At 36.9% G+C, this 115,343-nt stretch carries 79 protein-coding genes and 2 tRNA genes (2 of these 81 running past the window's edge); 51 read left to right on the top strand and 30 right to left on the bottom strand.

Annotated elements, in window-relative coordinates:
• From mgtE to QM524_RS08665, 4 genes are all read left to right on the top strand, one after another.
• Positions 1–872, top strand: the 3' portion of a protein-coding gene (mgtE, locus tag QM524_RS08650) for a magnesium transporter (protein WP_095167495.1). It extends 475 nt beyond the left edge of the window; the window shows 872 of its 1,347 coding nt (coding positions 476–1,347); the start codon falls outside the window, past its left edge; it ends in the stop codon at positions 870–872.
• 155 nt (positions 873–1,027) lie between these two features.
• Positions 1,028–1,480 carry a D-aminoacyl-tRNA deacylase gene (gene dtd, locus QM524_RS08655; RefSeq protein WP_095167340.1) on the top strand — a complete coding sequence of 151 codons (453 nt, stop codon included), beginning with the start codon at positions 1,028–1,030 and terminating at the stop codon, positions 1,478–1,480.
• Positions 1,481–1,514: 34 nt separating this feature from the next.
• Positions 1,515–1,841, top strand: a complete 327-nt coding sequence (locus QM524_RS08660) for a nucleotide pyrophosphohydrolase (RefSeq protein ID WP_095167493.1) — start codon at positions 1,515–1,517, stop codon at positions 1,839–1,841.
• A gap of 146 nt (positions 1,842–1,987) precedes the next feature.
• Positions 1,988–2,935 (top strand): D-2-hydroxyacid dehydrogenase, encoded by a 948-nt coding sequence (locus QM524_RS08665; protein ID WP_283344246.1) that lies wholly within the window; start codon positions 1,988–1,990, stop codon positions 2,933–2,935.
• Between the two features lie 142 nt (positions 2,936–3,077).
• Here the strand turns inward: QM524_RS08665 and QM524_RS08670 are convergent, their stop codons facing one another.
• The 4 genes from QM524_RS08670 to QM524_RS08685 all read right to left on the bottom strand — a co-directional run bounded on the left by QM524_RS08670 (position 3,078) and on the right by QM524_RS08685 (position 10,109).
• Positions 3,078–3,833 carry a hypothetical protein gene (locus tag QM524_RS08670; protein WP_283344247.1) on the bottom strand — a complete coding sequence of 252 codons (756 nt, stop codon included), beginning with the start codon at positions 3,831–3,833 and terminating at the stop codon, positions 3,078–3,080.
• Between the two features lie 207 nt (positions 3,834–4,040).
• Positions 4,041–5,444, bottom strand: coding sequence for a dihydrolipoyl dehydrogenase (gene lpdA, locus QM524_RS08675; protein ID WP_283344248.1), 1,404 nt, complete (start codon positions 5,442–5,444; stop codon positions 4,041–4,043).
• A gap of 242 nt (positions 5,445–5,686) precedes the next feature.
• A complete protein-coding gene (odhB, locus tag QM524_RS08680) occupies positions 5,687–7,213 on the bottom strand; it encodes a 2-oxoglutarate dehydrogenase complex dihydrolipoyllysine-residue succinyltransferase (RefSeq protein WP_283344249.1) in 1,527 nt (508 codons plus the stop codon).
• Between the two features lie 160 nt (positions 7,214–7,373).
• Entirely contained in the window at positions 7,374–10,109 is a 2,736-nt protein-coding gene (locus tag QM524_RS08685) for a 2-oxoglutarate dehydrogenase E1 component (RefSeq protein ID WP_283344250.1), read from the bottom strand.
• A gap of 1,049 nt (positions 10,110–11,158) precedes the next feature.
• On the opposite strand from QM524_RS08685, the gene QM524_RS08690 reads away from it, so the two are divergent.
• A complete protein-coding gene (locus QM524_RS08690; protein WP_283344251.1) occupies positions 11,159–12,499 on the top strand; it encodes a tetratricopeptide repeat protein in 1,341 nt (446 codons plus the stop codon).
• 52 nt (positions 12,500–12,551) lie between these two features.
• On the opposite strand, the gene QM524_RS08695 is transcribed toward QM524_RS08690, so the two are convergent.
• From QM524_RS08695 to QM524_RS08720, 6 genes are all read right to left on the bottom strand, one after another.
• Complete coding sequence (locus QM524_RS08695; protein WP_283344252.1) at positions 12,552–13,469, bottom strand: PorP/SprF family type IX secretion system membrane protein; 918 nt, start codon at positions 13,467–13,469, stop codon at positions 12,552–12,554.
• 496 nt (positions 13,470–13,965) lie between these two features.
• Positions 13,966–14,715, bottom strand: a complete 750-nt coding sequence (locus QM524_RS08700; protein WP_166579863.1) for a LytR/AlgR family response regulator transcription factor — start codon at positions 14,713–14,715, stop codon at positions 13,966–13,968.
• A 28-nt stretch (positions 14,716–14,743) separates the two neighbouring features.
• A complete protein-coding gene (locus QM524_RS08705; RefSeq protein ID WP_283344253.1) occupies positions 14,744–17,818 on the bottom strand; it encodes a sensor histidine kinase in 3,075 nt (1,024 codons plus the stop codon).
• A gap of 69 nt (positions 17,819–17,887) precedes the next feature.
• Positions 17,888–20,332 (bottom strand): carboxypeptidase regulatory-like domain-containing protein, encoded by a 2,445-nt coding sequence (locus QM524_RS08710; protein ID WP_283344254.1) that lies wholly within the window; start codon positions 20,330–20,332, stop codon positions 17,888–17,890.
• Positions 20,333–20,539: 207 nt separating this feature from the next.
• The gene (locus tag QM524_RS08715; RefSeq protein ID WP_283344255.1) at positions 20,540–21,541 is read right to left on the bottom strand and encodes a PorP/SprF family type IX secretion system membrane protein; all 1,002 of its coding nucleotides are present in this window, start codon (positions 21,539–21,541) and stop codon (positions 20,540–20,542) included.
• A gap of 128 nt (positions 21,542–21,669) precedes the next feature.
• Complete coding sequence (locus QM524_RS08720; RefSeq protein ID WP_283344256.1) at positions 21,670–33,174, bottom strand: Ig-like domain-containing protein; 11,505 nt, start codon at positions 33,172–33,174, stop codon at positions 21,670–21,672.
• A gap of 693 nt (positions 33,175–33,867) precedes the next feature.
• Between QM524_RS08720 and htpG the strand changes: the two genes are divergently transcribed.
• The gene (htpG, locus tag QM524_RS08725; RefSeq protein WP_095162301.1) at positions 33,868–35,682 is read left to right on the top strand and encodes a molecular chaperone HtpG; all 1,815 of its coding nucleotides are present in this window, start codon (positions 33,868–33,870) and stop codon (positions 35,680–35,682) included.
• A 167-nt stretch (positions 35,683–35,849) separates the two neighbouring features.
• Here the strand turns inward: htpG and QM524_RS08730 are convergent, their stop codons facing one another.
• The 13 genes from QM524_RS08730 to QM524_RS08790 all read right to left on the bottom strand — a co-directional run bounded on the left by QM524_RS08730 (position 35,850) and on the right by QM524_RS08790 (position 51,587).
• Positions 35,850–38,111, bottom strand: a complete 2,262-nt coding sequence (locus QM524_RS08730; protein ID WP_283344257.1) for a carboxypeptidase regulatory-like domain-containing protein — start codon at positions 38,109–38,111, stop codon at positions 35,850–35,852.
• A 402-nt stretch (positions 38,112–38,513) separates the two neighbouring features.
• Positions 38,514–39,776 carry an MFS transporter gene (locus QM524_RS08735; protein WP_283344258.1) on the bottom strand — a complete coding sequence of 421 codons (1,263 nt, stop codon included), beginning with the start codon at positions 39,774–39,776 and terminating at the stop codon, positions 38,514–38,516.
• Positions 39,773–40,582, bottom strand: coding sequence for a hypothetical protein (locus tag QM524_RS08740; protein WP_283344259.1), 810 nt, complete (start codon positions 40,580–40,582; stop codon positions 39,773–39,775). Before QM524_RS08740 ends, QM524_RS08735 begins: the two co-directional genes overlap by 4 nt.
• Before the next feature lie 86 nt (positions 40,583–40,668).
• Positions 40,669–41,499 carry an MOSC domain-containing protein gene (locus tag QM524_RS08745; protein ID WP_283344260.1) on the bottom strand — a complete coding sequence of 277 codons (831 nt, stop codon included), beginning with the start codon at positions 41,497–41,499 and terminating at the stop codon, positions 40,669–40,671.
• A gap of 129 nt (positions 41,500–41,628) precedes the next feature.
• On the bottom strand, positions 41,629–42,477 hold the full coding sequence (locus tag QM524_RS08750; protein ID WP_283344261.1) for a CPBP family intramembrane glutamic endopeptidase: 849 nt from the start codon (positions 42,475–42,477) through the stop codon (positions 41,629–41,631).
• A 202-nt stretch (positions 42,478–42,679) separates the two neighbouring features.
• Positions 42,680–43,489, bottom strand: a complete 810-nt coding sequence (locus tag QM524_RS08755) for an FkbM family methyltransferase (RefSeq protein WP_283344262.1) — start codon at positions 43,487–43,489, stop codon at positions 42,680–42,682.
• Positions 43,490–43,542: 53 nt separating this feature from the next.
• Complete coding sequence (locus QM524_RS08760) at positions 43,543–44,757, bottom strand: glycosyltransferase (RefSeq protein ID WP_283344263.1); 1,215 nt, start codon at positions 44,755–44,757, stop codon at positions 43,543–43,545.
• A 14-nt stretch (positions 44,758–44,771) separates the two neighbouring features.
• On the bottom strand, positions 44,772–46,280 hold the full coding sequence (locus QM524_RS08765; RefSeq protein WP_283344264.1) for a lipopolysaccharide biosynthesis protein: 1,509 nt from the start codon (positions 46,278–46,280) through the stop codon (positions 44,772–44,774).
• Positions 46,281–46,439: 159 nt separating this feature from the next.
• Positions 46,440–47,171: a TylF/MycF/NovP-related O-methyltransferase gene (locus QM524_RS08770; RefSeq protein ID WP_283344265.1), complete on the bottom strand. Its 732-nt coding sequence runs from the start codon at positions 47,169–47,171 to the stop codon at positions 46,440–46,442.
• A 184-nt stretch (positions 47,172–47,355) separates the two neighbouring features.
• Positions 47,356–48,456: a glycosyltransferase gene (locus QM524_RS08775; protein ID WP_283344266.1), complete on the bottom strand. Its 1,101-nt coding sequence runs from the start codon at positions 48,454–48,456 to the stop codon at positions 47,356–47,358.
• Positions 48,457–48,804: 348 nt separating this feature from the next.
• On the bottom strand, positions 48,805–49,500 hold the full coding sequence (locus QM524_RS08780; protein WP_283344267.1) for a LamG domain-containing protein: 696 nt from the start codon (positions 49,498–49,500) through the stop codon (positions 48,805–48,807).
• A 40-nt stretch (positions 49,501–49,540) separates the two neighbouring features.
• Positions 49,541–50,248, bottom strand: coding sequence for a class I SAM-dependent methyltransferase (locus tag QM524_RS08785; protein WP_095162278.1), 708 nt, complete (start codon positions 50,246–50,248; stop codon positions 49,541–49,543).
• A 229-nt stretch (positions 50,249–50,477) separates the two neighbouring features.
• A complete protein-coding gene (locus QM524_RS08790; RefSeq protein ID WP_283344268.1) occupies positions 50,478–51,587 on the bottom strand; it encodes a tetratricopeptide repeat protein in 1,110 nt (369 codons plus the stop codon).
• A gap of 249 nt (positions 51,588–51,836) precedes the next feature.
• On the opposite strand from QM524_RS08790, the gene QM524_RS08795 reads away from it, so the two are divergent.
• The 3 genes from QM524_RS08795 (at position 51,837) to dapF (ending at position 54,559) form a co-directional block, all read left to right on the top strand.
• Positions 51,837–53,075: a M16 family metallopeptidase gene (locus tag QM524_RS08795; RefSeq protein ID WP_095162274.1), complete on the top strand. Its 1,239-nt coding sequence runs from the start codon at positions 51,837–51,839 to the stop codon at positions 53,073–53,075.
• Between the two features lie 61 nt (positions 53,076–53,136).
• Positions 53,137–53,613 (top strand): 2-C-methyl-D-erythritol 2,4-cyclodiphosphate synthase, encoded by a 477-nt coding sequence (gene ispF / locus QM524_RS08800; RefSeq protein ID WP_283344269.1) that lies wholly within the window; start codon positions 53,137–53,139, stop codon positions 53,611–53,613.
• Between the two features lie 178 nt (positions 53,614–53,791).
• The gene (gene dapF, locus QM524_RS08805) at positions 53,792–54,559 is read left to right on the top strand and encodes a diaminopimelate epimerase (RefSeq protein ID WP_283344270.1); all 768 of its coding nucleotides are present in this window, start codon (positions 53,792–53,794) and stop codon (positions 54,557–54,559) included.
• A gap of 319 nt (positions 54,560–54,878) precedes the next feature.
• Here dapF and QM524_RS08810 read toward each other — a convergent pair whose 3' ends face one another.
• Entirely contained in the window at positions 54,879–55,394 is a 516-nt protein-coding gene (locus QM524_RS08810; RefSeq protein WP_283344271.1) for a GNAT family N-acetyltransferase, read from the bottom strand.
• 190 nt (positions 55,395–55,584) lie between these two features.
• On the opposite strand from QM524_RS08810, the gene QM524_RS08815 reads away from it, so the two are divergent.
• The 5 genes from QM524_RS08815 to QM524_RS08835 all read left to right on the top strand — a co-directional run bounded on the left by QM524_RS08815 (position 55,585) and on the right by QM524_RS08835 (position 64,111).
• Complete coding sequence (locus QM524_RS08815) at positions 55,585–57,480, top strand: tetratricopeptide repeat protein (RefSeq protein ID WP_283344272.1); 1,896 nt, start codon at positions 55,585–55,587, stop codon at positions 57,478–57,480.
• Between the two features lie 301 nt (positions 57,481–57,781).
• Entirely contained in the window at positions 57,782–58,813 is a 1,032-nt protein-coding gene (locus tag QM524_RS08820; protein ID WP_283344273.1) for a hypothetical protein, read from the top strand.
• A gap of 664 nt (positions 58,814–59,477) precedes the next feature.
• On the top strand, positions 59,478–61,733 hold the full coding sequence (locus QM524_RS08825; protein ID WP_166579785.1) for a RelA/SpoT family protein: 2,256 nt from the start codon (positions 59,478–59,480) through the stop codon (positions 61,731–61,733).
• Positions 61,734–62,147: 414 nt separating this feature from the next.
• On the top strand, positions 62,148–62,648 hold the full coding sequence (locus QM524_RS08830; protein WP_095162259.1) for a Fur family transcriptional regulator: 501 nt from the start codon (positions 62,148–62,150) through the stop codon (positions 62,646–62,648).
• A gap of 182 nt (positions 62,649–62,830) precedes the next feature.
• Complete coding sequence (locus QM524_RS08835; protein WP_095162257.1) at positions 62,831–64,111, top strand: adenylosuccinate synthase; 1,281 nt, start codon at positions 62,831–62,833, stop codon at positions 64,109–64,111.
• Between the two features lie 229 nt (positions 64,112–64,340).
• On the opposite strand, the gene nudK is transcribed toward QM524_RS08835, so the two are convergent.
• Complete coding sequence (nudK, locus tag QM524_RS08840) at positions 64,341–64,913, bottom strand: GDP-mannose pyrophosphatase NudK (protein WP_283344274.1); 573 nt, start codon at positions 64,911–64,913, stop codon at positions 64,341–64,343.
• A gap of 71 nt (positions 64,914–64,984) precedes the next feature.
• Between nudK and QM524_RS08845 the strand changes: the two genes are divergently transcribed.
• Both QM524_RS08845 and QM524_RS08850 read left to right on the top strand, forming a co-directional pair.
• Positions 64,985–65,737 carry a DeoR/GlpR family DNA-binding transcription regulator gene (locus QM524_RS08845; protein WP_283344275.1) on the top strand — a complete coding sequence of 251 codons (753 nt, stop codon included), beginning with the start codon at positions 64,985–64,987 and terminating at the stop codon, positions 65,735–65,737.
• A 102-nt stretch (positions 65,738–65,839) separates the two neighbouring features.
• Positions 65,840–66,388, top strand: a complete 549-nt coding sequence (locus tag QM524_RS08850; RefSeq protein ID WP_283344276.1) for a hypothetical protein — start codon at positions 65,840–65,842, stop codon at positions 66,386–66,388.
• A gap of 60 nt (positions 66,389–66,448) precedes the next feature.
• On the opposite strand, the gene tsaD is transcribed toward QM524_RS08850, so the two are convergent.
• Complete coding sequence (gene tsaD, locus QM524_RS08855; protein ID WP_283344277.1) at positions 66,449–67,447, bottom strand: tRNA (adenosine(37)-N6)-threonylcarbamoyltransferase complex transferase subunit TsaD; 999 nt, start codon at positions 67,445–67,447, stop codon at positions 66,449–66,451.
• A 223-nt stretch (positions 67,448–67,670) separates the two neighbouring features.
• Between tsaD and QM524_RS08860 the strand changes: the two genes are divergently transcribed.
• A complete protein-coding gene (locus tag QM524_RS08860) occupies positions 67,671–72,179 on the top strand; it encodes a translocation/assembly module TamB domain-containing protein (RefSeq protein WP_283344278.1) in 4,509 nt (1,502 codons plus the stop codon).
• A 292-nt stretch (positions 72,180–72,471) separates the two neighbouring features.
• Here the strand turns inward: QM524_RS08860 and QM524_RS08865 are convergent, their stop codons facing one another.
• Positions 72,472–72,990, bottom strand: a complete 519-nt coding sequence (locus QM524_RS08865) for a DinB family protein (protein ID WP_283344279.1) — start codon at positions 72,988–72,990, stop codon at positions 72,472–72,474.
• A 106-nt stretch (positions 72,991–73,096) separates the two neighbouring features.
• Between QM524_RS08865 and QM524_RS08870 the strand changes: the two genes are divergently transcribed.
• The 10 genes from QM524_RS08870 to QM524_RS08915 all read left to right on the top strand — a co-directional run bounded on the left by QM524_RS08870 (position 73,097) and on the right by QM524_RS08915 (position 87,277).
• Positions 73,097–73,170, top strand: a tRNA-Asp gene (locus tag QM524_RS08870).
• Between the two features lie 176 nt (positions 73,171–73,346).
• Positions 73,347–74,528: a site-specific integrase gene (locus QM524_RS08875; RefSeq protein WP_044175221.1), complete on the top strand. Its 1,182-nt coding sequence runs from the start codon at positions 73,347–73,349 to the stop codon at positions 74,526–74,528.
• On the top strand, positions 74,491–75,324 hold the full coding sequence (locus QM524_RS08880; protein ID WP_283344280.1) for a hypothetical protein: 834 nt from the start codon (positions 74,491–74,493) through the stop codon (positions 75,322–75,324). The genes QM524_RS08875 and QM524_RS08880 overlap by 38 nt, the downstream gene beginning before the upstream one ends.
• A gap of 150 nt (positions 75,325–75,474) precedes the next feature.
• Entirely contained in the window at positions 75,475–75,771 is a 297-nt protein-coding gene (locus tag QM524_RS08885; RefSeq protein ID WP_044173512.1) for a hypothetical protein, read from the top strand.
• Positions 75,772–76,038: 267 nt separating this feature from the next.
• Positions 76,039–78,675, top strand: coding sequence for a DUF6371 domain-containing protein (locus tag QM524_RS08890; RefSeq protein WP_283344281.1), 2,637 nt, complete (start codon positions 76,039–76,041; stop codon positions 78,673–78,675).
• Positions 78,676–79,012: 337 nt separating this feature from the next.
• Positions 79,013–79,237: a hypothetical protein gene (locus tag QM524_RS08895; RefSeq protein ID WP_026997211.1), complete on the top strand. Its 225-nt coding sequence runs from the start codon at positions 79,013–79,015 to the stop codon at positions 79,235–79,237.
• A 169-nt stretch (positions 79,238–79,406) separates the two neighbouring features.
• Positions 79,407–79,967, top strand: coding sequence for a hypothetical protein (locus QM524_RS08900; protein ID WP_044173517.1), 561 nt, complete (start codon positions 79,407–79,409; stop codon positions 79,965–79,967).
• Positions 79,960–80,394 (top strand): hypothetical protein, encoded by a 435-nt coding sequence (locus QM524_RS08905; protein WP_283344282.1) that lies wholly within the window; start codon positions 79,960–79,962, stop codon positions 80,392–80,394. Before QM524_RS08900 ends, QM524_RS08905 begins: the two co-directional genes overlap by 8 nt.
• A gap of 204 nt (positions 80,395–80,598) precedes the next feature.
• Positions 80,599–83,931, top strand: coding sequence for a helicase-related protein (locus tag QM524_RS08910; RefSeq protein ID WP_283344283.1), 3,333 nt, complete (start codon positions 80,599–80,601; stop codon positions 83,929–83,931).
• Positions 83,932–83,935: 4 nt separating this feature from the next.
• On the top strand, positions 83,936–87,277 hold the full coding sequence (locus tag QM524_RS08915; protein WP_283344284.1) for an Eco57I restriction-modification methylase domain-containing protein: 3,342 nt from the start codon (positions 83,936–83,938) through the stop codon (positions 87,275–87,277).
• On the opposite strand, the gene QM524_RS08920 is transcribed toward QM524_RS08915, so the two are convergent.
• Positions 87,234–87,896: a TaqI-like C-terminal specificity domain-containing protein gene (locus tag QM524_RS08920; RefSeq protein ID WP_310586445.1), complete on the bottom strand. Its 663-nt coding sequence runs from the start codon at positions 87,894–87,896 to the stop codon at positions 87,234–87,236. The genes QM524_RS08915 and QM524_RS08920 overlap by 44 nt on opposite strands.
• A 56-nt stretch (positions 87,897–87,952) precedes the next feature.
• Here QM524_RS08920 and QM524_RS08925 point away from each other — a divergent pair, with 56 nt between their 5' ends.
• The 4 genes from QM524_RS08925 to QM524_RS08940 all read left to right on the top strand — a co-directional run bounded on the left by QM524_RS08925 (position 87,953) and on the right by QM524_RS08940 (position 92,202).
• Positions 87,953–88,558, top strand: coding sequence for a master DNA invertase Mpi family serine-type recombinase (locus QM524_RS08925; RefSeq protein WP_283344285.1), 606 nt, complete (start codon positions 87,953–87,955; stop codon positions 88,556–88,558).
• 562 nt (positions 88,559–89,120) lie between these two features.
• Positions 89,121–90,197: a Fic family protein gene (locus QM524_RS08930; protein WP_283344286.1), complete on the top strand. Its 1,077-nt coding sequence runs from the start codon at positions 89,121–89,123 to the stop codon at positions 90,195–90,197.
• A gap of 704 nt (positions 90,198–90,901) precedes the next feature.
• A complete protein-coding gene (locus QM524_RS08935) occupies positions 90,902–91,363 on the top strand; it encodes a hypothetical protein (RefSeq protein ID WP_283344287.1) in 462 nt (153 codons plus the stop codon).
• Between the two features lie 218 nt (positions 91,364–91,581).
• Complete coding sequence (locus QM524_RS08940; RefSeq protein ID WP_283344288.1) at positions 91,582–92,202, top strand: NADAR family protein; 621 nt, start codon at positions 91,582–91,584, stop codon at positions 92,200–92,202.
• Between the two features lie 81 nt (positions 92,203–92,283).
• Here QM524_RS08940 and QM524_RS08945 read toward each other — a convergent pair whose 3' ends face one another.
• Positions 92,284–92,658 (bottom strand): DUF6979 family protein, encoded by a 375-nt coding sequence (locus QM524_RS08945; RefSeq protein ID WP_283344289.1) that lies wholly within the window; start codon positions 92,656–92,658, stop codon positions 92,284–92,286.
• A 480-nt stretch (positions 92,659–93,138) separates the two neighbouring features.
• Between QM524_RS08945 and QM524_RS08950 the strand changes: the two genes are divergently transcribed.
• The 20 genes from QM524_RS08950 (at position 93,139) to QM524_RS09045 (ending at position 112,787) form a co-directional block, all read left to right on the top strand.
• On the top strand, positions 93,139–94,182 hold the full coding sequence (locus tag QM524_RS08950; protein WP_283344290.1) for a helix-turn-helix domain-containing protein: 1,044 nt from the start codon (positions 93,139–93,141) through the stop codon (positions 94,180–94,182).
• A gap of 1 nt (position 94,183) precedes the next feature.
• On the top strand, positions 94,184–94,741 hold the full coding sequence (locus QM524_RS08955) for a PIN domain-containing protein (RefSeq protein ID WP_283344291.1): 558 nt from the start codon (positions 94,184–94,186) through the stop codon (positions 94,739–94,741).
• A 285-nt stretch (positions 94,742–95,026) separates the two neighbouring features.
• Positions 95,027–95,197: a hypothetical protein gene (locus tag QM524_RS08960; protein ID WP_283344292.1), complete on the top strand. Its 171-nt coding sequence runs from the start codon at positions 95,027–95,029 to the stop codon at positions 95,195–95,197.
• Between the two features lie 12 nt (positions 95,198–95,209).
• Entirely contained in the window at positions 95,210–95,629 is a 420-nt protein-coding gene (locus QM524_RS08965; RefSeq protein ID WP_283344293.1) for a lecithin retinol acyltransferase family protein, read from the top strand.
• Between the two features lie 74 nt (positions 95,630–95,703).
• Positions 95,704–96,648 (top strand): cyclic GMP-AMP synthase DncV-like nucleotidyltransferase, encoded by a 945-nt coding sequence (locus QM524_RS08970; RefSeq protein WP_283344294.1) that lies wholly within the window; start codon positions 95,704–95,706, stop codon positions 96,646–96,648.
• A gap of 13 nt (positions 96,649–96,661) precedes the next feature.
• Positions 96,662–97,348, top strand: a complete 687-nt coding sequence (locus QM524_RS08975; RefSeq protein WP_283344295.1) for a hypothetical protein — start codon at positions 96,662–96,664, stop codon at positions 97,346–97,348.
• A gap of 44 nt (positions 97,349–97,392) precedes the next feature.
• Entirely contained in the window at positions 97,393–98,466 is a 1,074-nt protein-coding gene (locus tag QM524_RS08980) for a CBASS cGAMP-activated phospholipase (protein ID WP_283344296.1), read from the top strand.
• A 403-nt stretch (positions 98,467–98,869) separates the two neighbouring features.
• Positions 98,870–99,058, top strand: a complete 189-nt coding sequence (locus tag QM524_RS08985) for a hypothetical protein (protein ID WP_283344297.1) — start codon at positions 98,870–98,872, stop codon at positions 99,056–99,058.
• Between the two features lie 325 nt (positions 99,059–99,383).
• Positions 99,384–100,022: a hypothetical protein gene (locus QM524_RS08990; protein ID WP_283344298.1), complete on the top strand. Its 639-nt coding sequence runs from the start codon at positions 99,384–99,386 to the stop codon at positions 100,020–100,022.
• A 3-nt stretch (positions 100,023–100,025) separates the two neighbouring features.
• Positions 100,026–101,846 carry an McrB family protein gene (locus QM524_RS08995; protein ID WP_283344299.1) on the top strand — a complete coding sequence of 607 codons (1,821 nt, stop codon included), beginning with the start codon at positions 100,026–100,028 and terminating at the stop codon, positions 101,844–101,846.
• 22 nt (positions 101,847–101,868) lie between these two features.
• The gene (locus tag QM524_RS09000; RefSeq protein WP_283344300.1) at positions 101,869–103,158 is read left to right on the top strand and encodes an McrC family protein; all 1,290 of its coding nucleotides are present in this window, start codon (positions 101,869–101,871) and stop codon (positions 103,156–103,158) included.
• Positions 103,159–103,306: 148 nt separating this feature from the next.
• Positions 103,307–103,900 (top strand): hypothetical protein, encoded by a 594-nt coding sequence (locus QM524_RS09005; RefSeq protein ID WP_283344301.1) that lies wholly within the window; start codon positions 103,307–103,309, stop codon positions 103,898–103,900.
• Between the two features lie 117 nt (positions 103,901–104,017).
• Positions 104,018–104,620: a 3'-5' exonuclease gene (locus tag QM524_RS09010; protein ID WP_283344302.1), complete on the top strand. Its 603-nt coding sequence runs from the start codon at positions 104,018–104,020 to the stop codon at positions 104,618–104,620.
• 275 nt (positions 104,621–104,895) lie between these two features.
• A complete protein-coding gene (locus tag QM524_RS09015; RefSeq protein ID WP_283344303.1) occupies positions 104,896–105,510 on the top strand; it encodes a hypothetical protein in 615 nt (204 codons plus the stop codon).
• Positions 105,479–106,657, top strand: a complete 1,179-nt coding sequence (locus QM524_RS09020) for an AAA family ATPase (protein ID WP_283344304.1) — start codon at positions 105,479–105,481, stop codon at positions 106,655–106,657. The genes QM524_RS09015 and QM524_RS09020 overlap by 32 nt, the downstream gene beginning before the upstream one ends.
• Positions 106,630–107,376, top strand: a complete 747-nt coding sequence (locus QM524_RS09025; RefSeq protein ID WP_283344305.1) for a hypothetical protein — start codon at positions 106,630–106,632, stop codon at positions 107,374–107,376. Before QM524_RS09020 ends, QM524_RS09025 begins: the two co-directional genes overlap by 28 nt.
• A gap of 29 nt (positions 107,377–107,405) precedes the next feature.
• Positions 107,406–109,736 carry a hypothetical protein gene (locus tag QM524_RS09030; protein WP_283344306.1) on the top strand — a complete coding sequence of 777 codons (2,331 nt, stop codon included), beginning with the start codon at positions 107,406–107,408 and terminating at the stop codon, positions 109,734–109,736.
• A complete protein-coding gene (locus tag QM524_RS09035) occupies positions 109,720–111,426 on the top strand; it encodes a hypothetical protein (protein WP_283344307.1) in 1,707 nt (568 codons plus the stop codon). Before QM524_RS09030 ends, QM524_RS09035 begins: the two co-directional genes overlap by 17 nt.
• A gap of 204 nt (positions 111,427–111,630) precedes the next feature.
• Positions 111,631–111,704, top strand: a tRNA-Asp gene (locus QM524_RS09040).
• Positions 111,705–112,085: 381 nt separating this feature from the next.
• Entirely contained in the window at positions 112,086–112,787 is a 702-nt protein-coding gene (locus QM524_RS09045) for a LytR/AlgR family response regulator transcription factor (RefSeq protein WP_283344308.1), read from the top strand.
• A gap of 266 nt (positions 112,788–113,053) precedes the next feature.
• Here the strand turns inward: QM524_RS09045 and QM524_RS09050 are convergent, their stop codons facing one another.
• Positions 113,054–115,343, bottom strand: partial view of a hypothetical protein gene (locus tag QM524_RS09050; protein WP_283344309.1) — the 3' portion only. 290 nt of this gene lie beyond the right edge of the window; 2,290 of the gene's 2,580 nt are visible here — the last part of the coding sequence; its start codon lies off the right edge, out of view; the stop codon is at positions 113,054–113,056.

Here is a 115,343-nt window from a genome sequence, read left to right on the forward strand (position 1 = left end):
AAATTCGTCGTCAGGCAGAGGATGTCGAAAATGTGTATTCGGTATATGTAGTAGATGATGAAGGTACACTTTTGGGAAGGGCTTCGCTCAAAAAAATCATTTTGGCAAAACGTGGTTCTAAGATTGCAGATATTTTTACGGATGATATTGTATCGGTAAAAACGACGGCTACGGGCGAAGAAGTAGCAGATATTATGCAAAAATACGATTTGGACGCTGTGCCTGTAGTCAATATTCAAGGACGCTTGCTAGGTCGTATTACGATTGACGACGTCGTGGATTTTATCACCGAACAAGCGCATGAAGATGTACAAGCCATGGCGGGTATATCGGAGGACGTGGAAGAAGATGACTCAGTATGGAAGTTAGTACGTTCGAGATTGCCTTGGTTGTTGATTGGTATGACAGGAAGCTTTTTGGCAGCAAAAATCATTGGTGTTTTTGATGGCGAAGTAGCAAGAACTCCTGCCCTAGCCGCTTTTATTCCTTTGATTGGTTCAACGGGTGGTAATGTTGGGATTCAGTCATCGGCATTGATTGTACAAAGTTTGGCCGATAAATCAGGTATAGATACCTCGCTGACAGAGCGCTTAAAAAAGGTTTTATTAGTATCTCTTCTCAACGGACTTATCGCTGCGACATTTGCGTTTTTGGGTACTTTAGTTTTAGAACATGAAAATACCATTTCATTGGTTATGTCACTTTCGATTTTCTCGATTGTAATGCTTGCTTCTTTTATGGGAACAATTACGCCTTTGGTCCTCAACCAATTTGACATTAACCCTGCCGTAGCCTCAGGCCCATTTATTACGACTACCAATGACTTATTGGGTTATGGAGTGTACTTCCTGATTGTTTATATGCTCATATAAGTTATCAGGCATTAGGAAATAGGCAAAGAGTTTACCACAGACATACTTTTGTCAAAAGCCCACAGCCGAAAGCCGTAAGCTCAAAGTTGTACTTGCCTAGCGCCTACGGCCTATTACCTAAAGCCAATTAATTAAATCCCTATTTCTAAAAATTCATGATTGCAGTTATACAACGAGTATCCGAAGCATCAGTAACGATTGATAACCACGTAAAAGGTTCTATCGGCGCTGGCTTTATGATTTTACTAGGCATTACTCATACCGATACCCAAGAAGATGTAGAATGGTTATCTAAAAAAATCGTTGGTATGCGTATTTTTTCTGACGAAGAAGGTAAAATGAACCTCGACCTGAAGGCTATTGAAGGTGATATTTTATTAATTAGTCAGTTTACGTTACATGCCTCTACGAAAAAAGGAAATAGACCTAGTTTTATAGAAGCAGCCAAGCCTGATATTGCTATCCCACTTTATGAAAGTATGATTGCTCAACTTGAAAAAGAATTGGGAAAATCTATCCAAACAGGCGAGTTTGGCGCCGATATGAAAGTAGCACTTATCAACGATGGTCCTGTGACTATTGTAATTGATTCCAAAAACAAACAATAAACGTTGGAGTTTAGATAATAAAACCCTTATCAAAATGACCATCAAAGAAGCTCAAGAAACCGTAGACCAATGGATTAAAACCATTGGCGTTCGGTATTTTAATGAATTGACTAATATGGCGATGCTAACAGAAGAAGTTGGCGAAGTAGCCCGTATCATTGCACGCCGTTATGGAGAACAGTCTGAAAAAGAGTCAGATAAAAATAAAGACCTTGGCGACGAAATGGCGGATGTATTATTTGTATTGATTTGCTTAGCCAACCAAACAGGTGTTGATTTGACAGCAGCGTTAGATAAAAACCTTGCAAAGAAAACACAAAGAGATGCCACACGACATCATGAAAATGAGAAGTTAAAATAGGTTAGTGGGTATTTTTAAGCTTTCAGCAATCTGCTTTGGGCGTTCGGCAAAAGAGTCAAGTTAAAACACTGACAATCAATATTTTTCAATTCAAAACTCACAATTCAGCACTTACGAACACTCATTCTTATATCATTCCTATTTCTATGAATATTGTTATTACTGATGGTTTTACTTTGCATGGCAGCGACCTTGCTTGGGATTGTTTCAACAGTCTTGGTAAAGTGACTTTTTATGAAAGAACGCCCATTGCTGACATTGTAGAGCGTTGTAAAGAAGCAGATATAGTTATTACCAATAAAACGCCTTTTTCTGCTGAAACTATCGCCGCTTTACCCCAATTAAAAATGATTACGGTAGCAGCTACAGGTTACAATATCATCGACATCCAAGCCTCCACTGCTCAAGGTATTGTAGTAAGTAATATTCCTGCCTACGGAACTGCCTCGGTTGCTCAACATATCTTTGCACTCATATTAGAACTGAGTAATCATGTTGGAAAAAATAGTCAGGCGGTGGCGAATGGCGCTTGGACTTCAGCACAAGACTGGTGTTTTTCATTGTCTCCAATCATTGAATTAGCAGGAAAAACCTTAGGAATTGTTGGAATGGGAAGAATTGGTCAACAAACCGCGAAGATTGCAGAAGCGTTTGGAATGAAGGTTTGTTATGCTTCACGAACAGTAAAAGAGGAATTGTCTTATTCAGCCGTACCACTCGAAACGCTATTTTCGGAGAGTGATTTTGTTGCTTTATGTTGTCCATCAACATCCGAAAATATAGGTTTTGTCAATAAAGAATTATTGGCAAAGATGAAAAAAACAGCCTATTTAGTGAATGCGTCGAGAGGACAACTTATTCATGAAAAAGATTTAGCAGAAGCTTTAAAGGAAGGAATATTAGCTGGTGCAGCACTTGATGTACTTTCACAAGAACCCCCTTCCGAAAGTAATCCATTACTCTCTGCTCCAAACTGCCTGATTACCCCTCATAATGCGTGGATCAGCTTTGAGGCTCGTCAGCGAATTGTAGCAATGTTGATGACAAATATTCAAGGTTTTATGAACGGAACTCCACAGAATGTGGTAAAGTAGGCACAAAGTGACAAAGGCACAGGGGCACAAAGTGGATAGGTGAAAAGTCAAGAAGATGAAATGTGACAAAGACACAGAGGGATAAAGTGTAATTAAATTTCACTTTGTCCCTCTGTGCCTTTGTGCCTCTGCCCCTTCGAAACTAATGCTTCGGCATTTGTTTTTCCTCTACATCTTTATACATCTTATTGCCTAGTTCCTTGTCAAAATCTGGTTTGTGATATACTGATACTTGGTCTACAATTGGGTTCAATTTTTGAATAGAAGGATGTTTCACGTCAAATTCACGATCGCCAGAAATTTGAGCATATTCAGTTTCTGATAATCCACCCGAATTTGTCGAATAGTCATTAAATCTGATATTGATATCTTTATCTGCCAATTTGCCACCTTCCCAGCTAACCACATTTCCTCCTAAATCCCAGCCAAGGCCAGTAATAGTAAATGTTTTGCCATTAACAGCAATCACATCCTTAAGGGTCATTCCTGGCTTCAAGCCCAATTTGGTAGTCCAAGGCGAACCCTCAGCTGCTGGCTTATCATCTTTTATTTGTAATCTTGCTAATACATCGCCGATAACTTTGTACTCTTTACCATCTTGCCAATACACCTCGATTTCCTTGGGAGTTCCTGCAAAAATCTTAGTTGCATCAAAAGAACCTTCGCCAGTTTCGATAGTTGCTTTTTTAATAATATTCTCAGCACCAAACTTTTTCACCAGACCTTCATAATCATTACAAGCCAACACATCATCCAAATACAAGGCATCGCTTGATGGCGCAGTTGATTCCGTTTGTGTAACAGCAACTGAGTCTGTCTGAGTGGATTCTGAACCAGACTTCGATTTACAAGAAACTAATATTGAAATAGTTAAAGCTAATACGGCTATTTTTTTCATGATATTTTTTGTACAAATAGTGATATAATAATGACCATACTCAAAGCTAAGAAAAAAGTATTGGAGATTCAAATACTTGCCGATGATTGAGAGATACTTTTATCATGATTAATGTTGGGTTTTTATAAAAGAAAAAGGCTGACAGAATAATCCATCAGCCTTTTTCAATATATTTTGATGCTAAAATCTTAACATAAAATGTCCAGATTAAGCGTGTAATGCTCTATTTTCAGTTGCTGCCAAACATGCTTCTTTCATAGCTTCTGTATAAGTAGGGTGAGCATGTGACATACGTGAAATATCTTCAGCAGATGCACGATACTCCATTGCTACTACCGCTTCAGCAATCATATCTGCTGCACGTGCACCGATGATATGAACACCAAGAATTTCGTCTGTAGCTTTGTCTGCCAATACTTTTACCAAACCATCAGTATCCATTGAAGCTGTTGCACGACCCAAAGCTTTGAATGGGAATGAACCAGCCTTGTAAGCACGACCAGCCGCTTTTAATTCTTCTTCTGTTTGACCAACAGAAGCTACTTCTGGCCAAGTGTACACTACGCCTGGAATCAAGTTGTAGTTGATGTGTGGTTTTTGTCCAGCAATAGTTTCAGCAACAAATACACCTTCTTCCTCTGCTTTGTGAGCCAACATCGCACCACGAATCACATCACCAATAGCATAGATTCCACCTACTTTTGTTTGTAAAGTATGCTCATCTACTTCAAGTTTACCTCTTTGGTCTGTAGCAAGGCCAGCAGCTTCAAGATTCAATCCATCAGTATATGGACGACGACCAATACAAACTAGCACATAGTCACCAGTAATAGTTACATCTTCGTCTTTTGAGTTTTTCGCTGTAACAGTTACGTCGTCACCATTATTAACTACGCCAGTTACTTTGTGGCTTAAGTAGAAATCAGCACCCAATTTCTTGATTGATTTCTGCAACTCTTTACCCATTGTTTTGTCCATTGTAGGAATCATAGAATCAGCAAATTCTACGAAACTTACTTTTGCACCCAAACGAGCGTACACCGAACCTAACTCAGCACCAATAACACCAGCACCAATAACGATTAAGTGTTTTGGAATTTCTTGAAGATTCAAAGCTTCTGTTGAAGTAATAACACGCTTTTTGTCAACAGGAATAAATGGTAACACCGTTGGTTTTGAACCTGTAGCAATGATGATATTTTTACCAGTAATTTGCTCAGCAGTACCATCTAATTTAGCAACATTCACAGTGTTTTTGTCAACAAAAGAACCTAATCCGTTGTAAACCGTGATTTTGTTTTTCTTCATCAAGAAAGCAATACCATTATTCATCTTCTCGATTACTCCTTTTTTACGAGTAATCATTTGAGATAAATTAGCTTTCAAGTTTTCAAGCTCGATACCATGCTCAGCAAATGAATGTTGTGCATTGTAGAAATGCTCTGATGAGTCCAACAATGCTTTTGATGGAATACAGCCTACGTTTAAGCAAGTACCACCCAATACAGAGTATTTTTCGATGATGGCTGTTTTTAAGCCTAATTGAGCCGAACGGATGGCTGCTACATAACCACCAGGACCTGAGCCTATTACTATTACGTCGTATTGCATACTTTGATTATTTACAGTTATTGAGCCTTTGACTCTTTATCTATAATTGCTTTGTTACTATAAAAGTTCTTTATCGGATAGTTTTGAAATAAAGTGTTTGACTTTCGACCAATCTTCTTCAATTTTTGATGAAAATAGTTTTTCTCGCACATTGAAACAATGGATTTTAAGTCAAAAAATGATACAAAAAAGGCAAAGACACGCATAAAATCGTGTCTTTGCCTCAGTAATATCTATTTAAACTAGACGTCTAACAACAAACGAGTTGGATCTTCTAATAATTGTTTGATTCGTACCAAGAAACTTACAGACTCACGACCGTCGATGATACGGTGGTCATACGAAAGTGCTACATACATAATCGGACGAACTACCACTTGACCTCCAATTACTACAGCACGCTCAACGATGTTGTGCATACCTAAGATAGCCACTTGTGGAGCATTAATAATTGGTGTTGATAACATTGAACCAAATACACCACCATTTGTAATAGTGAAAGTACCACCGTTCATTTCATCAAGTGTCAATTTGTTGTCACGAGCACGAGTTGCTAATCTAATAACCTCAGCCTCGATACCAGCCAATGATAATTGTTCAGCATTACGAATTACAGGTACAACCAATCCTTTTGGAGCAGATACCGCAATCGATACGTCACAATAATCGTGATAAACAATTTGATCGCCGTCGATAGAAGCATTAACCGCAGGGAATTCTTTCAATGCCACTGTCACAGCTTTAGTGAAGAATGACATGAAACCTAGGTTAACACCATGTTTTTCTTTGAATTTATCTTTGTATTTCGAACGCAAATCCATGATTGGCTTCATATCAACTTCGTTGAAAGTAGTCAACATAGCAGTCTCGTTTTTCACTTGAACCAAGCGACGAGCTACTGTTTTGCGAAGCGAAGTCATTTTCTCTCTTCTTACACCTCTTGAGTCAGAAGAAGCAACTGGCGCTGCCGCAGGAGCAGGAGCCGCTGCTGGAGTTGCAGGCGCTGAAGCTACTGGTTTTTGAGCACTTTGAGCATCTTCTTTAGTAATACGGCCACCTACGCCAGTACCTTGTACAGCACCAGCATCAACACCTTTTTCAGCTAAAATTTTAGCTGCTGCAGGAGAAGCATGACCCGCAGCGTAGTTGGCATCACCCGAAGGAGCTGCTGCAACTGGTGCTGCTGAAGGAGCTGGAGCAGCAACGCTAGCACCTGCACCAACTGTAAGGGTTGCTACCAAGCCACCAATAGGCAAAGTAGTACCAGCTTCTGCTACGATGTGTAATACACCCGCCGCTTCAGCAGGCAATTCGAAGGTAGCTTTGTCAGATTCAAGTTCGCACAATACTTCGTCCATCGATACAGTATCACCTTCTTTCTTATTCCAAGACGAAACTGTAACTTCAGAAATAGACTCACCCACTGCTGGAACTTTGATTTCAACAACCTTAGTTTCCGTTGCAACTGGCGCTGCCGCTGGAGCAGGAGCTGCTACTGGAGCCGCTGCAACTGGTGCTGCTGCTGCCGAAGCACCTGCGGCTTCGATAACGCAGATTACTGCACCAATTGGTAAAGTATCTCCTTCTTTTGCAACAATGCGCAAAACACCTTCAGCTTCTGCTGGTAGTTCGAAGGTAGCTTTATCAGACTCTAACTCGCACAATACCTCATCCATCTTCACTACATCCCCATCTTTTTTATTCCATGAGGCAATTGTGACCTCGGTTATCGACTCGCCAACTGGCGGAACTTTCATTTCGATTGCCATCTTATTAATTTATTATTTAGTATTCGGATTGGTTGTTTGACACAATCTTCAATTTATAACTATAGTAAAATGTCCTATTGTAATATTGTCTAGTAACATGATGCCAAAACCGACTCTCTGAGCCGTAGCTTCAAAAAGTCGGTTTCAACAAATATTATAACTAAGCAAATGCTCTATCTACTAGGATTGCTTGTTCTTCGTTGTGAACTTTCAAGAAACCTGTTGCAGGTGAAGCAGATTTTTTGCGAGCAATAACTCCTTCAAATGATTTGAAACCAAATTCGCGAGTTACAAATGACCAGTATCCCATGTTTTCTGGCTCTTCTTGTACCCAGTACACTTTCGCTTTTGGATACTTCGCTAGTTCTGCATTTACCTGACTAGTTGGGAATGGATGCAACTGCTCGATACGGATAATTGCCACATCGGTGCGATTGTCTTTTTGTTGTTTTTCCAACAAGTCGAAATAAACTTTGCCAGAGCACAACAATACTTTCTTCACTTTCTTAGCATCAGCATAAGTATCACCGTAAATTTCTTGGAATGAACCGTCGATAAATTCTTCAATTGGAGAAACTACCTTTGGATGACGGAACAATGATTTAGGTGACATGATGATCAATGGCTTACGGAATTCCCAAGCCAATTGACGACGCAATGCGTGGAAGATATTTGCAGGCGTAGTTAAGTTAGCTACTACCATGTTATCTTCTGCCGCCAATTGTAAGTAACGCTCAGGACGAGCATTTGAGTGCTCAGGACCTTGACCTTCATAACCATGAGGCAATTGCATTACCAAAGCATTCATGGTACCCCATTTAGATTCGCAAGATGCAATGAATTGGTCAATCATCGTTTGCGCACCGTTTGAGAAATCACCAAACTGAGCTTCCCAGATTACCAAAGCCTCAGGGTTTGCCAATGAATAACCAAATTCAAAACCTAACACACCGTATTCAGACAACAATGAGTTATAGATTTGGATTTGCTCCTGTCCTTCTTCAATAAAGTTCAATGATGTATATGACTCGTTTGTTTCAGCATCGTGCAATACCGCATGACGGTGAGAGAACGTACCACGTTGAACATCCTGACCAGATACACGTACCATTTTGCCTTCCAACAACAATGAACCATAAGCCAAAGCTTCAGCTGTTGCCCAGTTCAATTGTCCGTTTTGGAAAAATGCTTTACGGTCAGCTAATACTTTTTCAATTTGCTTCAAGGCATGGAAACCTGCTGGCAATTTTGTTAAAGCAGCCGCAATTTTATCAATCGTTTCTTTCGAAATACCAGTTTTTGGAGATTTCTCAAAATCTTCTGTACCAGCAAAACGCAATTCAGCCCATTTGTTATCCAATTTCAATGGTACATATTCTGGACGAATTTTTTGTTTCACTTGGTCAAGGCGAGCTTGTAATTCAGCCTTGAATTCAGAATCCATTTGAGAAGCTAACTGAGCATCGATATCACCACGTGTAATCAATTTTTGTGTATAGATTTCACGAGGGTTTGGATGATTTGTGATATTCGAATACAAAGTTGGTTGTGTAAATCTTGGCTCATCAGATTCGTTGTGACCATTTCTACGGTAACAAACCATATCAATAAACACGTCACGGTTGAACTGTTGACGGAATTCAGCAGCAATTTTCGAAACGAAAACAACAGCCTCTGGATCGTCACCATTTACGTGGAATACTGGAGCGTCAATGATTTTAGCTACATCTGTACAGTAGATTGCCGAACGAGCATCTTCAAAGTCAGTAGTAAAACCTACTTGGTTGTTGATTACGAAGTGGATTGTACCACCTGTTTCATAACCACGCAACTTCGCCATTTGAGTTACCTCATATACAATACCCTGACCAGCTACCGCAGCATCACCATGAATCAAGATTGGCAGTACTTTGTCGTAATCACCATCATAATGAGCATCAGCACTTGCACGACAGAAACCTTCAACTACAGGATTTACAGCTTCTAAGTGAGAAGGGTTTGGCGCTAATTTCAATGAAATTTCAGAACCAGCAGGAGTAATATGCTTAGATGAATAGCCTAAGTGATATTTTACGTCACCATCGCCATGGATTTGGTCAGGAATATTACCTTCAAAACCATCGAAGATTGCGGCGTAAGATTTGTGCATAATATTGGCCAACACGTTCAAACGTCCACGGTGAGCCATACCAATCATAGCTTCTTTCACACCGAGGTCGGCCGCAGTATTGATAATAGCATCAAGTGCAGGAATAGTGCTTTCGCCACCTTCCAAACCGAAACGTTTTTGACCTAAGTATTTTGTACCTAAGAAGTTTTCGAAAACAACAGCTTCATTCAATTTTTGAAGAATCTGTTTTTTCTCGTCGATAGAAGGATTAAAAGCTAGCGCTTCCTTTTCGATCTTGTTACGAAGCCATTCTTTAACATCTGATTCTCTGATGTAAGAATACTCAAAACCAATCGAACCTGCATAGATTTTATAGAGAGATTCCACAATTTTGCGAAGAGAAGCTGGACCAATGCCCAAAAAACTACCCGCTTGGAATACTGTATCAAGATCAGCTTCAGAAAGTGCATAATCTTTTAAATCAAGGCGCGGACGACGATCCTTGCGCTCACGCACAGGATTGGTCTTTGACAACAAGTGTCCTCTTGATCTAAATGCCTTAATCAAACTGATTACAGACATTTCTTTCTGAACCATTGAGGCATCGACAGATGCACTACTCACTCCAGTTGAAGAGGCCTCGCCACTCCAAGAAGTATAAAAGTCAAAACCTTTGAAAAAGTTCTGCCAACTAGCGTCAACCGAATTGGGGTCTTGCTGATATGACTCGTACAAGTCCGAAATTACCGCAGTATCGGCGTTGGCAATGTATGAAAATTGGTCCATAACTGGCGTTAATCTTTGATATTAATTAAACTTATTCGTAAAGTTTCTTACATAGGGTACGAATAAAGTACAAAGAGATTGGATTTCTGGATTTAATGAAAGTCTCCCAATAGAATTTTGGCAAAGTTACGGTATGCCCGTTAATTAAATCACAAAAATTTATTTGTTTTTTACAGGATTTTTGCCAAATTAATATAGTAGCTAAAATAACCCCTCTAAAAATTTTGCTTTCTTAGAAAAATTCAACTTTACCTTAAAATAGCAACTATTTTAATCAGTTTGTAGTATTTCTAGTTTATGTAAGAAAACTTCTTTTTTGCGGGTGCAAATGTACGCATATATCTATTTGTTTTACCTATTTTTTTTGAAAAACTATCCTTATGTCTCTAAGTCAATCAGGTAGTTAGATTTACTGAATCCTTGAATATTTTCTTTAAGCTCATCCCATTTTGGCACGTAATTAGCTACAAATTATAACACGAGTAGTGCCAAGTAGTTTTGTAGTTGTTTTACTCCTCCGCCAAAAAGCAATTAATCCTACCCAAAAAATACAAATTTTGTCATTTTTTACTCATTTTGTCTTACTACCATATCGGTATTTCATTTGTAGGTGATACTTGTACTTTTCGAATTTATTTGAAGCTTAAATGCTTTTTTTTCTGTAGTTCTGGACTACAAGTAGATAACTATATATTTTTGCATGATAACATTTAAGGGATTTCCCTAAAAACTTGTATTTGCTACCTAAATTGCTCATTCTGTGGTTATTTACACAGAGTTTTTTCACGAAGCACTTATTTATGTAATTTATTTTCAGTATATTAATCCTTGATTATTGCTGTGACTTCCTGCATTTTTAAGGGTATTAATGAGCTTCAACTGTGCTTATTTGCAAGAAGTTGTTGTTAATAATAAGGGCTTTGTGAATAAATAGTGATATTTTCGAATGGAATTTCATGAGACGATTCGTCTTAAGCATATATTTTCTTTGTCCTCAAAAACGTTGAATACTCATTGAAACTATTCCTTACCAAAAACATTACCATACCATGAAACCAGTAAACCTGTCGCAAATCTGTTTTCTTGCCCTTATGTGGGTAAGTGCTCAGACCTTCTCACAGGGAATATCTTTTCGTCAAGATGATTGGCAAAATGTACTTGTTCAGGCAAAAGCACAGAACAAGTTGATTTTTGTTGATATTTATACTACTTGGTGCCGACCTTGTAAGGAGATGGACAAAAAAACATTCTCCGAAGCGTCTGTGGGTGATAAATTCAATAGCAAATTTATCAATTACAAAATCGATGCTGAAAAAGGATTTGGGATTACTTTAGCCAGACGTTATAATGTGACTTCCTACCCTACTTGCCTTTTTGTGGACGCTACCGAAAATTTGGTGTACAAACAAGAAGGATACCTTGGCTCGACCGATTTGTTAAAAGAAGCTGACTTGGTTTTGACAAATCAGTCAGACTCCAAGCCTATCTATGTGCTCGAAAAACAATACAATGAAGGCAAACGTGATCCTGATTTTTTATATGAGTTTATTGCCAAACGTTCCAGATACAATCTTGACAACATGACACTGGTAGAGGAGTATGTGAAAGCGTTAACTCCTATCCAACAATCGTCAGACAAAACCCTTCGTTTGGTGGTTAATAATGGTTTTAAAATTGATGGAAAAGCGTTTGAACTATTATTAAAATATCGTGAAAAAGCAGAAGGATTGTTTGAAGGTGGAGATGAAAAAGTCAATCAGGCCTTTTCGACCAGTATCAATGAATTCTTTTATCAGGCCATCGAGACCAAAAATAAAGTACTTTTTGAGAAAGCCCTACAAGCGAATTTAAAGGCACTTCCCAATACCGCTGATAGAGTAAATGATAAAAATAAGTTGGCTTTTTATCTGGCAGTAAAAGATATTAATAAATACGTAGAGGCTGCTGAAAATTATTTGGATCAATACGTGATGTTTGTGCAGATTGAAAGTATTCGTAAGCAAGATTTGTGGGAATATGACAAAATGATGCAAGCTTACAGACTCGGGATTCGTGACTCTACAGGTACAGGAGCGCCGCTATACAACAATATCAAAAAGAATGGTCGATTCACGATGGCACGCCTTACGGCCAATGAGCTTCATGATGTGGTGAAAACGTTTTATGAGCAAGTAGATACTCCAGCAAAACTAGAAAAAGCTATTCCTTGGGTTCAAAGAGCTATAGAGCTGGTAGAAAACCCTGAGTATTATCATTCTTATGCTCAACTGATGTTGAAATTGGGCGACAAGCAAAAAGCCCTTGACATAGAGCAAAAAGCTTATGAATTAGCGCTAAAAGAAAAAATAGATACGCAAAAATTTACATCTGCATTGGAAAAGATGAAATAAAAAACGGGTGAGAAATTCTCACCCGTTTTTTATTTATTGTCATGAAACATTTTTAGAAATATTTGAATTGGGCTGATTTCCCATTACCAGAATCAAAGTCAAATCTTAACATAATTTGGTGAAAACCTTGATTGGCTGGCGAAGTTGTATTGGTCGAATTACTACCTTGGAAGTCGTAAGAATAACCAATTCTCATTTTGTTGAGTTGTATTTCTAAGGAGCCTAACAGTGCCTTATTGACAAATTCAGAGCCTGTATTTTGATACCAAATACCCACTCCAAATCTTTCTTTTACCCAAAGTACTCCATGTAAATCTATATCGTTTCGGTTATAATCACCATTGCTGATGCGTCTGAACACTACACCAGTTTTGAGCATAAAATCATCAGATAATGGAAACAAATATCCTCCCGAAACAAAGATAGGCACATTATATCCATCACTAGAGGCATTGACATTAGGCATCGAAACACCTGCATACCAATCATCATTTTGATAATATACCCCTAAACCAAAGCTAGAACGTAATCGAGTGGTACCTGAACTCCCAGCCCCAAAAATAGCAGGAACTTGTGTTATTCCCGCCAAAGCACCTACAGCCAATTTGCCATCATTAGGCATATTGAAACGATAGGCAAAATTACCATACAGCCCTAAGTTACCTGCCAAGTTCCCTCCTATTCCAATAGCTTGATCAGTATTATATGCTTGAAAGCCTACCCCCATTTTATCTTGGGCGATTGGCATATCAAAGTTAAAATATTGTTGGGTTGAAGTAGCACCAACATTATTGGTAAACAAGGGTCTTTTGCGATAAATACCTGAAAAAGAGATGACTTCTTTCGCACCAGCATAGGCAGGATTGATTGTCATGGGCATGAAAGGATAAGTATAGTACAACTGATCTTGCTGACCATAGGTTTGAAAATATAGCAAGGTGGCTATTAGCCCTAGTAAAAGCTTTTTCATAATGACATTGTGTTTAATCTTAGAACTGACCTACTCGATGAGGTTTTGTAACGAAGTTAGTAGCCAGTACGCTATAATGCAAGAATCACAAACTAGAAGAAGCATATAAAAACACTTGGTAGGATTTTATGATAATAGTGCTTGCACAAATCTCTATTGGCAGTAAATACAAAAATCAGGAAAGATAGTATTGGAGGCTTATCAGAATAGATTGTGTAGAACCTTTACTAGGATATTTTTAACAAAGCTTGATATTAGACTATCCAAAATGCTTTGTGTGGGATTTCAAAAAATTGTACTTCCTAAGTACTTTGTGTACTCATTTTATATAAAAATAAAAGAGGACCCACAAGTTACCTTATGCTTGGGAGTCCTCGATAAGTATAGAGGTCTAACACACATTACGAAAATACATAGTAAAGCTATGTCAAACAATCTACACCTTTTATACGGCAATAAATTACTATTATCTGGTCGAATATGATTGGTACATGGCTTATCGTCCTTTTAGCCATTCTAGAAAATCGGATTTTCGGCGACGAGCTATTGGTAATCTTATGTCATTGGTAAGTACAACCACTCCACCATCCTCATTCAAAACCTTCTGAATATGGAAGTGGCTAATGACATGCGAATCATGTATTCGGAAGAAATCATACTCCTCCAATAGTTCGTGGTAAGTTTTTAAATCACGAGAAGACATAACTGGCTTCCCTTGAAGCAAGTGAATCAGAGTGTAGCCACTTGAAGCCTCACACCGAACAATATCCTGTACCTCTATCATTTCAAACCCCTTGTGCGTAGGTATGGCTATTTTATTCTTACGGCTTCTGGGGTTATTCAAAGTACTAAGTAAATTTCGTAGTTCACCAAGATTATCCTGACTATCGAGTTGTTTTTCTGCCTTTTTGACTGCCTCGATTAGTTCTGCCACATCAATCGGTTTTAGAAGATAATCAATTGCCGAAAACTTAATGGCGTTAAGCGCATACTGGTCAAAACCTGTTACAAATATGACTTTGAAAGAAGGTTCGTCAAATTTCATTAATAAGTCGAATCCTGTTCCATTTGTCATTTCCACATCCAAAAACAAGAGATTAGGATTGAAAGTAACCACCTTTTGATATGCCTCTTCGACTGAGCTGGCTGTGTCTATAATTTTTACTTGCGGACAATAGTTGGTTAAAAGAGTTTTTAAAGCTTCTAGTGCATTATTTTCATCATCAACAATGATAGCTCTAAGCATGGTTAACAATTAGGGATATTTTAGTTTGTCAAAGATAAATAAGTATTTCAACTTTTGTCCCTTGAGACTCACCTATTTCATTGAATTTATCAATAATATTTACTTCGACTTTAGTTTCTTCAATATACTTTAAAGATTGAATTCGCTCTGCTGTAATTTGTGTTGCTTGAGACTGATACGATTTTAGCGATTTTTGTTTTAACTCTGCAGCTTTGGCACGTCCAATTCCATTGTCTTCGATGGTACACAGCACGTAATCTTCCTTTAGACAAAAGTGTATCCTTAGGTGTCCTTCATTATTTTTACTGTACACCAAGCCATGATTGATAGCATTTTCAACAAATGGTTGAATCAACATAGCAGGAATTTCTAATTCATGTGGTACATCATCCTCAATACTAATTTGGAAGGTAAAACGATTTTTAAAACGCAATTGCTCTAGTGTGATATAGTAATCCAACAGCTCCGATTCTTCATGAACAGAAATATATTTGTTACGAGAGGACTCTAAAAAAAGACGCATTAATCTCGAAAATCTACTCAAATAATCATTTGCAGCTTCTATGTCATTATTTAAAATATAATACTGAATAGAACTAAGCGCATTGAATACAAAATGAGGGTTCATTTGTGCCTGTAGGGCTTGTAATTCAAGTTGTGCAAATTTCTTGTTCGCCTCTGTTCTTTCACCTTCCACTCTTTGTATAAATTGGATTCGAGCGTAAACCGAAAATAGAATAATGGCAACAATAAGAATCGCTATCACTACCCAAAACCAAGATTCTTGCCAAAATGGTGCTTTTATGTGAAATCTTATTGGATTTATTTTTTGCGTTATTTTTCCAGTCACATCATATGCTCTCAAATCAAAAATATAAGTTCCTGGAGGCAAAAATGGAAAGCTTAACTGTAGCTCTTCTACTTCCCTCCAATGTGTATCAGATTGATTACTACCGAGCAAACGATATTGGTATCTGATATTTTTATTACTCATATAAGAAAGCGCCACAAACTCTATCGTAAGATTATTTTGCGTATGCTCAAGCTCATAATGCGTAGTGACCAAAGTATCTTGATTATTCACTTTTACTCGTCTAATCACCAACGGCACCTGAGCTTTGGGCACAGGCATATTGAGCACATACTTTACTCCAAGTTTGAATAATCCATTAGCTGTTCCAATCCAAACTATGTCATTTTGCACCGTCAGACAATATACTTCATGGGTTGGTAAACCCTGAATTACTGACAACTTTTTGAGTTGATACCGCTTTGTTTTAAAATCAATGTTGGATAGTACAAATACCCCTTTGTTGGTGCCTACCCAAACAGTTTGAGTTTTGTTGTCCAGAAAAACAGCGTTGATATTTTCATAGGCCAGTTCTGATACAACCAACGGACTGACCCCGTCGAAGGCATATAATCCAAACCCGTTGGTACCTACCCAAGCCCTCCCATTTTTGTCCGACACCAAACATTTTACAGCTCGACTCAGTAATGGATATTGAATCTTTTGTTTGTCGAAAAGTTCTGCTGTGGAATCAATCATAGAAAGTTGATAAATACCTTTAGAGTTTCCGACCCATATCTTGTGATTACTACCCACGTGCATGGCAACAATTTTAGGAATATTAACCTTAGTAAATATTTTTCGAGCCTGATAATGCTTTTTTGACTCGAAGAGTTTTACCATCATTAGGGCGTTATATCCTATAATCGTTTTTGCATCAAGGGTATCGATTGTTTTAAAATCAATCCAATGGACGCTCTCTCCATCATATTTTCGGTTAATAGGCTCATGTAAATCGCTTTGACCATTTTTCTTGATGATTTTATTAATGGATAAACGAGTTTTGGTCATGAGTGCCTTTGTGGAATACATGGTATAATCCATTCCAAAATAGGCAATCATAGCCTTTTCCTTTGTAATAGCAATATCCCTAACGGGAAGATGAATGGGGTCTTTAATCAAAAACCGTGTAATAGATTCATCCTGATTGATTCTGTACAAATCACCTTTACCTGTTCCAAATATGATTTTATTCTCAAATTGTTGCATAGCCACAACCGAATTTCCTCCCTGAAAATTATAGGTGGCAGAATACATTGCTTGCTTTGATAAAAACAATAGACCTTTGTCTTTGGTACAAAACCAAAAGTTTTCCTCACTATCTACATAAATCGTATTGAGAACATATTTATTCAAGAAATCGAACTGTCGAAGTCGGTTGAAATTTTCATCCAAGAGAAAGGATTCCTTTTCTGTAACACAAAGTTTATACTTCAAACTTCCTGTGCTGAGAAGTAGTGTGATAGGGTTGTTTTTTAATGGACTTAAGTTGGATATATGAATTTGTTTTAGACCTTCTTTACTGTACACTACAAGTTTATCGGCAGTAGCATATATGGTTTTATCATCTTCAAATAAAATTGTGATAAGTTTATCAAAAATCTCGGTTGGAAAGTTGCCTTTATCAAACCTTGGAAGTACGTGAGGTATATTTTTAAGGTTATGAGCAAGACCTTCGGAATAGGCTCTCAGCGTAAATGGAGACCCTACACTCATTATCACACTAAGATGGGTTTTGTTATTGATAAAAGGATATGATTGATTGCCTATTTTACGTGGCATAAATCTTTTAACCACTTTCTTTTTGACATCTATTTCTAATACTTCTAACCCTTTACTTAAAATCACTTGTACGGTATTAGGAGCTGTTTGAACATAACACCAAATATGGGAATCTTGTAAATCTGGGTATGGATTCGGAATGGTATAGAATTTATTATCATTCGTATCAAAATAAAAGAAGACAGAGCTATAAGTTAAGAACCAAATTCTCTTTTGATTATCCTCTGCACATTGCCAGACATCGTTGTTAGGCAAACCATTTTTAGTGGTAAAGCTTTCGAAATGATACCCATCAAATCGAGCAAGACCTTTGTCGGTACAAAACCAAAGGAAACCTTTACTATCTTGATAAGCGCGATATACATTAGAGCTAGGCAAACCATTGTCAACAGTATAAGACCTTAAAAAAGGATACTGTGCAAAACTAAGTGAGGATATAAGTAGAAATATAAAAAGTAAGAGCTGTTTCATGCCACAAAAAAAGTCCGTGTAAGGTAAAGTTACCTGATACACGGACTCAAATATCAATTTCACTCAAATTTATTGCATCTGAATTACTTTAAATTCTGTTCTACGGTTGGTTTGATGTTGTTCTTCAGTACATTCAACACCATCAGCACATTCATTAAGCAATTGTGTTTCTCCAAATCCTGAAGACTCTAATCTGGTTGAGGCGATACCACGTTTGCGCAAATAGCTAACCACTGATTTCGAACGATTTTCAGAGAGTTTTTGGTTAAATTCAGTTGATGAGCGAGAGTCTGTATGAGAACGTAAATCGATTCTCATTTTAGGATAACGCTTCATTAACGATACCAATTTCTCTAATTCTCTAGCAGCATCAGGGCGAATATTGTATCTACCGTAATCGTAGTAGATATTATCAATGGTAATTACATCTCCTTCTTCAAACATACTCAAGTTAGAGTTGATGTATTTCGGAGGATTGTCGCCAACTTTCTTGATTTTGTTGCTTTTCGAGCCAAAGTTTTCTTTTGCTGCTTCCAAATTATAATCACAACCTTGGCAAATATCAAATTGATAACGACCATCTGCTCCAGTCACTACTTGTTGAATTGTTCCATCGCATTCGTTTCTTAAAGTCACAAGAACGCCTGCAATTGGTTGTTTGTCTTTGTTAGAAGTAACTCGACCTCTTAAGGTTGTTACTTTACAAGGTAATGCTGGGTTTGGATTTCCTGATGGATTAATTCTTGCAGAAAGAGAATCACCTTCCACTTCTTTCACTGGTTGCAAAGGAATATCCAGTGTCGACTGTTCGATTTTAGCATCTTTTGCCGAATACCCAACGGTATTTGGAAGATACCCTTCACGAGAAGCCTTTAACAAATATGACTTATCTTCATCCAAACAGATTTTGAAAGTACCATTAGAATCGGTCTTTTTCATTTCTGTCTTACCCTCTGTCGACACTTCAACATCGGCATTATCTAGTGGCAATTTAGATTCAGCATCAAATACAATCACCTGCAATTCGCGACACTCAGGTTTTTCGTCACATTCGCGTGTAAATCTGTAAATATCATCATCAGCACCACCACGTTTGCGGTTTGAGCTTAGATATCCTTGTCTGCGTTCGCCATCGGTTATAAGTCCAAAATCATCTTGGCTTGTATTGATTGGTGCGCCAAGGTTTTTAATTTTACCTTTTGCTTTTCCATCTTGTAATTCAACGAAGAAAATATCTAATCCTCCAAGTCCAGCGTGACCATCTGAAGCAAAATAAAGATTACCTTTTTCATCTACAAAAGGAAACATTTCATTGCCTTCTGTATTTATCTCAGGACCAAGATTGACAGGTGTTCCAAAATTTCCATTGTTGTATTCAACTACATATACGTCTGTTCCTCCAAAACCACCTGGCATATCTGAAACAAAATACATTAACTTATCGTCTTTGGTCAAAGAAGGATGACCTGTCGAGTACTCATTATTATTAAAGGGAACTTCCTTCACTGTTGACCATTGCCCATCACCTTTTTTATCTTCAGCAGTGTAAAGTTTCAATTTATTTACACGGTCAGAGCTAGTTTTGAAACTTCCAGAATTGTAGTTATTTCTGGTAAAAACAATTTTACGTCCGTCACCAGTAAAGGTTACAGGCCCTTCATGATACTTGGTATTAAGTGTTTTTGAAAAAACCTCACTTTGTGTGACAGGGGTTTCGTTATAGGTAGCATATCCTTTGTACATACCTGTACTACCATAAGACCCAATTGTTCTAGAATCGTTTGGTGTAGATGGAGTATACTCGTCATCACCAACAACGGCTGGAGCTTTAAATTTTCGCTCCTTATTAGCAGTAGATCCTCCTACACCAGAAGGTTGAGAGGCTGTAAGTTTACTAATATCAGATAAATAATAAAGATCAAGGAAATTTGAATTATCCCAAGAATATACTCTTTTTAAACCAACAGACTCTGTACGACCTGAGTTAAACACAAAACCATTTTTATAGTAAGTTGGACTAAAATCTGCTTTATCAGTATTTAGATTTAAATATTCAACCTTGTAACAAGCACGGTTTTTATTGAGCGTTTCAATATTTTTATACAATTTTTGAAAGCTTGAACTTCGCTTGTCTGTCGCTGCCAATTTAGCGTACTTCTCATATACCTCTTGAGATTCTTTGTATTTACCGTTGGTAGCAAGTGCTTGCGCATAATAAAGATATGCTTTTGAATCACCTGAAAAAGATGGATTATCAACTATTTCTTTATATACTCTCTCTGCATTTTGAGAATCTTTGATTTGTCGATAAGCATATGCCAGTTTCAGTTTCGCAGCTTGTTTATCTGCTTCAGAAACCTTGCCTTTTAGGGCATGCTCATACATCTCGGCGGCATTCAAATAACTCATTTTTTCAAATTCAGCTTCTGCATCTTTCAAAGTCTGAGCTGATACTTTTGAAACAAAGAGAAAGACAGTAAGAATTACCAATCCTATTTTCTTACAATTAATCATTTTTCTAAATAGTTATAACATCATGAGGCGAATTCAAAATCGATAAAGCAACGAAGGGCATGACCTTATATTCAAGACATTCCAGTAATAGTAAAAAAAAGTTTTTTGTTAATAGTATATCAGTTATTAGTTTACTCACATAATAAGACGGCTACTTCCACAGTGCACCACAGATATACTATTAATGTAGTCTTTCGTATTACTTGATTAGAAATAACGAGGAGTAAGGATCTTAGCTTTCTTAAAGCCAAATTCATATCTCAACATAATTTCATGGCTACCTTTTTGCGAGTTCTGTAGGCTATTTAGCATAAAGTCATATGCATAGCCTATACGAAACTGATCACTTGCCTGAATTTCGAGCATACCGATAGCAGCATCACCATTTTGATTTGCGAAAGGTGAATTAAACTTCTGATTGTTGGTTCTCCATGAGGCACCAACAGCCACTCTATCACGAATCCATAGATTAAGGTTAAAATCAAATGCAGCAGCGTCACGAGTAGCTTTTACCAAAACGGAAGGCTTCAATGCCAATGAACTACCTAATGGGACGACAAATCCCATCATCAAGAAATAGTGTCTTTCTTGACGCGCTTTTTTCAAAGTATCCTCATTACCAGTATAAGTACGAAGTTCATTTTGTACTAAGTTTGGAACCGAAACACCAATGTATCCACGGTCGTTACTCAAATACAAACCTGTACCTACATTGGGTAACCATTTTGAAGTATTACCACTAAAAGCTGGATCTATATCGTTGTTATCTAGGGTACGACGAACGCCACTCAAACTACCTACCAAGTTGGTTGCACCAGCTTGGATACCCATAGCCAACGTAGAGCGTTGAGATACTTTTACACGGTAGGCATAAGATAAGTAAGCACCAGTATTGTTAAACACCCCGATTTGGTCGTGGTATGCTTGTAGACCAATACCAACTTTTTCTTTTTTAACGGGCATGTCAATAGTAAACGATTGTGTAGTAGGTGCGCCTTCGATTCCTACCCACTGTTGGCGGTAAATCCCAGTCATACTCAACACGTCACGGCTACCTGCATAAGCGGGGTTAACAGAAAGCATATTGAACATATATTGAGAATACTGAACCTCTTGCTGAGCATGAGCTTTTTCTACACCTGCCAGTCCCAAGGCAAGTGAGAAGATGATTGCGGTTTTAGCTCTCGAAAGCAAACTTTGGCGTCTCATTGGATGATGGTTTAAATTATTAACCAAAGAAAAAAGGGTAAACACTACTTGGCTTAGTTTTCTTTGATTTGATTTTTTAACTATTTAGGCACCCTAGAGTGAGAGACTCACTCTAGGGTGTTTTTGTATTATCTCACAATTGTGAAGTATTTAACTACAGTGTTTTTACCTTGAGTTAAAATAATTTCACCTGTTGTTCTATCGTAACGAGTGAAGCTGTAGTAGTAAGTACCATCAGGTAAGCCTTGACCATCACCGATTACTTTCACACCTTGGTTAGCTTCGCCACCCCAGTCATTTTGATAGTCACTTGCAGCGTAAACTAAACTTCCCCATCTGTTGAAGATTTTCAATTCGATGCGTTGATCAGGATTCAATGGCTGTATTACGAACTTATCGTTAATTCCATCACCGTTTGGAGAGAACCCTTCAGGAATAAATGGACTATCAGTTACTACCGACGCATCGAATATTACAGGAGTCTTAGCATTTTCAGAAGGATTACCATCTCCATTAGGATCTGGGTTCGTGCCTGCTGTTGATAGGTCAAATGCTTTCTTCGTCGCATCTGCAATACTTATACCTGTTGCGCTAGCTTGAGTATAAATCGTATCCTGAAGTGGTTCACGGATATTCAATGTGTACTCAATCACGATACTATCACCTTTGGCAAACTTGAATGTGCTACTTGCTACTGTAAGAGTTGTATCAGCGATTCCATCAAACAATGAATCAAGTTTTACTTTTCCGCTAACAAGCGTTGGTTTACCTACCAATGACCAAGCCGTTACTTGCTGTCCAATATTAGATTGAATATGGTTAGCAAGAACAACATTGTTTAGTGTATCCTTACCGTAGTTACGAGCAATCAATCTAAACTTCACGTTGAACGTGCTATCTGTTTGCATTACTGGTTTACCAGCTGACAACGCTACACCAATTGCGGCATCACCTAACGGTTTCACTGGGTTACTCAACGTTACTGAAGTAGCTACCTTGTTATTTGAAGGATCACCATCTTTGTCAGGATCTGGATCAGAACCAGCCGTTGAAATATCCTCATAAGTCAAACCATCTGTACCTGTACCTTTACCGATGGCAACGTTACTGAATACTGAGTCAGTAGCAGCAGTAGTATTAACTCTTACTGCCAAGTTGATTGATACTGAATCGCCAACACCTAGCGCAGACGAATCTGGCAGTACTAAATCGATATTCAAACCAGAACCTGTGTATTTAGAATTTACTTTCACACCTGGACGATTTGTCGAAACAGTAGGTTGACCTACAATAGTTGCTCCTTTCGAAGTATAAACTGCATCTAAGTCATCGGTTACTGACAACTTCGTGATTCTATTTACACCCATGTTAACAACTCTAATGACATAAGGAACTGTCCATTCGTTTGTGCTCTCGCGTTTCAAGCCAGATGCTAGAACTTCTTTTGCTACACCAATCAGTGTTCTTGGTAAGTCGAAGCGTACTACCGTTCTGCTAGGAGTTGCACTCACATTGGTACCAGCAGATGACTTAGCTGTTACTGTGCCACTTGGAGCAATACCCGAACCATTTACTTGACTGTAGAATGGCCCTTTATTGCCGTTTAATGTAAGTGTTACAGTGTAAATCAAAGTATCTACTTTATTTGGAATCATGAAGCTAGAAGCTGCTTTTACCAAATTTGGATCACTAGCGCCAAATGCCTCATTGATTACCAAGTTGCCTGTATTCTTCAATACTGGTGCACTCACTGTAAATGTTGCAGGAGAAGGGAAGTTTTTCGCAACCGAATCTACCAAGCTAACATTACGTAGCGTATCACTACAGAAGTTTTTCGCAATCAATTGATAAGTCACTTTGTAAACACCAGTTGATGTTTGGTTTGTATCAATTACCGCTAATGCTAAGCCCAATTTACAGTCATTTACCACCTTATTGATGATATTAACCTCAACCGTACTCTTATCATTACCTTTAACTGCATCCAATTTACTTGAGCTTGCGACAAATACAGTGTTAGGCGCTACTCCTTGTAATACTGCTCGTGCTTTATAGGTTAACGATTTGGTTTCTCCTTTGGCAATTGATGCGATAGTCACACTTAAAGAATCACCGCTTGCAGTCTTGCCAGTTGAAGTAAAGTCGCCACTGATGTATGATAAGTTACTTACTAGGAAGTCTTTCAAGACAACATTCTTAGCATTACCAGGACCAGCGTTTGTTACCTTAATAGTATAGGTTACCAAACTGTCTTTGTTAACTGTTGTAGCACTTGCTGTTTTGACTACTGCCAAATCTGCATAGAGTGTATCGTTTGCCGATACGATTGTTGCAGTTGCTGTATTATTAGTCAACAATGGATCTGTTGGGCTATACTTAGTTGTAGTTGCAGTAGTTGAGATTGTTTTATCTTCATCTACTTTCACTCTATAAGAGAATGATGCTGAAGCTCCAACTGCCAAATTACCGATAGTTGCTTTTATTGAATCTGCAGTTTTATCTACATCGCCAGATAAGAATGTTAGCCCTTGAGGGAACAACGCTCTTAACTCAATGTTTGAAGCAGTGGCAGGTCCATTATTTTGAACTTTCAATGTATAAACTACTTCATCACCTTTTGATACAATCGACTTATCTGTAGTAAAGCTTAAAGCAAGGTCAGCTAAACCAGTTGGATTGATTGATCCAACCTGAACAGTAGTTGTTGCAGTATTATTATCTGTTTTAGGGTCTAAGGTAGAAGCTACTGTAGCTCCAAATAATAGATTTCCAGATGTAATACCTTTCGCGATGAATGTTAATACTTTTGTTTCTCCTTTCTTCAATGAATCGTAGCTAGCTGTCAAAGTATTTCCACTTACAATCCAACTTGGTTCTGCCGATAGCAACTCAAATCCTGCTGGAATTGTAGTTGTCACTTTCACGCCTTTAGCTGTAGCAGGTCCGTTGTTAGAAACAGTTACAGTTAACGTTGCTGATTCATTTAATCCAATAGCAGTTTTATCTGCAACTATAGCAATGGCTGCATCTGCGGCATTTGGATCTACCACTCCTGCATTGATTGTAACAGATGCTTTGTTGTTGGCTGTATTCGGATCTACAGTGCTAGAAGTTCCTGAAACCGTAATAGTTGCTTCCGAAGTACTTGTTACCACCGATTTGAATGTGTATGTTTTAGTACCATTCAATGCAAGTGTATCAATATTTACACCAACTGTATTTCCATTTTGAATTAAGCCTCCTGTTTGACTAGCATAAGTAAGCGTTCCTGGGATGATTACACTTAGGGCCACTCCTTTAGCCGTTCTTGGTCCAGAGTTAACTACTGTTACTGTAGTTACTACTGTGTCTCCTACCGCATATGTTGCTTTGTCTGTTGTTATACCTACACCAATATCAGCCAAATCCATCACTACCAAATCAGTACTAACTGTAATTGGCGAACCAGAAGAGAAACATCCTTGTGCAGTACGATAGAATGCGTAGTATGTTCCAAATCCAACCGCAGAAGGGCTCGAGATATCGTTAGATGCTGCCGAACTACCAGCTTTAAACACCAAGGTAGCGCCAGTTGGAGTGGTTGATGTTACTAAACTATTCAAGTTGGCAGTCTGACCAGAAGATATCATCAAATTCTTAGTCACTGGAGCAGAAATATCAGCAAGAGGATTTAATGTTGCAGTATCTGATGGTACAGAAGTACATCCATTTGCATCGCTCAAGATATAATAATAGCTGCCTAAGCCTTTCACATTAATTGCCAGCGCAGTTGAAACTACAGAAGTCGAACCTACTTTATACCATTTGTATTGATAACCAGCAATTGCTTTCAACCCTACAGAATCAGTCGTACAAGCTGTCAAATTACCCGAAACGGTAATGGTTGGTTTTACTTTAATTCCATTAATAGTAAGAATCATTGTATCCACAGCAGCCACACATGGACCTGTACCATCTGGGTCATTTGAAGTCAAGAATAACTTCACTGAACCATTTGTCACATCTTGTGCCGAAGCGGTATAAGTAGCAGTTGGCAATAATGGATTGTCAAATGTACCTGTACCAGTTGACTTCCAAGTGATGAAACTTGCTGCACCACTGAAGGCACCTTTCAATTGGTAAGATTTCGTATCACAAATTGTAGCATCAGCACCAGCATTTACTGCTGCAGGAGCTGTAGTACAATTTTTCGTAGAACAATCTGTATTAATAAATACATTGATTGCTGCTGGAGCAGAGTAACAACCCGAAGCAAACTTCTCGAATACATAATAAGTGCCAGTTGCTGAAACAGCTTGTGGGTTACTTACTAAAGTTGAAGTGCTTAAATTACCTGTTCTGAATTCAAATGAGCTACCATTTGAAGCTGTACTTAATAAACCAGACGTTAAATCAACGGTTGTTGCTGGACAAGCATTTACCAAATCTTTCGTAGATGGCTTGCTAGCAGAATTACCTACTTTGATTGTCAACTCATTAGAGTTACCACTTTCACACTTATCAAGTTTACAAATTGCGGTATAAGTTGTGTTAGCTGTTGGTTTTACACTTACCGTTGTTCCAATTTGACCATCACTCCAAATTACAGCACCATCACAACCAGTTGCAGTTAAGTTCACTAATGAACCAGCACAAGCAGTTAATACATCACTTGTAATTACTGGAGCTGTCGGAGTTCCTACTGTAATAGTTGTTACTGCTGAAGAAGCCGACTCACAAGTACTCGTTACACATTTCACTGTGTAGTTTGTAGTTTGAGTTGGGCTTACTGTATGAATTGAACCTGTAAATCCATCTGACCACTTGATAGTTCCGCCTTCACATCCAGTTGCCACTAATGTCATTGAACTACCTGGACACATAAATTTCGCAGGACAAGTACATACAACACTAATTGTTGGAATTGCTAATGGTGTAACATTCACCGTTACTTTGTTCGACTCTGCACTTACACAAGTATTTCCTTTACAAGTAGCAGAATACGTTGTTGTCGCCGTTGGTGTTTCAATGATTGATGCACCTGTTTTACCATTCGACCAAGTCACGTCGCTAGCACCACAACCTGTTGCCGTAAGTGTTACCTGAGTACCTGAACAAATTGTATTCGTTGATGCTGTAATCACTGGCGCAGCACCTGAACCCACGGTTACCGTTACTGGGCTAGATGTTTTAGCAGTTGCGTTAGCACAACTATTTGATTTACACTGAACAGTATAAGTAGTTGTTATTGCTGGCTTCACTTTGATACTTGCCGTAGTTTCACCAGTACTCCACAACAAATCAGCCGTACATCCTGTGGCAGTTAAAGTAACTTCTGTTCCTGCACATACAGGAGAAGTAGTACTTGCCACGATTACTGGTGTTGGCAAATCTGTAGCAACATTTACCGTTACTGAAGCTTTAGCATCTGTAGCACAAGCTACATCTGTACACAATGCAGTATAAGTAGTTGTCACCGTTGGATTAACTGTAATAGTTGAACCTGTTAGACCGCCAGTCCATGTTACCTTACCAGCTTCGCAACCTTTTACTGATAATGTTACTGGAGAACCAGCACATACATTATTCTTATCTGCTGAAGCAACCAATGTTACTACAACCGTTGGTTTAACTACAATTTCTTTTTCGTTTGATTTAACACTTTCACATGCACCTAATGAACAAACAGCTGAGAAAACAGTGGTAATTGTTGGTTTCTCAGTAATTGTTGTTCCTGTCATACCATTTGACCATTTTACTGTTGTACCGCTTGGACATCCTAATGCTAAGAAGACAACTTCTTGACCAACACAAATTTCTTGATCTCCACATACAACAATTGGCGCATCAATAGATCCACTGTTTACTTTCACCTCTACCGTATTCGATACCCCAGAGTTACATGTCGCATTTGTAGATGTACAAGTTGCGGTGTAAGAAGTTGTAACCGAAGGCTTAACTGTTACTGATGCACCTGTTTGACCATCTGACCATTTGATTGTACCATTACATCCTGTGGCAGTCAATGTTACACTTTCACCCACACAGATAGCAGTTTTAGATGCTACAATTGTTGGTTTAGCAAATTCTGAAACTGTTACACTTGCTGTATTAGATGCAATACTTGTACAAGTTCCAATTTTACAAACTGCAGTGTAGTTCGTACTAACAGTTGGCGTTACAGTAATTGACGATCCTGTCATTCCATTTGACCATTCTATTGTACCACCTGCACAACCTGTTGCGCTTAATGTCAATGGAGAACCAGAACAAATCGCTGACAATGCTGGACTAATTGCTGGAGGTGTTGGTGTACCCACAGTGATTGTCACTGATTGTGATTTAGTTGATTCACAAGTAGCAACTGTACATGTTGCAGAGTAAGTTGTTGTAACCGTTGGATTAACTGTTACCGATGCACTTGTCAATACTTGTACACCACCATACCATTTAACAGTTCCAGTACAACCTGTGGCTGTTAATGTTACAGAACCAGAACCACAAATAGAAGTTGATGATGCAACTATTGTTGGAACTGTTGGAGTTGTAACCGTAATCGAAACAGGAGTTGAAGGATTACTTGTACAATTATTTACTGTACAAGTTGCCGTGTAAGTTGCGTTTACAGATGGCGTAACAGTAATAGATGCTGTTGTTTCACCTGTATTCCATTTAATCTGTCCTGTACATCCTACTGCTGTAATATTCACTGATTGACCAGAGCATATAGCTGTTTTCTCAGCTGCAAGCACAGGTGCTGCTACATTACAAACAGTTGGGGTAATAATATCTACACTATCATCATCATCTTCATTTTTATCTGTACCATTATTTGGTGTCGAATCAGGGTCTTTCACATCCGACTTGGTAATTTGTGCAGCGTTCGTGATTTTACCACCTGATGTTACTTTCGCGCGGAAAGTAAATTCTACTTTTGCATCCTTCGCCAGATTTGCAATCGTACCTGTCAATGTACCGTTGTTGTTTGTCAAAGAAGAACTAGACACAAAGCTGATACCCGCAGGAAGCACATCTTGAATTTCAACATTCGTTGCAGCATGTGGACCTGCGTTAGATACTACTATTGTATATACAATTTCGTCGTTAACATTTGGAGTAGCATTCGAAACTGTTTTCGTCAAGCTCAAGTCAGCCAATTCAATAGCATTGATAGTTACACTTGATTTGTTATTACCCAATTTTGTTGGGTCTTCACTTGGACTTGAGATTTCGGCATCATTAACGATACTGCCTTTCGAAAGAATCGTTGCCTTTATGTTTAAAGTAACTTGAGCACCAGCCGCTAAAGTACCAATCGTCCATTCGCCAGTTGAAGCATTGTATTGAGCAGAAGGATCTGCACTTACAAACGATAAGCTTGCAGGAAGCACATCTTTTACTTTAACAGTTGAAGCACTCGAACCTCCTAAGTTTTTAGCAACGATAGCATAGTTAATCGTCTGTCCTACTAAATAAGAAGGTGATGTTTGCGGAGATGCTACGTCAACAACTGTTTTAACAACTGCTAAGTCTGTCGTTTGACAGCTTGTCACTGTAAAGTTGATAGATGCTCTTTCGCTAATACAACCTTCTGGTGTTACTGCCTCTGCATAATACACTACTGTACCTGTTGCTGTCGGAGTAACTTTTAAGCTAGTACCTGTTCCTACTGATGTTCCTCCTGTAGCGGTTGTGTACCATTTAATAGTATTACCTGTACTTTCAGCAGTAAGTGTATTCGATTCTCCTAAACAAATTTGTGAGCTAGCTGACAAGTTTGATGGTTTTGATGGACGAGTCTTATACGTAAATACTGTCTTAGAAGTTGCAGCAGAACATAAAGTAGCACTACCATCTGGGTCGTTAGTTGTAAACGTAAATTCAATTAAACCTTTTGCCTCGTCTGATGCAGAAGGAGTATATTTGGCAGATACGCTAGTTGCATTATCAAATGTTCCAGTACCTGTCGATGTCCATGTTCCGCTTGTTGCTCCTCCACCCAAAGTAGCAGTTAGTTGCAATTGTGTGAAACTACCTACGCATTGAGACGAGATAGCAGCAACTGTAACTGTTGCAGGATTAGGACAACTACATGAATTGATATTAACAGTTACTACTGCAGGTGCGCTATAGCAGCCATTAGTTGATTTTTCAAATAAATAATAAGTACCTGCTCCTACTACCGCTGGATTTGCTACCAACGATGCCGATGGCGTTGAGCCTGTTCTCCATTCGAATACACCACCATTTGTTGAAGGAGTACTTGTGATTGCTGATGCCAAATTCACAGTAGTAGTAACTGCTGGTGAACATTGATTAGCTAAAGATGCCAACACTGTTGGAGTCGTAGGCGATGGATTAACCGTAAAGCTGATAGATGCTCTTTCACTTGTACAACCCTCAGACGTTGACGCCTCTGCATAATATATTACTGTACCCGCTGCTGTTGGTGTTACTGTCAAGCTAGTGCCTGTTCCTACTGATGTTCCTCCAGTAGCAGTTGTGTACCACTTAATCGTGTTACCTGCACTTTCAGCAGTAAGTGTATTAGGTTGTCCTAAACAAATTTGTGAGCTAGCTGACAAGTTTGATGGTTTCGAAGGACGAGCCTTGTAAATGAAAGTCGTTTTAGAAGTCGCAGCCGAACATAAAGTAGCGCTACCATCTGGGTCATTGGTTGTAAACGTAAATTCGATTGAACCTTTTGTTTCATCTGACGCAGAAGGGGTATATTTCGCAGAAACACTCGATGCATTATCAAATGTACCTGTACCTGTTGAGGTCCATGTTCCGCTTGTTGCTCCCCCACCCAAAGTAGCTGATAGTTGCAATTGTGTGAAACTACCCACGCACTGAGATGGAATAGCAGTAAGAATAACCGTTGCAGGATTAGGACATGCACAAGAGTTGATACTCACTGTTACTAACGCAGGTGAACTATAACAGCCTGTAGTAGATTTTTCAAACAAGTAATAAGTACCTGCTCCCACTGCCGCTGGATTTGCAACCAACGATGATGTTGAAGTCGAACCTGTTCTCCACTCAAATACACCACCACTTGTTGAAGGAGTACTTGTAATAGCTGACGCCAAATTCACTGTCGTCGTAGCAACTGGTGAGCATTGGTTTGCAATTGATGACAATACTGTTGGAGTGGCAGGTTTGGTATTTACTACGATAGAAATACTTTTTCTAGCACTTGTACAGCCATTCGCATTTATTGTCTCTACATAATAAGTGGTATTTGCCGTTGGAGTAACTTGAACACTCGCTGTAGTAGCGAAGGCTGTTCCTCCAGTAGGTAGTGTATACCATTTATAAGAAGAACCTGTACCCGATGCTGTCAGAGTAGCCACATCGCCAACACATAGCATGCTAGCAGAAGAAACTACATTTGGCATATCTGGGTTACTTGTTACATTGAAGCTTACTCCAGTCGCATCAAGTGCTAGACATTTTCCAGAAATGGTTGTTTGCAAATCTGAAAGTTTGGTAGTACCTAATGTAATAGCCGTCGTCAAGTTCAAATCTGTAGTATTATATACTATAGTATGAATTTTGTACGAGTCTGCTGCATTGATAGAGAAACTTGGAGTTGTTGCCGTCTGAACAATAGTATTTGTTGTGCCTTTACTCAATAGGTATCTCACAACATATCCAGATGGAACTGTTGGTGCTGTCGAAACAGACGCTGTAAGTGTTAATGAACCTCCCGTAGGTAAGCACAAACCTGCTGTACCTGCCAATAGATTACCAGTAGTTACATTACAGCTAGGAATAATACCTGCGTCAATATCTTTATTATCACGCGCAGGATCGCCAACTGGTTTCGTGGCATCTATTGTAATAAGTGGGCTTTTACCATCGGTACCTGCATCAGAGTCTGTCGATGATGTCCCTTTGCCTGTTAAAGTAAAGGTTGAACCAGCAGGTTTATCAAATAAAACGTAGTATTGACCACTTGCAACGATAAATTCGTATTTACCATTTGCATCAGTAGTGGTTGTACTAATTACATTTCCATTTTTATCCAATAAAGAAACTTTCAAACCAGCTACTGGTGTATCACCTGTATTTTGAATACCATCTTTATTGTTATCATTAAATACATAATCACCAATAGAACCTAAAGGAACGATACCCGCATCTACATTAGGATTGTTTCTCAAAGTATCTGTAACAGCTAATGCAGTATTAATAGTAACTAAATGGCTACGACCCAATGCACTAAAATCACTGTCTTTAGTGTCATCACTTCCTTGATTAGCTTTAGAGATTTGACTCTTCGCTGGAAGCGTTACACGTACTTGATAAGAACCAGAAGTCAGGTTATCAAATAAATAATAACCTGTCGATGTTGTAGTAACAGTTTTTACAAATGTATTTGAGCCTGTGTATAAATCTACTTTCACGCCCGCCAATCCAGTTTCTGTAGCATCTTGAATACCATTGGCATTCACATCACTCCAAACATAATCTCCAATCGAACCAAAAGGATCAGGAAGAAACTTCACTGGGCAACAACCTGTTACAGGACACGTCGAATTGGTAGCAGAAAAAGTAAACTCCGTATAATCTGTAATACTTTCTATATATAATACGCCATTTTGAACATAAGCACCTGAACCTGACTTGGTAGCTGTAATAGCTGTTGCAACACCGTTTGTTCCGATACGTCTAGTCCATACTACGTTCGTCAAACCTTTTGGTACTGAAACCTCAAAAACACTTCCGATCGAAAAATATGTTGGGACAGAAAAACATACAGCCGCTTGATCGTCCTCATTAATATTATGATTGTTTGGTTTTGAATCCGTATCTGGTTCGGTTTGAGCAACTACCTCAAAACTAGCATAGGCGATTCCTCTTCCGAGGTCGCCGCTTTTTACTCTTGCCTGAACTTGAAGTGTTATTTCAGTATTGCCTAGCAACTGAGTAATTACCCACTTTTTATTGACATTGTCGTAGGTGACTCCTGACGCTGGGCTCGAATACACAATCGACTCCAACGTTGAAGGCAAGGAATCTTTTACGGAAATATTGGTAGCCTTATCTCCTGTACTATTCTTTAACTTAATAATATAGGTAACTAAATCGCCAGGATTAGGATTACCATTGCTTACCGAAGCTGTTAAAGACAAGTCTGGACTAGCCACAGCCGTCCAAGCAGTAAGTACTGTAAGGATTAAAGAAGCGAATACAGTTCGAAGGGTAGAAAAACCATTCAATGAACTTGCTGATAATTGTTCTTTCTTATTCGAAGTAAGGCGGTTGGTTAATGTAGACAAACCCCAACTTTCGCATAAGTCCAACACAGATTTCACCATGCGAGATTTTGACAATAGAGTAACACCCATATTGCTTGCACCTCGAGGCTGAAACAGATTATTAGCCGCTCGTGTCAGGTAAGTAAAAAGATTCATTTGCTGTATGTTTAATTGATAAAATTCACTACTAGGACCTTGTTCGTTTGGGCTATCCGACAAGTAATTACTTGGTGTATCAACAAGAAGTGAATCTTCACTTAGGGGCATAACAGCAGGTATGCTATCAGAAGCATTTAGGGAATTAACTACTTTAGGCTGCAAATGCGATGAAAACCTATGATCCGCTTGACGGCTAGCGCCAACCTCGAATGTAAATGTTTTTTTCATCCGATTTCTTGTTAATGTTTTAATTACTTAGGAGGATACCAAAATCTTGTACTATCGACCAGTTTTGTTCAAACTTCGGATTCGCATGATTTAGTCACTTTTAGGCGTCTCAAAATGATGAGATTGTACGGTAAAATGTACCAAAATTGTGCCAAATACCTAACACTTAAGTTGAGTAACTGACCGCCTTTTTGTGCTATATTAAATCAAGCGTACATCCTCGATTTACGGACTTTGTCATAAAAATTTGACAATACTAGGTCAATTTAATTTTGCTGCAAAAGCTACAAAAAATGCAACGGGGCAGCAAAGCCAAAACTATGCCAAAATTTTGCTTAAATAAAAAATTTATGAAATACAATAAGATACAACCAATGCACTTATGAAAATGCACTAACCGAGAAGACACCAATTAAGGTAACGAAAGGAAGTATATAAATTTATTAATTGCGAGCGAAGCACCTATCTTATCCGATATTAGCTTTGATGATACAAATCAAATAAAAATTTATTAGTCTGTCAAGGTTTTCAGTCTTTATTTTATTAAGTGGCAGGACTTTATACGTAAGCGCTGACAATTTGGCATTTTATGCGGTTTTGGAATTGTATTTGTCAATATCGCTATGTCGGTTACGACACCATTCTATGAATATTTGGTTTGTATTTCTATAAATTATTAATGACAAAATGACCATGCAAGAAAAAGGTAACATTTCGATTCATACCGAAAACATTTTCCCTATTATTAAGAAGTTTTTATACTCAGATCATGAAATCTTCTTACGTGAGTTGGTATCTAATGCAGTTGATGCTTCTCAAAAATTGAAACGTTTGTCGGCCATTGGTGAATACGCTGGTGAATTAGGTGAATTGAAGGTAAAAGTAAGTTTTGACAAAGATGCTCGCACGATTACTATCTCCGATTCGGGTATTGGTATGACTGCCGATGAGGTGAAAAAGTACATCAACCAAATTGCCTTTTCTGGAGCTACTGAGTTTGTTGAAAAATACAAGGATAAAGGAGACGAAAAAGCAATCATTGGTCATTTCGGTCTTGGGTTTTACTCTGCCTTTATGGTTGCTGAAAGAGTAGACATTATTACAAAATCTTTCCAAGATGGTGCACAAGCTGTAAAATGGACTTGTGATGGCTCAACCGAATTCGAAATTTCGGAGGCTACTCGTGAAAGAAGAGGTACTGATATTATTTTGTACGTTGCTGATGATTCATTAGAATTCCTTGAGAATTTTAGACTCAAACAAATTCTTGATAAATACTGCAAATTCCTTCCTATTGAAATCGAATTTGAAGATGCTATCATCAACAACCCTACTCCTATCTGGGCAAAATCACCTGCTGATTTGACAGATGAAGATTATTTAAAGTTCTATGAAGAGCTTTATCCTATGTCAGAAAAGCCTCTTTTCTGGATTCACTTGAATGTAGATTATCCTTTCAATTTGACAGGTATTCTGTATTTCCCGAAAGTGAAAAACGAATTGCAATTACAAAGAGAAAAAATTCAACTTTTCAGCCGTCAGGTATTTATTACTGACGAAGTAAAAGATGTAGTTCCTGAATTTTTGATGTTGTTGCACGGTGTAATCGATTCGCCAGATATTCCTCTTAACGTTTCAAGAAGCTTCTTACAAGCTGACTCTAATGTTAAGAAAATCAACAACTATATTACAAGAAAAGTAGCTGAAAAACTGAATGATTTATTCAAAAATGACCGTGCTGGCTTTGAAGAGAAATTCGAAAACATTGGTCTTTTTGTAAAATACGGAATGATTTCAGATGAGAAGTTCTACGACAAAGCGAAAGACTTCTGTTTGCTACAAAGTACTTCGGGCAAATACTACACTTTGAATGAATACGCCGAGTTTGCTCAGGAAAATCAGAAAGATAAAAACGATGACGTTGTATACCTTTATGCGACTGACTTACTAGGACAAGATGGCTATATCCAATCGGCGACTAAACGTGGCTATGATGTTTTGAAATTGGATGCTGTTTTGGATAGTCATTTTATCAATATGCTTGAAACCAAATTGGTAAAAACTAACCTAAAACGTGTTGATGCCGATACAGTAGAAAAATTAATTGATAAAGGTATCGCCTTAGAAGCTGTACTTTCAGACTCAGAAAAAGAGACTGTGAAAAAGGTATTCGATGAGGTAATCAATGACAAAAATAAATCGGTTCAAGTAGAGGCGATGCCAGTAGACGAACTTCCTGCTATCGTTACCCAAAATGAATTTATGCGCCGTATGAGCGATATGTCAAAGCTTGGTGGTGGTATGGGAATGTTTGGAGCAATGCCAAACAATTATACTATTGCAGTAAATGCCAATCACCCTTTGATTAATAAAATTCTCAAAACAGAAGAAGAAGGTGAACAAAAACGTTTGGCGAAACAGGTTTATGACCTTGCTTTATTGTCTCAAAACTTGTTGACAGGTGCCGACTTAACAGCCTTTATCCAACGTACTGCACAAGGATTATAGTTAATTGAATAATTTAGAATGAGTGAATTGTGAATGTAATATTCTCATAATTTGACACTTACATCTGATTTTAGTTATAACCATGATAAAAATAAAAGCCCTTCAATCGAAGGGCTTTTATTTTTCTAACCTAAAAAACACATCTAAATTTCTCTTTACTACGATTGTTATTTTACAGATATAATTCTAAACTCTGTTCTGCGGTTTTCTTGGTGTTGTTTTTCATCACAAATTATTCCATCCACACATTCATTCACCAGTTCTGTTTCGCCATATCCATTTGACACTAACCTAGATGGATCAATGCCTCGCATAGCTAAGTAATCAACTACGGCTCTGGCACGGTTTGCCGAAAGTTGCATATTGAAGTTATCACTTGAGCGAGCATCAGTATGCGAACGAATCTCGATAGTCATTGCAGGATACTTACGAAGCAATGGCAACAATGTTTTTTCTAGTTCACGAGCTGCGTCAGGACGAATAAAGAATTTTCCATAGTCATAATAAATATTTTTCAACTTGAAAATATCTCCTTCACCATACATCCCTTGAATATTCTGCACTACTTCTCCACTCGATTTAACTTTACCAATTTTCTCTGTGTTAGTAGCATACTTATCTTTTTCAGCAGTCAGCTTGTGGTCGTCCCCAGGTTTTACCTGAAACTCATAGCCACCATCTGGTCCTGTTGTTACAGTTTGCTTCGTTTTGTCTTTTTCGTTTTCCAATGTTACCTGAACACCAGCCATAGGTTGGTCGTTTACTTCAGATTTTACGACACCTTTCAACACCGCCAAAGGAGCTTTTTCGAGATATAACTCTAAGGTTGTTTTCTGAGCAGTATTACTTTTAGTAGAATATGCCACCGAGTTCATCAGATAGCCCTCTTTAATAGCCTTAAACTCATACTCGGCATTGGCTTCCATACAAATACTGGTCGAGCCATCAACGCCTGTCACTCTCAATTCACGACTTTCAGCATTTACTGTGATGCGGACGTCTACGTTTTCAAGTGGTTGTTTCGACGCTGCATCATAGACAATCAAAGTCAGAGGACGACAAACACGTTTGAAGCTATAGATATTATCATCACTTAAACCAGACTTACGGTTTGACGAGAAAAATCCACTTGTACGAGTAGCATCTGTAATGATTCCAAAATCATCTTGCGGAGAGTTCAACGGAGCACCTAAGTTATTTACGCCTCTGTACGCTACGCCATCTTTGATTTCTGCAAAAAACATATCGAGTCCACCTAGTCCTTCATGACCATCAGAAGCAAAATAGAGATTTCCAGCTGGGTCAACAAATGGAAACATTTCATTACCCTCAGAGTTTATTTCTTTTCCCATATTTACGGGGGTTCCCCAATTTCCATCGCTGTATTCTACCACATAAATATCAGTGCCACCATAACCACCAGGCATATCTGACACAAAATACAATTTGGTATTATCGGGTGTCAAAGCTGGGTGTCCACAAGAATATTCATCAGAATTAAATGGTAGTTCTTTAATATTACTCCAATTATCTTTTACCAAATCAGCAATGTATAATTTCAGTTTATTCGTACCATCTTTGGATTCTCTGGTTTTACCTTTATTAAAATTGTTACGAGTAAAAATGGCTTTTTGCTCCCCTTGAAAAAATACTGCAGGCCCCTCATGGTATTTTGTATTAATCACACGGCTAAATTCTTCTACCTTATTAACATCGCCTGTTGATTTCAAGGTTTTATTACTACTACTCGCAATAACACCACCCAAAGCAGCCGCTTTTTGCACCATACCTGACTTGAGTTGTGCGGTATCTGGCACAAAGTATAAGTCTAAAAATGGCGTTTGGTTCCAGCCATAAACACGTTTCACTGCGCCCGACTCATCACGAGCAGAACAAAACACTAAACCTCCTTTGTAAAACATCGGGCTAAAATCCGCTTGGTTTGAATTTATCGGAAGATATTCGACTTGATATGAAGAAGAGTCTCTATAGAAACGACTCATTTCCATGTATGAAACCGTAAACTTTTTACTACGAACATCAGCAGTTTGTTTTTCTCCGTAAATCGAATAGTATTTTTGTGAATCACGGTATTTGCCGTTTGAAGCCAAAGCCTGTGCATAATAAAGATAATTCTCAGACTCTACGTCTGGGAAGTTTTTTAATAAGTCACTATATGCTTTTTCGGCATTTTTGGTATCCTGAATACGACGATAACAGTAAGCTAATTTTTTCAAGGCTTCTTTACGAACAGCGGCGTCTAGTTTTGAATCAGACAGCACGTCTTCGTACAAGCGAATGGCCGACATGTAACTAAGTTGCTCATACTCTCTATTGGCTGCCTTAAACTTAGCTTGTCCCCAAGCACTGTTAGCAGAAATAGCAAAGAGTAAGACAATACTCAGTAGAATATGTAATGATTTGTTCATGATAGGATTTTAGGCTAAATCGTTTTACAAAGTAAGTATATAGAATGATAAAGAAATGGTTCTTAAAACAAGTTTAGAAACATAACTCCTTGATTTTCATATTTAGTGCATTCTGTACATTCCATTTACAGAGTAAAATGCTTTATGAAATCCGATTAGCCTTGTTTGATTTCTGTAGACAAAAAGGTGTATCTACAAGAAGTTGGTTAATACTAAAACTACTATTTTGGCGAAACTCTGCCTTTCAAACTTTCGGAAGAATGACAGAAAATTATGAAAGCAAAAAACAAATAGCGTGCCAAAAAGTGGACACACGACTCTCTGAAGTATCAAAGCCGTTATACCTCGGTGGTACAACGGCTTTGATTATGGTAGAAATCTTTGAAGATGTAAGTCAGATAGTTAGTCTGTCACCTTCATTTTAAACAATTCTTTTGAACGAATCCACACAATGGATACAATAATCATGGTCATGGTACCGCCAAAAATTACCGATGGCACTGTTCCCATCAGCTTGGCGAGTACACCTGATTCAAAAGCGCCGATTTCGTTGGAAGAACTCACAAAAATCCCATTCACTGCCGATACACGCCCACGCATTTCGTCTGGAGTCCAATATCGCAATACCGTCTGACGCACAATTACACTTACGCTGTCAAAGGCGCCCGTAAAAAACAAAGCAATCACCGAAATCCATAAATTTGTTGAAACCGCAAAAATCAATGTGGCCAATCCAAAGCCTCCAACAGCCAGCAATAAATTTCGCCATGCGTGTTTTAATGGCGGAAAATATACCATCATAAACATAGTCAGTATAGCCCCAATCGATGGTGCAGCACGCAAAATACCCAAGCCCTCGGCTCCTACTTTAAGGATGTCTTCAGCATAGATAGGCAATAGGGCAATAACTCCACCAAACAGTACCGAAAACAAATCAAGCGAGATTGAATAAAGGATAATTTTTGTTTTGAAAACAAAAGCGATTCCCTCTTTAAGACTTTGGAAAATATTTACTTTCTCTTCTACTTTTTCAGGAATTGGCGGTGCTGTGATGGTGCTAATTAAGAGCATTACAGTACACAAAAGTGCTACCACAAACCAAAGAGAATTTGTCAATCCCCAATAAGCATACATAAAACCCGCTAAACCTGGCCCTAAAATAGCTCCTGCTTGCCAAAAAGAACTTGCCCATGTAGTTGCATTCGCAAACACTTCTTTCGGAATCAAAAATGGATTTAAAGACGAAGAGGCTGGCGAATAAAACCCTTTGGCTAAGCCTATCAAAAATATTACGCCGTAAATGATGGGCAATAAATTGTGTTGCGGCAACTGGGTAGTTGAATGTGTAGCCCAAACCAAAATAACTGAGCTCAGAATGATGACACTTAAACTTAGCATCAAAATGGTTTTCTTGTTATAAAGGTCGGCTAAATGGCCTCCAAATAATGCCAAAGAAATATACGGAAGTGCCTCCGCCAAGCCAATGAGCCCCAGCGCCATAGGGTCGTGTGTAACCTTGTACATTTCGTATCCAAGCAATACTTCTTGAATCAACAAGGCCATTGTAATAAAACTATTAGCAAACATATATGCCACAAACTGTGGATATTTCAACGCCTCATAAGGCGATTTTTTTGCAGATGGTGGTGTTAGTTGCTCGCTCATCCAATCAGAATAAAAAGAAATAAAGGAAGTAAAAATATGCCATCTCCAACCCAACGATAACGATCATTTTTCACAAAAAATGATTCAAAATACGTTATTAACACTAGAACGGTACTCATGATGATTTCGACGATTCCTAAATCGATCGAATATGAATACGTACTATGCCAAAGGATTAAAGATATGGCTATGAGATTGATTACAAAAAGTCCATATAAAATTTGTCGAGAAGCACGTGCTCCCCACATTGACCCTAATGAGTGTACCTGAGGATATTTCTGTTGCTCAAATGCCGAAAAAAGCAATAAATTTTGAAAAGCTATCACAAAAAAAACGCCTGCCAAAGCCCAGTCCATCCAGCCAAATACGCGCGAATGCTGCACGATAGCCGTTCCACACACACCCGACGCATACACAAACGCCGTAACTGGTTCTTTATAAGCTTGAAAGATACTATCTGAGGATAATTTACTCACAACTACCAAATAAATAGACGTGATAAAAGCAATCCCAAAGCCCACCATCAAGGTGAGATAGGTAATATGCCCCAAAAGATATATTCCCAGCAACATAGCCAATGCCACAGATAGCTTCAAAACTTTGGCATATTGTTTATGAAAACGATGCCTCGGTGTTGCTATTTGTTCAGGCTTTAAGTTATCCAATTGTCTATCTAAGGTGTATATAATAAACACCGCAATACCCAACAACCACGTACTGGTTGTTGCATGGGTAAACTTGCCTTCTGGTAGTCGCAAAAAAGCCGAATGACAAATCATGGCTCCAGCTACTACATCTAAGCTCAAGAGGTTTATTATTTCTAAAAAGCGCTTTAGGATCATATTCAAATGCTACCGCCACAATCTAAGCGCGCAATTGCTTTGTATAGCTTTTAACTTATCGAAAACTTAGCCAACTGGCGTGTTGTTTGCACTGTTATTTCTTCTCCTACACTTACTGTTCCAGTTTGAACAATCAGTACATTTTGTCCAAATAAGATTTTATTTCCAGCTTTTCTGTAGGTCGAAAGGGTGTGTAATGGTTCTTTTCCAGTCTTCTGCCCTGTTTCGTGATTCAAGGTGGTGACAATACACCTTGAGCATGGTTTTACCCCTTTAAAAGATGTTTTACCTATCGAAAACTCAAACCAAGACTCTTCTTCAAAAGCACTCCCTCCAGTAAAGACAAAATTTGGACGAAAACGATTAATCGGAATTTGTTTTTCTAAACGATTATTCAAATCGTCTAAGGACGACTGTCCAATTACCAAAATAGGATACCCATCCGAAAAAGAGGTTATATCTTCAGGCGTTTGGGCATACTGGGGATCAACAGGTCGTAAACTTTCGTCAGGCATATAGACCAATCTTACAGGTTTACCAAGCAATTCACTAAACCATGCACTTGCCACCTCGGATACTTCATGCGCATCCATCTCATCATCCCAAACTTCTACGGTAATGGCCTCGGGTAAGTATTCTCCGATATTTACCGACAATATTTTTCCTGTAGGACTATGTGTAACATGAAGTGTATTCGCTTCAATAGCCGTTTTAAACAATGCCAAATCTCCCACTTGTCGTTGAGTGACAAACACGTTGTCGGCATCAATAAGCATCCATCGACGGTCATATTTTAGCCCACGAGTAGTGACTTCTGTTTGTTGGACACTAAAACCACCTAGAGATTTGACAGGATAAATCCAGATTTCAGAAAGTTGCATAGTCGTTTTTTTACTTTAAAATGCTAAGACTGTTTTAGATTGTTATGCGATTGGCTGTAAGCCGTAGGCATAGGCAAAATGTTTATTTTATTTCAGAAACATTGATTTGTTTCACGTTATCTCAAAATTTTATATCCACCTAAACACCCACTTGATCGTCACGGTGTAAAGTACCACAGCCAACAACCAGCCTATAATCATAAGCGGAAAGTTTAATTCGGTCATGGTTATTACAGAAGGCGAAGGCAATGCGCTATCGGGGTAGGTCACAAACAAGAAGGCATATATATTATTAGAAGCATGTATGCCTAAAGCTAGTTCCAACTTCCCATCAAAATAGGTCAATAAGGCAAAAAATAAGCCTACACCGATGTAATATGTCATAGCCAAACCAAAACCTACTTTTGCCGTTTCGGGATTAGCACTGTGCATTAATCCGAAAAAGACAGAGCTAATCACAAGCCCCGCTACCACATTTCTCGAACCGATTGCCTGAAATAAATAACCTCTAAATATGAGTTCTTCACAACTAGTTTGAATGGGCAAAAACAAGAAACCGACTATAAATGCAGGTAACCATTGTTGAGGATTCCAAGTAAAGCGGTACATCTCAGGAAAAACCAAATACATACCAAATTCTACGATTGCGGTACATACCAGCCATACTGCCGCAGAACTAGCAACACGTTTCCAATTGACAGAGCTTTGTGGAGTAATCAGGGTTTGAAATGCTCGGTGATGGCTATTCTGCAACCAAACCCACAACATCAAAATTCCTCCAGCAAAACTGCCTATTGCCACCAACAAATACCAATGCGAAGCCACTGTTGGGTATCCACCTTTAATATCTGTAACCAGCACTTGCGGAATACTAAATATCAGTAGCGCCAGCAATACCAAAATCATACCTACAACATATCTCCAAGGCTGATTATTACCAATTTTGGCTTGTGCCAGAAAATCATTTTGTGCTAACATAGAGGTTTGGGATTAGGTTAAATAGAAGGCTCAGCGTTCAGGTGTTTTGAAATTCTTTGTATTACAAATGTAAATGAAGAGGAGGTTACTTCCTTGAAAGGGTGTAGAAAAATACAAATAAAAAAAACAGAGATAGGGATATTTTTAACACAGATTAAAAAACATCTCTATCTCTGTTTGGCATTGTTTTACCCAAAACCAATTATTTTTTCACTGCAAAAATATTCAACTGCAAATCCATCGAAGGATTGGCTTTGTAAGCATGATTTATAAACGGTACTGGTCTATCTTGGGCATCACGGATGAAGTATCTGAAACCATTTTTTGTCAAAATAGAAAGCAATACATCTAGGTCTTGCGGGCGATTTGGAAAAGAATGGTACTCAATAAAGATATGGTCGATATGTCCAATACTATCAGCACAATCTTGAAAAACCTCTACTTCGGCACCTTCGATATCCATTTTCAACATTTGAATACTTGGATATTTTTGCAAATATTCCTTCAAACGGACAGACTCGATTCGTTGTTTTTCGCCTTCACCATAAATCGAAGCACCGTCAGAACCTTCGGTCACAAACTCGATTCCTTGGTCATGAACCCACACAGCTTTATCGACAATATTGACCCCTTGAATACCATTGGACGTCAAGTTGTTTTTCAAGATTTTAGCAATTTGTGGGTCGGCCTCAAAAGCTGTAATATTAGCTTTTGGATACAGTTTTTTGAAGAACAAACAACTCGTACCAATATTAGCTCCACAATCCAAAATAACAGGACTATCGGTACTACTTTGGAATCGATAACTTTGTCCCACAAAAATCTCTTCATGCTGAAACAAAAATGACATACAATCTGGCACTAAAAACGTAACACCCTGAAACGAAATCGTTCGAGGTTGATAGCGTGGTACGGTACCAAATTTGGCCATTAAGCCCAACAATTCGCGCGCTTCTGAGGTGCGAATATGGTGGAACGGGTATTTTAAGAAATATTTTAAGGCAAATAACATAGCTTGGAATGCGTGATTATGGAGTTATAAAAACCTCTTTTTCAAATCAAAACTTATTTTTTCATGACGTACTTAAACGCCTCACAATAGTTTTTAATCACTACGTGAATATTCACCTCATTTTTGATGATATCGCCAGAGCGTAATCCCATTTCCTTCGTTTTTTCTGGATTACTCATCATACTTTCAAGCTTTTGGTACAAATCTTTGGCATCTCCATTTTTAAAGATATAGCCGTTATATCCATCACGAACGAGCTTTTTCTCGGTACCATCTGCTACTGAGCAAATAATTGGTTTATCAAAACACATTGCATCGTTGATAGACAAACCGCCCATTCCTGCCAATACATACACCAATGAAGCATTGAAATATTGCCCCAACTGCGTCATTTCATACACTGCACCAGCAAATTCAACACTTTCTTCTATTCCTAAATCTTTCGCTTGTTGCTTGAGATTATCTAGTTCAGGGCCCGTACCTACAATGGCTAATTTAGCGATAGGAAACTTTTTGAGCAATTTGGCAAATACGTCCATCAGCAAATCCACACGTTTCCATTTTACTAAGCGTCCAACGTGCAAAAGTCGTAGAGGATTATCTGGCAAAACGGTGTTTACTCCTTCGATTTTCGCTCTTTCGTTGAAGATAATATCCGTATCTGGTGAATTATAAATTACAAAAATCTTCTCCTTTGGCACGCCATAACTTCCAAAAACATCTATTGCCTCCTCGGTATAATCCACGTGAGCATCTACCATGTTAAAAGCTCTTTTGTAGGTATATTTGAGTAGGCTGTACTTCAGTTTGAATGCCAAACTGGAAGGTTTCAATTCAGTTTTCAGGGTTTCTGTTACAGCACCACCTTTGGCATAATAATCGAGCGCTTCTTGGAATTTTGGGATATTAAAAGGAATCTCTTTCAATATCAATTTGATACCCATGCTACGGATTTTCCAAAGCAATAAAGGATTATAAACAAAGGTCAAAATATAAGGCCAAATAGTAACAATTACATCTGGTTTTTCGGCCTCAATTGTTTCCAGAAAATTCTTAAAAAACGGCTTTCCCCAAGCAGTTTTGTACTCTTCCAAAAAGTGTACCTTAAACTCAACACCATCCAAAGTTTGATGCACTCCTGCACCTACACTTTTTCCTTGGCTTTTAGGAGCAATCACCACAATCTCCTGACCTTCTACTTGGTTTAGTCGATTGAGTACTAAATTATAATAATGCGGCAATCCACCAAATGTGAATAATATCTTCATATTGTTAGCTTTAGCTATTTGATCAATTTTAGTTTACGTAAAATACCCATTACCGTTTTGTTGGCATCTTCGGATATTTTGAAATACAATACGCCTCCTCCAAATACAGCACAAATCAATAAGGAACGTACTGCCACTGTCATCATTATCCCTACCAATCCAGACCCTAACGTAGGAATAAGCGTTGCCAAGAAATAGGTCAATATAAACAATCCTAAAACTTTTACAGTCGCCGCAGTAAATGGTTGCAGTTTGAGTTTGAATAAAATAAAGAAATATTTCGTAGCATTGTATACCACGACCGATGTAAGTGCTGCCAGCGCTGCACCATTAAAGCTGTAAATGGGGATTAAAATCAAGTTTGTCACGATAATCAACACTGCCAACAACACATAAAAGGCCAAATCGTAGCGATAGTATTTTGAGTTAATTAATATCTCCGAATTCAATCCTGTAGCCATATCTATCACCTTACTCATACCAAAGAAAAACACCACCCAACGACCTTGCGAATAAATATCTGCTTTGGGTAAAAGTTGGAAAATTTCGTCTACATTACACCAAATACCAAGAAATAAAAAGCCTCCTACGATAAACAAGACAAGAGAGGATTTTCGGTAAATTTCCTCGATATGTGCCATATCATTTTTCTGCCAAGATTCTGCCAACAAAGGCAAACTGATAGAAGCAATGGCATTTCGTGGAATAGCAATCACAAGGGCTATTCTGGAAGCAATATCAAAAATCGCCGTAGTATTTAACCCTCCGTCGTAGGCAGGTAACATGATTTTCTCTACGTGCTGAATCAACGTGAAACTAGCTCCAGCTAATAATACCCATAAACCATATTGGTACATTTCCTTGAATAAGGGACTCTTATAAATGTTCCAATCAATGGTCAAATATAGCTTACCAAGTATTTTGATATACGCAAACAAAGCAATAATACCAAGTATGTAGGTTACTACTGTAATACCAATTAATTGTTCGAAAGAAATATATCCTAATCCAAAAAGAATGACTAACAAACCGTTGGACAATCGCAGTCCTAACTCCCGAATAATAGCAGGTACTACTATACGCAAATGCACTTTTGCATAAGCTTCTAACACCGAAATATAAGCAATACAAAAAGTCAGTGGTAACATATAATAGTAATACTGACTCAGTAGTGGCGACTTGCTTTCGTAAATTCCGTTGAAAACCGATTGTAAAGAAAGATACAAAATTGCGAAGATGCCTAAACCTACCAATGGGGTTACCAATAAAAAACCTAAAAAGCCATTATGGCGTTTTTCGTCATCTGCAAAACGATTGAAATAGCGGGTAGCAATATGTGGCACCCCAATTTGGGCAAATGAAGCAAAAACTGTTGTAAAACTGACCATAGCCGAAGCATACAGACCAAACTGTTCTTGCGTCAAAAATTTATTGTAAATAACAAGGACGTTCAATACCCCCACTGCCGTTCCTACATAAGTAACGATTGAACTTTTTAATCCTTGACGAATAATAATGCCCATAATTTATTGAGTGATTTAGCAAGTTGGTGATTGAGCGATTAAACATTTATCCATAAAATACTATTTATCAATACATTTAATCACTTTTTACCGCTCTTAAACTTCTTTACAAAACGACCAAATTGGAATTAAAACTTCCTAATTGTATTTCTTTAGCTATTAACTTTTTATTGCAATACGACCTGTGTAATCGATACGGTTTAACAACAATGAACCGTTGAAATACTCATCAACTGCACGTTTACATCCTTCCCAGTGACCATAATCATCAATTACCAAAACTCCTTTTTGAATCAATAAAGGATACAAATATTTCAACTCATGAGCGGTAGACTCGTACCAGTCTGTATCCAAACGCAACAACGCAATCGGTGCTTCGGGCATCGTAGCAGGAATAGTATCTTCTACTTTTCCTTTTACAAAATGTACCAAATCTTGAGGGTATCCTGTCGAACGCATGTTGTTTTGAACATCATTTAGGTCAGCCAAGCACCACACAGAATTTTGTTTATTCTCCACATTTTGCTCCATCAACTCCTTGGCCTGTCCACCACGAAAATCCACATCGTCGGCTGTTGGTTCTGACATACCTTCGTAGGTATCATACAAATAAATTGCACGGTTGCTCACGCCCAATTCCTTTAGTGTTAGCGCAATCATCATTGAGCTTCCACCTCTCCAAACACCACACTCCACAAAGCTCCCAGCAATATTATTTTTGACTATGTATTTAACTGCATTATAGAGTGCATACATACGTTCAATACTTGTCATGGTGTAAGGCTGGCAAGCCTTCAAGATTTTTAAGAATGTTGGATCATTGATAAAATCCTCTTCTTTTTGCACTTTGGCAATTTTATAGCCAAACGGTTTTAATAATTTGCTAATCATAAATTTATTGGAGTAAACGGAAATGGATTGTGAGCTCTATCGCTCAGAAAATATGTGAATCTATTGTGTCTATTTTGAAAATAGCCGCCAGATGATTTATCATAGCGGCTACATACCTATATAAAGCCCACAAAAATAGACAATCTAATCATAAAATGCTACTTTCTAAACCTTCGTAGAAATATCATTTTTCCAATATCTCTCTCAGCGTATCAACTCTTTTCGACATTTCGTAGTAATCTTCCATGTGTTGGCGAGCGCTTCGTCCCATTTCTCCACAAAGTTCTGGATTATTAATTAGCTGAGTCATGTAATTTGCCATTTGTTCCCAATCACCCTCATTCACTAAAAATCCTGTTTTTTCATGAACTACAGCGTCTTTGATACCTGCATGATAGGTACTCACAATTGGTAATCCAACGGCCGAAGCTTCCAGAATTGATACAGGTGTGCCTTCTGAATCGCCATTTGGCGCAAACATCGAGTGTTGGACAAAAACTCTTGCCGTTTTCAGTAAATCTATAATCTCTGTGGGTCTTTTTACACCTAGTAATTCAACCTGAGATTCTATTCCCAACTCTTTTATTAAAGCTTTTGCCTCATCCCAAAGCTCCCCCTCTCCTATCATTTTTAGTTTGGCATCTGGTACTGTTTGCAACACCTTATGAAAGGCCTTTATAGTTGAAAAAGGTGATTTTTTAGCCGTAAATCTACCCACTGCCATGAATATCTTATCGTTGTTCTCAGGCTTACCCAAGGTAAACAAACTCGTATTGACAAAACAAGAATTGAATATTACCTTATCAGGATCTGCTCCAAACTCGATTAACTTATTTCTCATATCCCTTGAAACAGCAATAATACCTTTCACCGTCTTGAACATCTGCTGATAAGCAGGCAAATACTTGTCTAATGTAGCTTTGTCGTTTGCATCAAATCCATGAAAGTGAACCACTAATCCAACATTAGCCTTTACACAAGCATAATTGATTGTTGCTCCCATAGGTCCATATTGAGCCAAGACAACATCTATGTTGTTTTTGGTTAAATATCTGGCTAAGAAAAACGTATAAATTTTATGATACAAACTAGGTAGCACATTCCTCAAACCTCCTCGTACATAAAGAATATTGAAAGGGAAAGGAAGAAAGGATACATCATTTTTGTCAAGAGAGGGATACCAACCTTCATAAATCGTGATTTTAGGTTGCAGTTGTTCTATTTGGTCATGGATAAAAGTTTCACTAAATCGAAACTTATTAGGATATGCAAAGCAAAGGTTCATTATCTATCGGCTATTAAAAATGTACACTCGAAAACAAAAATAGAAGGATAATATTTATCCTTCTATCTTGTTTTAATATAAGTTGTATTAAAACTGGATTTTGAATCTCTTTTCTCAATTTAGGAAGTATTAAGTAATCGTGCAGAATGAGAGTTATTTATGTGTTTAGGCACTAGGCAACAGGCGCAAGGCAAAGAGTATTAAAATGTTTTTTAGTAACCACAGCCATGCTTTTTTCCAAAGCCCACCGCCGAAAGCCGATACCTGAAAGCCTAAAGCACAATCTTAAATTTTATTTTGCACGATAACTTACAGCTGATATACGATTAACAAAGAACTTCTTTCTATTTAGTTTGATGAAAGTTGACCTATTTCCTCTACTGACAAGGCACGTTTATATATTTTCACTTCATCAATGGTACCAATAAATCCTTGTCCTGTATGTCTATTCCCCACATAAAACCTTTGAGTTCCATAGCCATATCCAGCAGATTTTCCCTCTACGGGCAAACTTCCCATTTGCTTTCCATCTATATAGGCCTTAAAGTTATGCCCATCACGAGTAAAAGCTAAATGCACCCACTTTTGGGCAACCATAGAAGACAATGTATTCAGTGTGACTACCAAATTGCTACCATCTTCGTTGTAGCTGGTCAAAGCCCAACCCGAAACGCCATAATAATTGTTAGATATATTGATAAGTTGATCTCCTCCCGAAGAACCTATGGACATAGCTGTTCTAATAGTACCTTCTGTTGGAACAGATTCAATCATAGCCCACAGTGACACCGTAAAATCGTTTTTAATAGCAGGCTTTGGAAATTCAATATAAGAGTTTCCATCAAAGTAATAAGCGCTATTGGCATTACCATTTTTATCATCTGTCAGTCGAGCACGGTAAATACTGATAGCATTATTGGTTCCTTTCAAATCATTCGTGTTTCCATTAAATGAATAATATGAAATAAAGTCTTTGGGACTTAAATCAGAGTTTTTACACCCCAAAAAACATAATAATAATGGAATATAGTGAATAAATTTCATGAACAAGAATGAGATTTAATCTCAGAGCTAAGTACCAATACTACCTTTTCTTCGCTACCAACACATACGTACAAGCATCTTTATCAATAGTATCTTGCGCTGTAATTTTATCAAAAAAGATAATCTGAGGTTGCATAATAATAGCTAAAAGAGGACGAAGAAATTTGGGAAGTTTAAATAATAACCCGTCCTGAAATAGTTGGAGTCCCATCGCTGCACGACCAATAATGCCTTTAAAATACACTACTTCAAAGCCTTCATCTTCTACAATTTTGCGCAGACCTGTCGATGTCCAACGCCAAAAATCTGTTGGATCAGGGTGAAACATCCAATAACCATGCGTACTCAAAATTAATAGTCCATCATTTTTTAAAACACGATGTGCTTCTTGTAAATACTGCTTGGGATCCACAACGTGTTCAAGTACTTGTGTCGAAAGCACAACATCAAGCTTCTCGTCATCGAGCTGGATAGCGCCTGTTGGAGCAATATGAATATCTGCAATGGGGTTAAGTTCAAGGTCAATACCCAAATATTGGGCTACAAAAGGAGCTACGATTGGCTCATAAGGCTTATTGCCACAGCCATAATCTGCTAGTGTAAGTTTTTGAGGACTTTTGGCCAAAAACAATTGCACAACCTCCTCGATTTGTGCGCGCAATTTACGCAAGTAATAATAACGAGCGGCCATTCGCCCAAATAATGAGGGATATAGTCTTTCTATTCCAGCTTCTCTTTCAGTCATCATGATTGGTTATAAATCTTGTCTTGAAGGACTTTCTATAAAAATATCCATTTATAAACAAGTCAAATAATCGCTTTGTCTATGTTGGTGATTAGATGTTTATCAAAGTCAGAAACGTTGTACTCATACCTTTCAAAACAATTTGCAAAGCTACTAAATTTTGCTGTTTAAAAGCAAAAAGCTCCCAGTAGAACTGAGAGCTTTGATACTTGTACAAATTGTGTTAATCTTTTTACTTCAAAAATGCCTTCGCTTCGGCTGTTGTCGACTTATACTCTGCCAATTTCAAACATTTCTTTACATATTCTTTGGCTTTATCTTGATTGCCTTCTCTACGAGCAATTTTTGCCAAACTCAAATATGCCAACGCATGATAATCTTTCGTAAATCGCTCATCGTAAGGCATTTTGACACCTTTTAGTAAATATGCTTCTGCTTGGTCGTCTTTATGCTGTCTTTCTAATTGAATTCCTTTAAAGATTGAGGCTGCACATTGGAACATAATTCCTTTTTGTTTTTGAAGCTTAGCTACATAATCATCAGCCTCCTCAAACTTGTTGAGAGCTGTCAAGATTTCAGCTCTTTGCATTTGATACAATAAATTGTCTGGAAATTTTTCTATCAACATCGAATTATAATGCAATGCTTTGGCTGGCGTGCCTTCGTATTTCATATATACATAACCCGCGTAAAAAGTCGCTTCGTTTTTCACAAAAATAGTTTTGCGTGTCGCCAAGTCTAGTTGCTGTAAGCCAAGCTTTTTATTTCCATCTGCAAAAAAGAACATGAAAGGCTTAATCAAAGCATGAGTTTCGGGATATTCAACACGATAGTAGTTGTAGATCCCCGAAGAAAACAAAAATTCTGGTTGTTTTTCTGTCCATTCTAAACCTTTTTTCAAATAACTATAGGCTTTTTTAGCAACTCCAACAGCCTTCATAAATTCCTGATTATCGGCATCATAAGCCGCTATATACCCAAGTGTTGCCAATTCAAAAAAGTTGGCTTCTATATCATCATCATCTTTGTCGAGCATAGCTTCTGCCAAAGTACGACTCTGAATCAGATAGTTTAAATACACTTTTTGCTGTGCTGGATAGTCTTTCAATGGAAAATATTGAAGTTCTGTTTGCAGTGCCATTAAGGTATAAGAAACAGGATGATTAGGATAACGAGCTCTAATTTTCTGGAAGATTTCTGTTGATTCTTTAAAATCATAAGAATACATTTTTTCTAAACCTGCCTGAATTTGGTGACGAACATTAGTATCGTTTAAAATTTGAGCTTTTGAGATGTTGAAAGAGATGCTTAAGAGTAAAAGCAATGTGATAAATTTCTTCATAAGTTTTTGGTTGCGTATTGATGCAAGTAATCAATCTATACTACGACGATAAGGTTAGCAATATATGTGGTAAAGTCTTTTAATACAAATCAAACCGATTTATGTACATTTGTGTTTACTATTCAATTAAGCCATGGCAATTTGCTTTGAGTCTTAAAAGATTGTTTTGTCTTTATTTTCGACCAGACCCTTGTTCGTCAAACCACAGAGAGAACCACAAGACTTGGGTTATACTCATACTCGGCATATATGATAAGCTATTCACATTTTATACTGAACAACGGACTTAAAGTTTACGTTCACGAAGATCATTCTACTCCCATTGCAGCAGTAAATATTTTGTATAATGTTGGCTCGCGCGATGAAGACGAAAACAAAACGGGCTTTGCTCACTTGTTTGAACACTTGATGTTTGGTGGCTCCAAAAACATTGCGAGTTATGATACCCCACTACAACGTGTGGGTGGCGAAAATAACGCTTTTACTTCGCCAGATATTACCAATTATTATATCACACTTCCTTCAGTGAACCTAGAAACGGCCTTTTGGCTCGAATCAGACCGTATGCTTTCGCTTTCGTTCGATCCAAAAGTTTTAGAAGTGCAACAAAAAGTAGTAATTGAAGAGTTCAAACAACGCTATTTGAATCAGCCTTACGGTGATGTTTGGCTCAAACTTCGTCCTTTGGCATACACTACTCACCCGTACCGTTGGGCTACGATTGGAAAAGAAATTTCGCATATCGAAAATGCAACTATGGACGATGTACGAGAGTTTTTTTACAAACATTATTTACCCAACAATGCCGTAATGGTTGTGGCAGGAAATGTGACATTGGAACAAGTAAAACAATTAGCTAAAAAATGGTTTGAGCCTATTCCAGCAGGTAATGTAACACCACGAAACTTACCTCAGGAACCTCGCCAATTGGCAGCCCGTTTTCTGGAAACAAACGCCAAAGTACCTCTAGATGCTGTTTACAAAGTATTCCATACTCCTGCCAGATATGCGGATAATTTTAATGCGGTAGATTTGGCAAGTGATATTTTGGGACGTAGTAAATCATCAAGATTATACAATAAATTGGTGAAAGAAAACCCACTTTTCAACTCTGTAAATGCTTACGTTACGGCATCGCTCGACCCTGGTCTATTGGTTATTCAAGGTAATCTTAATAGCGGTGTTAGCATTGAAGAAGGTGATGCTGCTATTCAAGAAGTATTAAACGACTTTTTATCTCAGCCAATTGATGAAGAAGAATTGACAAAGGTAAAAAATCAGGCTGAGTCAACCTTGGTTTTCTCGGAAGTAGAACTTCTGAACCGTGCTATGAATTTGGCTGTGGCGGCCAATGCAGGCGACCCAGAGTCGGTCAACCAAGAAACAGAAAAAATTCAAGCTGTCAACGCCGAACAATTGTCGACATCAATCAAAGATGTTTTAAGACCAGAAAATTGTTCAACGTTATACTATCGCTCAGAGGCATAAAATATTACATACTGGTAATAAGGGATAATGCTCTTGTTACCTTTTTCTTAAATATTAAAACATGAAAATCAGAGTAGGACAAGGATATGATGTTCACCGCCTTGAAGAAGGTCGTGATTTTTGGTTGGGAGGTATCAAGGTTCCTCATACACATGGTGCAGTCGGACACTCAGATGCCGATATTGCTTGTCACGTAATTTGTGATGCACTTTTAGGTGCTGCCAATATGCGTAATATTGGGTATCATTTTTCGGATAAAGACCCACAATGGAAAGGCGTTGATTCCAAAATATTATTGGCACGAGTGATGGAAATGATTCGGGAAGCAGGTTGGGAAGTCAACAACATAGATGTGACTATTATCTTACAAATACCAAAGTTAAACCCTCATATTCCAGAAATGAAACGAGTATTAGCTGAGGTAATGAAGATTGACGAGGAAGATCTTTCTATCAAGGCTACTACCTCAGAGCATATTGGTTTTGTAGGTCGTGGTGAAGGAATTGCTGCCCAATGTGTGGCCTTGATTACGAAGTAGTTGTGAATTTGAAGTATCTATTTCGGATATCGGATGTGGGATTTTGGAAGTGTAAGCTTATATGTTTTTAAAACAAAGGTATTTTTCTTTATTTCCGAAATCTGAAATCCCAAATCTGAAATCCCAAATCGCTGAACCCTTATCTCTTAAAATATTGTTAACTAAAAAACTGTTTCTCATGAAATTCTATAAATATCAAGGCGCTGGAAATGACTTTGTCGTGATTGATGACCGCGATAAAAGCTTTCCTGTTTCTCAAGAATTAATAGCTAAAATGTGTCATCGTCGTTTTGGTATCGGTGCCGACGGTTTGATGCTTTTGCAAAGCGATGAGCAATATGACTTCCGCATGGTCTATTTCAATTCTGATGGTACCGAAGGTTCAATGTGTGGCAATGGTGGACGTTGCTTGGTTCGTTTTGCGCATGATTTAGGCGTTATTGGCGACCAAACTACGTTTATCGCTATTGATGGAGAACACGAGGCATCAGTAAATCCTGATACTATTTCATTGAAAATGATTGATGTAAAAGGTGTTGAAAAAACTGAAAGATACGACTTTATGAACACTGGTTCTCCACACTATGTTGAATATGTGGATAACCTTGCGGAATATGATGTTTATTCACATGGTAAAGGTATTCGTTACGGCGAGCCTTTTGTGAGTAAAGGCGGAACCAATGTCAACTTTGTCGAAGTTACAGGCCCAAATGCTCTTTCGGTACGCACTTATGAGCGTGGTGTCGAAGACGAGACCTATGCTTGTGGAACAGGCGTTACAGCTTGTGCTTTATCGGCAAATCTTCGTTTAGGATTTGAAAATGCCATCGACGTAAAAGTATTAGGAGGCGATTTAAGAATTGAATTTACCAAGACTGGTGAAGATAGCTTCGAAAATATTTACCTCATCGGTCCGGCAGTAAAAGTATTTGAAGGAGAATATTAGGAAGTATGAGTTAGTACTGTACGAAGGATTATATAAACTGTTTATTTCGGATATCGGATGTTGGATTTCGGAAGTATAATCTTCTATATTTTGCAAAAAACAAAGGTGTTTTACTGTATTTCCGAAATCAGAAATCCAAAATCCGCAATAGTTAGAATTCCTTCGTACAGTTCTGAGTATGAGTGATGAGTCTTCCCAAGTTTTAAGGTTGGGTTTATTCTCATAATTTTTAACAAAAAGCGGTTGGAAAATACTTTCCGACCGCTTTTTTGATGCTACTATGCTAGATTTTACTCAGTTTGAGTTGACTCATTTTGCTTTATTCCCCTCTAAAAACGACATACAAATACCCATCATAGCATTTGCCGTCTTTGAGGATAGATTTTGGTTGAATAGACTCCAATTGATACCCGCCTCTCTCTAGCACTTTTTGCGATGCTTTGTTCGTATCGAATACCCCTGCAAAAATACGTTGAATATGTGGGAAGTGTTCAAATGTATAAGCTGTCATTTGCTTGAGTGCCTCCGACATAATTCCTTTTCCCCAATATTCTTCACCTAGCCAGTAACCTATTTCGGCTTGGCACGCATGAATATCTTGCCCCAAAATTATACCTATACATCCCACTACAGCATCATCGACACATATGGCCAACGAAGTGTAGGGTGGTTTTTGACTTTTGTTAAAATCAATCCACCAAATTGCATCGTCATGTGTATAGGGACTAGGAAAAATATTTCTCAAATACTTAGCAACATTAGGATTATTGGCATGTTTGACCAGAGCGTTTTCATCTCCTTCTCGAAATGCTCTGAGTGTAAATATTGTGGACATACGACGTTTTCTGTTTTCTTTATTTCTTTAGCAACTCTCTGCCTTTCGGCACTATTCTCCTTTTACTAACAAATATTTCATTAACTTTTTGAAAATACGTATATTCAGGATTAGTATTTGCTAGACTTTCATCAATAGCTTGTGATAAAATGCTTAAAAGTAGTTTGCAAAACTCATTTCCCTTTATACCATGTCAAAAAATCGTAAACCTGCCAAAACCATTGCTCAACCCAAACCTTCTGGCGCAAAACTCGAGACAAATCTCGCTACTGATACCTCCACGTCTTGGCAATTTTATTTAGGAATTGTTCTGCTGTTGGTCATAGTACTTATTGCTTTTATGGGTGGATTCAATCATCAATTTGTAGACTGGGATGACCATGTATATATCGAAAATAATTATTTGGTAACGCAACCTTCAGGACATTGGCTAGAAGCTTGGCAGAGCCATGTAGCACTCAACTATCACCCACTTACGATTTGGTCATTGATGCTCAATGCCAGTATTTGGGGAAGTACTTCAGCCAAGTCATTTATCGTAACCAATTATCTCCTTCATAGTATCAATGTATTGTTGGTAGGATATTTAGCCTTTTTACTTAGTAAAAAGAATAAAATAGTTGCCTTGTGGGTAGCCCTCATCTACGGAGTTCACCCTATGCGTGTTGAGTCTGTAACGTGGGTATCTGAGCGCAAAGACGTCCTTTATGGGCTATTCTTTTGGGCTGCTTGTATTGTATACGTACAGTATTTACAGAAAAACAAAAACGCCAAATTAGTTTGGACATGGGTACTATTTGTTCTATCCTGTCTTTCAAAAGCACAAGCGGTGGTATTGCCTGTGGTTTTACTACTGTTGGATTATTGGTACGACAGAAAGTTGGAGCCTAAAGTATTGATAGAAAAAATACCATTCTTTATGGTATCGTTGTTATTTGGACTAATCGCTACAAATATTCAAGCAGGAGGTGATTTTCATGGGATGATACATGCTATTGGCGAACAAAAAACTGCCTTAGATTTGAAAGTATTTACCCTTGGCGAACGCCTTCAGTTTGCAGGATACGGTTTTATGATGTATTGCTATCATCTATTTTTACCACTACAACTTTCTCCTTTTTATCCTTACGAAAGTAGTGGCGCTCACGTGCAATTTTATACTGTAGGACTAGTTTTCACGATTATTTTACTACTATTGGTAGGAGTATTTTATAAAAAAAGTAAAGCTTTCTTTTTTGGAATAGCCTTTTTTACCATAACGGTTGCTCTAGTTTTGCAATTCATTTCAGTGGGTGCAGCTATTATGGCCGATCGTTATACCTATATCCCATATTTTGGTTTGTTATTTGCGGTTGCGCTCGGCTTGGTATATATCCAACAAAAGTCACCACAAATTGGGCAAATCGTATGGACAATAGCCTTTTTATTTGGTGGTTTTTGTTTTGTCCAGACCAAAGCGCAAGTGGCTGTTTGGGAAAACACTGGCACCTTGTTTAGTACTATTATTCAGCGCTATCCTGATGATTATCGTGCTTATTATACCCTAGGGAAATATCAAGGCGAAAAAGAAGGAAAATTAGAAGAGTCTATCGCTAATAACCTCAAAGCAATTGAACTGGGTTATAAAGGCGATACTGGTCCTTGGGAAAACTTAGGAACGGCTTACGGAATCAAAGGTGATACTCCAAAAGCATTACAATATTTTGATGAAGCCATCAAGAGAGGTACTAAGTCAGGCGAGACTTATATGAACCGAGGAATTGCTTATTTTACGCTTCAACAGCCCCAAAAAGCTATTCCCGATTTTGAGAAATCCTTGACCATGCCAAATCGGAAAAAAGCGCAAGCATTGACCATGTTAGGAGCTTCTTATATTTCAATAGGCAACCCCAAGAAAGCACTGGAAGTATTAAATGAACTCATCAAATCAGAACCACAGGTAGATTATTCGGCTAATCTCAATCGAGGTATTGCTCATCAGCAATTAGGACACAATACGGAAGCCGAAGCTGACTATCGAATTGTTTTAGCACAACAACCCAACAATGCTGTAGCTTTACAAAATCTTAAAATAATGGGCAAATAAGAGTGTAGAGTTGTTACTTGTCCTTGCCTAAAGAGTAAAGTTTGTTTATCCCGTGAAATAACTTTACTCTTTTTCTCCTTTTATCTATTGCTATAGTTACTATCTTTAGCCAATTCTATTTTTCTTCTTGTTGTTGACGCTCTTTCCATTAGGTTTTTACCCGAACAGATTTAAAGAAATATTTATCAAATTCTTGTTGTAAATCACATTTTGTGTCTTACTTTCCTGAAAAATATTGGTTCTAAGTAACATAAAAGTAGTTAGAAAAGCGTTTTGTCAAGGGAGCAAACACTACATAGATATGAATAAAATATACCTTCTTACACTCTCATTAATACTGTTGTTGGGAAAGTCAGGACACGGACAGTCATTTTTATCATTTGGTAAAAATAAATCTAGAAGTACAGAAAGTAAACTCTACGAAAAGCACTCTTCTGTAGCGTTTGGCTTAGGAACAAGTCATTATTATGGTGACTTGGCACCCTATTATCGTATCATCCCTTCTTTTATGCAAGATATCCGATGGAATGTAGGAGCTGAATGGGAGCGCTATCTTTCTCCACATTGGGGCGTTCGGGTGGGCTTATCATGGGTACGCATTGCTGGTGACGACAACAAGTTTCAGGGTGTGGCAGGAATGGAAAGCTTTTTTATGCGAAATGCTCATTTCAGAAACGATGTAAAAGAATTATCTGTGGTTGGTGTATATCAATTAGCCAAACAAAATCGTAATTATCGTGCTCGTACCAAGCTTATGCCTTATTTGTTTGCAGGTGTTGGGGTATTTCATCATAATCCTATGGCAAAAGCTCCTCAAGGCATTAGTATTCCAGCGGGACAATGGACTAGTCTTCAGCCTCTTGGTACCGAAGGACAAGGTCTGCCAGGATATGCCTCTCCTTACAAGCTCATTTCGGTCAGTATTCCTGCGGGTATAGGGATTAATTATAAAGTAAATCAAAGTTGGGATTTTGGAGTAGAGTTTAGTCTAAGATACACTCTCACTGATTATCTCGACGACGTGGGTGGCCCTTATGTCTTACCACAAGATGTTCAAGACCCAAATACCTTGGCATTCAGTCACAGAGAGTTAGAAAGTACATCCATCACTACGGGGCGTGACCGTCTACCCGAAATTCGTCAGTGGTTTGTCAATGCAGGTTTGTCAACCTATGCAGACCCCAATTCGCCCATCAATCCAAGAGATGCCGCGGTATTTTACAGTGGTAATTCGCGTAATGCGACAGGAAAAATTAACGACAGTTTTTTAATGACTCGTATCAAGCTAGTTTATCACTTGATGCCAGCAGTAAAATGTCCTCCATTGAGATAAAAAGTCCATTTTTGGGGCATAAAGGCGTTTTAGAATTAAAGTTCTAAAACGCCTTTATTTTTGATAAAAATCGATGATAAAATCTCGAAGATTATGATTTTTAGTTTGTTTTTGAAGCTAAAACGCTTAATTTAGTGTAAGCAATCGGCTCGATGAGCAGAGTACTGTGACCCGAAATGTGAGGTCGGTGTGTTGATTTTAATAGATTTTTCAAGATTAATAGACTATATCCTTCGTAGTGTTATTGTATTTCTGCCTCTTTCCTGTCTAAATGCCTTAATTATTAACCCAAAAACAATCACAATTCAAACCACTATTCATAGAAGTGATGAGTGAAGAGTATCTATAATATAAAAGTTTGTACGAGTCGTTTTTTTGCTTTTCAATAAAATTCTCATTTTTCAAATTTTTACATGTAGTGTATTTATATATGGTTAATTAGGGTTGTACAAAGGATTTCAAACTATTGCAGATTTGGGATTTCTGATTTCGGAAATAAAGAAATATACCTTTATTTTTTTTACAAAATATAGAGAATTATACTTCCGAAATCCAACATCCGATATCCAAAATAAACAGTTTCATAATCCTTCGTACAGTACTATATGGTTAATAACTAATTTCTGTTAACGCTTTTCCACTTTAGTCCCCCAACTGTGTTAATATGTCCGTAGAAGCTGTAGCGATAGACTTAGAATTAGAAAAGAAGGAAATCCTTAAACGGTACAGAAAATTACTCGCAAGTGCCAAACCCTATCTTCGTGATAATGATGCCAAGTTAATCAAACAAGCATTTTTGATGTCGGTCGAAGCGCATAAACACATGCGTCGTAAATCTGGAGAACCTTATATCTACCACCCCATTGCGGTAGCGCAAATTTGTGTGGATGAGATAGGGCTCGGAGCTACGTCGATTATTTGTGCTTTGCTACACGATGTAGTAGAAGATACGGAGGTAACACTCGACGAAATTTCAGAGCAGTTTGGTTCCAAGGTTGCCAAAATCATCGATGGATTAACCAAAATTTCAGGCGTATTCGAACATGGTTCTTCTCAACAAGCAGAGAACTTCAGAAAGATGTTATTGACGCTATCTGATGATATCCGTGTGATTTTAATCAAACTTGCCGATCGTCTGCATAATATGCGTACACTCACAAGCATGGCACGCGATAAGCAACTGAAAATCAGCTCAGAAACATTTTATCTGTATGCTCCTCTTGCACACCGCTTGGGTTTGCACGCTATCAAGTCCGAGCTAGAAGACCTTTGTTTAAAATATACTGAACCAGAAGTCTACAAAGAAATTGCGAAAAAGCTCAAAGAAACGAAAGCATCCAGAGAGAAGTTTATTCAAAGCTTTATCCGACCTATTGAGAAAGGGCTTCAGGATATGAATTTCAAACATGTCATAAAAGGACGTCCAAAATCGATTTATTCAATTCATAATAAACTCAAAAAAAGCAATGTACCTTTTGACGAGATATATGATTTGTTTGCTGTTCGAGTTATTTTGGATGTTCCCAAAGAACAAGAAAAAGCAGCTTGTTGGGCAGTATATTCAATGGTAACTGACCATTACAAACCCAACCCCGACCGTTTGAAAGACTGGATTTCCAATCCCAAATCCAATGGTTACGAGTCATTGCATACTACTGTAATGGGTTCAGGTAAAAAAGGTCGTTGGGTAGAAGTACAAATCCGTACTACACGAATGGATGAGATTGCTGAAAAAGGCTTCGCCGCCCACTGGAAATACAAAGGAAATGATACTCGTACCAATAAAGCTTTTGAATCGTGGTTGTCGCAGATTCGCGAAGCCTTAGATTCTTCTGACAAAGCCCAACAATCAGCAGTGGAATTGGTCGATGATATTCGTAGTAGTTTGTATAATGAAGAGGTATTTGTTTATACGCCCAAAGGAAAACTGGTTGTTCTTAAAGACGGTGCAACAGCTTTGGACTTTGCCTTCGAAATCCACACAGAGGTTGGCGCTCGTTGTATCGGGGCCAAGGTCAACAATAAGTTAGTGCCATTGAGTTACAAACTCAAAACGGGTGATATTATCGAATGTATGACTTCGGCAAAACAAAAACCATCTGAAGATTGGTTAGGTTTTGTGGTAACTACCAAGGCCAAGTCACGCATTAAAGACTATATCAAAGAAGCTAACAAACAGCACGTCATTGTGGGGCGTGATATGGTGGAGCACCGTTTGAAAATTCTTGGTATCAATGTACTAACCTTAGAGGTAACCAACCAGCTAAGAGCATATTTCAATGCCAAAGATGCCAACGACTTATTCTATCGTTTTGGAAAAGGTTATATCCAACTAGACGAACTAAAACGCTGGAAGTCTGACCGAGAATCGCATGAGCGTAAGCAAGCTGCAAAGAGTATTCAGGAGCCTTTAACCAATACCAAAAACTTGGTAAAAGAGCTCAAGAAACTTCATGGCGACCGCAAAGATGCCGATGCTTTATTGATTGGAGAAGATATGGATAAGATTGATTACACATTGGCAAAATGTTGTAATCCAATCGCAGGTGACGATGTATTTGGTTTTGTAACTATCAACGAGGGTATCAAGATTCACCGTACGAGTTGTCCTAATGCCCCCGAATTGTTGTCACGACATGGCGACCGCGTCCTAAAAGCCGTGTGGGCATCTAAGATAGAAATGTCTTTTGTGGCACATTTGATTATCAAAGGAACCGACCGCATGGGTTTGATGAACGACGTTACGAGAGTAATTTCTCAAGACTTGCAAGTCAATATCCAAAACCTTTCTATTGGCGTAAAAGATGGCATTTTTGAGGGAAAAATTGCTTTGATGGTCAATAACACTGCGCATCTAGAAAAATTAGTAAGCTCGTTAGAGCAAGTAAGTGGCGTTGTGGAAATCGAGAGAGGGGAATAAAGAATATTTCGGATATGGGAAGTTGGATTGCGGATTTAGAAAATCTTAAATCCGCAATCTTATATCCCATATTAGTACTGTATAAAGGATTTCTAACTATTGCAGATTGGGGATTTCTGATTTCGAAAAAAGTAAAATACCTCGATTTTTTCAAAATATAAATAAAACGGTAGGTTACATTTCCGAAATCCAACATCCGATATCCGAAATAGATAGTTCTTACAATCTTTCGTACACTACTAATCTACGATACTGACTAAAGCTTTCTGATAAATTTCCATTTTAATCTGAAATTGAGTTATTTTGTATAAAGAATAGATTTAGTCTAAAATTGAATCTTCATGAATTATTGAGTGTTTAGTTTTTGGACATTGAACCAGCTTTTCATAAACTAATCACCGAAGCCATTAAACAATGCCATCAAACGCTAATTTGGAGGCTGTAAAGAAAATTTTTACAGCATATCTTGAAAATAAAGGGCTGAGAAAAACGCCAGAACGCTTTGCGATTTTGGAAGAGATTTACTCACGTGACGACCATTTTGATGTGGAGGAGCTTTATATTTCGATGAAGAATAAGAAGTATCAGGTTTCGCGTGCAACTGTGTATAATACCTTAGATGTATTAGTAGAATGTGATTTGGTTTCCAAACATCAATTTGGTAGAAATATTGCACAATACGAAAAATCTTATGGCCGTCGCCAACATGACCACTTGATTTGTACTGACTGTCACCATGTAACTGAGTTTTGCGATCCACGTGTCCAAACCATTCAGTCGATGGTGGGCGAAATGCTACAATTCAATGTGATGCACCACTCTTTGATTTTTTATGGTTCATGTACCAAAACGGATTGTGAACATAAAAAAGCTCTTCAACAACAGCTTTCTGTTAATGGCGAATCTGACCATTAGAATAGAATTCTCTGGAGTATCGTAAGTATAATACCTCAGAGAATTCTCAAATTTCCTCTATAGATAAGGGCTTTTCCTAATAAGATTAATTATCTTTGCCTTTCATTTCGTACCGCAGGCAATGGCCTGTAAAATTTCGTAACTCTAAATACGGGCGTAGCCTGTGATACCAAGTAATAAAAATGGCAGTAGATGTATTGTTGGGTTTGCAGTGGGGCGATGAGGGTAAAGGTAAAATCGTTGACGTTTTAGCTCCTAAATATCAAGTTGTTGCCCGCTTTCAAGGTGGCCCTAATGCTGGACACACATTAGAATTCGACGGATTCAAACATGTTTTGCATCAAATTCCTTCGGGAATTTTTCGTCAAGAGGTTCAAAACATCATCGGTAACGGTGTGGTTCTTGACCCAATCATCTTCAAAAAAGAAATCGATGGTCTTGCAAAGTATAATTTGAGCTTGCAACAAAACCTCGAAGTTTCAAAAAAGGCTTCTATTATCCTTCCTACTCACCGCCTGCTAGATGCAGCTTACGAAAAAGCTAAAGGTGATGCCAAAATCGGATCTACTTTGAAAGGTATCGGTCCTACTTACACAGACAAAATTTCTCGTCAAGGTTTGCGTGTTGGAGATATTATCTCTCCAAACTTTAAAGCAAAATATGATGCGCTTGTAGCTCGTCATAAGGGTATCTTGGATGTTTATCAGTTTGAATATGATTTGACTGCTGCTGAACAAGAGTTCTTCGAAGCGGTTGAATTTATGAAACAATTCAACTTGGTAGATTCTGAATATTCTGTAAACAACGCGTTGACAGAAGGAAAAACAATCTTGGCTGAAGGTGCTCAAGGTTCTTTACTTGATGTAGATTTTGGTTCATATCCTTTCGTAACATCTTCAAACACTGTTACTGCTGGTGCTTGTACAGGTTTGGGCGTTGCTCCAAAAAACATTGGTGAGGTTTACGGTATCTTCAAAGCTTATGCTACACGTGTAGGTTCAGGTCCTTTCCCGACGGAATTGCTTGACGAAGTAGGTGAACGTATGCGTCAAGAAGGTCGTGAGTTTGGTTCAACTACAGGTCGTCCTCGTCGTTGTGGATGGATTGATCTTCCTGCATTGAAATATGCTATGATGATCAACGGCGTTACACAATTGGTAATGATGAAGGTTGACGTATTGAATATTTTCGAAGAAATCAACATTTGTACGGCTTACAAATTGCCAGATGGTACTATCACTGAGCAATTGCCTTACGATTTAACAGATACACAAGTAGAGCCTATCTACGAAACATTGAAAGGATGGAACACGTCTTTGGCTGGCTTAAGAACTTTCGAAAGCCTTCCTGCTGAATTGACTGGCTACATTGCTTTCTTGGAAGAAAAATTAGGCTTGCCAATCAACTTTATCTCGACTGGTCCTGACCGTGATGAGTGTGTGTTGAGAGGTGCGTTAGCTTAAGCTATTGGCTTTGGGCTTTTAGCAGTCAGCTAATTAACAAATTATAAATGCTGAATTGCGAGTGGTGAATTGTGAGTGTAAAATATTGATAAACAAAACTTTACACTCACAGTTTCCCTCTTACAATTCAGCATTTATGTTTTATACACAAACCATTTTGTTTCTAAAATGAAATTCATATTCTTAATAATCACTCATACACTCAATCACCATTCACTCAATTAGAAATTTAGAAATTTTTATGTAGTTGTAAATACTGCAACAGCATAATGGTTTTTCCATCTTTTATTTCGCCTGTTTTCACCATATTGATTGCTTGTTCAAACGGTAACTCTAGTACATCAATTTCTTCATCTTCAACTCCCCCTCCTTCATTTGCAACGTCTTCTTGGGAATATTCAGCAATAAAGAAATATAAAATTTCAGTTACCGAACCAGGACTCATGTAGGCTTCAAAAACTTTTTCTACTTCCGAAATACGATAACCCGTTTCTTCCTCAGTTTCTCGCTTGATAGCTATTTCTGGTTCATCTTGGTCGAGCAAGCCTGCACAAGTTTCAATAAGCATTCCATCTTTGTTGCCGTTAACATAGGTCGGAATTCTAAACTGTCGGGTCAAAATCACCGTTTTTTTCTGACTATTATACAAAAGAATGGTAGCGCCATTGCCTCGGTCATAAACTTCACGAGATTGTGTTTCTATTTTACCATCTTTGCGCTGATATTCAAAAGTGTATTTTTTTAAAATGTACCAATTGTCAGACAAAAGCTTTTCGTCGATAATTTTGATGGATGAAGTCATAAAACCAATTTGATTATTTTTGATTGAAAATGATTATTTTTGATTAATTATTCAAAACAACTAAATTTCCCATGAATTACCAACTCCGCAAACAGCTTATTTTACAAACGGTCGAAGAAAAAGGCTCTGTAGAAGTCAAAGACTTAGCCGATTTGTTACAAATTTCTGAGATTACAGTACGAAGAGACTTAGCGACTTTGTCTGAGCAAGGTCTTTTGTATCGCACACATGGCGGAGCGATGAAAATGAGTTTGTTACAAACACCTACAAGTTTTGCCAACAAGTCCACTAGTCGCATGGCGGAGAAGGACTATATCTGCCAAAAAGCTAGTCAATTAATAGAAGAAGGTGATGTGATATTTCTAGATTGTGGCAGTACGGTGTCCCGTTTGTGTCAGTATATCAAACATAAACGCATCAAAGTCATCACTAATTCATTGCCAATTGTGTATGAGCTAATGGGGACTGAGGTATCTGTCAATCTTATCGGTGGAGAGCTAGATGCCGAGCGACAAGCTATTCATGGAACAATTGCCTTAGAGCATATCGCTCGTTATCAGGCCAATAAGGCATTTTTAGGGATCGATGGCATATCATTGGCTAGAGGTTTGAGTGCTGCCTCCGAAAAGGAAGCGAGCATTGCAACAGCCCTTGCCCAGCACGCCCAAGAAGTCATTTTGTTATGCGATGCCTCCAAGCTTGAAAAAGAAGCCTATCTACAATTTGCCTCCTTCGATATGCTCGATGTATTGATTACTGATGCCTCAGCGGATAAGGCTTTATTGGCACAATATGAGCAAAAAGGCTTGAAAATTATTGGTTAGTATCTCAAGAAGTAGAGCTTTTCTAAAAAGCTATTCCGATATTTGTATATTGATTAGAGATATACCCACATTCTCTAGTATCATCACTTTTTCTCGAGTCATATGGATAAATCTTTTTTACAATATCTTTTTTCAGAAGACATTATTTACAAAATTCCTGCTGATGCAGCCAATAAACAAGACCTTGCTGCTCCTGTTGTAAAAGTACCTGAAGAGATTCAACCAGAAAAAGTACAAAAAACTGTAGTACCACCAACACCTGCTCCTGTAGCAAGTGTGCCAGACTTTATTCCATATAATCCTAAAAATCAAGTGTTGATTTTGGTAGATAATATCAATCAAGAAGAAATGGAGCTTTTGGGAAAAATCTTGGGAGCCGTTCAATTGCAAATCAACCAAGTAGACTTATTAGACTTATCAAAAGTGGGCGATACAAGTTTAAAGAATATTTTGACTCAAAAATCACTTCGACAACTACTTACTTTTGGCGTATCATTATTCAGAATACAATTAGAAATTCCATTGACCCCCTATCAGATTAGAGAAGTGCAGGGCGTAAGATTTTTGTATTCGGATGCTTTAGGAGAAATAAAAGACGACGTAACACGCAAAAAAGCCCTTTGGTCGGCTATGAAAGCATTTTTTGCTTAAAAGCAAAAGCGTTTTGAGCAAAAAACATCTCACTCAAAACGCTTCATTTTTTACAACATTTTACCATTCCATTCGTGGCATTGGACTTACATCCTGACCACAAAATTCACCTTTTTCAGCTTTGAAATGCGCCGCCATCGCAATCATCCCAGCGTTGTCGGTACAATATTGAAATTGAGGAATATAGACATTCCAAACAAGCTCGTCTCCCAACTTCTGTAATTCGGCACGCAAACCCGAATTAGCAGAAACTCCACCTGCGATAGCAATATCCTTAATTTTATATTGCTTAGCTGCTTTTTTGAGTTTTTGAAGCAAAATTTTAATTAAAGTATGTTGCATCGAAGCACAAATATCCTTGATGTTCTCCTCAACAAAATTTGGGTTCTTGGCAGTTTCTTTCTGTAAAAAGTACAAAAATGCTGTTTTAATTCCTGAGAAAGAATAATTCAAACCTTGCATTTCGACAGTCGGAAATTCAAAGCGTAATGGATTACCTTCTTTGGCATACTTATCGATAAGTGGTCCACCGGGATACGGCAAATTCAATAGTTTTGCGGTTTTGTCGAAAGCTTCACCAACAGCATCGTCTTGGGTTTCGCCAATAATTTCCATGTCGAGAGCCGAACGAACAAACACAATTTGTGTGTGACCACCGCTAACGGTCAGACAAAGGAATGGAAACTGAGGTTTGGGCTCATCAATAAAATGTGCCAAAACGTGCGCTTGCATGTGGTGTACATCAATCAACGGAATATTCAAACCGAGTGCCAATGCTTTGGCAAAAGAAGTACCCACTAATAAAGAGCCCAAAAGCCCTGGTCCACGTGTAAAAGCTATGGCATTTAGGTCAGATTTTGTTATCTTCGCTGTGGCTAAAGCTTCGGCTACTACAGGCACAATATGTTGCTGATGGGCACGGCTGGCAAGTTCGGGAACAACGCCGCCCCATTTTTGATGTATGGCTTGGCTTGCGACAATATTGGAATGAAGTTTGCCATCAATAATAACGGCTGCTGAACTGTCGTCGCAAGAGGATTCTATCGCTAAAATGGTCATGTTTCAAAATTTTTCACAAAGATAACCAATCATTTTTAAAGCTGGTTAACATTGACAAATAGGTAGCCTAGCAACCAAGTCAAGTAAACATCTTTAAACTTAATATACGGCTTTTGCTTCTGTTTCGTTTTAAAAGCATAACACCCAAATCTATCTCTTAGTTTGATTCTGCGGAATATTCCGTTGATACACATACCCAACCCCGATTACCGTTTCGAGTTAAATGATTTTCAATGCACTCAAAATATCAACAAAAACAGTCCTTTATGCTTTAGTAGGGGTCATGATTTTGGTTGTATTATTGGTATCAGTATTGAAAACTTCCTATGTGCAAACGAAACTTGCACAATATTTTGCTCCCAAAATTTCGGCAGCTTTAGGTTATCCTATCGAGTTAGACAAAGTGACGATTCACTTTTTTGATGAAGCCACCCTCGAAGGCGTACGTGTAAAAGATTATCAGGGCTACCAGATGATTGATATTGAAAAACTCGATGTAGATTTTCAATTAAAAAGTTTGGTACAAGATAGCACCCAAAACGTCCTCGATTATGTTCGTTTGTTTCGTCCAAAGGTAGTTTTGGTAATTGATAAAAAAGGCGATTTGAATATTGATGAATTTATTCGTCGTATCAACAAACTTACAGCCTCCAAAGAACCTAGACCCAAAAATCACAAGCCTTCGCCTTTTATTATTCGAGAGGCAAATATTCAGGATGGTATTTTTACCCTAAATGATGAATCTGAACCTTATTTGAATAGTCGCAAGTCTTTCGATCATTATCACTTTACGCTTCATGAGTTGGAAGCGCACCTCAATGATTTTACCCTGATTCGAGATACAGTAAGTTTCAAAACGACTTTGAAAGGATATGATCGTTTTTCAAATACAAGAATCAAAGAGTTAACGACCAATTTCTTGATTTCGGATACGCAAATGCGTTTTGATAATCTATTGCTGAAGTTGAATAACTCAACGGTCAAAAACCAAATTTTGATGTCTTTCAAATCTCAAAAAGACTTCAAGCATTGGAACTCCAAAGTCAGAATGCGAGCCAATTTTGATTCAACATTTGTGACCTCAGATGATTTGGGGAGGTTTGTCAACGATATGTATGAATTCAAAGACGCTTATCATCTGAATGGGAAATTTGATGGTATCGTTAATGATTTTAAACTACAAAATTTTGATTTGTACTTTGGCAAAAAATCAAAATTGCGGGGTGATTTTACCTTTAAAGGTCTACCATCTATCTCAAAAGCCCACATGCAATTAGCGATGAAAAAATCGCATGTACAGGTAGAAGATTTACAAAATTATATCGGTCCTGATCCTGTAAAAGCGATTAAGAAGTTTGGCTATGTCAACTTTGATGGGACTTTTGTGGGAACAGTTTCCCAGTTTAAAACTACAGGTTTACTTGAATCAGAGTTAGGTAAATTAGACGTAGATGTGAGCATGGTGCTCAAACCTGAGTCTGCTAAATCAACTTATTCGGGATTAGTCAAAGCGCAGGAGTTTAGGATAGGAACTTTGTTGGAAGAGACCTTACTTGGGAATGTCTCGCTCAATGGTAAAATTGAAGGTCATGGTTTTAGTTGGAAAGACTCTGAACTTCAATTTGATGGCGATATCAATAGTTTACAATTTAATAAATACGACTACAAAAATGTATATGTCAAAGGCAAGCTTGCCAAGCAACTTTTTGATGGTCGGGTAATTGTGAATGATACCAACTTGGTTTTTAACCTTTATGGAAAAGTAGACTTAAGAAATCAAAAAGAACAAGTTGACCTTTTTGGAAAACTTTCAAAAGCTAATTTACGAAATCTATTTTTCACCAAAGACGATTGGCGTATTTCCACCTATCTGGATGTCGAATTTGATGGAATCAATGTCGATAAATTGAAAGGCGGAGCTTTGTTGTATCATACAGTATTGGGGTATAATACGCGTAATTTGTATGTAGATACGGTAAGATTTACCTCAAAAATATTGCCTCAAGAACGCCTATGGTCTTTGGAATCGCCGCAGGCGGATGTTGCCTTCAAAGGAAAGTTTTTACCTTCAAAAGCAACACAAGATTTGATGCAATTAGTCAAGGAATATTCGCTCTATTTTGTGGGTAATGAGCAAGAGCGAAATGACTATTATGCTAAAAAACCTTATTTCGTGCCACTCAATTATGAAATAGATTATTTGCTGACACTGAAGGACTTCTATCCTTTTATGGCCTTGGTATATCCTGAAGGTAAGATTTCTAAAAACACCCAATTTAAAGGTACTTTTGGCATAGGCTCGACCTCTACTTTTTCTTTAGAATCTAAAATTGACACCTTGATTTTGGGCAAAAACTATCAATTTTATGGTAGTCATATTGACCTCAATTCTTCTAAGTTTTATAACTCTCCAGCGGTATTAGCCTCGGTGGTATTGAATTCCCAAAAGCAAAAAATCAGTATTCTTGAACCTACCGAAAAGTTTGATTTAGAGGCATCTTGGGGAGATGATAATAGCATTCGTTTTACGAGTAAAATTCGCCAGCAAAATACCACCAACGAGGCTACACTCAATGGAACCTTGGGTTTTATGCAGGAAGGAATATCACTACAATTCAATAAGTCGGAGTTTAAAGTGTTGGATAAACGTTGGCAGATAAATCCTGAAAACCTAGTCACTATTGTTGGGAAAGATTTGGGTGCTAAAAACTTCATGATTGCTAATGATGACCAATATATCGCCTTAGATGGAAAAATATCGGAAGACTCGACCGAGGCCATGAATTTTAAGGCCAAAAACTTTAGTTTGGAAACTTTAGCTCCTGTTGTAGCACTGAATGTTAGCGGCACGGTCGATGCCGATGTGACACTCAAAGAAGTGTATAAACATATCAATGCTGACTCGCAACTGAGAATAGAGGGACTTACCCTTGATAATTTCCTGATTGGTAATTTTGAAGGTTCTGGTATTTACGACCAAGAGGCACATATTGTTCGTTTGGACTATGATCTTGAACGTCTGAATAATCATATCTTGAAATTTCAGGGAACGTATGACCCTATGCAGGAAACCAATTCTCTCAATTTGACTGCCAACCTAAACCAGACAAGTTTACAGATTCTGGAGCCATTTACCAAAGGAGTATTCTCTAATTTGAAAGGAACAGCCAGTGGCGATTTAAAGATTACAGGCAACCTTCGTCACCCTATTTTTAACGGTGTAATTGATGTCAAAAAAGGCTCTTTGTTTTTTGACTATCTAAAAACCACCCTGAACTTCGAGGATAAAATCCACTTTGACGTCGATGAAATTTTTGCTAAGAAAATGACAGTTTATGACGACGAAGGTAATAAAGCGTCGCTAATAGGCGGGGTATATTATGATGGTAGCAACAATTTCTCACTGGGTTTGAACTTGAATTTATCTCGTTTCAAATTACTAAATACCACCAAGAGAGACAACAACCTTTACTACGGAACAGGCTATGCAAGTGGCAAGGTGTCAATAGATGGCCCGTTCAACAATATTGTGATTGATGCCAATTTGATTAGTGATAGAGGGACTCGATTGTATATTCCGTTGGACAACGCTCAAGATGCTGGAAGTCAAGAAGAAATAGAATTTTTGGTGGCAAAAAATCCAGACGATACTAAGAACGAGAAGAAGAAAAAAGAAGATACATCGAGTCGTATTCGAATGGATTTCAAATTTGAATTTACGCCTGATGCCTACGGAGAAGTTCAATTTGATAAGCAAACAGGTGATATTATGCGTGCATATGGGGCAGGTAAAATCAACTTGAAAATTGATACCAAAGGCGACTTCAGTATGACTGGCGACTATGCCCTTGATAGAGGAGATTATACATTTACATTCCAGAATATTATCAATAAAAAATTCTCTATTCAAAGAGGAAGTCGCATCAGTTGGTCTGGCAATCCATATGAGGCCATGCTTGATATTAGAGCAGCCTATACGCAAAATGTCAACTATTTGGGTTCTGTGATTGATACGGTTTCAACTGGCTCATCGACCTACAAAAATCGTCCAGAATTTACTCGTCGATATCCTGTCGATGTCATTATTCAGCTGCGAGACAGGTTATTGCAACCAGCTATTAGTTTCGATTTGAAATTACATGATTATCCACAAAACCCAGAATTTAATTCAGGTGTAACGGCATTCCAAAACCGTATTCGTACCGACGAACAAGAGCTCAACCGTCAGGTGAGTAATGTATTGCTTTTGGGGCAAATGGTATCCAATTCGGCAGCGGCTTTTGCTTCGGTCAATTTGGTGAATAACCTAATGGAATTAGCTTCTAATCAGTTGAGTAATGTATTTTCAAAAATTGATCAAAACCTCAATGTTGACCTAACTTTCAACGGAAGTGGCTTGAATCAAGACTTAATCAATAATCTCCAGTTACGTTTTTCATACAATTTCAACGATAGATTTAGAATCACTCGAAGTGGTGGTTTTACCACCGCATTAAACCAAACCAATGCCCTATCTTTGATTGGAGACTGGTCGCTGGAATGGTTTATTCAGCGTGATGGCAGTTTGCGTTTGAAGACCTACAATCGCAATGTACAAACCTCTATATTGGGCTCTTTAAATACCCAATATCAGACCTTCACCTCAGGAGGCATGTCAATCCTTTATTCAAAAAGCTTTAATTACTTGTTCCCCAACAAATACAAAAAACCAGTCAAAGAAACAGCAGAATAGCGTTTGTAGTAATTGTAGATTTGGGATTGCTGATTTCGGAAATAGGGCGGTTTTGCTCACAGCTTCCACATCCAAAATCCAATATTCGAAATTAGGACTGTAAGAAAGATTTCAAACTATTGCAGATTTGGGATTTCTGATTTCGGAAATAAAGTAAAATACCTCTATTTTTTACAAAACATAAAAGCCTACACTTCTGAAATCCAAAATCCAATATCCGAAATAAATGGTTTTTATATTCCTTCGTACACTACTAATCCGAAATCCCACATCCCAAATCCAATATCCAAACCTATCCCAAATATCTCTCACGTATAATTGATAAGTGATGGGCTTCGTGACCTGCAATAGCCCAAGCATAAGCCCGAGCAGATACCGCAAAGCCATTGGCATTTCCCATGCGTGAAGCCACCTCCTCGGTCATGGAGCGGTAAAGAGCAATCGATGACTCACGAACTAAGCGATATTGCTCCAATAAATCCTCGAAAGGTTGAGATTCGAAATTGGCAGCCTCCATGTATTCGTTTTCGTCAAAGCCTGGCAAAGGATTTTTTTCACCACGAGCAATACATACAGAACGATAGGAAAAAATACGCTCGGTATCGGTGATATGTCCCAATAATTCCTGAATTGACCATTTTCCTTCGGCATATCGGTATTTTTGTTGCTCAACCGACAAATTTTTCATCAAAAAAAGTACTTCTTCTTTCTGCTTGGTAAGCATCTCGATAACATCCTGACTATCAGAATACTCGATATATCTTGAGAAATACTTATGCTGAGGATACTCAGATTTTTCGGCCTGTCTCATATTTTTTTTTGCTTTTTTTTCACAAAAGTATTGACTTCTTAAAAAAAAGCACTAATTTTGCATCACAATTCAGCAACACAATCGCAAAAAGCAAAAATTGTACAAAGGTTTGGTAGTTCAGTTGGTTAGAATACATGCCTGTCACGCATGGGGTCGCGGGTTCGAGTCCCGTCCAGACCGCAAAAGCACTCAGAAATGAGTGCTTTTTTGGTTTTACAGCCATTTTAAGCGGTTTATGTTATGGTTCGTTTAGTATGTTTTAGCAAATCATAGCAGATTTTTTGCTACCAGTTGTGATACCAAGTTTTTTCAAATAAATGACAGTAGGTTTACGGCATCAACTTAAACACATTGTCATGAAAGTTCAATACACACTGGTTTTCAATCGTAAAAAAGACCTAGCAGCTAAAGGCAAAAGCCTAGTGCAAATTCAAGCTTATTTGGAAGGTGGTCGTAGATATTTTAGCACAAAACTATACCTCACCCAAAAAGAATGGGACTCCAAAAAGGCTACTTGTAAAGACCCGTATTTAGCAAAAGCGCTCAGAGACAGAGTTAGCGAGTTTGAGCAATTTGAAGTTGAATTTAGGGCTCTCAATAAACGATTTTCTTTATCAGATTTTGATTTCTTTTTGAATCCTTCCAAAAAACAAGTTCCAATTTCATTTACTCAGTTTTTTAAAAAGCAGCTTCAGAAGGAATCACATCTCAAAAAAGGAACGCTCGTAAATCAGGAAAATACGCTAAAAAAGCTCATTGAGTTTCAACATAATATTGCTTTTGAGGATTTAGACTACTGTTTCTTACAAGACTTTGAAATTTTTCTTAGAAATGAAAAGAAACTAAAAACGAATACAATTGAGAAGTATCATCGCCAGCTACGCAAGTACATTAATCTGGCTATTAAACAAGATCTACTTCCTATTGAAAAAAATCCTTACAGGCTGTTTAAGCTATCGAAAGAAGAGACCGACACACTTTTTCTTTTACCTGAAGAAAGAGATAAGATAGAGCAATTGAACTTCGATAGTACACCTGAAGAAAAAGACCAACTAGAAATGGCGAGGGATATGTTCCTTTTTGCATGTTATACAGGTCTACGTTTTTCAGATTGTTACAACATGAAGAACTCTAGTATTAGCAAAACTAATCAAGGGTTATTACTAAAGTACAAGGCGCAAAAAACTGAGAAAATTGGTTACAAACCTCTGTACCTGCTTTTTGATGGAAAGCCACAAAAAATCATTTTGAAGTACTACTCTGGGAGTTCCGAAAAACGTGTTTTTAAGGGAATGACGAATACCAAAGTAAATAAATGCCTCAAGGTAATAGCCAAATTGGCTAGAATACCCAAAAAGCTATATTTCAAGGCTTCAAGAGATACTTTTGGCACCTCTCTGTATATGTTATCTGGTGATGATAAACTCGTACAAAAGCAGTTACAACATACAAAAAGAGAGCAAACGGACAAATACGTTCATCTGGTAGAACAAATTCAACATGAAGGACTACAAAAAATATTTAAACCCTGCAAATAACGTTCCCATGATAGAAATTCTTGAAGGGAATAGATACAGTCCAGATCTTAACAAAACAGGTAAAAAGATTAGTATCAAACACTATCTTAATACCTACCTTTTTCCTGTTGGAGAAAACCATGAGAATAAGCCTCTATATCCCTTGTATTACCGAGTTATCTTTAACAGGCAATCTGTTAAAATCAAAAGCAATATAAATTTAGCATTACCTACAGATAGCTTTGATATAGAAAGTTTATCTGAGGAAAATAGCACTCTTATCTACCGTGAAGCACTTACACTTGTAAATATTATTAGTAAGATATATTGTAAGGTGAATGAAGAAACATTGAATCCATATTTTGCTTCAATGAAACTAAAGAGTAAGCTTGAGTTCGATATTAATCAAATATTTAACGATTTTGACTACACCCAATACGAACTCCCTAATTTGGTAAAGCAGTTACTAATGAATGAAATTACCAAGTTTGCTGAAGCGAATGGTCAATCCAAATTAATTGAAGAGCTCAAGCAGTTTATCAAAATGCCCTCCCCTTATCAACTTGTACAGTATCTTAAATCTCAAGACAAGATTTGGAAAAAAATTGAGGATAAAGTACCTATTCACATCTGGTTCTTCGATATTCATTATGCTAAATTTCTTATGTCAAACGAGAGCTACCAGAAACTAGGCGCCACTTTTACAGACCTAAAACATGATTTGCACTTCAGAGAATGTTTTATGAAGTTTTGTCATGAAGAGTCAATCGAAATTGATCTTTATGACTTAACACAATCACTTGAAGATATTATGTAGATTTTCATACATCCACAGAAAGCCCTTAGAATACTGATTCTAAGGGCTTTTCATTTGATAGCAAATCATAGCAAAAAATATATCCAAATATGTTGTAATACTTACAACATATTTTATTAGTATTGCATTGTATTTAAAAACAATGTTACCATGCCTAGAACAAGTCGTACAAAAGTTCATCTAAGCGATGACACAATTTACATTCTGAAAGAATTTGAAAAGAAGATTTCGCACCTTGAATCAATTATCACAGCGCAAACAAAACAACCTTCTTCTATTCCTGAAGTACTTCAACCATCAGAGGTTTGTACCAAAATGGGATGGTCGAGATCTAAGTTTGAACAATTTAAACGGGAGGGACTATTTAGAACATTTAAGATAGGTGGTAAAGTCTACGTCTATACTTCAGATATTCTAGCTCTTTTTCCTGAAGGATTCTTTCATTGAAGTATTTGACTTTAGGCATAAAAAAACCGATATGCGTGAACATATCGGCTTTGATAACTTAAAGCAAATTGAATTTTAAATTCCCACACAAAATTATGTATTTTTTGCTAATTACGACACTCCATACAATTATGGAGCAGCTATTCTTTTGCCTTAACATTAGGCGCTTACTTCTAATTTCCTACAGCTCCTATGTAGGTCAATATCTTCTAAATGCTCCATACTCAAGAGTATATCAAACTTTATTTCCCTAACCTCTAAGAACTTATGACAGAATATAATTTTCGATTCGAAAAAAGCCCTAAAAAGAAAGGGAAATGTCCTAAGTGTGGACAAGCCAATACATTTCGCTATTACGAGGACCAGGAGGGAAACCGTCTTGATGAATATCTTGGTAAATGTGAACGTATAAACCATTGTGGTTACCATCAAATACCTAACTTAGTGCCGCATTCAACTAAAAATATAGTTTCATTAATCCCTGATAATCATAATATTATAAATCCAAGTAAAAGCTGGATAGAACGCTTTGATAAATGGACACTCGACTTGTCAAGTAATTTCCATACGTTTTGCTTGTCAAAAGGTATCTCAAAGGAACATCTTATCAAACATGGTGTAGCAACTGATGATAAAGGAAAAACGGTATTTGTTTTCCGTAATGATAAATCACAAGTAGTTAATGCAAAATGGTTTGTCTACGATGAACAAGGTAAAAGAGCTAAAGATGGATATAATAGTCACTCGATGGTTCAACCTAAAAACAAAAATGTTCGATATGGCATGTGTTTGTTTGGTGAAGAGCAACTAAGTAGTGACAAAGAGAAAACAGTCATTATTGTAGAGTCAGAGAAAACAAAGGTTATAGCCTCATTCTTTTACCCTGAGTATTTATGGCTCGCTTGTGGTTCAAACAATGGTTTAACCTCCGAAAAACTCATGGTTTTATCTGGTAGAAATGTAATCTGGTTATGTGATGCCGATGCCGCAGGGAGGATGAATTCTAGTATTAAAAACCTAGAGAAAGCACAAATTAAACATACTGTCATAGACCTATTCCCTGAGCGTTCGGATGGCTATGATATTGCAGATGCCATACTAGAAGGGAAAAAGCCTGAGATAGCTCAAAAACAGCCTTCTGAAGAGAAGAAAACATCATCTGATATCTATATCAAGACACCAACAGTCATGTATAAAAATGACTATACTATCTGGGTCAAAACACGTAATAACTGGGAGGTAGTGGCCAATAACTTTTTGGTTTATGTAAAGTATAAAACTCAAGATGAGAATCAAAACTGTACATGGATTTTAGAGATTAGAATCAAGAATAAGGAGGCTATCTATATTGAAATGTCACATGAGGATTTTTGTTCGGCAAAGAGGATGAAAATGGAGCTATCAAACAATCTACTAAGCTTCAAAATCAACGATGTGCAACTAACAGAAATACAGGAACTCATTTACTCCAAAACGCAATTTGGTCAAGCTTCAAAAGTGACTCGATATGGATTCCATAGCGAGTCAAAAACCTATGTCTTTTCAAACAAAGTACTCCTACCAAATGGGATTCTTGTAGAGCCAGACAAATTTGGCGTTGTTACAGACAATAAAAGTTGTATTTCGCTACCACAAACCAAGGATAAAATGAAGAACAGATTTTTTATTTCTGATTCGGATGTATCCTTCAATCAATGGTACCAAATCTACATACAAACTCATACTTATGAGAAAGCATTCGTTCCAGCGTGCTTCTATATCATGTCCTTGTTTAGAGATATTGTGATTTCTCACAAAGGATCATCGCCTATCCTTTATTTGAAAGGTTCGGCTGGTACTGGTAAAAGTAGTGTTGTAAGAAACCTTACATGTCTTTTTGGCTATGAACAACCACAAATTAACCTCAAGACAAAAAACACGGAAGCTGCTCTGGTTAAATTGATGAGTCAGCTATCGAATGGACTTATTTGGATGGATGAATTTCATAATGATTTCTCCCATGAAGGTTTGTTGCAAGCAGCTTATGATAATGCTGGTTATCACAAGACTCCAGAAGCTTCAAGGAGTAATAACGAAACTGATAGTATTGACATTTACAGTGCTTTAGCCCTTACTAGCAATTATATCCCTAATAACCCTATTTTCTTCTCTCGTTGCATATTGATTCAAATAGAAAATAAGGAGAAAGAGGCATCCCAACGAAAGGCTTTTTTCAATTTAATTGATTTAGAAAAACGTGGTTTAGGAAATATTACGGTAGAGCTCTGCAAGTATCGTAAGCTTATAGACGAAAATTACAACACAGCCTTTAGTAAAATCTTTAACCGAGTAGAACAAGCTACGCAAAACGAATCAATGCCTGAGCGATTACTTAGTAATATTTGCCAAGCCCTGACATGTGCTTACATTTTACAGGTAAATGATAAAATTCAAGTATGCGAATACACCGAAGAATCGGACATTCTGGATGAATTTGTAGCAATAGCTTTGAAAACGATATACCTGCAACATAGAATACAGAATGAAACCTCTGTTCTGGCTGAATTCTTTAGCATTCTCCAATATTTGTATGACTCTTCGCAAATCCATGAAGGGGTTCATTTTAGGTTTGAAGGGAACTTCCTGCTTTTGCGTATGCCTTCGATTTATCCAATTTTTATGCATAGATACCGCAATGTATATTACAAAGAGGCACATGATAAGGAATCTATCATCCAAGAGGTAGTGAAAATGGAGGCACCACGCAATTTTAAGGAAATTGTGAAGACAATTCGCTTCAAAAGTGAAGAAAACACACTTGACCAAGCTCTTAAAAGTCCAGTAACAAACTCTATATCAGTAACATACGAGCTAATACAGTCAAGTTTTGGGGTGGATTTAAAGGCTAGACGGCTAGATGGCTAGAACGCTTTTTGAAACTTTTTTTTAAGCATTTTTTCTACAACGCTACAACGAAAATGCTAGATACTTGATAATCAATATATTATATAAATTTTTATTGATTTTTTCGTTGTAAAATCGTTGTAAAATCGTTGTAACCGTTGTAAACATAAAAAATCGTTGTAGCCGTTGTAAACGATTACAACGATTTTACAACGACGAAAAAGAGATAAGTAATTGATTATTAATATTTTACATTACCGTTGTAACGTTGTAGAAAACAAACACGTTTTTTTGAGTGCAAAAGTGTTCTAGCCATCTAGCCTTTTTTTAGCCTTATTAATAAAATACAATTCGAATCATGGTATATCAACTAGTATTAAGAGCCCAAGATGTACAAATAATCCTCAATCTTTGTAGAACGGATAGCTATCGGGTCATTCAAGAAATAAAAGAGGAATACGCCTTCTCAAAAAAGCTAAAAGGAAGTAAAATTCGCACCGTAGACCTAGCAGAAGCGTATGATTTATCGTTCGAAGATATACAACAGGTTTTAAATCAAAATAAATTTTGTAGTGACCTTTAATAAAAATCCCCTTGCTATACCAGCGAGGGGATTTTTATTAACTCAATTCATCAATTTCACCTATTACATATCGTTTGTCCCTATTGAAAGTTATACCCTATTGTTGCATTCAGTTTTACCAAATAACACATTTGAGTAGAGCTGCATATAACAACTAAAACACCGTAAAATGGAAAAACTAACTCAAAACATTAACATCCGTACAAACCTGAACATTAAAAAAAGATTGATGGATGAAGCCAGTTCGCTAGATATGAATATGTCCGAATATGTCTTATTAATTCTACAAAGTCATTGGGATAAAAAAGACCAGTCACTTGCTACGACCCATCAAGAATCTACTCTTTCCAGTCAGCATCAACTTTCAGAATCAGAACTTATCATTAGTCAATTAATTGCTGAAAAAAGTGAGCTTCAAGAAAAGCTCCAAGCTCAGAATAAGTCGGTTTGGCAAGAGGCTATGAGTACCGCCGAAAAACTATCTGAAGAAAGGATTAGACGTGAACGAGAAGCTGCCATTTATGAATATCAAAGAAGTGGTGGGGCAACGATAGAGTCAGCTACAATCACCAGTCTTCAGGCTCGTTTGGCTGCTTATGAAACAGACCTTCTCAAACAGGTTTTCAATGTAGTGAGACAAAACCCTAAAGTCTCAGATTTGCCAGACGTTGTTCAAATTTTAACCTATCAGTATTTTCAACAATTTATCAAACCATCTATCCATGACTAACAATATTTTTTTCTCTGAAGACCCATTTGAAATTTTTAGTAGAAGTTCCCCTAGCTCTCTGGGATCAACATCCTCATCCTCTAAAAGTGGTTCTTCATTCTGGACGATTATCTTGATTGTATTGCTAATCGTAGGCATGGCCGTCATCTACTTGTACAGACACACTATTCTTAAATTCTTTTTGGGAAGTTCTACGCCACCAAACGAAGTATCACCGAGTGTTACAGATGCAGTCACAGAAGAAAACAATGAAAACAAGACAAGCCCCGTAGAGAGGCAGCCGTTCAAATTACTACCCGAACACAAGGTTATCCGACGCTTCGACCTTAGCGACCAAGAAAATTGGGATAAAGCGCTCATTGTTTTAAAAGAAAAGGAAGGAAAGGCTGTTTTCGTAGCTGGTAAAGGCTGGTTGATTTATGAATAAGCATACCCTCTATCATTTGCGTAACGCTTAGTAATACGCAGTTTTACGCTGTTTTCCAGTGTGTTACCTCCTAAACACGCTGGAAAACAAATTGTACTAGTCCTTAGAGTGTAAAGAAGTGTTTTACAAAAGCATAAGTTTTACTAACTTTAATATCTCTTATTTGTAAAATAACGTACTGTGATTGTATCACAATTATAATATATGTCGACAAAGTTTTTCACCAATAGCACCGAACGAAACCTCTTCGATAAATTCAAGGGCATTTTTGACCAAATGAAAGACCTTTATGCCTTCCATGCTGTTGTGGGATATTTTCGCTCGTCGGGTTACTTTAAACTCCAGCCTTATCTCACAAAAATTCCAAGTGTAAAAATTTTGGTAGGAATCAATGTTGATTCTCTTTTTGCAGAGGCTCAACGTAAAGGAATGCTTTTTTTTGGAGATGAAAATCGTACTAAAAATGAATTTCTAAAGTGGTTTATTCAAGATATTAAAGAAGCAAAATATTCTGAAGAGGTTGAAAACGGAGTACTACAATTTATCAATGACTTGATCGACGGGAAAATAGAGGTAAGAGCTTCAAGTCATCAAACTATTCATGCAAAATTTTATTTGTTATTACCCGAAAATCATTCAGAACACTCTGATGGATGGGTAATTATGGGTTCTTCTAACCTAACTGATGCAGGACTAGGCACTAAGCAAAGCCCAAACTATGAGTTAAATATTGCTCTTAAAGATTATGATGATGTAAAGTTTACTAAGAATGAGTTTGAAGAGCTTTGGAAAAAGTCAACTCCAATTCTTCCTGCTGATATTGAAGTTTTTAAACAAAAAACTCATATTGGACAAACGTTTACTCCATTTGAACTCTACATCAAGTTCTTGATAGAGTACTTCGGTAAAAATATTGATTACGACCCTGACACTGTTGGCGACTTGCCTCAAAATTTTAAAAAACTAAGTTATCAAGTTGAAGCTGTCAATCAGGGCTTCCAAATGCTAATGGAGCATAATGGCTTCTTTTTGGCGGATGTGGTTGGTTTGGGTAAAACAATCATCGCAACAATGATTGCCAAGCGCTTTTTGATTGCCAATGGCTCAATAAACACTAAGATTTTAGTTATTTACCCTCCAGCTCTTGAAAAAAACTGGGTTGATACTTTCAAGCAATTTAAAATTGATAAGCATACCAAGTTTATTACAAATGGTCGTTTAGATAAAATTTTAGAGGAAAAAGACCCAAAATATTGGGCAAAAGAAGAATATGATTTGATTTTGGTGGATGAGGCACATAGGTACCGAAACCACACTTCTCAGATGTTTAGCCAATTACAGAGGATTTGCAAAGCTCCAAGAAGTGGAGATGGCTTGATTGCTGATAATCGTAAAAAGGTGGTCTTAATTTCTGCTACTCCGCTAAACAACCGTCCGCAAGATTTGTACTATTTGTTACAATTGTTTCAGGATGCACGTCGAAGCACACTGCCAGAAACAAACTTGCAAAACTTTTTTGGTCCTATTATCAGAGAGTACAGGGAAATTATTGCGAGTGATAGTCCTGATATGGCTAGAATTAGAGAATTATACACTCAAATTCGTACTCGTGTAGTTGAGCCTGTGACGGTACGACGTACCAGGAAAAATCTTAAAAACTTTCCTAGTTACCAGAAAGATTTAGATGACCAAGGTATTTTATTCCCTGAAATAGCCGCTCCTAAAGCTAAAATATATCAGCTTGATGCCAAACTAAATAAGCTTTTTATCAGAACAGTAATGTACCTAACCGAGGATATACATTATTATAGATATCAGGCTATACGCTTCTTGACAAGAGAGAAACAAGAGGAATGTGGTTATACGCAAGCAGAGTTGGTATCAAAGTCATTAGCAAGTATCATGAAAACTTTAATGGTCAAACGATTAGAAAGTAGTTTTCATGCTTTTAGAATTTCATTGAACAATCTCATGATTGCTACAGCGAGAATGATTGAGATGTTTGATAATGAAAAAGTACTTATTGCCCCTGACCTCCGTATCAATGATTTACAAGAAAAAGGTACTAGCGTTGAAGAAATTGAATTATTGATTGATGCACTTTCGCAAAAAAATCCGAGAAATAACATCTTTAGTCCAGACGAGTTTATTGAGCAACCTATTAGTAATACAGATCCTACTTTAATTAGTCTTATTGAAGGTCTGAAAAGTGACCATCGTTTACTCGCTGAGTTAGTCAACTATTGGGATAGTGTTGTGAATGACCCTAAACTAAACACATTCCTTGATAACCTGAACAATGAGTTTTTAAGGAGTGATATTAACCCTACGGGTAAGCTTGTGGTGTTTACCGAAAGTACCGACACTGCCAACTATCTAACCAAAAAACTCAAGGAAAATATTAACCAAAATATCCTTTGTGTTTCATCGGATAATAGAAGTAAAATATTTGAAACTATTCTCGAAAATTTTGACGCCAACCGTGATATAGCAAAACAGAAAGATGATTATCAAATAATCATTACCACAGATGTATTGGCAGAAGGTGTAAACTTGCATCGTGCAAACGTGATTGTGAACTATGACACCCCATGGAATGCTACTCGTTTGATGCAACGGATAGGACGTGTAAACCGTATTGGTAGCGTAGCGGGCACCATTTTCAACTATAATTATTACCCCTCTCAACAAGGTGATGAGGAAATAAATCTATACAATAAAGCCCTAGTCAAATTGCAAGGTTTTCACTCTACATTCGGTGAAGATGCCCAGATTTTCACTCACGAAGAATTGGTAGAACAGTTTAAATTATTTGAAGAGGGTTTACCCGATGATGAAGATTTGCGATTAAAATACCTTAAGTTTATTCGTGAGTATAAAGATTTGAATCCTAGAGAGTTTAAGCGTATAGAAAACTTACCACTTAAAGCCAGAACAGGACGAAAAGGGGACTCCGAAACTCAACACTCTTCTATTGTATTCTTGAAGTCTGCTTACAAGTTAGAGTTTTACAAAGTAGATAACTCGAATAAAGTATCTGCCCTTACATTTCTGGAAGCGGCTAAATTATTTGAAGCTGCTGCTACAGAACCAGCATTACCATTACCTGATACTCATTACGCTCAAGTAAGAGCTTCTCTTGAGGCTTTTGAACGTGATTTTTTTGGTGCTAATACCGAAAAAGTAAGTAGTTCAGATAAAGCAGATGCAGTAACAGCCCAAGCACGCAAGTTCTTGAGAGACTATAAGGCTACTTTTACCAAAAATAAAGATGTTAAAAACGCTTGTGATAACCTCATTGGGTTAATCGAAAAAGGTACGTACACTCCACTTCCAAACGAAGTACGCCAGTTAACCAGAAAAATTAATAAAAAGGAAATTACTTTGGCACAAGGCGACAATTTGATTTTGCTACTAGCCAAAAAGTACAAAACAACAGAGCAAAACGAAAAAGAAGAAGAATTTGGCGTAATAACCGATTCGCTACCTGTAATTATTGAACCCGATATTGTAATTTCTGAGACTTTTATCGCTTAAAAATATGAATAAACTACAACTGCAAACTATATTATCAAGCCCCTATAATCAAGAGTCTTGGAAACAAACACTAATTAACATTTTTGGCGTAAAACGAATTTTAGAAACGCCTCAAGCAATAGAGTTAAAAGGTACTCAGAAAGCTACAGAAGCTTACGAATTAGGAAGTTTTAGTACAAAAGATGACCGTATTATTGGTATTTATCAGGTTAATGTAAAGCCTGATGTATGGCTTGAACACAATAAAGTTGGTCTACGGGAATTGCTTCGAGATGTGTATAAGTATGATGTTGATGGTGCTTTAATTGCTTTTGTTCAAGAAAATAAATGGAGACTTTCGTTTGTGTCTGAAATTAAAACATTAAATGCGAAAGGAGCAATTGAAACGCAAACCACTGAACCCAAACGCTATACATATCTTTTGGGAGAAGGAGAAAAAACGCTAACTCCTGCTCAAAATTTATCAAAAATTGCTGGAAAACCTCTCACTCTTGAAGATATTCGTAATGCCTTCTCTGTTGAAGCACTGAATGAAGAATTTTATAAGATTATTGCACAACATTTTTATGAATTAGTTGGAGCAACAGCAGGTAAAGGTAAAAACATTAGAATTTATGAGCGCAAATTACAACTACCAAGTACTTCGGATGCCAAAACGTATCAAGAATTTGCGGTAAGATTAATTGGGCGAACTATTTTTTGTTGGTTTTTAAAAGTTAAAAAGTCCCAAGAAGGATTAGCATTATTACCAGAGTGCCTTTTAGGAAGCGAAGCCGTTTCTAAATTTTCCAATTATTACCATACGGTACTTGAAAGATTGTTTTTTCAAACGCTTAATACGCCAATGGAAAAACGTGTCAATGATTTGCCAGAAGGTGCAAATATGATTCCATTTCTAAATGGTGGACTTTTTGATTATCAAGAAGATGATTTTTATATACCTAATAAAATTACTGGACTCTCAGAAAACTTAAATACGCTCATAATTCCTGATAGTTGGTTTTTAAACTTTTTCCAAGAATTAGATAAATACAACTTTACAATTGATGAAAACTCAACCGTTGATATTGAAGTAAGTGTTGACCCTGAAATGTTGGGCCGTATTTTTGAGAATTTATTAGCTGAAATTGACCCAGACAGTGGCGAAACAGCACGTAAGGCTACGGGTAGTTTTTACACACCTCGTGAGATTGTAGACTATATGGCTACCGAAAGTCTTGTACACTACCTACACAATAAAACTAACTTAGAAAAAGAAGTACTATCAATTCTCTTTAAGATTGATAGTAGGATTCCAGAAGACTCAATACTAATTACTCAAAAAGTAGCTATTTTAGAGGCATTAGATACACTAAAAATACTTGACCCTGCTTGTGGTTCTGGGGCTTTTCCAATGGGAGTTTTACAGAAAATAGTGATGGCTCTCCAGAAAATTGACCCTAATAGTGTATGGTGGAAAAATAAACAAATTGAAAAGAATGACAATCCTGTTTTGCGTAGTATCATAAGAGAGAAACTCAATGCTGCCAGCGTAGAATACGCTCGTAAGATAGGCATCATACAAAACTCACTTTATGGTGTAGATATACAGCCAATAGCTGCCGAGATAAGCAAACTCCGTTGTTTCTTGACATTGATTGTAGATGAAAACATTGATGAAAACAAGCCTAACCGTGGAGTAGAACCTTTACCGAACTTAGAATTTAAGTTTGTTACGGCAGATTCATTACGCAAACTACCAGTAGAAACCAACTTTGGTGGTTTATTTAATGCCAATGATGACCTTGACCAACTCAAACGCATACGCCAAGACTATTTACAAAGTTTTGGAGAAGAAAAAGCTATATTAAAAACTAAGTTTAAGCAAATCCAAGACCGTGTTGCTCAACAGCAGTTTAGTTTGGGTAAAAATATTGATACCAACAGCCGTGCCTATCTGATAAGCACTTGGAAACCTTTTAGCCATGAAAAAAGCGAGTGGTTTGATGCTGAGTGGATGTTTGGAGTTTCTGGCTTTGATATTGTTATTGGTAATCCACCGTATGTTCAGTTACAAACTGATGGAGGACGATTAGCAAAGATGTATGAAAAAGTTAGATATAGTACTTTTGAACGTACAGGTGATATATATACTTTATTTTATGAACAGGGCTATAATGTTCTTAGTAATAATGGGTTACTATGTTTTATTACTTCAAATAAATGGATGAGAGCAGGATATGGGGAATCACTCAGAAGGTTTTTTGCAGAAAAAACTAATCCCATAATACTTTTAGATTTTGCTGGTCAAAAAATATTTGCTTCTGCAACAGTTGATACAAATATATTGCTCTATCAAAAAAGTATAAACGTGGGTAACACACAAGCTTGCATAATAAAAGAAAAATGGAGTGGTGCATTGGATGTTTATGTAAAGAACAATAATAGCATTTGTAACTTTAACTCATCAAATAGTTGGGTTATTCTAAATGATATTGAGCAAAGTATAAAAGCTAAAATTGAGCGAATAGGGACACCGCTAAAAGATTGGGATATAAACATTTACAGAGGAATACTAACAGGTTATAATGATGCTTTTATTATAGATGGTAAGAAAAAAGATGAACTCATCGCAGCAGACCCCAAATCTGCCGAAATTATACGCCCGATTCTTCGTGGCAGGGATATTAAACGATATGGGTATGAATTTGCAGATTTGTGGTTACTCTATATTCCTTGGCATTTTCCACTACACTTGAATAATAATATCATGGGAGCTTCTGCCGAGGCTGAGAAAGAGTTTGAAAAACAGTACCCAGCTGTATACAAACACCTTTTGACACATAAAGAAAAACTTTCAGCACGTAACAAAGAAGAAACGGGTGTTCGATACGAATGGTATGCCCTCCAAAGGTGGGGAGCAAATTATATGGACGATTTTTCTAAACCAAAAATTATTTGGAAGAGAATCGGCTCTATTTTAAAGTTTTCTTATGATGAGAGTTCAATAATAACTTTAGATAGCACTTGTTTTGCTACAGGAAGCACCAGACTCAAATATATTTTATCTATTTTAAATTCTAAAATGGGGCATTATTTATTAAAAGACTCACCTAAAACAGGAACTGGAGATTTACTGATAAGTGTCCAAGCTATTGAACCTATAAAAGTTCCAGTAGTTGACGACGAAATTAACTTAAAAATTATGCCATTAGTGGATAAAATTTTATCAACCAATATAAATGAAGAGGCTCAAATACTATTACAAAAAATTAATAAATTGATTTATAAATTATACCAATTAGATGAAAACGAGATTCAATTTATTGAAAATCAACAAATTGAATCTCTGAATAATCAAAATTGAATAGTTGATATATGGTATTGTCAATTTCCGTTTCTGCTTTTGATGAAACGATATTATTTATTTTTTTATCTAAAACTTGCGAAAATAATAACTCTATTTTATTGATTACAAATCCGTCAATTTGGGGAATAGGTATCTCTTGAAGGTATTTCTTTTGCATTAAATATCCACCATCGTCAAGAATTGACACATATTGAGAACATAGATATTTACCCACTTTTGAGTTTAAATAAGCTACCAAAAATTTTATATTTTTCCCGACAGCAAAAAAACAAGTTTTGTCAGTATAATAGTGTTCTGTATCTTCAAACGCAAATCTAGGAAATCTTTCGTTTGAATTTTTATGAATTCTCATTGTCTCTGCCCATACAATTTTTGGTTTAGAAAAATCGTCCATATATGCACAGTTTCTTAGGTTATATATTGTATCACCTTTATCCGCTCTTTTTTCAAGCTCAAAATAGTAGCTATCCAAATGCTTTTTTATAGCTGGATAATCCTCTATTTTAATACGTTCTAAGCCCTTTTCTTTCAATCCGTTATGGGTATGAATCAACCACAAATCTGCAAATTCATACCCATATCGTTTAATATCCCTGCCACGAAGAATCGGGCGTATAAAGTAGCAAGGTTATTGTATAAGAAAATTGTATTTTTAACTTAATCTAAAATACAATGATTTACGGCTATATCAGAGTCAGTAGTGACAAACAAACAGTAGAAAATCAACGATTTGAAATCAACACTTTCTGTGAAAAAAATCAAATAGTGGTAGATAGATGGATAGAAGAAACTATCTCTGGCACAAAAAATATTGAAAATAGAGCTTTGGGTAAATTGCTCAATAAAATGAAGAAAGATGATATACTTGTTTGCACCGAATTATCCCGTTTAGGGCGTAGCCTTTTAATGATTATGAGCATTCTAAATCAATGCATGAAGAAAGAAGTACAGCTTTGGACTATTAAAGATAATTATCGTTTGGGTAATGATATTAACTCTAAAGTATTAGCCTTTGCTTTTGGTCTTTCGGCAGAAATAGAACGAAATCTTATTTCGCAAAGAACCAAAGAAGCATTAGCAAGGAAAAAAGCAGATGGAATCATACTTGGCCGCCCCAAAGGAAGAAAATCTTCGAAAAAGAAACTAACTGGGCAAGAAAAAAAAATCAAGGAATTACTTGACAAAAATGTTTCTCTAAGTGCTATTAGTAGAATACTCAATGTTCATCGTTTAACCGTTGCTAGCTTTGTAAAAGATAATTTATTAAAAAAAGTATAGGTAACTCCAAAATGGAAGATTCATTACCTGAGCTTTGTTAAAATCATATTCCTAAATTCAATTTAAGTTAGTGCGCAAAATAGAATTTAATTTTTGTGCTTAAGACTTTCAGATATCGGCTTTCGGCGGTGGGCTTTGGGAAAAAGTGTATCTGTGGTTATTAAAACCATTTTTACACTCTTTGCCTTGTGCCTAAACACATAACTTAAATCTTATTCTGCACGATTACCCAAATATGACAATCTATATTAAAATTGATAATTCATCTATCAAGAATAGGCAAATATGAAGGAATTTAATATTATAATACTCTCGCACTATAGCTTCGTGAAGATAGAGAATGAACATCCCATTCGTATTTGTAAATAAAAACTCAGGTACTTTGACCGTTAATTATACATTGGTATCGGTTAAAACTCAGCGACCATAACTTGTGAATATTATAGAAAAATTGAGTAATATCGTATGATTTAAAACGATAATTTACAGTCTAACTTATTATTGTGTCAAATTGTGAAAAGATCTACTGTTTCACACTCATTAAAATAGCATACTCATACGCATGTGGAATATAGAAGATTTTCCTCCTAAAATAGAGCTTGAAACAAAGGAGGTTTTAAAGATGGTAAATAAAGCTCGTACTGCATTAGCAGAGTTGAAAGGTGTGGCAGAGTCAATACCTAACCAATATTTATTACTCAATACCTTGGTTCTTCAAGAAGCAAAAGATAGTTCTGCCATTGAAAATATTGTTACCACTCATGACGAATTATTCAAAGCTGAATTGAATATTAGTGGAGTCCAATTCCTTGCAGCTAAGGAGGTACAGAATTATGCTATTGCACTTAAAGGCGGTTATGAATTAGTCAAATCAAGTAATTTGTTGACCAATCGAACTATTCTTGAAATTCAGGAGACCTTAGAAAGAAATAAAGCAGGCTTTAGGAAAGTACCAGGAACAAGTCTTAAAAATAACTTTGGTCAAGTTGTTTATGAACCCCCACAAAGCAATAATGAAATTGTTTCGTTAATGAATTCACTAGAAAAGTTTATTAACGATGATGAATTATCTGATTTAGATGATTTGGTGAAAATGGCACTTATCCATTTTCAGTTTGAGAGTATTCACCCTTTTTATGATGGAAACGGTCGAACAGGTAGAATTATGAATGTGCTTTATCTACAAAAGCAAGGCTTAATCAATTTGCCTATTTTGTATCTAAGTCGTTATATTAATCAAAATAAATCTGACTATTATCGACTTATTCAGGGAGTACGAGACCATGAGAATTGGATTGATTGGATAAAATATATGCTTACTGCTATCGAAAAAACATCTATTCAAAGTATAGGAATGGTAAAGCAGTTACGTCAATTGATGCAAGCTTATAAAGAAAAAGTTAGAACTGAATTGCCCAAAATATACAGTCAAGACCTCCTGAATAATTTATTTAAGCATCCATATACCAAGATTGAATTCGTCCAAGAAGACTTGCGAGTGACGAGAATCACTGCCACCAAGTATTTAGACCAGTTAATAGAGATTGGATTACTTACTAAATACAAGATTGGGAAAAGTAGCTATTACGTAAACCATGCACTTATCGCTCTATTCTCTCAAGACTATACTATTCAGTAAATAGTGTTTTTCTATACATGAGTACTCAGATATGTATAGAAAAAGGCGATTTTGTGTACATATTTTGACACTCATATATAGAAAACTGCCTTTTTTTATACATGTTGAAACAAATACTCATAGAATAATAAACATGATTATTTAAGTACACACATCTAAACCTTACTACGATACCTAGGAAAAAAGCCCACTTATAGATTTTGACCTTCTTAACAAAAGCGACCTGTTCATTAATTCTGCTGAAGCAGTAAAAGCTAATGGACTTGGCGATAAGATATTTGACAGAGAAGAGTTTTTAGCCTTTAAGCAACATCACGAATAGATTTCTATTTGTTTTCAATTATCCAGTAGGAGCCTTATAAAAAGCAGTTGTAGCATTGTTGATAGTCAAGCTAAATTTCCAGATTGGAACAAACGTGACGATATTAAATTCGTCTAAAAGTTGATTTAATACTACTGTTAGACGAATTTGGTTATCCACCAGTTGAAAGAGATGATGTCAGGGAAATTGAGTATTTCAATAAAAGTCCATTTTTCAAAGTTCAATTAAAACTGCGGCTTGTTGATTTTGTGCTTTTGGAGGCTCCTAAAATATCTTTCTATTTTATGAGTATCAATCAATGAATACCTTTTGATAAATACCTGACAATACTCAACGAATGGAACATAAAAGTAAATCAACTCATAAAATAATAATAATAATAATGGAATCTTTAAAATCAAACCTTAATCCAGTAGAAAAGAATTGGGATCTTTTCTTTAAGTCAACTGTTTTTACCCATTTTGAAGCAACAGGAAATTCGTTAATTCAATCTGAAGCTTTTGCCAATATGGATACCCAATCACCAGTTTTCACGGAATTCAAATCTGCTTCATACGCTTTGGTAGCTAGTTTAAAAGATTCAGTATTGCTCGCTCAGTCATCACCAAGTACTGAAACTGTTCCTGCTCTCAAAATGTCATCAACTTTTATCGGGAATAGTACGTCACTGATGACTCTTTGGAACAGAGTGTCTGAACAGTTTAATGCCATGCTTCGTCGTAAGGCATTTTTACATTGGTACACACAAGAGCCTGATGACGAATCTACAGAGACAACATCTCAAATAAATTTAACCTCTTTTGTGCAAGGGTATTTGGCTTACCAAGAGTCAATTAGCCAGTAAAATTCATTCAATTGTTTTAGGAGCTTTTCAAGGTCAATTAGCCATCCATCTCAATATCAAGCCTGAAGTGGGTGTTGCCTATAACATTTGCAAATGATAAGATAAATTGATTTTATATACGTACTTGTCCCATTGTATTGTGATGGGATTAGGTAATCCAGAATATAGTTGGATAGCTTTTTCCGTTAAACCAGCAAGAAATTTCATAACACAAGAATATGGAAGAACGTATTTATAACCCAAATGAAATTATCTCTTTTCGCAAGACAACTGAAGCTTTCGGCGGTTTATCTAATATGGCATCAGGATATAGCATTTATATCAATGATATAATTATTCCATCTTCTGAGCATCTTTATCAGGCTATGCGTTACCCCATTAACCCTGAAATCCAGTATAAAATTATCTCGCAGGATAATGCCATGAAGGCTAAAATGGTGAGTAAAAAATATAAAGAAAAGTATAGTCGACCAGATTGGGCTCGGGTTCAGATTAAAATAATGAGATGGGTACTCGAAGTGAAATTAGCGCAAAACTGGGAAAAATTCAGTCAAGTGCTTCTATCAACCGAGGATAAGCCAATTGTAGAGTTTTCGAAAGAAGATAAACTCTGGGGAGCGTATTTATTAGACGGTAAGCTACAAGGAGTCAATGCACTCGGAAGGTTATTAATGGAACTACGTCAAAAATACGTGACATCTAATGAAAGAATGTATTGTGTAGAACCTGTCAATATACCTGCATTGCTACTCTATAATCACCCAATTGGTATTATTTGCAATACCAATATTTTAGGAGATTTTGACTATACGTTCGAGTATGAAGAATTTGCAGTTTAATAAAATTTGATTTGATAAAAACAATAAGCTGTTAGACATCTAACAGCTTATTGTTTTTCCAAGCTTTCTTATTGTATGAACTTACAAAAGAAGTCTATTCTTCCAAAGTTCAATTAAAACTTCGGCTTGTTGATTTGGTGCTTTTGGAGGTAAGTGAAGTACCCCTAAAATATCGCTCCATAGTTTTTTCGTATCATTTAGATACAGATCTGGCTGTGATAAAAGAAGCTCTCTTCCAACTAAGCCATATTTGGCATTTTTCTTTGAATTTGTATAGCTCCCTACGGGAATGCCTTTAACAAATCCATTCTGACATAACCCTAAAAAAGTACCTTTAGGACACCCTTTGTCTGCCTTCTGTGCCAATTTCAGTTCTAACTCCCATGCTTCTACAGGGCTCATCATTTGGCTAACTGCCACCAAAGTGGCTTTAACAGCAATTTTTGAATAACTCATTTCTATTTTTTTTATAATGAACCAATATGATAATTAAGAAATAGTGAATGTCAAGTAAAATTTGGTTTTTATTATTAGACTTTATTGCAGTTTGTAACTAGTAGGTTTACCATTACATATACTGAAAGTTCAAAACCGTAAATTAGCCCAATTTGAGGTGTTTGTATCTACTGTACGATTTTATCCTGCAATAAATAAAAAACAGCATTAGAGTTTAATAGATTTTGAAATTCTTTGAAAGTTACAACAGAGCTAGAATCAGGGGTTAATTATCTAATGCTTGATTATAATAACATTATTAATACAATAATAAGATATCTATATACACATACTTTACTCCTTAACAATTAGATATTTGTGATTATATAGTTGCGAAGAAATATTGACATTTCAAATCATATAACACTTGACATTTCAAATAAAAAAAACTACTTTTGTAAAGTAACCAAACAAGCAAATCCAAATTTAATTTTAAGCTCTATGAAAGGCATTTCAGAAAGGTTACTTGTTGCAAGAAAGATGGCAGGTATATCTTTACAAGAACTTGCTGACAAGGTATCTCTTGTTCATCCTATAAGTCGACAAGCAATTCATCAATTTGAACAAGGCAAAACTAACCCTGAGCCTTCAACTTTGTTGGCTATTGCTAAAGCATTAGGTGTTGATATCAATTTTTTTTTCAGAGAACATAAAGTATCGTTTGGTAAAATTGAATACCGAAAAAAAGTCAAATTATCTAAGACAGAAGAAATATCAATTCAAGAAAAATCAAAGGATATCTTAGAGCGATATTTTGAATTGGAAAGCATAACTAACTCTTTTCTACATTTTTCAAACCCTCTTGGCGAATTTCTCATTACTAATAATAGCGATATAGAGAAAGCAGCTGATACTTTGAGAGAAAAATGGGAATTGGGAACTAAACCTATTCCTAGTGTACTTGAAATGCTCGAAGAAAAAGGAATTAAAATTGTAGAAATCCCTACTACAGATGGGTTTCAAGGTTTTTGTGCAAAAGTTGATGAACAAATTATTATTGTGCTAAATCAGAATGATAATAGTGTCAGAAAAAGATTTACTGCCTTGCATGAGTTAGGCCATATTCTTCTAAAATTTAGTGAAGAAATTGACATAGAAAAAGCCTGCCATTATTTTGCTGGTGCGTTATTATTTCCTAAAAAAAGCGTTATTGAATCTTTTTCTGCCAAACGGCATAAAATCGCATTAGTTGAATTAATACAATTGAAAGAATACTATGGTATTTCAATTCAGGCTATGTTAATACGATTGAAACACCTCGCAATTATTAATGAGACAACCTACAAATCTATTGTAATATGGTTGAGTAAATCAAAACAAGGAGGGAAAAACGAGCCAGGAGAGTTTCGAGGAGATGAAACGCCAATTCGTTTCAACCAATTACTATATAGAGCCGCAGTGGAAGAAATTGTATCATTAAGTAAGGCAGCTAGTATTGCGAATATATCACTCACAACGTTAAGAAGAAAATTAGCTGGACTTTAGTATGATTTCAGATGCACCAGAAGTGTCTGGATCAAAGACACCTTTAAAAAAGATAGCAATAAATGATGCTAATTTATTTATTGACTTGTGTGACATAAATTTAATTACTCAATTCTTTCAATTACCTATTGAGTTTCATACAACTCAGCTAATTATTGAAGAACTAGAAAAAAGTCAATTTGAGTTAATATTACCCTACATCAAGCAAAAAATCTTATATATAAGAGAGCTTACTCTTGATGAGATTACTGGACTTTCCAAATTAACTCTACAGTCACGTAAATTATCTAAACAAGACCTATCTATTTACTTTTATGCTAAGGAAATAATAGACTGTATGATACTAACTGGAGATAATAAATTGAGGAAAGAAGCTATAAGGCAGGGATTTGAAGTACACGGAATACTTTGGGTACTGATACAACTAGAAGATTATAAAATTATTCAAACAAAAGAGGCTATTGATGCACTATCCGAATTGATGAGTCTAAATCAATGGCTTCCTGTTGATGAATGTCAGAAAATCCTGAACGAATGGGATATGAAATCACGTAAATAAGCTTACAAAACAACAATATGAATAAATAGAAAATGCTCTCCCTGTCGCCAAACATTGTAGAGAGCATTTGCTAAGAAAATAACGATAAAGTACACTTGATGGGATTTATTTTCCCATTAAGGAATCGTTTTGTGTTGAAATAACGCTACAAAGTTAGAAAATGTTATTATAGTATCAAATAGTATCATTGCACTAAATCTTTTCTGCTAAATTCTTCACGAAGGCGTTTCCTGTACCCTATCCGAATTTGTATTATTTTTTATCAACTAAAACCATTTAATATCTATGGCAACAAACGGTAATAGGGGTGGCGGAAGACAAGGTGCTATCCGTCAACGTTCTCAAATTCTGAATCCTAAGACAAAACTATATGTCAAACGAGATTCAAATACAGGTCAATTTATTGATGTCAAAACCACTGGAGGAAAATTCAAGGGTGTTCGTCAGGAAGACTAATTCACTTCAATCATGTTTTTAATTAATCATTATGGTATTCAATTGGGAGACAAGGTTTCTCGATTGAAAAGAGGTGTGCCATTTATTAGGCATTATGCAGTATATCTAGGTGCTAATGAACAGGGTATTCATAGGTTTGCTGAAAATAATGTTAATAATGGAGTTCAGATTGTTACAGCTGATGATTTTTTCAGTAATGCAGAAGCTATCCAAGTTGATCGGACTAATACCAACTGGGAACAGCGTATGAGAGCTGTCAGGCTTGCGGAACAAAAAGTAGGTCAGAAATATAATCTTTTAGATTATAACTGTGAGCATTTTGCGAATGAAGTCACAATAGGCCATCGAAGAAGTAAGCAGGTATCATGGGGACTAGGCATTAGTGCTTTCCTAATAGTAGGAGTTGCGAGTACATTAATAAGTAAGCGTTAATAAGATATTATTATAGCTCTACTAAGTGAGAATTTCTTAGTAGAGCCTTTAAAATTTAACCATTAAATAGAGACATGGCAAATTGCAATATACTTTTTAGTAAATATCATTCTCAAATTTCGCTAACTAGCTCAAAAACTGAGAGAATGAAGAAATCGAAAAATGGGCTTAGACAAAGAATAAGGGCATATTTTAAAGAAAATCATCCAGACTATCATCCTAAGTTCTACATTCAAGGTTCATATAAAATGAAAACCAGTATTCGTACAAAAGATGATATTTGTGATCTAGACGATGGTGTTTATTTTTTCAGAAGTCCAGATGTAAGTGCGACTACTCTACAAACTTGGATTAAAAACGCAGTTGATGGATATACCTCTGAAAATCCTGAACATAGGAGTAAGTGTATTAGAAATATATTTGCTAATGACTACGAAATAGACATACCTGTTTATTATAAAATAGACGACAAAGAATATCAGTTGGCAATTAAAAACACAGGATGGCAGGATAGTGATTCTAAGGCTATAGTTAATTGGTTTAACGAACAAAAAGATAATGATGGCGTTTTAGTTAGAATTGTAAAATATTTAAAGGGCTGGTGTGATGAGAAAAGGAATAAAATGCCAAATGGATTAGCTATGACTATTCTTGCATCAAATGCCATGAAAAAAATTTCATATAACTCTGAGCGTGATGATATTACATTGAAAGATATTCTTAAGGAAATTCAAAAAGAATTAGATAAGGAATTTGCATGTGAAGTTCCTGTAACTCCCTTTGACAACCTGTTTGAGAACTACGATGAAAAAAGAAAAAATAACTTTTTGAGTTGTCTTTCAATTTTTGTTAGCGATGCTGAAGAAGCTGTAAAAGAAACAAATCAACTCAAAGCAAGTAAGCTTTGGAGAAAACATCTAGGAGATAGGTTTCCAGAGGGTGAAAATAAAAACGAGGATATGAAACAATTTGCTGGCATTATCACTGGGGCTAATGGTTCAAATCCTTGGGCTAAATAATATTCGAAGACTAATGATTGAATCTTTCTATGACGAAGCATTAAGTATTCTTCCTAATTACCCTAAGCTTAATGTAGTTAGGGAGAATAATTTAGTAAAGATATTTGGAGAGCTTGACTTATTTGATTTAAACGGTATCCATCAAGATACTTACAATCTTGAAATTATACCTACTGCTAATTATCCATTTGAATTTCCATTGGTGTATGAAATAGGTAATAAAATTCCCAACAATATAGACTGGCATGTGCATACAGATGGGCATTTCTGTATAAAAACTATTCCAGAAGAGAAAATAACATGTTGTAAAGGAATTAAATTAAATGAATTCATTGAATTTGAAATTAAACCCTATTTATTCAATCAAACATTTAGAAGATTAAATGGGTATTTTCTTAATGAAAGATCACATGGTCTTATTGGGGAGATTGAATTCTATCAAGAAGTTTTCAAAACTAAAAGTATAACCAATATTATTAAAAACATACATCATATTCTCACACAACCAGAACCCAACAGAGTTTCAAATTGCTATTGTGGCAGTGACATGAAGTATAGAAAATGTCACCGAGATGCCTATCAAAAAATCAGTAGTATCGGAAGAAATAATCTGGAGGTTTTAATCAGTAGATTGATTTTTTCAGATTTATTTTTTGAAGAAAATCCGTTGTTGGCAACAAGAATTCGACAACGTTATTAACTTCATAAAACTCACAAATAGTTGTTAGGTCAAAATATAAATTTATGCAAATGAAAGATGAATTTAAAATTTTATGTATAGATGGAGGGGGAATCCGTGGAATAATACCATCTAAATTCCTCAGCAAACTCGAAGATCATATTAGTAAACAAAAAGGTGAAGAAACAAAATTAAACGAATACTTCGATTTAATTTGTGGAACATCAACTGGAGGAATAATAGCTATTGGTTTAGGGTTAGGAATGACAGCAAAGGACATACATAAGCTCTATGAAGAGAATGCAATAAAAATTTTTGGCTCTCCTAAAACAGGCTTTTTAAGATTAATTAAACAGTTCTTCTTTCCGAAGCACACAAGAAAAAATCTTAATACAATTCTTAAAAATTCATTCTCAATTTATTCGGAGGATGGAGATACTCGTTTAGGACATTCTAAAACAAGGCTGTGTATACCTGCCTTTAATGCTTCCACTGGAAACACTGTTGTTTTTAAAACCTCCCACCATAAAGATTATACGAGAGATTACCACATTCCTGCATATCAAGTAGCATTGGCTACTAGTGCTGCCCCAACTTATTTTACTCCCTATGAAATAAACTATCAACAAAAAAAGTCAACTGAAAAGGTTAATTTCATGAACATGGTCGACGGTGGAATATTTGCAAATAATCCATCATTAATCGGTTTAACAGAAGCATTAGCATTAGGGTACTCATTTAACCAAATAAAAATTCTATCGATAGGTACAGGCTCAACTACTATTACATATCCCAAACAGAGAAAAGCATTTTCGAGCGGCGCAAGAAGTTGGATTGACCCTTTTAAAGGTGTTCCTCTTATCGAAGTAATGATGCAGAGTCAATCTTCAATTACTGAAAATATTATGAAAGTTTTATCACAAGGTGTTCACCACGATAATACAGAACGGTTTGTTTATCACCGCTTTCAAGATAAATTTAATCATACAGATAAAATAGCTTTAGATGACACAACCTCTGATAAAATTAAGTTAATGAATAGCAAAGGGCGTAGTTTATTCGAAAATGCAAATAAGGAACTTATCAATCATTTTTTTGAAACAAAAATAACTCCATATCAGCCATTCAATAATATCTGACACTCTAAGCTCTGCTTTAATCAATTAAACCATGATACTACTAATAAATATTATGCCTATGAAAGAGATGAAGTATATATTGACATTTTCGAACAAGTAGTGGTGGAGTAGTGATTCAGAAAAGTGAAATAAAGGATATTTTAAGCAAGGAAAGTAAAACATGGGAAACCTTATTTTACTTTCCTTGCTTAAAATAAAATAACGAAAAGCCTATTTTACTTTTGTAAAGCATTTTATTCCTTGAAAGACACTATGGAGTCAACATTTCATTTAGACAAATATATTACAGGTACTAAAGGCATTTATACTAAAATAAACCTTACAAAGTGCAACAGAATGTCAAGTTTTCTGCACCAAAAACTTGACATTCTGTTGCTCCCTTCAATCAAACCATACTACTACAATGCCTAGAAAAAAACGCCCACTTATAGATTTTGACCTTCTAAACAAAAGCGACCTTTACATTAACTCAGCTGAAGCAGCGAAAGCCTGTGGACTTGGTGACAAGCTATTTGATAGAGAAGAGTTTTTAGCCTTTAAAGCAGCACGAATGGCTAGTCAAGAAACGGTGAAGAAAAAGCCCAAAGAGTGATTCAAATAGAACGCCGTTTATACTATATCGGGGCGCTTTTTACTCAAACTTTGATACCCCGTATGCTACCCAAAATACAAATGGGATTTAATACCCTGTTAATCAGAAGGTTTGTACAATCCCGTCCAGACCGCAAAAGCTCAGAAAGAAATTTCTGAGCTTTTTTTGTGTTTAATGCTAACCCCAAAGTCCTTTCTTCTATAAAATATTCATAACTTCAACCTTTTTAAGGTTTATAAATTAGTTCTCAAGCTATTATTCATTCGAGTCCAAATTTTTACCAAATGTTAGTAGTTTTGCGTTTACACAAAATAATTTTCACACCATGCAATCTAATTCTCAAAAAATGACCCTTGGAATTATTCTATTAGTACTAGGCTTTATATCTATTAGTGTTGGGATTATTTATATCAAAAAGTCAAATCAACCAGAACCCAATACTCCAATTAGTGCCGCTCCTACAACGACTCCTGAAATAATGGATGCTCCCAAAAATGATGACTCTGAAAAAGAAAAAGGAGAAGCCTTTGAAAAATTTGTTGTGCAGAAATTCTCTAAAACCTATTTTTCTGTAAAGGAGTGGCGTAGCGACAAGTTTGTAAAAGGACATTATGCAGAAAGCGCCTCCTACCCTGACTTGACGATGGAGTTTAAGCTAAGAGAGCAAAAAGAACTATTTGCAGTAGAATGTAAATACCGTAGCGATTATTTTAAGGAGGGTGTAGAATGGTGTAAAGAGCATCAGCTTAAAAACTATCAAAAATTTGCCCAAGAAAACAAAATGCCTGTTTTTATAGTCATTGGCATTGGCAACTCAGCACACGCTCCAGCAGATTTGTATTGCATTCCACTGAAAGCATTGAAAGAAACCTTTGTGTCGAAGAGTTTTTTACAAAGCTATCAAAAACATAATTTTCAAGAAACTAACTTTTTCTACGATTCACAACATAATACCTTGAAGTAAACCATGAGTCCAATAGCACAGCTACACAAAGAAATTTATGACTTCTTGATGGAATATCATCAGGCGAATCCAACCTTTAAGTTTGCTCCTCGTACACGATCCATTGCCAATGGGAGAGGTTATCAGGATGGTTACTGGTTTAATGGAAATGATGATTATCTATTCATCGGACTTTATAGCCCTAATGATAGCGTCAATAAAACTCGTACGATTGGTATTTTTATTCAGTTACGTCATTCTTTAATACAAAAAGCCTATCTTCTGATTACCTATAGGGATGTTTCACAAATAACTGATATACCTTTTTATAATCAATTGGTTGAGCGTCTTCAACAAAACTCAACGCTTCATCAGGAACGAGAAAACAAATATCAATTACATTTCGAGAATCCCAGAGATTGGCAAACTTGGCTATCAAGCTTCCTTGAAAACCAAAAACCTACTATTGATCAATTTATCAGAGAACAGGGGCGTGAAAATGACTTCTTTATCAATCAAGAATGGTTTAATGAACATACAAGTACCATTAGAAATATTCAAAACAGTGTATCCATACCATTCAATTCATCAGTAACTACGGAAAGAATCATAAATCAAGCGCCTCAGAATATGCCCCACTACCCTCTCAACCAAATCCTCTATGGACCTCCTGGGACTGGTAAAACATATCAGACGGTGGCTTTGTCTTATAAAATTGTGCATCAACTGCCATTGGATGAGGACATTGACTACACACTAGCTAGAGCTTGGTACAAACAAGAATTGGCAAAAAATCACGACCGTCAGGTGGAGTTTATTACCTTTCACCAAAATTATAGCTATGAGGACTTTATCGCAGGCATCAAACCTGCCCTCAATGACGACACCCTTGGCTTTAGAGAACATAAAGGAATTTTCTTTGAGGTATGCCAAAGGGCATTGAAGAATCTTCAACAAGCCACTCTAGTAGATTATCAAGAAACACCTACCTTTCAGGAGGTATTTGATACCTTTATTACAGACCTTATACAGAACGATAGACCTGTTGAGGTAGGTTTAAAGCGTGGTGGTAGTTTCTCCATTACTAAAGTTAACCCCAAAAATATAGAGTTTAAAAAACAAAACGGAACTTCAGAACATACGCTGAGTATTCAAACTATAGAAGAGATATATCTCAATAAACGAGAGTATTTGACAGGTTTATCTACATACTACAATCCCTTAGTTGAAAAACTAAGAGAAATTGCAACTGGATTAACAAGGACAGTTCCTGCTCAACCGCTCAAAAACTACGTCTTAATCATCGACGAAATCAATCGTGCCAATATTTCAAGGGTTTTTGGAGAGCTTATTACGTTATTGGAAGAAGATAAACGTTGGGGGAATGATTTTGAAACAGAGGTTTTGCTTCCTGATGGTTTTACCAAATTTACTGTACCTAAAAATCTATACATAATCGGCACCATGAATACCGCGGATAAATCTATTGCTTTGCTAGATATTGCTCTCCGCCGACGCTTTGAATTTATTCCTTTATACCCCGATGCATCAAAGGTTAAGGATGAATATCAATTATTTTTCAATAGCTTAAATCAGCGTATCAAAGATAAAAAGGGGATAGATTTTTGTATTGGACATGCCTACTTTATGCCTCCTCAAGATCGTAGTTTTGATTTTGTTAAAGCAATGAATCAAAAGGTTATTCCATTGCTTATGGAGTATTTTTACAATGCCCGAACTACTCAAAACGATGTAAAACAGTTGCTTGAGGATGCCTTAAGTGTATCTGGTTTACCTTTACGGATTGAAGAAAACATGTTCCAAATTAAGATTGTAGCTTCATAAATTCAAAGTCTTTACTACTTTTATGAGAATAGATACATTTGAATTTGGCAATACCTTTTGCATTCCTGATAACTACGTTGGGGGCTTAAAGAACTATTTGAGTGAGGTTTGGAAAAATCGCCTAAAATACCAATCCTTCGAAAATGTAGAAGATGATACCAGCGGCGCAAAAGAGTATGAAAGGATTTTTCATTTTGATGGTAATCAATTGCGTGCTAAAAACTATATAGGCTTTATCCAGTATCAAGATCTTCGAATCAATATTTACCCTAAAATTGTTGCTCAGCAACCTCACAAAGAGGAGATAATTCCGAAGGTTTTATATTGGTTATCGTATAGTAATCGCCTACAATTTCCTTTTTCAGAAATTTCGTTAGAACAACAGCCATTTGATGATTGGCTGGAAGCTTATATCTATTTATTTGCGCAACACGCACGTGAGGTTTTAAGTACTCAGCCCTATCATACCTATCAGGAAGTAGTGGAGGAAACAAGTTTTCTAAGAGGAGGTTTAGCTATTTCGGAATATATTCAATCTAATTTGTCCACTGGTCGACACCAGTATTTTCAGAGCAGACATGAGCCATTCCTGTATGATAATTTGTTTAATCGTATTGTCAAATATGTAGTTAAGCTGTTACTTTCGATTACACAAAATACCAACAATCAACATACGCTTCATGAACTACTGTTTATCCTTGATGATGTCACGGATACCGAATGTCGGGCACAAGATTGCGACAGAGTAGCGCTCAATCCCCTTTTTCAGGATTTAGGACTAGTACTCTCTATGGCAAAAATGTTTTTGGAATCAAGTAGTATCCATCATTCAAACGACCAACATACGATGGCGTTATTACTTCCGATGGAGGTAATTTATGAGGATTTTCTGAGTGGATTTATTAAAAAGAATTTTCCATTTCGTAACCCTATTTCTCAGAAAATGGGATTCTTGGCGAGCAATGAGCTATCTCAGCAAGTGTTTGCTACCAAGCAAGATATAGTTTTATCTTTCCCCAAAGTAATTGTGGACACTAAGTACAAAATCCGTCAAAAGCAGGATGTAAAGCGAGGTGTGTCTCAAAATGATTTGTATCAAATGGTTGCTTATTCCATTCGTAGTAATGTTGAGAACGTAGTTTTGCTCTACCCCAAAGCATGGAATCAGAATAGCTCAATCGATACCTTTACCATTGAAGATACATTAGCCTGTCCACCTCGAAAAATTCAAATCAAAGCCGTGGATGTGGATATTTGTGTGGATGATGCTCAAATTAATGCTCAACTAGCGAATATTTTGAGTGTAGACTAAAGTCAGTATATTTTAATCTTTCCACAAAATCCCTAAACATATCAAAATACATTTTAATTTTGCTAAATAGAAACAAAGGAAAGTCCGTTTCTATTTAGCATTCTAGGACAACAATGTCTTTTTCATTACCAATACCACCATCTTATTTATGACTGTAGGAATTTTATTTTTGATTCTTGGGGCGATTGTTTTTGTGTTTTTAAAAAATGAAAATTCTACCAATAATACCAAGCACTACGATGATTATGAAACCGATTACTCCTCTACTATCGACTATTCGCCTGAACATGAGAAAGGAGAAGCCTTTGAGAAATACGTAGTTCAAAAATTTTCAAGAAACCTTTTTAAGGTAAAAGAATGGCGTGGCGATAAGTTTGTGAATGGGCAATATGCAGAAACTACCACCTATCCCGACCTTACCTTAGAATTTAACTTTCGTGATGCTACCCAGACTTTTGCGGTTGAGTGCAAATACCGTAGCGACTATTATCGCGATGGTATTGAATGGTGTAAGCCCTATCAGCTCGACAATTATAGGCATTATGCGCAGCGTTTTCGTATCCCCGTTTTTGTGGTTATTGGCGTTGGGTATTCTCCTTATGAGCCCGACGAATTATATGTGATTCCGCTCAAGGCTTTGCATCAGACATTTGTATCGAGGTCATTTTTGAAACATTATCAGAAATATAATTTTCAAGAGTCTAACTTCTATTTTGATCCTCAATCCCTCTCTTTACGCTGATTTGATATACTTTTTGGCGTCTTTTGCTTGGTCTTTAGATGGTTCTCTTAAATTTGTAGTTTGCCTTATTGGTAGAATATTTTTTTTGAATCATTTACAAACCTAATATTAAATCGTATGCCTTATTTGATACTCGATTTAGAAATGTCTGGCCAAGAAGCTGGCTATCATGACATCATTCAGATTGGCGCTCTTTTAGCAGATAATGATTGGAAGGTACTTTCCAAATTTGAAACGCTCGTATATCCAGATAACGAAGAAACATTTTCGAGTTATTCCGAAAAAGTCCACGGAATTTCATTAGAAGATTTAGAAGATGCCCCTTCCTCGTACGATGCCTTAGAGGATTTTGAGGCGTGGATTCGTAAGACGCTTCGCCGCGACAGCCATGAGCGCTTGCACGATGTCGTCATTTGTGGACAAAGTGTTATCAACGATATTAATTTTCTCAAAGCTACCTACGATGACCTCAATATTGATTGGCCATTTTCTTTCAAATTAGTTGACTTGATGAGTATTTCGGTATTGATGTTTCAGGTATTTGAAAACAACAAAATGGCAACACCCAAGTCATATAGCCTCAAGTCTGTTGCTGACTACTTTGGCATCCACCGTAAAGACACTACGCACAATGCCTTAGAGGATGCCGATATTACGTTTCAGTGTTTTAAAAAGTATTTTGAGTTGGCAAAACAGGCAAAACTTCCCACCAATTCTTAACGCCAATATCATTGTTTAAAGCAGGTAAAATTAAAATAATTTTACCCGCTTTAGCTCTAGGCTTTATGCGGTAGGCAAAAGTTAAATTATATTTTCATGAAGTAATAGAATCTTTTTTGCCTAATGCTTACTGCATAAAGCATATTAATGCAACGTTATTTTGCATTAATACTTACTCGCTCTAGTATTATCGCCTGACTTTGAATCTTTTATCTTCCTTCGTCAAAACTTCTTAGATTTTTGTATATTGCTTTTCTATAACTGAACACCTGACCATGAGCTCAACCTATTTTGTGGATTTGCTTCAGACCATTCGGGAAGAAGAAAGCGCTATCCTTTATAATAACCTCCCCAAAATTTCGGATGCCGAAAAGCAACAAGCTATTATCTATCTTAGAAAAACATATCAAGAGGAATGTATATGTTATCCGCATGGTTATCCCCCTTTTGATGCAAAAGCAGCCTTGTGGGGCGCACAAATACTCTATATTTCTTGTCAATTAGTCTTATTCAGAAAACAAAACCTTGAGGATATACAGGCTTTATTGAACGACTTCTCTAGTCCTAAAACACCAAGTACAGTACTTTCAGCTGACTTAATGCTTCGGTTTCTTCCGAGTGTAATCGAAATACTCCAGTCCTTAACGCCTGAAGATCCTTTGATAGAACTATTAACCCAATTGCTGGAAAAATGGCATTATTCGGGAATAGCTTTTCTACTCAATAGTGAAAATCTTTCTTTCGAAATTGAACTTCAAGATCCTTGTCTTCGACAATTGTATCTTGATAGAGTTATCGAAAACTCAAGAACAGATCTCATACAAAATTCTATATTAAACCCTTTCTTAAGAGCCAACTATGGGATTCATTACCAACACTTTACCCGCTAAACAACTTCATTTACACATGAATGCTATTGACCAATTAAACCAAGTTTTGGAATACCTTAAAAAAACCTTTGTAGGAAAAGATGAAATTATAGATTTACTCGGAATTTGCCTTGTAGCTCGCGAAAATGCCTTTTTACTTGGTCCTCCAGGCACGGCCAAAAGTGCTATTGTTCGCACCCTATCACAATGTATTGTCGACGGAAATAATTTTGAATACCTACTCACACGTTTTACTGAACCTAGTGAAATTTTTGGTCCATTTGATATTAGAAAGCTTAAGGAAGGTGAACTCATTACCAACACAGAAGGAATGATGCCAGAAGCATCGTTGGTATTTTTGGATGAAATCTTCAACGCTAATAGTGCTATTCTTAACAGCCTCCTCATGGCCTTGAATGAGCGCATCTTTAGAAGAGGTCGAGAAACTAGATTGCTCCCTGCGTTGATGTTTGTTGGTGCTAGTAACCAACTGCCACAAGAAGAAACGCTCAATGCATTATTAGATAGATTTTTGATAAGAATAAACTGCAACTATGTGGCTCCCGATCAATTAGAACAGGTATTGATTCAAGGTTGGAAACAACAGAAAAATCCTATTCAAGATATTCCTAGTATTACCCCAAATGCGATCAAGGACTTACAAGCCATGAGTAAAAACATAGATTTGAGCCCTATTCGTGCCCAATACGTCGATTTGATTCATAGTTTGCGCAATACAGGATTTAGTGTATCAGATAGGCGAGCGGTTAAAATCCAAAATTTGATTGCAGCATCTGCTCTATTGGCTGATAGACAAGAGGTTATTACTTCCGACCTTTGGGTGATGCGCCATATCTGGGATACCGAAGAACAAATTGAAACCCTGCAAGCTATGATTGAGGGAGTCATAGGAAATGAACCTATTCCTAATAGCCATCCTCAAGCTTTTCAAAATGCTTTACCTGATGCGGAGGTACTTATGCAAGAAATTATTTCATTAACAGAGCGCTGGGAACAATCAGCAGAAAATTGGGAGGAGAAAAATCTGATTAAAGATCAGCTACGCTTTTTACAAAATCGTAATAACTGGTTGCAATCAGAGGAAAAACGTCGATATATCCAACAAAACATAGATGCATTATGGCAAAAAATCTTGGCACAGAGTTAGGGGCTTTTTACCTATGCACTTCTACTAAAGAAGAGAGTTTTTGGGGTAGTATCCGACATTGGGAAAACGTGAGTATTGCTTATGAAGGCGATAATATTTGGCTAAGAGGATTGACATTAATACAAACTCAATCTGTGGAAGTAATGAGTTTGCTACACAAGCAACTTTTTGTCCAAAAAGAAGGAAAACTCTTTAAAATAGGAAGCTTATTACCTGAAAGAAGCACCCCAGATTTAGAGTGGATACCTCTCAAAAAAGCTATTGGTATAGAGTTGCCGAGTTTTAATTTCAACTTTTTTTATTTATACGAAAAAGTAAGATTTGATTTGGTTCAAGCAACACAGCTACGGGAGTCTGTAGCTATGCTCGTGGACTTATCGGTACTGAAAGACTATGTAGAAACCGCTCCAGCTTTACGGCTATCGGTTTTAAAGTGGGTCATACTGGGAAGTCAACAGGCTTTTTTATTGGGAACTCCCCTCCTACCAATGCAAGGACTTAGTTTTTGGCAAAAAGGAAGATGTTTTTTCCCTGATGGTCTACAGCCAGAGTTCCCAATTTTGTTACCTACACTAGAACAAAAACTCGGTAGCAATCCACTAGACTATCTGGTATTCAACTCCAATGGTCAAATACTTACAGTTTCAGCCTATCAGTTCAAGCAACTTTCGAGAAGTTCTTTTAGACTAAGCTATGAGAAAATCCTTACATCACACTAACTATTAAACCACATTGCCTATTGAATCATATGAATAAGCTAGAGTATTATTTTCAATATCAAGACTATTTTTGGGAATGGGATGTTGACTCCACTATCGGGCAACTTTGTATTTCTATGCCTCATGGTGATACGATTATCTATGAAAAACAACTTCTTGAAACCCTCAATGTACTGTCAAAAACAGGTATTCCCCGCTTGGGTACACTATTGTTGTTATTCATCGCAACAAGTGCAAATGGTCAACAAAACATTGATAAGCTCTATTATCTGTTTTTAAAACTTGACAATGGGTTGCAAGGCAATAATATTGTCGGTGATGCTATTAAGTTTTTACGTCTTGTCTCCAAACTACCTGAAACGCTAAAAAGAGGTAGTCAACGGATATTGGTTTTTCAACAACTCTTGGAGGGTAGCCACAACAATTTTGCGATTAAGAAATCTACCCGCATACTTGATAACTTGAGTTACTTTTGTAAAAGTCGAATCGATTTTCCAGAAAAACAACGATTCAACAGTAGCGTCTTTGAAAAAGATGTTCGTCCCATTGCACTACTATTCAAAAAATACCCTAATGCTGAAAGCATAGTAGCCAAACTAAGCAATCTCCACGAGATTAACCTTGAGGATTTTGAGCAAGAAATCGATCCGTCAGACGATAACCCTATGGTAGATTGGCATGAAGAGCTATTATCCAATCCTAAAACTTTTCATACCGCCGCACTAATCAAAAGCTTATGGGCAGGATTGCATATACCATTTCAAGGAGATACTCCTAGTCAACAACCCTTGGGTGGGGTTACCGATTTGAGCAATAAAGGCAACCTTGAACGTCTGCTGTTATCAGAACTTGCCCATGAGGATATAGTGCTTTTATCGAGACTAGCGCATAGCGAAGCGCTTTATTTACAACGTGAACTTCCTCCACAAAACAACCCTAAAAAGCGAGTATTTTTAATAGATATTTCGATTAAAAATTGGGGAACGCCCAAAACACTTGCTTTCTCTATTTGGCTGTCATTGCTCAAGCATCCAAAAGCCAAAATGTCGACAGAATCTTTTGTCATTGGCAATGATTACACCGCCATTTCAGCTGATAATATTGAGTCGATCATCGAAGGACTTGACCTTCTCGATTACTCGCTTCATGCTGGCAATGGTATAAAAAAGTTTTTCGATACTCAATCATTCAAGAAGTCCCAACAAGAAATCTTCTATATTTCGAACAAAGCATCGACTACCTATCCAGCGATACAAAAAGAATTATCATTGGTTGCACCGATGATTAACTACTGGATTTATGTAACTCCAGAAGGGAAAATAGAGATTCATTATCAGCAAAACAAAGGTCTTAAGCCAGTACAAGAGCTCTTGTTACCCTTGAAATCACTTTGGGAAAAAACACCACCCATTAGTAAGCAGACCACACCTCAAAAGAGAGAGAGAAACAGCAATGCCTATCCAATATTGATACCTCCTCAGCCTCAATTGGCACGTTTCACCTTCAAGGCTAAAGATGGCAATACCTATTTTATTGTTGCCAATGCCCTTTGTAAAGCGCTAGACGAAAACAAAGGTTGGGAAGTATTACTTGATCGTAAGGAAATGGCAGAATCCTATGCACTAGGAATCAATAACTCAAATGAGGTGATACTGCTAGCGTTTGTACATTCACAGAAAAAATTAAGTATTTACAATATCAATACAGGATATTGGGACTCTACCGAACTTGCTAGTTTTAAATGGAAAAATCTCTTTTTTGATGGTAATCATTTCTATATGATACAGAAAAAAATGAAGTACACTTATGTGTTAGAGAACGGAGAATCACCTCAAACTGGCGCTATAAAAATCGAGACATCTACAGTAGAAACAAATGATTTTGAGACAACAAAAAAAGTAGATATTCAAGCTAAAAAATTAGAGACAAAGTCCAGTATCAACTTTCTTAAAAACATTACTGAGGTAGGTATTAGTAACGAAAATAAAATTTTATTAAATAGACATAGTTTGTCTCTTGATGATGACCATAATATAGTGACTATTCAATCAAGCCTCTCGACAAGCATCCGTCTAACCGCCCAAGCGTTAAAGAATGGCGTTTTTGAATTTCCGAATGGCGCTAGAATTCATACCAATACATTTGGACTGTGTATCCTAGAAAATACAGCTAAAAATCAAACTATTTACTTTCCAACAGTGATGGAAGAACCTATTGCCATGAGTACCAAAGAGGATTGTTGTGGCAATACTTTCTTTTTACCCAACCTTCCACTCAAGGAATTAGAGGTAAAGGATTTTAGGAAAAAATATATAGATACATTTATTCAAGATATCATTAACCATGGAACTACAACTTAATCCTCATCAACAAAATCTGTCTCTCAAGGCAGGTTTGTTAATTGCTGGAAGTGCTATTAAATCTTGGCTTTTTGAGCTCCAATCCTTAGGATTAAGTCTTGAAAACATCACCTGTTTTCCCATTCCTGATACTACCCCCAATAGTCTTTGGGGATGTTTGGTGATTATTCCCGAACAGCATTTTCCAATAGATATTCGTCAGCATCAAATTATCTATCAGGCATTTAGCAAAGTATATATCCCAGAAAAGTCAACAGTATTCCCTTCACTCACAGAAGAGGATGCCTGCTCTTTATTTTCTCGTATGTCTGTTTTGATACATCCTTACTTAGGGTTTATTGAACTTTCAACACCTATCAATTGGATAGAAACAGTACAAACCCCTGATTTGTGGGAGACAAAACCAATAACTCCTGCTAATAGCCTGACATTACCTAGTAGAATTAAAACCTTACTTATAAACCCTTCAGAAAGTACTGATGAAATTATTTCACGAATAGAAACACAACCAACACCAGAAAAACCTCTGTTAGACAAACCTCTCAATATCTTCGAAAAAGCGTTATTACTGTTCTATAAAATCATTATCTCTATTGCGTCGAATATATTGCTCAGTTTTAAGGCTACCTCAGCTAGCGATAATGCGCAACAGCTTTCGCGTAAAATCAAAGAGGATTCTTTGTTGACAAAGATGCTTGAACACTTTAATTCATTAGAAAATCGTAATCAAAAATACCTTGATAAACTGTTTGATTTATTGGCAAAAAATCCCTTGGAAGCACTCAAATATGCCATTCCTATCGACGACGGCACCCATAGAGGTTCTGAGAATAATGGCTCATTGGGGTTTTCGAAATATCGAGATTCACTCGCATTATTTGGCAATAACACATATTCGTATGGTGGAGGAAGTACAAGTATGTCAGACGGTAGCGTCGAAAGATTACGAAGACAATATCGTGGAACCGCCGAACAACTTATCCGTGAAGAAAAATACACAGAAGCGGCCTTTATTTACCTAAAATTATTGAAAGAATATTATTCAGCCGCACAAACGTTGGAGAAGGGAAAAAAATATCACGAAGCAGCTTCTGTCTATATCAAATACCTTCATAATTATCATCAAGCAGCTATTTGCTACGAAAATGCGAACCTTATCCATAAAGCAATAGAATGTTATATAAAAACGGAACAATTTGAAAAAGTAGGAGATCTATATGCTAAAATCGAGAAGCATGATGAAGCGATATTGTACTATCAAAAAGTGGCAGACAATTATCATACAGCGGGTCAATTTATAAAAGCATCTTTGGTTTACAAAAATAAGATGCACATGTTCGATAGAGCTCAAGAAATCTTATGGGAAGGTTGGGAAAAAAATCAAGATGCGTTTAATTGTCTTGGTTTATATTTCGGTAATATATCTGATGATACTTTGTGTTGGCAGAAACTTCAGCAAGTGTCCGCTTCATTAACTAACAAACAATATCATTCCTTTTTAGATTTACTTAAAAATGTCTTTAAAAACCGTTTGGAGCTTCAACCCAACATCAAAGAATTAGCCTATGAAATTATTTCAACGCAACTTAAAAATGACTCAAGCATAAGCACCTACCTTTCTTTTTTTGTGCCTAATGACCCACTTTTGATAAAAGATACTATCAGATTCAGATTAAATTCCCGATTTTAAAAGTAAAATTTCTGACTAAAAAGGTGCATTTTAGGCTTATTTAGCCCCACTTTGATTTTTTTTACAAAAAATTTCAAATTTTTTCATCTTCATTTTATTCAGATAATGAGACAGTTATGGCAACCATTACAAAAAACTTTTCAGAAAGTGCTTGAAGTGAGTTTGCATTGTAAGAAATAAGTACTAATTTTGCATCAACAAAACGGTTTGGTAGTTCAGTTGGTTAGAATACATGCCTGTCACGCATGGGGTCGCGGGTTCGAGTCCCGTCCAGACCGCAAAAGCTCAGAAAGAAATTTCTGAGCTTTTTTTGTTTTACTTTTTATTGAATATTTTCAACTATAAACACTTATATTCGACGTACTTTATTTTTATTCTATTATTCTTTTTTTTCTAATTAGATTTTAATAACTTTAGTCTACACAATACAGTAAACATCACTTTTTATTCCTGTACTTCATCAAGATAAAACGTCCTTTTGATACCCTCTTTCAATCAGGACATTGCTATTTCACTTTACACAACATTGATTCATTTGATAAAACAATCGCAATAAATCGCTTATTGTCGTTTGTTGGTAGTATGTACCCATTTTATCTTAGTTCATCTCGGCATAATTTGTACCGCCAGTACACTATGCTTTTATAGTTGTGTAATTTATGAATAACAATGCTTACCTCCTCATTAACCCGCTCAAGGAGTCGTCACTTGACCTAGCGAACAAAATCAAAGAACTTACCTCAGGAAAGGTAGTTATGGCGCCAAATATCGCAGTAGCTCAATTGTACCTTCAACAAGAATTGTACAACGCGATTTTTCTTACTTTACAACCAGATCAAGATATTCAATCTTTGATTTATCAGTTGCCGTCCAGTATTCCGATTGTGGTAGTTAGCCCAATCAAAGAATTGGCGTCAATAGCTTATGAGTATGAAAATATCGTCGACTTTATGCTTTACCCTTCTAGCGAAGCGCGTGTATGGAGAGCTTTGAATAGAGCTCAATACACTCCTATTCTTTCAAACACACGTATAGAGGATAGCTATGCTTTCATAAGAGCTGAAGCTCAAATGCTAAAATTCAACTTTAATGAAATTGAATATTTCTCTGCATTTGGTAGCTATTCAAAAATACATACAAAAGACGGTGTTCTGGTTATTAACGAGCCTCTCGATGTCTTGATGAATATTCTGCCTAGTGGTGTGTTTAGACGAGTTCATGATGCTTATCTTATCAATATCTATAAAATAACGGCTGTGGATTCGAAAAGCTTTTTTGTTCATGATAGAGATATTCCCATTGGAAAATCTTATCAAAAATCCATTAACTTCCTTTTTAATGTGAAAGCCCAATTTGTATAAATTACGATTGCGTTATTATACTTTAGGCAGAAAAGCTTCCGTGAATTCATAGGAAATATTTTTACCGAAAGCGCATAACTGAGAGCCGAATACCATAAGCTAAAAGTATAAAAGCGTGCTAGCCTAAGGCCTACGGATTATAGGCTAGAGCATATTAATCGTTAATACTTAAAAATGGTTAGGAATACCTTCAAATCGAAGTACTCCTAACCATTTTTAGTATTTCACAAATGTATTATTTGATTATAAACACTTTAAGTCAAGGCTTAATTAGCCGTAATTTTAGTTTCTACAATATTGTTATCTACACGACCTTCTCCACCCGAGCCATACAGAATAGTTACTGTGATGTTTTGACTAGTATTGGAAGGAATACCTCCTTTTCGAGTGACAGTAAACCCAATTTTCTTAAAACTATTTTGAGGAATACTAACGCCTGGTTTTGCCGTTACGGTAATAAAGTTTGTGTTTTCTGAAAATGTCCAATCACTGTTACTATTGGTGGATCCTCCCAACACATTGGATGTTCCTGTGTTGATAGAATAAGTAATATCAAACCCAGAGATTTTGGTAATTCTAAATCCTGTGATATTGCCTGATACATTTTGGACATTATTTTTTTCAAAAACATTTACCACAATATCCCTTGCATTGGAAACACTTGTGAATTCCAAGCTATTTATTTCGGTAGTTGGGGTCAAATCTGGAATTGGCGCATCTTTCCAGTCGCTCGACGAACCATCAGATACATTTGGCACACCATCACCATCGGTATCACAATTTCCAGTACAATCTATTTTGCCATCCTCGTCCAAATCCCAGTTCGGATTTAGACCAGCCTCTAATAGGTCCGAAATACCATTATTATCACTATCTACGTCATAAGGATTAGGCTTACCATCAAGATCGGTGTCGGGAGGTGTAAGTCCCAAACCCGCTGCTGCTGCCAGCGGTACACCCTGTAGGTTAACGGGGCCATCAACCATTCCGTCCTCATTCAAATCTATGCCCAAAGTTTCAGCCACATCTCTGATACCGTCATTATCGCTATCCAAATCTATTCTATTGGGAGTTCCATCTCCATCGGTATCAGCACTAAGTTGGGCATTTTCAACGGTATCTAAAATACCATCATTATCGTCATCCAAATCTGTTACATCCGCCAAGCCATCTTTGTCTGTATCCAAAGGACAACCACTTGGTGCAATACCTGCTACCAATGGGCAAGTATCTATTTTATCGTTATAGGTATCACCATCAGTATCTGGATTTTTGGGGTCTGTGGTAGTCAAGTCTGGAATACCGTCGTTGTTGGGATCTATTTCTTCTTTGTTGGTAAGTCCATCGCCATCACAATCCAAAGCTTTCCACGCCAATGTGGTGGAAGCATATACTTGGTCGACACTATTGTAGCTACAACCATCTTTCGGATTGGTATTGTCGAGCGGTGTTAATGCATTATTATCTGTACCAGTAAGCTCTTTGTAATTGTTTACGCCATCTCCATCACAGTCGGCAGTGCGCCATAATGTGGAAGTATTGGCTAATATTTGATTGGTAGCATTGTAGCTACAGCCATCTGTATAGTTTGTTCCATCTGTTATTTCTTGAGAATTAGAAACACCATCACCATCCATATCAGGATTAGATTCACGGTAGTCTGGTGTACCTGAGCTATTGAGGTCTGGAGGAGTTGGGCTATTGGCATCACCATAACTGGTAGAACCATCGACGGAGGCAATAATTCCGTCGGCATCGAGGTCGAGGATACTATCTATTTTGCCATCACCATTTATATCCAGAGTTGCAGGATTACTAATGCCACTTTCGAGCAAATCAGATATACCATCATTATCGCTGTCTAAGTCGAGGTAATCTGCTCCTGTTGCGCTGTCGCTATTGAGAGGTACAGGATCGCTAGTATCGCCCCAGTTGGCACTTCCATCGGCGCTACCCATTATACCGTCGAGGTCACTGTCGGTTCCATCAACGATTCCGTCGCCATTGGCATCAATCAATGCTGCATTGCCACTTTCTATAATATCATTGATTCCATCGTTATCGCTATCTAAGTCATAGGGATTTTTGCGGGTGTCTAAATCGGTGTCGGACAATAGCAAGCCAGCACCAGCACTCGCTGGTATCCCTGTTCCTCCAATGATACCATCAGCAATTCCATCAAAATCAATATCGATACCACCACCTTCAATTACATCGTTGATGCCATCGTTATCACTATCTAAGTCGATACGATTTGGAACACCATCTCCATCGGTGTCAACATTGGCCTGTGCATTTTCTACAGTATCCAAAATACCATCGTTATCATCATCCAAATCGATACTATCTCCAACTCCATCGTTATCAGTATCAAGAAATACTGTAAGCGAAGTGGTGCTGTTGTCATTACCAGATAAATTACCTGTCGTTTGTGGACCATTAAATCCTAGTGTACCAGTGATGGTTAGCGGACCACCGACGTTGACACCAGTATAACCAATCTCAATTTGACTACATGTTGCAGGGGCAATCGGTAGCGTATTTTCGAGACGAATA

Source organism: Flectobacillus roseus, assembly GCF_030056595.1.
GTDB classification, from domain to species: Bacteria; Bacteroidota; Bacteroidia; order Cytophagales; family Spirosomataceae; genus Flectobacillus; species Flectobacillus roseus.

Coding starts and splice junctions, on each gene's coding strand:
- dtd (WP_095167340.1), top strand. CDS start 1,028: ATGATTGCAGTTATACAACGAGTATCCGAAGCATCAGTAACGATTGAT.
- QM524_RS08660 (WP_095167493.1), top strand. CDS start 1,515: ATGACCATCAAAGAAGCTCAAGAAACCGTAGACCAATGGATTAAAACC.
- QM524_RS08665 (WP_283344246.1), top strand. CDS start 1,988: ATGAATATTGTTATTACTGATGGTTTTACTTTGCATGGCAGCGACCTT.
- QM524_RS08670 (WP_283344247.1), bottom strand. CDS start 3,833: ATGAAAAAAATAGCCGTATTAGCTTTAACTATTTCAATATTAGTTTCT.
- lpdA (WP_283344248.1), bottom strand. CDS start 5,444: ATGCAATACGACGTAATAGTAATAGGCTCAGGTCCTGGTGGTTATGTA.
- odhB (WP_283344249.1), bottom strand. CDS start 7,213: ATGGCAATCGAAATGAAAGTTCCGCCAGTTGGCGAGTCGATAACCGAG.
- QM524_RS08685 (WP_283344250.1), bottom strand. CDS start 10,109: ATGGACCAATTTTCATACATTGCCAACGCCGATACTGCGGTAATTTCG.
- QM524_RS08690 (WP_283344251.1), top strand. CDS start 11,159: ATGAAACCAGTAAACCTGTCGCAAATCTGTTTTCTTGCCCTTATGTGG.
- QM524_RS08695 (WP_283344252.1), bottom strand. CDS start 13,469: ATGAAAAAGCTTTTACTAGGGCTAATAGCCACCTTGCTATATTTTCAA.
- QM524_RS08700 (WP_166579863.1), bottom strand. CDS start 14,715: ATGCTTAGAGCTATCATTGTTGATGATGAAAATAATGCACTAGAAGCT.
- QM524_RS08705 (WP_283344253.1), bottom strand. CDS start 17,818: ATGAAACAGCTCTTACTTTTTATATTTCTACTTATATCCTCACTTAGT.
- QM524_RS08710 (WP_283344254.1), bottom strand. CDS start 20,332: ATGATTAATTGTAAGAAAATAGGATTGGTAATTCTTACTGTCTTTCTC.
- QM524_RS08715 (WP_283344255.1), bottom strand. CDS start 21,541: ATGAGACGCCAAAGTTTGCTTTCGAGAGCTAAAACCGCAATCATCTTC.
- QM524_RS08720 (WP_283344256.1), bottom strand. CDS start 33,174: ATGAAAAAAACATTTACATTCGAGGTTGGCGCTAGCCGTCAAGCGGAT.
- htpG (WP_095162301.1), top strand. CDS start 33,868: ATGCAAGAAAAAGGTAACATTTCGATTCATACCGAAAACATTTTCCCT.
- QM524_RS08730 (WP_283344257.1), bottom strand. CDS start 38,111: ATGAACAAATCATTACATATTCTACTGAGTATTGTCTTACTCTTTGCT.
- QM524_RS08735 (WP_283344258.1), bottom strand. CDS start 39,776: ATGAGCGAGCAACTAACACCACCATCTGCAAAAAAATCGCCTTATGAG.
- QM524_RS08745 (WP_283344260.1), bottom strand. CDS start 41,499: ATGCAACTTTCTGAAATCTGGATTTATCCTGTCAAATCTCTAGGTGGT.
- QM524_RS08750 (WP_283344261.1), bottom strand. CDS start 42,477: ATGTTAGCACAAAATGATTTTCTGGCACAAGCCAAAATTGGTAATAAT.
- QM524_RS08755 (WP_283344262.1), bottom strand. CDS start 43,489: ATGTTATTTGCCTTAAAATATTTCTTAAAATACCCGTTCCACCATATT.
- QM524_RS08760 (WP_283344263.1), bottom strand. CDS start 44,757: ATGAAGATATTATTCACATTTGGTGGATTGCCGCATTATTATAATTTA.
- QM524_RS08765 (WP_283344264.1), bottom strand. CDS start 46,280: ATGGGCATTATTATTCGTCAAGGATTAAAAAGTTCAATCGTTACTTAT.
- QM524_RS08770 (WP_283344265.1), bottom strand. CDS start 47,171: ATGATTAGCAAATTATTAAAACCGTTTGGCTATAAAATTGCCAAAGTG.
- QM524_RS08775 (WP_283344266.1), bottom strand. CDS start 48,456: ATGAACCTTTGCTTTGCATATCCTAATAAGTTTCGATTTAGTGAAACT.
- QM524_RS08780 (WP_283344267.1), bottom strand. CDS start 49,500: ATGAAATTTATTCACTATATTCCATTATTATTATGTTTTTTGGGGTGT.
- QM524_RS08785 (WP_095162278.1), bottom strand. CDS start 50,248: ATGATGACTGAAAGAGAAGCTGGAATAGAAAGACTATATCCCTCATTA.
- QM524_RS08790 (WP_283344268.1), bottom strand. CDS start 51,587: ATGAAGAAATTTATCACATTGCTTTTACTCTTAAGCATCTCTTTCAAC.
- QM524_RS08795 (WP_095162274.1), top strand. CDS start 51,837: ATGATAAGCTATTCACATTTTATACTGAACAACGGACTTAAAGTTTAC.
- ispF (WP_283344269.1), top strand. CDS start 53,137: ATGAAAATCAGAGTAGGACAAGGATATGATGTTCACCGCCTTGAAGAA.
- dapF (WP_283344270.1), top strand. CDS start 53,792: ATGAAATTCTATAAATATCAAGGCGCTGGAAATGACTTTGTCGTGATT.
- QM524_RS08810 (WP_283344271.1), bottom strand. CDS start 55,394: ATGTCCACAATATTTACACTCAGAGCATTTCGAGAAGGAGATGAAAAC.
- QM524_RS08815 (WP_283344272.1), top strand. CDS start 55,585: ATGTCAAAAAATCGTAAACCTGCCAAAACCATTGCTCAACCCAAACCT.
- QM524_RS08820 (WP_283344273.1), top strand. CDS start 57,782: ATGAATAAAATATACCTTCTTACACTCTCATTAATACTGTTGTTGGGA.
- QM524_RS08825 (WP_166579785.1), top strand. CDS start 59,478: ATGTCCGTAGAAGCTGTAGCGATAGACTTAGAATTAGAAAAGAAGGAA.
- QM524_RS08830 (WP_095162259.1), top strand. CDS start 62,148: ATGCCATCAAACGCTAATTTGGAGGCTGTAAAGAAAATTTTTACAGCA.
- QM524_RS08835 (WP_095162257.1), top strand. CDS start 62,831: ATGGCAGTAGATGTATTGTTGGGTTTGCAGTGGGGCGATGAGGGTAAA.
- nudK (WP_283344274.1), bottom strand. CDS start 64,913: ATGACTTCATCCATCAAAATTATCGACGAAAAGCTTTTGTCTGACAAT.
- QM524_RS08845 (WP_283344275.1), top strand. CDS start 64,985: ATGAATTACCAACTCCGCAAACAGCTTATTTTACAAACGGTCGAAGAA.
- QM524_RS08850 (WP_283344276.1), top strand. CDS start 65,840: ATGGATAAATCTTTTTTACAATATCTTTTTTCAGAAGACATTATTTAC.
- tsaD (WP_283344277.1), bottom strand. CDS start 67,447: ATGACCATTTTAGCGATAGAATCCTCTTGCGACGACAGTTCAGCAGCC.
- QM524_RS08860 (WP_283344278.1), top strand. CDS start 67,671: ATGATTTTCAATGCACTCAAAATATCAACAAAAACAGTCCTTTATGCT.
- QM524_RS08865 (WP_283344279.1), bottom strand. CDS start 72,990: ATGAGACAGGCCGAAAAATCTGAGTATCCTCAGCATAAGTATTTCTCA.
- QM524_RS08875 (WP_044175221.1), top strand. CDS start 73,347: ATGAAAGTTCAATACACACTGGTTTTCAATCGTAAAAAAGACCTAGCA.
- QM524_RS08880 (WP_283344280.1), top strand. CDS start 74,491: ATGAAGGACTACAAAAAATATTTAAACCCTGCAAATAACGTTCCCATG.
- QM524_RS08885 (WP_044173512.1), top strand. CDS start 75,475: ATGCCTAGAACAAGTCGTACAAAAGTTCATCTAAGCGATGACACAATT.
- QM524_RS08890 (WP_283344281.1), top strand. CDS start 76,039: ATGACAGAATATAATTTTCGATTCGAAAAAAGCCCTAAAAAGAAAGGG.
- QM524_RS08895 (WP_026997211.1), top strand. CDS start 79,013: ATGGTATATCAACTAGTATTAAGAGCCCAAGATGTACAAATAATCCTC.
- QM524_RS08900 (WP_044173517.1), top strand. CDS start 79,407: ATGGAAAAACTAACTCAAAACATTAACATCCGTACAAACCTGAACATT.
- QM524_RS08905 (WP_283344282.1), top strand. CDS start 79,960: ATGACTAACAATATTTTTTTCTCTGAAGACCCATTTGAAATTTTTAGT.
- QM524_RS08910 (WP_283344283.1), top strand. CDS start 80,599: ATGTCGACAAAGTTTTTCACCAATAGCACCGAACGAAACCTCTTCGAT.
- QM524_RS08915 (WP_283344284.1), top strand. CDS start 83,936: ATGAATAAACTACAACTGCAAACTATATTATCAAGCCCCTATAATCAA.
- QM524_RS08925 (WP_283344285.1), top strand. CDS start 87,953: ATGATTTACGGCTATATCAGAGTCAGTAGTGACAAACAAACAGTAGAA.
- QM524_RS08930 (WP_283344286.1), top strand. CDS start 89,121: ATGTGGAATATAGAAGATTTTCCTCCTAAAATAGAGCTTGAAACAAAG.
- QM524_RS08935 (WP_283344287.1), top strand. CDS start 90,902: ATGGAATCTTTAAAATCAAACCTTAATCCAGTAGAAAAGAATTGGGAT.
- QM524_RS08940 (WP_283344288.1), top strand. CDS start 91,582: ATGGAAGAACGTATTTATAACCCAAATGAAATTATCTCTTTTCGCAAG.
- QM524_RS08945 (WP_283344289.1), bottom strand. CDS start 92,658: ATGAGTTATTCAAAAATTGCTGTTAAAGCCACTTTGGTGGCAGTTAGC.
- QM524_RS08950 (WP_283344290.1), top strand. CDS start 93,139: ATGAAAGGCATTTCAGAAAGGTTACTTGTTGCAAGAAAGATGGCAGGT.
- QM524_RS08955 (WP_283344291.1), top strand. CDS start 94,184: ATGATTTCAGATGCACCAGAAGTGTCTGGATCAAAGACACCTTTAAAA.
- QM524_RS08960 (WP_283344292.1), top strand. CDS start 95,027: ATGGCAACAAACGGTAATAGGGGTGGCGGAAGACAAGGTGCTATCCGT.
- QM524_RS08965 (WP_283344293.1), top strand. CDS start 95,210: ATGTTTTTAATTAATCATTATGGTATTCAATTGGGAGACAAGGTTTCT.
- QM524_RS08970 (WP_283344294.1), top strand. CDS start 95,704: ATGGCAAATTGCAATATACTTTTTAGTAAATATCATTCTCAAATTTCG.
- QM524_RS08975 (WP_283344295.1), top strand. CDS start 96,662: ATGATTGAATCTTTCTATGACGAAGCATTAAGTATTCTTCCTAATTAC.
- QM524_RS08980 (WP_283344296.1), top strand. CDS start 97,393: ATGCAAATGAAAGATGAATTTAAAATTTTATGTATAGATGGAGGGGGA.
- QM524_RS08985 (WP_283344297.1), top strand. CDS start 98,870: ATGCCTAGAAAAAAACGCCCACTTATAGATTTTGACCTTCTAAACAAA.
- QM524_RS08990 (WP_283344298.1), top strand. CDS start 99,384: ATGCAATCTAATTCTCAAAAAATGACCCTTGGAATTATTCTATTAGTA.
- QM524_RS08995 (WP_283344299.1), top strand. CDS start 100,026: ATGAGTCCAATAGCACAGCTACACAAAGAAATTTATGACTTCTTGATG.
- QM524_RS09000 (WP_283344300.1), top strand. CDS start 101,869: ATGAGAATAGATACATTTGAATTTGGCAATACCTTTTGCATTCCTGAT.
- QM524_RS09005 (WP_283344301.1), top strand. CDS start 103,307: ATGACTGTAGGAATTTTATTTTTGATTCTTGGGGCGATTGTTTTTGTG.
- QM524_RS09010 (WP_283344302.1), top strand. CDS start 104,018: ATGCCTTATTTGATACTCGATTTAGAAATGTCTGGCCAAGAAGCTGGC.
- QM524_RS09015 (WP_283344303.1), top strand. CDS start 104,896: ATGAGCTCAACCTATTTTGTGGATTTGCTTCAGACCATTCGGGAAGAA.
- QM524_RS09020 (WP_283344304.1), top strand. CDS start 105,479: ATGGGATTCATTACCAACACTTTACCCGCTAAACAACTTCATTTACAC.
- QM524_RS09025 (WP_283344305.1), top strand. CDS start 106,630: ATGGCAAAAAATCTTGGCACAGAGTTAGGGGCTTTTTACCTATGCACT.
- QM524_RS09030 (WP_283344306.1), top strand. CDS start 107,406: ATGAATAAGCTAGAGTATTATTTTCAATATCAAGACTATTTTTGGGAA.
- QM524_RS09035 (WP_283344307.1), top strand. CDS start 109,720: ATGGAACTACAACTTAATCCTCATCAACAAAATCTGTCTCTCAAGGCA.
- QM524_RS09045 (WP_283344308.1), top strand. CDS start 112,086: ATGAATAACAATGCTTACCTCCTCATTAACCCGCTCAAGGAGTCGTCA.